Consider the following 115,343-nt stretch of genomic DNA (forward strand, 5'->3'; position numbering starts at 1 on the left):
CTTACAAAACCTTACCCTGCATGAGAAAAGCGGGTTTGACGTGCGCAACCTGACCGTTAACGCTACTATTGATACCACGCAGATATTGCTACAAAACCTGCTGCTGCAAACACCGCACTCGCTGGTTAAAGACTATTTCAGGATGCGGTTTAAATCATTTGATGATTTCAGTGACTTTGAAAACCGTGTGCGAATGGATGCCGATATTAAAACCTCGCACCTGTCATCAAAAGATGTGGCTTACTTTACCAGTTCGCTGGATAAATCATCGTTTGAATTTGGATTGAATGGCCGCGCAAGGGGCTTGGTTAATAATATTAAAGCTCGCAACCTGATGGTTACTACCGGCCAGGCCACCTATCTTAAAGGCGATTTTAACCTGAAAGGCCTGCCTGATTGGGAAAAGACTTATCTGGATTTAAGTTTTGAACAGCTGGCCAGCAACAAGAAAGATCTTGATAATATATTAAGCAAGCTTGTAGGCAGTAAGATGATTTTACCCGCTTTCCTGAACAAATTTGGCAACATCAACTTTACCGGAAAATTAACTGGCTACCAGAATAGTTTTACCACTACCGGTACCTTCAAAACCAAGCTGGGCCGCCTGGATCCGGACCTGAATTTAAAGTTTGATGCCAAAAACGTGCCTGCTTATAGTGGTATGGTTACTGCAACCAACTTTGATTTAGCCAGCCTGATGGGTGATAATACCTTAGGCCGTACCACCTTTAAAGCCAATGTAAAAGGCCGTGGCGATGAGCTTAAAAACCTGAATGCCGATATACAGGCGCAGATAAGCTATATTGCTTTCAAAGGCTACACTTACCATAACCTTACTGCAAACGGCAGTTTCCAGAACCAGGTTGCCAATGGCAGGGTTACTATCAATGACAGAAACCTAAAGCTTAATTTGGCCGGTAATATAAATTTAAAGCCGCGATTACCACAGTATACCTTTAACGGCAGCATTACCGATGCACACATAAACCGGTTGCGCCTGCTTAAAGATACCATTACGTTAACCACTATAATAAACACCAGCTTTTCGGGCGACGCTTTGGATAACATGCAGGGACATGTAACCTTGTCCCCTACGCGGATAACCACGCCATCGCAAAACTATGTACTGGATTCGGTAAGTTTAAGTGCGAGTGGTTCGGGCAACAACCGGCTTATCAACCTAAAATCGGACTTGGCTGATGGCAGTATCAAAGGAACTTTTGACCTGGCAACGCTCCCCTCTTACTTTAAAACGATTGCCAAGAAATATATTCCGTCACTTAAAACACAGATAGTAAGACCTAAGCCCGAGAACTTTGAGTTTAACCTGCGACTTAAAAACATGGACCCTGTGCTGGCCATGTTTGCCCCTAATGTAAAACTACCTGATCAGGGTAGCTTTGTTGGCCGTTTCAATTCGGCAGATAGAACAGCGACGCTGAATGGCGGTATCAAAACCATCAGAGTTGGCAAAATGGTTTTTCATGATTTTATTGTGGATGAAAGCACTGCCGATAGTGTACTTAACGTCAACCTATCCCTAAGCCGGGTAGATTTAACGGATAGCTTATACATTAAAGACATCAACGTATCCAACTTCCTGAAAAACGACAGTCTGAACTTCAACGTTAAGCTATCCGATAAAAATGCACGTAACCAGTTAGACTTGTACGGGCTGGTTGAATTTGGCCGGGATACAACCGCCAAGTTAAAGCTGCTGCCATCGGAGGTAGTTTTGGAAAGTGAATCTTGGCGATTGCAGGAACAAGTACGCATCCGCTTGCTGGATGGCAAAACACAGATATCCGGCTTTGAACTATCAAATGGCGAACAACATGTACGTATTGACGGCTTTGTATCTGCCAACCCAGAAGACAAGCTTAAACTGGAGTTCGAAAAATTCAGTATGGCTACCTTCAACCAGCTTACCAAAGCTGCGGGCGTACACTTACAAGGGCATTTAAACGGGGCTATTAATCTAAGCGCTGTAACCAAAGCACCGGGTATTGATGCCAATTTAAGGATCGACTCGCTGTTGATGAACCAAACACTGGTAGGCGATGTAAAAATAGAATCGAGTTTGGATAACAAACGCAAGCAGGCCGATGTGAAACTCAATATACTTAACCGTGGCTTGGAAACCATGAATATTGCCGGTGCTTATTATCTGGACAGAGAAAATGACAACTTGGATTTCAATATCCGGATGGACCAAACCGAGGCGATTATATTCGAGCCATTTGTTAAGGGCTTGGTTTCTGACGTTAAAGGAACAATATCCAGCGATGTTAAACTTACCGGCTCGCCGTCCAATCCTCAACTCAATGGCAACATTACCTTAGCCAATACCGGCATTACGGTTGATTACCTGAAAGTGCCTTATACGCTGAATGACCGCCTTACTGTAGAAAATGGCCTGATCAAAATTACCAACATGGCTTTAAAAGACCCGAACGGTGGTCAGGGCATTGTGAACGGTACAGTCGATCTGAAAGATATTGCCAACCCGCAACTGGACATTAAAGTACAGGCCAAACACCTGATGGCACTAAACACCAAATACAAGGACAACCACCTGTATTATGGTACAGCGTTCGCATCAGGTCAAATTAGCTTTACCGGCCCTATTGATAACATGAACATCGATATTAAAGCCAATACGGAAGATGGCACGGTGTTTAATATTCCGCTTAACACAGCTGCTACTGCAAGCAAGTACGAATTTATACGCTTTGTAAACCACCGTGATTCAACCAAGATTTTCAAAAATGAAAGTGCCTTTAAAGGTGTTACACTCAACTTTGATTTATCGGCTGATGAGAAAACCATGGTTCGCATTACTACCGACCTGGGCTTACTGGAAGGACGCGGACAGGCCAAAAACCTGAGCTTGAAAATTAATAGCTTGGGTGATTTTGATATGTACGGTGACTTTTTGATTACCTCAGGTAAATTTGAGCTTACCGCACAAAACTTCATCAGCAAAAACTTCCAGATTAACCAGGGCGGTACCATACGCTGGACAGGCAACCCATCCAACGCCGAGATTAACCTGAAAGCCACTTACGAGCTACGCGCTAATGTGGCAGATTTATACCGAGCTGCCGGGCAGGAAGGTAATTTTTCGCGCCAGGAACTGGTACAGGCCCAATTGAATATTACCCGCACACTATTGCAGCCGCTTATTGATTTCGATTTTAACTTCCCGGTTAACCCATCAATCAAAGATGATGTGAGCGCTTACCTGGCCGATGTGAATAACCGTAACCAGCAAGCCATTAGCTTGATTGTGCGCCGCCAGTTTGCTACCGGTAACGGTACCAACATTAACCAGCAGGTAGTAGGTACAGCCAAGAATGCGGCCAGCGAATTTTTCTTCAACAAGCTGAACAGCTACATTGCCCAATCCAACTTAAAAGGTTTGGATATTAACATCCGTTCAGAGTATGATGCCAGCGCATCATTGCACTTGTTTAATGACCGCTTTGTGGTAAATGGAAGCTTGTACAGTGCCCGTAACAGCAGCGATTTGTTCAATATTGGCTCGGGGAACCTGTTCAACTCCAGCTTCAATAACCTTACGAGAGATTTCAGTGCCGAGTACCTTATCAGGCCGGATGGGCAGCTGAGAGGACGCTACTCTTACCGGGCATTGAGCACTAACACGCTTACTACAACCAGCTCTACGCTTAACCCTACGTACGTAAACGGTATAGGTTTAATTTACCAGCGCGATTTTGACAGCTTCAGGGAGTTTTGGCGTAACCTGTTCAGAAAAGGCCGGCAACGAAACACCACGAGTCAGCCTGCCAATACCGAAATTAGCGGCCCGCCTGCAACCGATGACCGGGATGATAACGAAGATGAATAAAACATAAAAAAGAAAAGCCCTTTAGCAGTTGCTAAAGGGCTTTTCTTTTTTATTAGTGATTCTTTAAAATGGCATGATCCATTTTATCTCTTTTAGTACGCAGGTAATGCTCATTGTGCGGATTCGGCGCAATTTCAATAGGCACCGTTTCGGTTACCTCCAAACCGTAACCAACAAGACCTGTACGCTTTTTAGGGTTATTGCTCATTAAACGCATTTTAGAAATACCTAAATCGCGTATAATTTGTGCACCGATACCATAATCGCGCAAATCCATCTTAAAACCCAAGCTCAAATTAGCTTCAACGGTATCCATGCCGCTTTCCTGTAACTGGTATGCTTTAAGTTTGTTGATCAAGCCAATGCCCCGGCCTTCCTGGTTCATGTAAATAATTACCCCTTTACCCTCTTCGCTTACCATTTGCATGGCCTTATGCAATTGCGGGCCACAATCGCACCGGCACGAGCCAAAGATATCGCCGGTAACACACGAACTATGCACACGTACCAAAATGGGCTCATCAGGCTCCCAGGTACCTTTTATCAAAGCCAGGTGATGTTCGCCGGTACTTTTTTGTGTATAGGCAACCATTTCAAAGTCGCCCCATTCGGTAGGCATTTTTACAGCCACCTCGCGATCAATCAGCGTTTCGGTATTTAAACGGTATGCTATAAGGTCTTTTATAGATATGATTTTCAGGTTATGCTCGCGGGCAATTTCAAGTAATTCGGGCAAGCGGGCCATTTCGCCATCCTCGCGCATTACTTCGCATATTACGCCGGCTGGCTCTAAACCGGCCATTACAGGCAGGTCAATGGCAGCTTCAGTATGCCCTGCACGGCGCAGTACGCCGCCGTCTTTAGCTATTAATGGAAATACGTGCCCTGGCCGGCCCAACTCTGCTGGTTTGGTTGCCGGATTAATTAAGGCCAGCGTAGTTTTAGAACGATCTGATGCTGATATACCTGTAGTACAACCATGCCCCAGCAAATCAACCGAAACGGTAAAGTTGGTCTCGAGTGTTGCTGTATTGTGATTTACCATCGGCTCCAGTTCAAGTTCGCGGGCACGCTGTCGGGTTATAGGCGCACAGATTAGTCCGCGGCCGTAACGGGCCATAAAGTTAATCGCCTCGGGAGTGGCATAACGTGAGGCAATTAAAAAATCGCCTTCGTTTTCGCGGTCATCGTCATCTACAACAATAATCATCTGACCAGCTTTAATAGCCTCAACGGCTTCGGGTATGGTATTCAACATAGTTACAATACGATAAAGTTCGGCAGGTAAAAATATACTAACACCCTGCTGAAAGCTATACAAAGGTACATGAAGAAGTGCTTAAACAAGTCTGCCATGTGTAAAATGATAGGTACAACAGCAAGCTTATGCCTGCTTTGTACCCGATTTACGAAACTTGGCCAATTTCTGAAAAAAGCGCTTGTAAGGTTCGGCATCGAACAGCGCCGAATCGGTTGCTGCCTTGTAGGATAAGAACAGGCCAATTGGCGTAAGCACAGCAATAGATATCCACATACCAACCAACGGTGATAAACCACCTTCCTTAACCGACTTTTCGCCAATGGTACCAATGATATAATAGATCAGGAAGAAAATTACAGCCACTACCACCGGTAATCCCAAACCGCCTTTACGAATAATAGCGCCCAAAGGCGCGCCAATCAAAAATAGCGCTAAACACGCTGCCGACAGCGTAAACTTTTTCTGATATTCGATAGAAAAACGACGGATATCTTTAGAAGATGCTTTATAATCTTCGGCAATTCCGCGTAACATACCTTTCATGTTCTCGGCTTCGTGCTGGGCATTCTGGTAGGCCAGCAGCTTTTCGGTTGGCTTTAAACCAGCCTGGATATCGCCTTTAGGCGGTGCAATCAGCTTTACGTCCTTTGGCCGCTTAACCGGCAAGGTAAAATATTTAAGTTGTGCTGACAATGTTGGATAGTTAGCCTTTACTCTATTGTTAAGCGCTTTGATACTCGAATCCTGATAATAAGTAAGCAATTTCAGGTTCATCATCTGTATGCTTGAGCGCCATTCGTTCTCGCCAGTCCGTTTCATTTTGAAGCCCGACAGGTCAAATTTCTGCTCAGTTGAATCAAAACGGGAACGCGTTAAGCGCTGGCGGGTATTGTAGGCTGGCTCGCCGGGCGCTTCCTCATAACGTACACCTTTTTGCAGCTTTATAACCAAGTACATATCATTAGGTGTACGGTACATTACACCTCTTTGCGCAAAAATGACGTCGTTCGTGTTATTTTTAGGGTTTTTATGGTAAATCATTAACCCGTGCAATGTTTGCCCATCCGGGTCCTTTCGCTTTACACGTATAGAATACTCAGGGAAACTGTTATTAAAAATCCCTTCAGAAATAAGAAACGAGGTTTTTTGCTGCCTTACATCATACAGCAGCGAGTAGTATTTATAATTTACTACAGGCAGCATGTAATCAGAAAATATAAATGCACTGATACTTAACAGGGTAACCACAATAACCATAGGATACATGGCCCGGGTTAAGGATATACCGGATGATTTGATGGCAACCAGCTCATAGTTTTCGCCCAGATTACCGTAGGTCATGATAGACGATAGCAACACCGATAACGGCAAAGCCATAGACACGTTGGTGGCCGATGCATAAAGCATCAGCTCGAGTATGATATACCACTCAAACCCCTTCCCTATCAAATCATCAATATACTTGAACAGGAACAGCATCAGCAGCACAAACATTACGATGAAGAATGTAACGATGAACGGCCTGATGAAAGATTTAAGTATTAACAGGTGTATCTTTTTCACGAAGCAAAATTAACGAAATTACCTTAGGTAAAGGCTACTGTTGCCTATATGGCACAGTTATGCAGGCATAACGCAACCACAGCCCGCTTTAGTATCAGATTTACAAACCGTTACGTAATATTAAAGCAAGAGTTTAAGCGCCCAGCACGCCAATCAGGTAATCAATCTGGTTATCCCATATCTGCTTGCGCTCGGTTATCTGATCTTCGGTAGCAAAATCGGTAATGCTTAGGGCTACGTCATTAGTTAGTTCATCCTGCACAATCTCCAACTCAAAATAGCATTGCGGGTCATCGTCCAGCCATTTAAAACGTACCAGCTTGTTTTCCTTCATCAAAAGCAGCTTTGCTTTTTGCACTTCATCATCCCAGGTAAAGGAATAAATCTGATCGCGCAGGCTTACTTTATCGGCAAACCACTGTGACAACCCGTTAGACTCGCTTATGAAGCTATACAGAATACGTGGGGAGGACCTGATTTCATATTCCAGGTGGAATTTTTTCTTTTCGGACATATAAGGTTTACAGATGGTTAGACCGCTAGGCAGTATTTTTTTAACATTTTTTCTAAAGGAAAGTAATAAATACTATATTTGCAAACCTTTTTACGGAAAGGCACGGCGGGGTAGCTCAGATGGTTAGAGCGTAGGATTCATAACCCTAAGGTCGGCAGTTCGATCCTGCTCCCCGCTACACTCAACAAAATAGCCGAATGGATTCATTCGGCTATTTTTATATATTATATACCGATACGGTTGTTTAATTCCTCGTCTGATGTTCTGAATATCGTTTCAACAGGAACCAACAATTTTTCTATTCCGGCATTATCAAGCGTGTACTTCTGCTGCCTTACTATACTGGTTATATCTTCAATGGATTTGATATGTTCTATGAAATAGTTTAATGCCTCACCCTTTAATCCGATTTGAATGGCGCGACGTTCGAGCTTGTTACCAAACGGGTCGTGATCCGGATCCCATTGCAGGCGTACATCTTTCAATGCCAGCTCACTCTTCCACTGCTCATAACTTTCATAATATTTCGGATTGAATGAAGAATAAACGGCTTGTTTTAAAATCTTTTCAAAGTCCTTTTTCTCAATAGAGATAGCTAAAATGTGTTCCTGATTCTCTTTTTCCGCCCATCCGCAACGATACATCATCCACAAAAAGTTAGGCTTAATCCATGACATCCTGTTGAAACTAAAGTCCGGGCCGCCCAGTGATTGATTTTTAAGTGAGTACGCTGCAATACTTGCTTTGTACGCCTGATAAACTATTATCTGGCTTTCTGTTTGATGTGCTAAAATATGTTGGCCCGTTTGTGGCAAATCTGTTAAACTGTGCTGGTACCCCTATAAAGTAATATTCATAAAAACCAAGGCGAAGAATTTGGTGAAAAGTAATAAGATTGATCGTCAAAGTCTCCACCCTCAAGGCACCCTATAACATACTCAAGCGCTTTTTTCGCCTCATCACTGTGGTGTTGCTTCAAAAACTCAATAGTTTCGGACACACCTGCAAATGGCAATAGCTGAATATCCAAGCCACAAAAGGTATCGAAGTCAACCGTTTTTGCTTCCCATACCTTCAGGCAATCATTAACTTGATTTTGTAGCCCTAAATTTAAACAGGCAAGCATTAAATCTTCAATGGATATTTCGCCATTAGGTTGCTCTCTGAGAGCGATGAACTTGTCCAGTAAAGCTAAGGCGAATTCCCTGTTGCTGTTTTCTCTCGAATATGCAATTAACGCTTTACGTAAAACATTATCATTTTGAAATGCTGTTATAGTTTCAGCATTCAGATCATTTTCCATTTTGTAATGATCTAAAATCTCTTTCAATGTCATTACCTTAATTTACACATTTACAAGAAATTTTACAAGTGATATTTTACTCCAGGTTCTCAGTACTCATCAATACTGAAAATTAAATTCGGTAAATTCGTCATCAAAGCATTATAAGCCTCAGATGTTAAATATTAATTATACCCATCAAACGCCAATGCTCATATTCGGCTGGAACATTAATTTTGAATAACTTCGGCAATGGTAGCCTGCAACTATGATGCATAAATCAGGCTGGTGAGATTATAATAAATGGATACTAATACAAACGCTTCGCCAATTTTGCAAACCAAGCAGCACTTTGAAGTTCTCGACGGCTTGAGGGGGATTGCCGCTTTGGCTGTTGTAACGTTTCATTTTATGGAATGGATTTACACTAACCCTGCCAACAATTTTATTGGACATGGCTTTTTAGCGGTGGATTTCTTCTTTTGCCTTTCGGGATTTGTGATCGGGTACGCGTATGACGATCGTATAGCCAAGATGGGTATGCTCGAGTTCTTTAAATCGAGGATTATCCGGCTGCATCCATTGGTTGTTTTAGGATCCGTATTGGGTTTGCTGGCATTTCTGTTTGATCCTTTTGGCGGCCATCCTGAATTGTACAGCACCGATAAAATCATCCTAACCTTTGTTTGCTCAGTACTGCTTATTCCTTTACCTGTAATAGCCGACCGGGGCTTTAATCTTTTCAGTTTCAATGCACCGTCATGGTCATTATTCTGGGAGTATGTGGCCAATATGGTTTACGCACTTGTGCTTTATCGGCTTAGCCGCGGCTACCTGTTACTGTTAACTATACTTTCGGCGGCGGCTATTTGCTTCGTGTCTTACCATTCGGGCAATTTATTGGGTGGATGGAGCGGGCCGACCTTCTGGGACGGTAGCGCCCGGATATCCTATTCTTTTTTAGCAGGGCTTCTTATCTACCGTTCCGGCTGGATGATTAAAAATAATTTGGGATTTATTGGTATAGCCATATTATTGTTCCTGCCTTTTATTATGCCATTCTCGAAACTGAACTGGGTATCCGAACCATTGATAGTACTGTTCTACTTTCCCTTACTGATTGCTTTAGGAGCAGGTGCCGGTTTAGCACCTGGTTTAAAAAGCTTATGCTCGTTTCTGGGAAAAATCTCTTACCCCTTGTACATGACACATTATGCGGTGTTATGGATGTTTGGTAATTATTACATCAGCCATAAACCAGGCGCAACACAGCTGGCTTTCATCATTATAACCGGGCTAATTGTGTTGGTTGGGGCCGCCTACCTGGTAATGGTAGCTTATGATATCCCAGTAAGGAAGTATTTAAACCACAAGCGAAACAAAGGGATTGCTAAATAAACAGCTGGCACTATTTAAATTAACACAAAAAGCCGCCCCAAAGGGCGGCTTTTATGTTCAGAGCCTGATAAAAGACTGCTTATGAAATTGTTGTTTAAACGGTAAACCAGGCGGTACCGTTAGAGTAAAAGCGGTATACGCCGTAAGCAGAATTAATAGCTACTGGGTTTGAAGCGCCGTTTACGGTTCCAACAATAGTAATATTGTAAGTAGCTGCCGAACCCGACTCATCCTTTAACACAAAGTGCATACCGCTGAACGCTGATGCAGCACCTAAAGTAAACGCTCTGCTAGCGGTTAAAGAGGTATAGGCAACCAGGTAATCTGTAGCTTGCAAAGTTCCGGCTGCGTTGGCTATTGCCCGTCGGGTTTTCTTTTGCACCAGATCGGCCCGGTTAACAAATGCTGTAGTAGCTACTTGTGTGCTGTTGTCGCCGGCGAGTGGTGTAGGATAACGCGTAACGGTGTTACCGTCGCTGGCCTTACGGTAGGTTAATATAGCTTGCGCATTAGGGGCTACAATGTTAGCCGGCACAATCGGAAAACCGAAGGTAACATCATACCTGCTTGGCGCTCTGAAAATCGACTGGTCGTTTATAGGCACAACCGCCGCATCGCCGTCAATAAACAAATTAAATGTATTGCCGCCGGTTGCTGCTGCCGTGGTAACGCCTGTAGCACCTGTGCCCTGGGCTAGAACATAGCCGCCGTTAAACCGGTTGCCAATACTTTCGTTATTGGCAGTTCCATCAACATAAATCGGGTATTTCAGGTATTCAATGTCAACATGGTTAAATGTGTTGGCATTTGCGCCCAATAAGTAAACACCATAATACCCGGTAATGGCCTCCAAGTTATCAAACGTTAAGAGGTTAATATAGGTATACGGGTATGCAGTACTGCTAAGTTTTATAGCGGCATAAGGCGCGGCGTTACTGCCTGCACATCTTACAAAACCAAAATGGCTGTTTCCGTAAAAGGTAGTTGGGCTGTTGTTTTCGAGCAGTATACCGTCGTTGTCGCTACCTAAGGCATACAGGTGATCTACCTGTAAATCAAAAAAGTTTACGGCATGGAACGCAGCGTCGGTAGTGGAGTTTGATAATAGTGAAATATTATACAAAACGCCTCCAAACACCGAACACTCGTTGGCACCAGCATTAGACAAGAAAATACCCGATTTGGCCGCAGCACCGGTATAGATATGAAAATCATTAAAGGCAATGCTGGCTTTATTTTTAACCACAATGGCATGTTTGCCGGCAGTAGTTTGAATCAGTTGTGTACTCTTTCCCGATCCGCTGATTTTGAGTGATCCGTTTGGCGGGCTATCAGTGCTCCAGCCGGTTACAGTAAGTTCGTTGGACAGGCTGTATGTACCGGTAGTAATTTCAATGCTACCACCGTTACCTGTTGACAGGGTGTTGATAGCAGATTGGATAACGGTATAAGCGTCAGAGCCGGTAAATGTTGGTGATGTGCTAACACGTGGTGTTGCAGTAACGGTAGTTCCGTTAATACTAATAATGTAATCAGACATGATTTTATAATTTGGTTTTTAGTTTTTCAAGAGGCTTTCGCCTTTAAATGGATTTGCTAAATATTGCTTGATATAAGCGTAATGTATAGCTGGTGCTGTACCAGATATTGCCAAAGAAAGAGGCGGGTCACGCGATTGTGTTGCTGCTGCTTTGAAGCGCAACTGCTGATTTTTCATGATAGGAAGTGTTAATTGGTTAAAAGGTAGTTTTTGGGCAGACTAGGCTTATACAATGCGCAGTCGACTTGATAGCACGAATTCGATAGCAGGGACCGAAAAGCTATGCTACAAATATTAGCAAAAACAATACACAATGTGGTGACACAGCTATGTCAGTAGCTAAAGTTCTTTTTGAATACAGCGAGGGGCTATGAGGTAAGTCCATTTGTTGATGCTGACGGATGAGCTTTAAACAAGGTATCCCTAAGCCACTTGCAATCAACACCAAAACGTAAAAAACAGAAGCGCTTTGATTTGTAATACACTTCATATTAATGGATATTACTATCTTTCAACATGCAACACCGGGAGATTGAAAGCCCTAACGAACTGCGGGATGCCATACAAGGTTTTTGGTACACCAGCATTGACTTCGGAAAGCAACCATCAAACTTTGAAATTTTACCTGATGGCTATGCTGAAATTATATTCCTTTTCGGTAGCACTTGCAGCGTATCCGTTAATGGCGACCTGCAGCCTTTGCCATCTCCTTTTTTGATGGGGCTGCTTGGCCAGCCTGTTATTTTACACGCGCAAAACCTTGTGAAAGTTATTGGCATCAAGTGCTTTCCCTGGACGGTTAATGAATTGCTCGGGCTATCGTCAAGCCAGGGAGGTGTGCGCATTTTTGAACATCCCATTGCACAACTGCAGGCCACGCTCAATGGAATGATCGATGCCGGTGCAATTGATGAAGCGCTGACTGAAGTAAAACAATATTTTTTAAATGTAAGGGCAGGTATCAGCACCAATGGCATGCTATCTAAAGCCGGATCTGCCATGCGCAAAACCAATGGCACCATGCCCGTAAGCCAGGTAGCATCGGCAGCTCATGCTACGGTACGTACACTGGAGCGCAACTTCAAGCAATCATCTGGCTATACGGTGAAAGATGTATCGGGTTTGATGCGCTTTGAACAGGTGCGCAACCACTTATTATGTTATCCTGATACCAAACTCACCAGCTTAGCGCAGCAACTGGGCTATGCAGACCAAGCCCACCTGAGCCGGGAGTTTAAGCGATATAGTGGCACCACCCCGGCAGCTTTTGCACGCAAAGCAAAAAACGGCGAACACCCCATAGCAAGCAATTATGTCGCGTTTGTACAAGTCTAACACCGCGGCAATCCTGAATTTTGCATGGTATAATTAAACCATGCAAAACCATGTTACTTGTTAATAAAAAAGTTGCCATTATTGGTGCCGGGCCAGTTGGCCTTACCATAGCCAGATTGCTGCAACAGGAAGGCGCTACAGTTACCGTTTTTGAAAGAGATAAAGATTCGCAGGCAAGAATTTGGGGCGGCACGCTCGATCTGCACAAAAGTTCCGGACAGGAGGCTTTGAAAAAGGCCGGACTGCTGGAGAAATATTATGCCATGGCCATGCCGATGGGAATAACCATGGCTGATGAACAAGGCCGGGTTTTGTTCACTAAAAAGCCTACTCCCGAAAACCAATATGATAACCCGGAAATAAACAGAAACGAATTAAGAACTTTACTGCTTAACAGCTTAACGCCCAATACTGTTATTTGGAACAGCAAACTAACGGGCCTCAAAAAACACAACGAAAAATGGCTGCTGAGCTTTGAAAACCAACCAGATGCAAAAGCAGACTTTGTGATTGGCGCAAATGGCGGAATGTCAAAAGTAAGAAGCTACGTAACGGACACGGAGGTTGAAGATACCGGAACAGTAATTATACAGGGAGATGTGCCTCAACCTGAAATAAATTGCCCTGAGTTTTATGCACTGTGCAACGGTAACAGATTGATGACCGCACATCAGGGAAATTTGCTGGTTGCAAATCCTTACAATAACGGCGTGCTCACCTACGGTGTAATTTTTAAAAAGCCTGAAGAATGGGCTATCGAAAACAGCGTAGACTTTCGACATGCAGACAGCATCCGTATGTTTCTTTCCGGCAGGCTTTCTGCCTGGGATGATCGATATCAACAACTAATGCAGGCAACTGTTGCTTTTTGGGGCTTGCCTACAAGAAAGCTCCCTTTAAATAAACCCTGGAAGAGTGACCGCCCTTTGCCCATAACACTTATTGGCGACGCCGCACACCTGATGCCGCCCTTTGCCGGCCAGGGTGTAAATACCGGCCTGGTGGATGCCATGATTTTATCCGACAATCTTACCAACAAAAAGTTCGGAAGCATTGAAGCGGCCATTAGCGATTATGAACAACAAATGTTTGTGTACGCAGCAGCAGCACAACTCGAATCCAGCAAGAACGAGATTGAGATGCGCCAACCCGACTTTTCTTTTCAGAGATTGATTTTTTAATCATCCTTAAGCCATGCGTTTGTCGTGTTTGTACAAGCAATACGATGCTGCATTCCAGACATTTGTTCTCAGTCGTTTCATCATCATGAAATAAAAAACGTTTAAAAATGGATTTACTTACAGAAAAAAGAATACTCATTTCTGGTGCAAGTTTTGCCGGACTTTCAACCGCTTACTGGATGAATAAATTAGGTTATAAAGTAACCGTTGTTGAAATTGCTAATGGCCTTAAAATGGGCGGCACACCAGTTAACATCCGTGACAATACGGTAGGCATTGTTAAGCGCATGGGCATCTTTGAACAAATCAAAGCCAATAGGCTAAACCTGGAGCTATGGGAGTTTAAAAACGCTGATGATATTACAGAGGGCACAATGGTGCTGAAACAAGAGGGCGAGCCACATCCCGACGAAGAATCAGAAATTGAGCGGAATTTATTATTGAACATGTTATTTGATACTGTAAAAGATGACGTCGAATTTATTTTTGGCGAAAGTATAACAGCGCTTAACGAAACTGAAAATGATATACAGGTAACTTTTAAAAACGGATCACAAAAGTCATTCGAGCTGGTATTTGGCTGTGATGGCATCCATTCGGCAGTGAGAAAGATTTGGTTTGGCCACGAGGATAAATACATTCATTTTTTAGAGCAATACTTTTCAATCACCATTGTAAACAAGTTGCTGATCAGACAAAACACCGCACAAATGTACAACGTACCCAACAAGGCGGTAATGCTTAATGCCTATAACAATAAAACCGATATAATTTTTTGCTTCCGGACAGAAGAAGAAATTCCTTACAACTACCGTGACGAGGAGCAGCAACGCAATATCATCCTTGAAAAATTTACAGGAGAAAGCTGGAGAACGGCAGAGTTACTGGAAGAGTTAAAGCGTTCAAAAACATTTTATTTTGACAAGCTCTGCCAGATAAAAATGCCGTCATGGACCAAAGGCAGGGTGGCGCTGGTGGGCGATGCCGGTTATTGTGCTTCGCCAGCGGCAGGGATGGGTGGCTCACTGGCTATAGACGGAGCCGCCGCCTTGGCCGATGCCATGCAAAAGCATAATGGAAATTATAAAGCAGCGTTTCAGGAGTACAATACCACCTTTCGTCCGTTTATAGAAGAGGTTCAGGCAAACGCTGTGAACTTTGGTTTAGAGTCTTTGGTTCCAAGAACGGAAGAAGTAATTCGCAAACGAAACAAGGAAGGCTTTTAGCATCTTTTCATCAGGTTGGGGTTCGTAATTCGTTAAACTGCCAAACGAAAGGTGTGGCACGTGAGTGCATTACTACTACTGTTTTAAGCAGTAATTGCTAGTTTTTCATGATTAAAGATTTAAGTAATAGGTATTACTGGATTAGAGCGGTGTATTTATAAGTATAGTGCCGCTTAGTGGAGCATCATCCCGAGATAAGGCTGCGCTATAGCTATTAGCAAAGAATAAGCAAAGTGGTGACACGACTGTGTCGGTGTCTGAATTTTAGAGAATATCCAAATGGCTAAATGGAAATTTATTAATGTTACCAGATGAGTTTTAAATTGCCTTACCGGAGTTACACTTCAGACCAACCAAAAGTTAAACATCTAAAGCTTTTCATTTAAAATACTTTCTATATTAACAGTGCGAATAACCCCAAGAATGTAGGTCTGTAAACCACAAAAAAACGTAATTACACTACTAACTAATGGAAGAATATAAATTAGAATTAATAGGACATTTAGATATTTTCGTTGCTAATAAGGAAGACGAATGTGATGGTGAAACAGAAAAGTGGCAGGATGTATTGATACACGGCGACCCCGAAGGGCTAAAATCTTTTGCCAGACTTTTAATGAAAATAGCTGATATAAATCAAGACAGCATAGAAATGCTTCCGGTTGGAGCCAGAGAGCATATACATTTACAGCCAGATTTGGATATAAGTAAAAGCTCGGTAAATGTGATTGTAGGTAGAATTGATGCAAAGGGGACAGGTGCTTTTTATGATCGATACGTATCAAAATCTAAGTAAAAACACAGTATTAAGTGTACTGCGCTATGTGAAAGGAACAAGTATTCCATCACGCAAAAATGTTTGAAGTAACAGTACCCCCGCCTTAAAAGAGCAAAACGCATTTCTTTTCAGGAAAGGCGTTTTGCTCTTTTAATATCAACGTGTTGTTTAAACTTACCTCTCCACAACAGGAACAAGTTTAACTTCAGGGCGATAATACTGGTCATAAAACTGCTGTTTCGAATCTTTATACCGGGTTATAGCACCCAGCTTGTTCATCAGCTTAATATAATACCAAGCCATATCTACCTGGTAAGGTTTAAATCCGCTACGTGCGCTTTTAGGAAACAGGTGATGGTTATTATGCCATTCGCCAGCAACTATACCCGGCCACAACTGGTTTACCGATTTATCTTTTTTATTGAAATCAATGCCCTCGCGTTGTTTTTCTTTCCCTTTGGCATGGCCCTCGTAATTAAAAGTACGTACGCCAACAGCCCAAAAACCGGCAGCGCCAAATAAGGTACAAGCCAGTGCATGGCCGCCCATCAGGTAAAAAGCCAAGTACCAAAAGCCCCAGCTCAACACCCACGATAATACAGACCGGCCTGGGTTTGCATAAGATCCCCAGCGCAGGTATTGTGCATAAGTATTTGCTTTAATGCCGGTGTGTTTCATTAATGATTTTACCCGGCCGTAATCAGCCTCACTCAAATCCTTAGCTATAGGCTGGTGGTTTACGTCGGCCAAAAAGCAGTATAAAAAGCCGGCTTGCGCATTATAAGGATCACCGGGCTGATCCGACTTAGCGTGATGCACGTGATGCGAGATCACATAAATTTCTTCGGGAATTACGTTTACTGTTAAATTCTGGGTAAAAAAGCGCCAAAAATTGTTGCGAAACTTATAGGCCCCATGTGTGCAGTACCGGTGGTGCCATATGGTACCATGCGTTCCCATAATAATCATACTGTACAGAAATGCGGCAAGCAACATCCACAGGCTCATGAACTTAAACAGGAACAACAAAAAGAAAGGCATAAAACATAGTACCTTAAGCCAGCTGAAAAAGGGCAGCCAGTTTTTACCTGTTGCAAAGATATTGAGCCGTGAAAAAAATTCTTTAAAAATCTGCCCGGTGGTAGGCTTACTCAAATTGCCCTGTGCGTCTTTCCATCCATAAGCCGGGGGTTGTAAAACATGGTCTAAAAATGCCATTGGTTATATTTTTTATTTGATTTTTTGCGGAGCGGAAATAAGGAGAAGCTTATGTGATGTTTGCATGCAAAGGCGTTGTTTAACGTCGTTGATGCTTAGCATTGTAAGCAACAATGTACTTGAACCCATAGTTTAAAACAGTCTGGCTGTTCAATAACTGCTCTTCCTGATTCAGCGGTTGGTTTAATTTTGATTTTACTGATTGAAACACTTGCAGTAAATTTTCAGCATAGGGTTTCAAAACAACAGCAGGTTTATAATCTCTTTGAATACGGTGCCTATCCTCTTCAGTTACAATATCAAGCTCCCAGTTATCTTCGGGCTTAAAGCCGTTTTCATTAGCTGCATTCATCAAATCAAACAAGTACAAGCGGGTTTCATTTTCAATGGTTTGTTCTTTCATGTTATTGGGATTTGTACAGCACTGGTGTGGTAGTTATATGCTGTAAGTAATGCTTTTTGTAAAAAGCATTATGTTAGACGAGTACAAGATTGGAAATGCAGTGTTGTTATTCATTGCTGTTAGCTTGCTTAAATATCACCGATCAGCTAACTGGCAACGTCTAAGGGATTGTTTTTTGTAACTCACTAAAGATACATATTATTTACTGACATTTCCCTGACATATTAATATTTAATGGCTTTGCTGTTATTTAATAAATTTACGCCCAGCCTTGTATCTTTATTGTATAAGTTAAAACTCCTGTAACTTATATTTATTGCCCTTTCGAAATAAAATTCAATTTATTTCACCGAAAGTAAAAATATACCGATTATTAAGCCTACCTTGCCGACTTAGTAAATAATATAATGCAAAAAGAAGGAACAGTAAAGTTTTTCAACACCGAAAAAGGTTTTGGATTCATTTCACAGAGTGACAACACAGACGTATTTGTACACTCAACTGGCCTCATCGACGAAATTCGTGAAAACGACAGAGTAAGTTTCGATGTGGAACAAGGCCGTAAAGGTCTTAATGCGGTAAATGTTAAAGTAATTTAAATATCACTATATCACATAATCGTAAACACCTGCCTCAATTAGGCAGGTGTTTTTTGTTTATATAGGTTTCAATATAGTAGGATCAAGGCTTTTTTCTTTATAAGTTGGAGCATAATAAGAAGAAGCTAATAGTAACTCCAAAAGTTATAATTTAAGTAACTAAATTTGGTAAAACCTTTCCCACAGCCTCGTAAAGGCAGTTATTTCAACTTCCTAAAAATCAACCTATAGTTAATTAAGTTATTTTTATTGTAAACCATTTTGCAGGTTAAGCATTATCAATGTTAACATCAGATGCTGAAATGGAATATAATTTTACTGTCGTAGCAATAGGATCATCCGCCGGCGGCTTGTCGCCCTTAAAAGAAATCATTTCGCGGATACCCAAAGGTACCAATGCCGCTATCGTGATTGTATCACATCTCTCAACGCAATACAAAAGCCGTTTACACGATTTGCTTGCCAAGGTAAGTGAACTGGAAGTAGTTAAAGCCGTAGACCAGACACGGCTTGAACCCGGAAAAATATTTGTTATGCCCGAAGGTAAAATGATGACGGTAGCTAATGGCAACCTCGTATTGCGCGACAGGCTCCCTTCGGAGAAGATAAACAAGGCTATTGATATCTTTTTCAAATCGTTGGCTACGGATGTTAAGGATAAGTGTATAGGCATCATCCTATCCGGCGCAGGTTATGATGGGCTTGAAGGCGCAAAGCAAATCGAAGCAAATCAAGGCATTATTATAGCACAAGATCCTGATACGGCACAGTTCCCTTTAATGCCCAGTTCATTGATTGCCAATAATGATCCTAACTTTGTACTAACCCCCGAAGCTATTGTTAGTAATATATTAGACAAGATACAGACATTAAACACCGATTAAGCAAGAGTTTCAATTGGCAATTTGCTGTCCGTTTACCTAACTTGCCGTCTTTTCAGGAAACTTAAAAGGCCGGGTTATGGATCAACAGCAAATTTTGGATTACTTAACGCAAAACAACATCCATCACGTCAAATTTGCTTTTGCAGATATTGACGGCATACTGCGTGGTAAAGTAATCCATATTCAAAAGTTTATTGCCGGTTTGGAACAGGGCTTCGGCTTTTGTGACGTGGTTTTTGGCTGGGACAGTAATGACCAGGCGTATGATAATGTAAACATTACCGGCTGGCACACCGGCTACCCCGACCGCCCCAGCCGCATTGACCTGGCTACCTTCCGTACCATACCGTGGCAAAACAATATTCCTTTTTTTATAGCCGATTTTAGCGGCCCAGGTAACGAGGATGTTCCCTGCCCCCGTACCCTGCTTAAACGCATAACGCAGCAGTGTACGGATATGGGTTACCATCCGGAGTTTGCACAGGAATTTGAATGGTTCAATTTCAGCGAAACGCCTAAAACGCTGGCACAAAAATCATACATCAACCCCGAGCCATTAACGCCCGGCATGTATGGCTATTCTCTGCTGCGCTCATCACAACAAAGCGATTTTTACTATGCCTTGGTAAACCAACTGGAGCAGTTTAACATTCCAATTGAAGGCCTGCATACTGAAACCGGCCCGGGCGTGTACGAGGCTGCTATTATTCATGACCACGTATTGGCCGCGGCCGATAAAGCTGTGCTTTTCAAAAATGCGGTAAAAGAAATTGCTTCACAGCACGGCATTATGGCTTCATTTATGGCCAAGTGGAATGAAAGCCTGCCGGGATGCAGCGGCCATGTACATCAAAGCCTTTTTAGTACAAACCAATCCACCAATCTTTTTTATAACGAGGCAGACCCGCTGCACATGAGCGATTTAATGAAGCATTATGTGGCCGGTCAGCTTTACTGCATGCCGCATATATTACCCATGTATGCCCCTACCATAAACAGTTATAAGCGTTTGGTAGAAGGTGCCTGGGCGCCTACTACGCTTACCTGGGGTGTAGATAACCGCACTACGGCACTGCGTGTACTAAGTTCGTCACCAAACTCAGCCCGGTTAGAAACCCGCATACCAGGTGCTGATAGTAACCCTTATCTGGCTATGGCTACCGCATTGGCTTCGGGCTTGTATGGCATTAAAAATAAGCTAACTTTACCATCCCAGCCTGTTCAGGGCAACGGTTATCTTGATAAAAGCAACGGCACTTTGGCGGCAAACCTGCTGGAGGCTGCTATGGACATGCAAAATTCGCCCATCGCTAAAGAGCTGTTTGGCGAAAGCTTTACCCGGCATTTTACCCAAACCCGCATCTGGGAATGGCAGCAGTTTAGCAAGCAGGTAACCGACTGGGAACTGAGAAGATATTTTGAAATTATTTAACCGCAACCAATAGGTTAAATCAAACCAATTATGGACCAAGAATTAAGTTCGCTTATTATTCGTAAAGCCTGGGAGGGCTACGATGCCTCCAAGGTGATACGGCGCATTGACGATATCAGCGCCAATGTGTCTACCAATTTCGTTTTCCGCATTACGTTTGAAGATGACGATATCATCATCGCTAAACTATCCAACTTTGGCAAGCACGAGTATTTTAAGGAAGATCATCGTATTATTCACAGCTTATCCAACAACTTACTATACCCGTACGAAAACTTTTTAGCTAAATCGCTCCTCAAAAACAACCGGGTTTATATATACCGCTACCGCCAGGGTAAAGCCGATGCCTGGGTAGTATTTTATAATCCAACCCGCATACAGGAACGGCTGCCCCGCCGGTTGGATGAGCATCATATCCGCAAAATGGCGCAACAGATGGCCAAGTTTCACAAAGCCTGTTCAAGGGCCAGCAAAGTGTTGCCCAAGTCGTCAAAAACCATGCGTACGGATATCAACATATTACTGGAACAATTACAGGAAGACGAAAGCCAGTTTGGTACCCGCAGCCAGGCCGACCTGATTAAATATCATTGCAGCCAGTTTGTAAAAAACCGCCTGCAATATAACCGCCCCGAGTTTGAAAATATACCGGTATTTATTGACTGGAACATTGGCAACTTTTCGGTAACTGATAAGTTGGAATTGTACTCGCGCTGGGATTATGACTGGTTTAGGATGAGTACCCGCATGCTCGATTTTTACTTCTTCAGCCGGGTGGTATCTGATGCCGGTGATCGTACGGTGTTCAGCTACCTGATTACAACCATGATGGAAGACCGCTTTATTTTATTTTTGCAGGAATACCACAAAATAAACCCGCTGACCGTAAATGAGCTACGCTTTTTAAAAGAGGCTTACCGATTTTTTATTCTCAATTATGTAATTAAAGACGGTAAGCACTTTTTTCATGAACATTATGCAGCCAAATTACAACAGGAAGCATATGACATTTACCTGCCCTCTGTTGACCGGGATTTTAACTCCGACGTATTGATTAAAGCCCTTGATTTAAAAAATTAAAACACATTTTATACAGCACTGCCTTTAATACATAATGATAGCAACTACCGATTTCAAAAGCGTAATTGACCAATACCAGGTTATCTTTTTTGACTCATTTGGCGTAATTAAGAACTACAAAGGACTGGTACCCGGCATTGAAAACACCTTTGCCTACCTGGAAGAGCAGCAGAAAGATTATTACATTGTTACCAATGATGCATCCCGCAGTCCGTTGCAATTGGCACATTCGTTCAACAAATTGGGATTGGATCATATTACGCCCGATAAAGTAATATCATCGGGCATGCTGGCCAAAGAGTATCTTGATTTGAAAGTAAACGACGGCATAGTGGCTTTCCTGGGTACGCCTGATTCTGCCCATTACCTGGACAGTTCGGGCCTGCATGTGTTGCCTTTGAGCGCTATCAACGATGATAATATAAGCCAAGTAAATGCCCTGGTGTTTATGGACGACGAAGGCTTCGATTGGTTTCAGGATTTGAACAAGGCCGTTAACCTGCTGCGCAAACGCAGTATCCCGGCCATTGTAGCCAACGCCGATGATGCCTATCCTATCAGCAAACAGGATGTATCAATTGCCATTGGCGCACTGGCAGGCATGATTGAACGTATCACCGGCAAAAAGTTTATCCGCTTTGGTAAACCCGATTCGCAGATGTTCACTTTTGCTTATGAACTGGTACGCCAAAGCCGCAGCAGTGTAAACAAAAAAGACATTTTGATGGTGGGCGACACCCTGCATACCGACATTTTGGGCGGCAATAAATTTGGCCTGGATACCGTGCTGGTATTTACCGGCAACACATTGCACCATGATGCCGAAACGCACATTAATGCTACCGGTATACTACCAACGCATATATGTGAAAGCGCCGTGGTTTAATGCATCTCTATAGCATTAAAGCGACATAATAACATGCAGCACCTCGTCAAATGCACGATATATTTTCCGCAAAGTTTCGGGATCAATAATTCCGTAATTAATGCTTAATTCAAGTGTAGGCAGTTCGGTATCCGTACCTTCCAACTGGCGGTTATGGATACCCATATCAAAGTCATCGAGTGAGGCAAATACGGCACGTACTTCGGCATCTTCAAAAACACGTCGCACCAAGGTCTCATCGCTGGCCTTTATAATAACATGCCCGTCCAGATCGTCATAGCCGGTTTTTACATCCTCCATGCCAAAAAACTTACCTATCTCATCAATAAAATCAACATCATGTACGCCGAACCTGAAATCGTGCGCTATACCTACAGGTGCCTTGAGCTCAGTTATCTCATAGCCTCCCTCAAAACCTCCACCTGGATCAATATCAATTGTTAAAATTACTTGCCGGCCAGATTGATTGATCAACACCTCATAATTTAAAACATCATCATCAGCTAAATCGGCTTCTATAACCGGCCATATTTCCTGTTCTGTAGTTCCGGTAACAGTCTTTATATTTTTCATAAGCATCGGTTTACCATCACAACATTTGTTTCGGGCATTATGTTCATAACAGATAAAAATGCATGAGCATTAAATATTTAACATTCACCAAAACATATTTAGCAATTAAAATATTCATAGCAAATACAGATACCTATAACTTCACAGCAAGTTAACACAGCGTGTCTATAAACCATTGTTGTTATACTAAACTGTTATACTTTAATGAAGATAACTTTTACCTGCTTAATATTTATCCTGATAGCGTTCAATTGCCTCACTGTGAGCGCCCAAGTTACTGATAGCGCCCGGCTGGATTCTACGGAACACATACTGGAAGTGCCGGATACCGTAAAGCATCTGGAAAGCAAGTTTGTATCCTTTATTCCACCAGCTGTATTTATCGGCTATGGTTTTTCATCGTTCCTGATTAAACCTATCAGGCGGGTTGATTATAGTGTATATAACGATATGCAGAAAGATCATCCCAATTTTTCAAGCAAGTTTGATAATTATTTCCAGTTTGTACCTGTAGTTACGGTTTATGCACTCAACCTTGCCGGGGTAGCAGGCAAAAACAGGTTTATTGACCGTACTGTACTTTATGCTATGTCTGAGGCGATACGTTCAGGTTCGGTAAGCGTACTAAAAAAGGCCACCCATCGCACCCGGCCCGATCCTTATAACCGCCAGTCATTCCCATCGGGCCATAGCAGTACGGCATTTGCCGCAGCTGAGTTTATGGCGCAGGAGTATGGCGAACTTTCGCCGTGGTATGGTATATATGCCTATACTTTTGCAACAGCCACCGCTATATTACGTGTTTACAATAACGACCACTGGTTTAGCGACATTATTGCCGGTGCAGGCTTTGGTATCCTATCAACCAAGGCGGCTTACCTTATTTACCCGCTGTTCCGCAATAAGTTGTTTCATGATAACAAAGACAGCAATAAGAGCACTTTGCTTATTCCAACCTATCATGATGGCATGGCAGGCTTCTCATTTGTAAAAACATTTTAAAAATCCGTAAAAGCAAACTACAGCTTTAAAATAATCCCTTACTTTAACATCCGCTTATCATTTACTTATGGATGTTGAACAAATACGCCTGCAACAGCACTATGCCGGGCAGGCCAACTGGCTAAAGTGGGGACCCTATTTATCTGAACGCCAATGGGGTACTGTACGCGAAGATTACAGTAGTAACGGCGATGCCTGGAACTATCTGCCTCATGATATGGCCCGCAGCAAAGCTTACCGCTGGGGTGAAGAAGGTATAGCTGGCTTTAGCGACGACAAACAACTACTTTGCGTAAGCCTGGCTTTATGGAACGGCCGCGACCCCATTCTGAAAGAACGCCTTTTTGGCCTTACCAATAACGAAGGTAACCACGGTGAGGATGTGAAAGAACTTTACTATTACCTGGATAGCACACCTACGCACAGCTACTGCAAAATGCTGTACAAATATCCGCAGCAAGCCTTTCCATATAGCTGGCTGGTTGATGAAAATAAACGCCGCGGCAAGCTTGATCCTGAATTTGAACTGATTGATACTGGCTTGTTTGACCACGACGCCTATTTTGACGTATTCACCGAATATACCAAGCAGGGCGAAGAGGATATCCTGATCAGGCACACGGTTTATAACCGGGGCAATGCCGAAGCTGATATACATGTATTACCCCATATATGGTTTCGCAACACCTGGCTCAAAGAAGGTGTAAAGCCCCAATTGTTTTATCATGGTAATAATTGCGTACGCCTGCACTCGGCGGAATTAGGCGATTACTATGCTTACGCTGAAACTGGCGCTCAGCCCTTATTTACCGAGAACGAAACCAATACGCAGCGGCTTTACAATGTACCTAATGCCACGCCCTATGTGAAGGACAGCATCAACAACTATGTTGTTCATAATCAACCCACTGGCATTAACCCTAACAACCAAGGTACTAAAATGGCCTTTTGGTATAAGTTTACTGTACCTGCCAAAGGCAAAGTAGTTATCCGCTTAAGGCTAAGCCGCCAAAAGCAGGAAGCTGCCTTTGAAGGGTTTGACGCAATAATAGACCAGCGCCAGGCCGAGGCTGATGCATTTTATACTGAAAAGCAAAAACAGGTAACCAACCATGATGAAAAGCTGGTACAACGGCAAGCCTGGGCCGGCCTGTTATGGAGCAAGCAGTACTATAACTACAATTTAAAGCAATGGCAGGATGGCGACGCGGGTAACCCGCCACCGCCACCCAACAGGCGCAATTCGCGCAACCGCCATTGGATCCATTTTGTGGCCGAAGACATCTTATCAATGCCCGACAAATGGGAATACCCCTGGTTTGCCGCCTGGGACCTGGCCTTTCACTGTATTGCCTTTGCGCCTGTTGATGCCGAGTTTGCCAAAAAGCAGTTGCGCCTGCTGGTGGGAGCCAACTACATACACCCTAACGGACAGCTGCCTGCCTATGAGTGGGATTTTAGCGATGTAAATCCGCCCGTACACGCGCTGGCAGCCTGGCGGGTGTATAAAACAGACCGTGCCGCAACAGGTAAAAGCGACACGCTGTTTTTGGAGGAGATCTTTCAGAAATTACTGCTCAATTTTACCTGGTGGGTAAACCGTAAGGATAGTGAAGGGAATAACATTTTTGAAGGCGGCTTTTTAGGTTTGGACAACATCGGCATTTTTAACCGCAGTGCCCCGGTACCTGGCGGTGGTTTGCTGGAACAAGCCGACGGCACCAGCTGGATGGCCATGTACGCACTCAACATGATGCGCATAGCCATGGAACTGAGCCTTACCAACCCGGCTTATGAAAGTATGGCCATTAAATTTGCCGAGCACTTTTTATACATTGCAGGCTCACTGGCCAGCCTGGGTAATAATTCCGGCTTGTGGGACGACGAAGATGGTTTTTATTATGACCTGCTTCGTAGAAGTGATGGCAGCAGTGATCGGCTGCGCCTGCGTACCATGGTAGGGCTGGTGCCCATGTTTGCCACCATCGTATTTGATGAAGCCAAGTGGGAAAGTTTGCCCGGCCTCATTGAGCGGCTTGATTGGTTTATGCGCCAACGCCCTGACCTGGTTGCATTGGTAAGCCGCTGGAAAGACACCCAGGGCGACCAGCAACACTTGTTTTCGCTGCTGCGTGGACACCGCATGAAACTGTTGCTACGCCGAATGCTGGATGCTGCCGAGTTTTTATCTGATTATGGTATCCGGTCGGTATCTAAAGTGTACGAGGCAAAGCTGTATGAGTACGAGTTGAACGGCGAGGATTACTCCGTTAAATACCTGCCTGCCGAAAGCGACTCGAGCATGTTTGGCGGCAATAGTAACTGGCGCGGCCCTATATGGATGCCAATGAACTACCTGCTTATTGAATCGCTTTACCGCTTTCATGAATATTATACTGATGATTTTAAGGTGGAGTACCCAACAGGCTCGGGGCAATACAGTACGCTGGCTGATATTGCCGGGGCGTTAAGCGGCCGGTTAAAAAACATATTTCTGCGCAACCAACAGGGCGAGCGCCCGGTATTTGGCGGCCATCCCAAGCTGAACCATGATGAGCATTTCAAAGATTATATTCTGTTTTATGAATACTTTCATGGCGATACGGGTAAAGGCCTCGGTGCAAGCCATCAAACCGGCTGGACGGCCCTGATTGCCGTTATGAAATAAAAATTTAACTGTGCAGCAAACCAATAGCGTATTGGGTGTTTAATTGATAACAGAAATATCAATCACTATGAATCGTTTTGAAAACAAAGTGGCTTTAGTTACCGGCAGCACCCAGGGCATCGGCGCAGCCTGCGCTATCCGTTTAGCATCTGATGGTGCTGACATTATATTAAACGGACACTCGGAACTGGACGAGCGCGGCGAAGAACTGATTAAGCAAATAACTGATATGGGCAGACGCGCTACTTACCTGCAAGCTGATGTAAGTAAAGTAACCGATGTAACCAAATTGATAAACGACGCTGTTGCCTCCTTTGGCCAGCTGGATATACTGGTGAACAATGCGGGAGTGGAAAAGAACCACGATTTTTGGGACGTAACAGAGGAAGATTACGACTTTGTAATGGACACCAACTTGAAAGGCGTATTTTTTGGCATACAGGCTTTTGTGAAGTACTGCATGAAAGAAAAACGTAGTGGTGTAATAATCAATATGAGTTCGGTACACGAAGAAATTGTGTTTCCGCACTTCGCAGCTTATTGTACCAGCAAGGGCGGCTTAAAAATGCTTACCCGCAACCTGGCTACCGAACTGGCCCCGTTTAATATCAGGGTAAACAACGTGGCTCCCGGCGCCATCTCAACACCTATCAATAAAAAGCTGGAAGAAGATCCTGAACTGATGGAAAATGTACTGAAAAACATTCCACTACGCAAAATGGGCAAACCTGAAGATGTGGCCGGACTGGTAGCCTTCCTGGCGTCGGACGATGCCACTTATATTACCGGTTCTACCTACTTTGTAGATGGTGGGTTAACTTATCATTACGAGGAACAATAATTTAACTATAGCCTGTGCAGGTAAACACTATATTACTTGCACAGGCTATTTATCATCTTCTTGAAGTTTGCGATAGTCTTCCGGGGTATCGATATCAATACTGCCTTCGGGAAATGGAATTACTGTAACCTGCTGATGATATTTCATCAGTAACTTCTTAGCTCCCTCCTGCCCTTTTAGCACCAATAAGTCGTCAAAATACGCGTTACCAAACAGCACCGGCGCACCTAAGGTGCCCTGGTAAGCACAGGCTATTATACTCTTTTCGTCAACTTGGGCTGTAATCATTCGGCTTAGCAAATCTGTGCTTACAAATGGCTGATCACAAAGCATCAATATGGCGCTTTTTACCTGTGCCCCTTCGATTTGTAAAGCTTTAATACCGGAATGAATAGATGAGGCCATGCCTTGCTGCCAGTCCTTATTTAAAACTTGTTGTACAGGCTCAACAGCAATATCATTTTGTATTTGTTCTGCGTTGGCACCTAACACAACTATTACTTGGTTAGCTTTACTATGGGCTGCAGCTTTCACTGCATTTGCTAACAGCGTACTCCCTTCATAAACCAGTTGTTGCTTTGGCTGCCCCATGCGTGATGAGGAACCTGCAGCGAGAATTATAATAGCAGTCATACTGCTTGATCTTGGCTGGTCGATGTTTCCTCTGCTACTTCATGGGGCAGATCCTGATGCATGGCGGCATTTCGCTTACGCAAGGATTGGCCATCTTTACGCTGCAATACTGCCTGAATTTCGGATACTATGGATAGGGCTATCTCCTCCGGTGTTTCGGCACCAATGTCTAAACCGGTAGGCCCATAAATACTTTCCAGTTGTGCTGGCGTAATTACCTGTCCTTCATCCTGCAATTCATCCAGCATGCGTTGCAGTTTCTTTTTCGGCCCCAAGCTGCCTACATAGGTTAACTGCAGGGGCAACAATTGGCGCAGCATCGCCAGATCGTAATTGTAATTGTGCGTCATGAGCACAACAGCCGTACGACTATCCATGTGCAATTGCTTTAGCGCCTCATCGGCCTTGGCCAACAGCATTTTTTTAGCTGATGGAAAACGGGCAGCTACGGCATAATTAGCCCGGCCATCAACCACCGTAATATGCCAACCTAAAACGGCAGCCATTTGTACCAGCGGTATGGCATCATTACCCGCACCAAAAACAATAAGCAATACGGCAGGTTTCAATAATTCTATAAATCCAGTCAACTCTTTATCAGCAGCATAGGTTTTATTAACCGATTTGCCAGACCGCAATACGGCAGCAGCATCTTCTTCAATCACGTTGTTGAGCTCGGTAATTTCGCATAAGTTCAAATGTTCTTCATCACTATAAAACAAACAGGTACCCGGCTGTGCCCCCTTTCGATCAGTTAACGAGAACAGGGTAACCACCACTGCGTTTTGCCGTTTACGCAAAAACTTTTTAAACAGATTAATTGGATGATGAGGCTTATCAGCAAAGATGGGCTCAATCAGGATGTGTATAATACCGTTGCAGCCCAGTCCTACGCCTAACTTGGCATCGTCATCATCGGTGGTATCATAAGTTACCAGCATGGGTTGCTGCTGCGCCATTACCAACCGGGCTTTGCGCAGGGCATCTCCTTCCAAACAGCCGCCGCTAATTGCACCGGTCAGCTGGCCGTCTTCAGTAACCAGCATGCGGGCTCCGGCCCGCCGGTATGAGGAGCCTTCAACCTGCACTACGGTAGCCAAAGCGGTTTGCAGGCCCTGCTGCTGCGCAACATCAAAAGCCCGTACAATATCTTCCAGTTCTTTCATAAGCGATGTGTATACAACAATAAAAAGCAACTAAGGTTGAGTTATCCTTAGCGGGCATACAAGAATATCACATATTCAACTCAATATCATAATTAAATCTATAAACAACTACATTCCCAAAATCTGTTAGCTTAGTACCGTTCAAAATCATTCGCACACCCCAAATATATGTCGTTAAAAGGCGCCGTTAAACACGGCAAAAAATTTCAGAACCTGATACATACCGATCCCGGCGGGCTTAATATTATGCTGCCCATTTTACGGGAATACCTTACCAACAAGGCAGAAAACACGCCCAAAAACCCCATCGGCCCTTTCACCACCGATGCCGCTGTATACCAAACGCCGCCAGCCAGCGGACTGCGTGTTACCTGGATGGGGCACTCCAGCCTGCTGATAGAAATTGACGGCAAACGCCTCCTTACCGACCCAGTTTGGAGCAGCCGTGCATCCTTCACCCAGCTGGCTGGCCCCAAGCGCTTTTACCCGGCGCCACTGGCCCTGGCCGATTTGCCGCCGCTGGACGGTATACTGATCTCGCACGATCATTATGACCACTTTGATGAAAACACTATTCGCGCACTGGCACCTGAAAATATACCGTTCTACTGCTCATTAGGCGTGGGGCAGTACTTGGAAGCCTGGGGCGTGGCCAAACACCTCATCCATGAAATGGATTGGGGCGATGTGGATCAATTAGGTACCGATTTTACCATCACCACGGCTCCGGCGCGCCACTTTGCCGGCCGCAGTTTAGGCAACCGTAATGAAACGCTCTGGTCATCATTTGTATTGAAAGGTCCGAAGCATAATGTTTACTTTGGTGCCGATTCGGGTTGGTTCGATACATTTTATGAGATTGGCGAGGCTTATGGCCCCTTTGACCTGACCATACTGGAAATTGGCGCCTACGGCAAATACTGGCCCGATATACACATGGGCCCCGCCAATGCCACACAAGCGCACCTCGCTTTAAATGGCAAGCAAATGATGCCAATCCACTGGGCCACTTTTAACCTGGCCCCGCATGCCTGGTACGAGCCTATTGAGAAATTACTGCCCCTAGCCGATGAAAAGCAAATTACCCTATTTGTACCCGAACCCGGCCTGCCCACCGAAGTAACCGGCGAGCAGTTGAATTCGGGCTGGTGGAAGAAGTATAGGTAGATAGCCCCAAACCCTCCCCGGCAGGGAGGGCTTAAAACACTTGTCCTCTTGTATTAGCGATGAAGAAGGTGACCTATGGTCAGTTATCTGCATCTCTAATATAAGAGGACATTTTTATAATACCAATTTGTAACTATGTGTATGCATAGCAAAAGCCCTCCCCTGCCGGGGAGGGTTTAGGTGGGGCTACTTTACAACACCTCTTTAATATGCTTATAGTTCGATTTAATGGTGTCCCACACCTCGCCCATCTGACCGTTCAGTATCAGTTTGGACATGGCTAATGACATACCGGCCATTTGCCCAAACTCTACTTTTGGCGGCATGGCCAAAGCATTGGGGTCGGTAAGCACCTCGATCAGCACGGGGCCATTGTACAAAAATGCCTCGCGCAAGGCCTGCTCCACCTGATCTGGATCGTTTACTTTAACACCTTTAATTCCCATCGCCTGTGCAACCAGTGCAAAATCGGGGTTCTGCATATCGGTTTGCCAATCGGGCAGCCCGGCAACTTCCATTTCCAATTTTACCATACCCAACGAGCGATTGTTGAATACCACGATTTTGACAGGCAGTTTGTATTGAACAATGGTCGACAAATCGCCCAGCAGCATAGACAAGCCACCATCGCCAGCCAGAGCGATTACCTGCCTGTCGGGACAAGCCAGCGCTGCCCCTATGGCCTGCGGCATAGCATTGGCCATAGAGCCGTGATTGAATGACCCAATCATGCGGCGCTGACCGGTACCTCGAATATAACGTGCGCCCCAAACGCAGCACATACCTGTATCAACTGTAAAAATGGCATCCTGATTGGCTAACCTATCGATGGTATTAGCCACAAACTCGGGGTGAATGCTATTTTGGGTTCCTTTATCGCTTACATAAGTTTGCAAGTTTTCTTTAACGTGGGCATATAATTTAAGCTGCCCCTGTAAAAAGTCATCATCCGTTTTTTGTGGGATGAGTGGTAACAGCGCCTGCAGGGTATCTTCCACCTTGCCGCACAACCCCACATCCACCTTAGCACGGCGGCCTATACGCTCCGGCTTTATATCTATCTGCACAATTTTGCAGTCCTTTGGCATAAATTGCTCATACGGAAAATCGGTACCCAGCAAAATCAGCAAATCCGCCTCGTGCATGCTGTGATAAGCCGATGGCAAGCCCAGCAGACCTGTCATCCCAATTTCGTTCGGGTTATCATGCTGCACAAACATCTTTCCGCGGAATGAATAGCCCACCGGTGCATGTATGCGCTGCGATAGCTCCACCACCTCGTTGTGCGCGTTGGCACAGCCTATCCCGCAAAATATGGTGACTTTTTCGTTCTCATTTATCAACGCTGCCAGGTTATGCAGATCGCGGTCGGACGGACGAATAACCGGCTCCGAGAAATAGTTACGCGTAGCAGATGGCGTTTCTACCGCATCCATCTCGGTAACATCACCAGGCAGACCCACTACCGATACGCCCTTTTTACTGATGGCATGTTGTATACCGGCTTGCAACATGCGGGGCAGTTGGGCCGGGGTAACAGCTATCTGGTTGTAATGGCTGCAATCGTCAAACAGCTTTATGGTGTTGGTTTCCTGAAAGTACTCCGTACCATACTGGTGCGACGGACAGGTTGAGGCCAGCGCAATAACCGGCGCGCCCGAGCGGTGGGCATCATACAACCCGTTTATCAGGTGCACGTGGCCTGGTCCGCTACTACCTGCGCAGCAGGCAATACCCAGTAGTTCGGCCTCGGCAGCTGCGGCATAGGCACCGGCCTCCTCGTGCCTTACGTGTACCCATTGTATCTGGTTATCGCTGCGCCTTACCGCATCATTTACATGATTTAAACTATCTCCCGTTACCGCATATATTCTTTTTACGCCGGCATCAATGAGCATTTCCACTACCTGCTCCGCTACTTTTTTTGCCATACTATTTCTGGTTAATGTTTACTGTGTTTAAATCATAACCTGATTAAAAAGAGGCTGTTTTTATTTATTAAACAAAGGATACCTTTATTACAAATGGGTGAGGAAATTAAAAACGTTCAGCTGAAATTTTCGTGTCCGGCCAACTGGGATAACATTCTTGATTCTGAAGGCGGCCGGTACTGCGATACATGCCAGAAAAAGGTATACGATTTTACAAACAGCAAAGCTGAAGAGTTTCAGCTTTGCTGGCCGAGAAACAACATGGCGTGTGCGGCCGCTTTACGCGTGAACAAATGCACGTGCAACCTGTAGTGTTGCCGCTTTGGAAAAAATGGCTATCGGCAGCAATGGTGCTGATAGGGTTTAATTATTGGGGAGGTAAGGCCGTTGCACAACATAAAAAGATAGACAAGGCTGCGTACAACATACAAAGCCAAACAAAATTTGAAAAATTTATTACAGGTGAAGTTCAGACCAATGATTCTTCTCGCAAACCATCAACTAATCAAATTTTCAGCGGTGCTGACGTTGATCATGAGCCTGAATTTCCAGGAGGCATAAGTCGATTTTACTCATTTATAGCCAATGGTCTACATATTAAAGAAGACTTTTCAGGAAGGATTATTGCAAGTTTTGTTGTAGAAAAAAAAGGAAATTTAGCAAATTGCCAAATTGAGAAAGGAGGTCCTCCTTCTATAAATCAGGAAGTGTTAAAACTAATCAGCACATCCCCTCAATGGAAGCCTGTAATACGTAAAGGCAAGAAAGTAAGAGTTCAATATTATGTACCAATAATTATCAATTAAACAACATACCCTCCGTTTTCAATCTTTTCTGCACATCCTGTTTATAGTTACGGCCAATGGGCAGTTCGTGACCGCCAACTTCTACAACACCAGCATAAAATGCCTCTATTTTGGATAAGGCCACAATGAAGGAACGATGTATGCGCACAAACCGCCGCTCGGGCAGCATCTCTTCCAAAAAGCTGATTCTTTGCTTACTGATGTATACATGGTTGTGCGCTACCACTTTCACATAGTCGCGCAGGCTCTCAATCCACAAAATATCATTGATGTTGATTTTAATCGTTTTGCGCTCCACCTTCAAATACAAAAAGGCTTCGGTATCGCCAACCGGCAACGCAGGGGTTAACATGGCCGAAGGCTTGTGGTCGTTTAGCCGGTAAACTTTATCTACTGCCTGCATAAAGCGCTCAAGTGATATTGGCTTAAGCAGGTAGTCAACCACGTTTAAATCAAAGCCATCCAATGCATATTCGCCGTAAGCAGTGGTAAATATTACCTTAGGCGGATGCTTGAGGCTGCGTAAAAATTCGGTACCGTTCAAGCCCGGCATCTTAATATCCAAAAACATCAGGTCTACCGGCTTTTGCTGCAGCAGTTGAAATGCCTGTATAGCGCTGTTGCACCGCCCGGCAATTTCCATCTGGCTAAAGTTACCCAGATAGTTTTCGATTACCTCAATGGCATGGGGTTCGTCGTCAACAATTATGGTTCTTATTTTCATGCTACGATCAGGTTAGGTTCCGGCTTGTGCTCGGTTTGCAAAGTAAGCTCTAATACTACTAAAAAGGCATCTTCATCATCCAGCACTTTAAGTTGATGGGCGGATGGGTATAATAAATCGAGCCGCTTACGTACATTTTGCATTCCGATATGCCCATGATGCTTTTGCGCAGCGGCAGCGGCATTTTCTGGTTTACTATTGGACACTTTCATCTTCAGGCGGGTACCCTCAACATGCAAGTCAATACTTACCCATGCCTCGCCAACCGTATCACTGGCACCATGCTTAAAAGCATTTTCAATAAAAGTAAGCATAATCAGGGGGGCTATCTGCTTGTTCTGTAAATCGCCTCTGATGTAAAAATTTAAATCCAACCGTTCTTCATAGCGCAGTTTCTCCAGGCTCACATACTGTTGCAGCATCAATACTTCTTTCTGCAAGTTTACCTGCTCGGTATTACACTCATACAGCATATAGCGCAACAGATCCGAAAGCCCCAATACCACTTGCGAGGCCTTTGATGAATTAGTTAGTGTTAACGCATACAAGTTATTAAGTGTATTAAAAAGAAAGTGCGGATGAATTTGCCCTTTTAACGCATTCAACTCGGCCTGCAAGGCTGCTTGCTTACGCTCATACCACAGCTTAAACATTTTAATAACTACTGCCACCCAGATAATCATATTCATGGCTTTAAAGGCATTGATAAAGAACACCATATCAAGCAGCCTGCTTAAAACGGTGGCTTTAGCCATCTCAATGCGGTCCCAGTCATCCATAGGCAAATGCTGAATGATGTATGGATTAGCAACATATATATCAAGCAGCCGACTAAGCAGGGTAATGACAAACATCACCACAAGTAAATAACCTGTAAAGCGCAGGTACTTGCCGGTAAACAAAAAGCGGGGTATCAGCCAGCTGGCAACGGCATAGTAATAGGCCATATGCAGCGGCGTGTAAAACAGATTGTTGCGAAACGCTATCCAGAATGTGGTTTTTACCGAGTAGATAGCCGTGTAGGCAAAAAACACACCTATCCAGAACAGGATATGTTGTGCAATTCCGGATAGCCGCATGCTGCCAAGATTTTTGATACCTGCACCGTTCATGGCGCTAATCTACTTATAACCAAATACATAATAGCAATATTCCATGCGCTTTGTAGACTAACAACAGGCTTTTGTCGACAAAGTGCATCAAGATTCTCTTTAACGGTTAATTACAATAGATGAATGTAACGTGCAGCTTAAAAAGCACATTTGATCTGCTATTCATCTGCTTATAACTATCTCCTTATTAACAAGGTAAGTGCAACAATTACTTTTGAAGCAACACTTAAGGAATTAAGACATCTTATAGTACTAAATCTTACAATCATGAAAAAAGCAGTATTTACCTTAACATTTTTAGTTGCAGCACTATTGAGCAGCCAAGCACAAACACTGTCAAACCATGCCTGCTGGGTTGTTGAAAGTAACCGGCACGCAAAAGCACAAACCGTAAAATTTTATGATGAGAACCAGCAGCTGGTTTACGAAGAAATGGTGAGCATTAAACTCAATATTTCTAAAAAGAAAGTACAGCAGGCCCTGAATATGATACTGACTAACCTATTGAACAAGGACGGCTTCATGGCCAATAAAAACGTAGTAGCGGCCAGCTTTCATACCTCCCGCTAATCATCAAAATCTTTTGTTTTAATGAACGTTGTTCGGGGCAGGCGCGAGGCTTGTCCCGTTCCTGTTTATAGATTAACCACCCCAACCGGCTCTACCCAGTTGCCATCTTCGCGGATGATACCGATAAGTTCATCGAGTGCATTGGTGGTATTTACATTCTTTTTCACAACCTCTTTGCCGCGATATAAAGTTATTTTACCCGGACCAGCACCTACATAGCCGTAATCAGCATCGGCCATTTCGCCGGGACCGTTTACAATGCAGCCCATAATACCAATTTTCAAACCTTTAAGATGACTGGTACGGCTGCGGATCATTTGTGTAGTTTCCTGCAAATCGAACAACGTACGACCGCAGCTCGGGCAGCTGATGTACTCGGTTTTGGAAATGCGAGAACGGGTAGCCTGCAAAATACCGAATGCCGTTGAGGTAATTACCGCAGCCGGCATGGCAGGTGCATCAATCCAAACGCCATCGCCAAAACCATCAACCAGCAAAGCCCCCATATCGGTAGCGGCGTAAAGCTGCAATAGAGTTGCGGGGTCGGAAGTGCGGGGTGCGGGGATAAGAGCTTCTGTATTGGTGCTATTAACAATTGATAAGCTGCCGCTTGTATCTGTGTTCATGATATGCGCACTTTCATCCTCGCTCTTCACTCCCACCAAATAGCTTCTTTTCACAATTACCGGTGTGGTAATACCGGCTTTGCTCAATGCAAAAAAGAACTGGCGCTGTTCGGCCATGCCATGCTGGGCGTTGGTTTCTAATACCCAAACCAATCCTTTGTCATGGTGAGCAAGCTTAATAAATTCAGCCGCATCAAAGTCGGCCAGGGTTACTTTTACTAAATTCAGCGGCGATGTTCGGTCATCGGCCGTTAGGTATTCTTGTAAAGCAAACACCGGATGACAGTTCTTTTTATTAGACAGCGTTTGCCAGGTGTTGTAATTGTACAACTGCTTCAGGTTACCCGGAAAAGTGAACGATGGCAACTGATCGGCCAGATAAACAAAATCAACCGACTGATCGGCCATGTTGTATTTATCCAGCACCGGCGAGTACAGATAACCGGCATCATTCAGCACCGCCGGATCTTTCAGGTTACGATTGCTCAAATCCAGCACCACGCGCGGCACCATATGCCCACCGATAAAAGCGTTAGCTTCGTCGGTTACACGCTTCGTGTATTCGTATGGGTTATGGCGTATTGGTTGTAAGTTGGATGTTGAGAGTTGTATGTGTTCAGTTTCTTGACTTTTAACTCTTGACTCTTGACTTCTTAAAGAATACCGCTGCACCAGTGCAATGGCCACCGGGGCTTCGGCTTCGGGTTCTTCTGTGAGGGATACACGTACGGTGTCGCCCAGGCCATCTTCCAGAAGAGTACCAATACCCACTGCCGATTTGATGCGGCCGTCCTCACCGTCGCCAGCCTCGGTTACGCCGAGGTGCAACGGGTAGTTCATACCTTCGGCTACCATGGTTTGTACCAGCAGGCGATAGGCTTGCACCATTACCTGCGGGTTGCTCGATTTCATGGAGATGCACAGATTGTGGTAATTGAGCGCTTCGCACATGCGGATAAACTCCATGGCCGACTCCACCATGCCTTGTGGCGTATCGCCATAACGGCTCATAATACGGTCTGAAAGAGAGCCGTGGTTTGTACCAATGCGCATAGCCGTACCATATTCTTTACAAATATTCACCAGCGGGGTGAACTTTTGAAAGATACGATCCAGCTCGGCTTGGTATTCCAGGTCGGTATACTCCAGTTCGTCAAATTTCTTTTTATCCGCGTAGTTGCCGGGGTTGACGCGCACTTTTTCAACAATGCGGGCAGCCACCTCGGCAGCGTTGGGCGTAAAGTGTATATCGGCCACCAGCGGTACATGGTATCCGCGGGCGCGTAGTTGTTTTTTTATTTCGGCTAAATTCTGCGCTTCTTTAATGCTGGGCGCGGTAATGCGTACGTACTCGCAGCCGGCCTCCACCATGCGGATGGTTTGCTCCACCGTACCTATGGTATCCATGGTATCGGTAGTGGTCATGCTTTGAATGCGGATAGGGTTATGCCCGCCCATGGGTACATCGCCAATGGTAACCTCGCGGGTAACAAAGCGTGAATACTCGGTCAGTGAATTACAATAACGGCCTTGCAGCACTTTAACAGCATCAGCATTCATACGCGGAGAAATAGCTTTTTATTTGAATTAACAAAGTTAAGCATTATCGGCCTATCCTTGTTTCAAGTGAATGTTAATTTAGTACACGTCTTTACGCACTACAAAAGTTTTGGCCAGCTTATCATGAAGGCACTGCTTGTATTCGGTAAAAAACACAAACCAAAAACCGGCGCCGAAAAACAGACATGATAAAGCTCTGGCAAAACTTCGAGTAAGAGCTTTTTTAAAAGTGAGTTTTTCTCCCCCTTCATCAACAACCACAAGCTTGCACATATATTGTCCAAGCGTAGCACTAAGCGGCGTAATATAACATATGAAACTATAAATAATGATTGTTACTAAAAAAGCAACTTCAATTTTTAGAACATCATTCAAGTCTTCCGGATTTACTGTTCCATTTAGGCTCAATTTAGATAATTTATCAACCGGTATGTAAGCCGCAAACATGCTTAGTTCAACCCTCACAATAAGCCCAATGATAAAATAATCGATCACGAAAGCCAACGAACGTATGCCGAACCCAGCCAGGTTATCAAAAGTTGGAAAGTAATACCCCTCGTAACGGAAGTATTCCACAAATTCGGGCAAATCGCCTGCTTTGGTCCAATTACTCAATGGCGTACGCACCAAATCATCCGGCTCCAACCTTCCATCAGTGAGTTCATCAAATGTAAATGGTCCATTTTCGCCTTTATCGTCTTTAACAAAGTAATTATCCATGTATATCGTATGCCAGTATAACAGCAAAGCAAAAGTAACTGTTTTTTGAGTATATAGAGAACCAGCCTGTTTATGCCAACCTTAGTATTAGCCAATTATAAGGTTGTGGTATTTCTATAATTCCTATATGTGGCCATCTGCGTAATTACGCTACAGTTGGAAAAATAAGTGGTTTGCCATAATTCGGAATGACAATGCTGACCAGATAGCAAATAATTTGTCTACTTTGGCACCAACAAGCTATGAAAACATTTTATATTCTCTGCCTTTCGGTTTTATTGTTTCAGCCATTTGCTATGGGACAAAGAGTTAAAACCTCGCCTACAACTGCACCTTTTACAATAGGTGTAGTTGATCACATACAATCCGTGCAATTATCCGAAACACGGAAATTAAACATTTACTTACCTGCAAACTACAACAAAGATATTAACACCCGATATCCTATAATCTACTTGTTAGACGGCTCGGCAAACGAAGACTTTATTCATATCACAGGCATCGTGCAATTCTTAACCATGATTGAGGCTATGCCACAAACCATCGTTATAGGAATAGAAAATGTTGACCGGAAACGGGACTTTACCTTTCCAACACGCAATAAGCAGGACTTGAAAGATACACCAACATCAGGTAAATCGGCCAAATTCATAGCCTTTATAGAGAAAGAGCTGCAACCTTATATTGAAAAGAAGTACCGTACCAATCAAAAGAAAACCATAATAGGCCAATCATTAGGTGGCTTGCTGGCTACCGAGGTACTGCTTAAAAAACCGACCTTATTTAATCAGTACGTTATTGTTAGCCCGAGTTTATGGTGGGATGATGAGTCGTTATTAGCCGATGCCCCAGTGCTGTTAAAGGCATCACATAATATACGCAGACAAGTTTATGTACTGGTGGGTAATGAACACAAAGTGATGCAGGAAGATGCTGCAAAACTTGCCGATTTATTGCGCGTTACTGCTGATACAACGTTGCAGGTAAACTACACCTTTTTACCTGATGAAAATCACCTAACCATATTGCATAATGCCGTTTACAAAGCCTTAATGGTGTTGAATAAAAAGCCAGAATAGAATGTACAATTAGCCTGTATTGTAAATAGTATTTGTTTATCATATGGAAATCGAATACTAATTGATGGATTATTTGCGATGCGTTTGCTTATTTAGAGACCCTTATTTAAATCAGCAGCCAGCCACGGAACTATAATCTACAATAACAGTTATTGGATTCTCCTTTTAATGCGGAGAATAGGTTGCCGCTACATTTGTGGCATATATCGTTGATAACAATTATTAATACTGATATAATTCAACAAGAGCACGTCGGCATTTATTCTGATTATGCAGGATCAATGATTATAATCATACCTTAGCTTTTCAATCTTAATTATCATGAAATTATTTATTACAACCGTAGGTCTATATCTAATTAGCTGCATTGCTTATGCACAATCATTTGAGGGAAAGATAATTTACCACAACACTTACAAAAGCAAGTCGCCAAACATTAATGATAAGCAATACACTGATATGCTGGGCGATACACAAAAGTACTCCATCAAAGGCGGAAATTACAAATCAGAAGTGAATGGCCGCATGATCCTTTGGCAATTATATAACGCTCATGATGGCAGGATATACTCTAAAATGTCAATTACACCAACAGTATTATTCAATGACGAATCAAGCAATAAAGATGAGGTATTAAGCAGCGAAATACATAAGAACGCGGCGATTATACTTGGTTATAAATGTGATGAATTGCTCCTGCAATGTAAAAGCGGTGTACAGAAGTACTATTATTCCAGCAAGTTACCAGTTGATAGCAAATTATATGCTAATCATAAGTTTGGCAACTGGAATGTCGTTATGGCCAAAATCAATGCTGTACCGCTAAAAATGGAGATTGACAATAACCAACTAACTCTTATCAGCGTGGCTACAGAAATTAAACCGATGAAAATCAATAATTCCTTTTTTGAGTTGCCAGCTAATACACCCGTTCAAAAAAGCTCTTACTAATCTTAAATCTCTATCCAAAACAGCAAAGCCCGACCATACCGGCCGGGCTTTGCTTATGTAGTTAATCGAATATCCAATTAAACACCTAACAGCAAACGTGCAGGATCTTCCAGCAGTTGTTTTACACGTACCAGGAAACTTACTGACTCGCGGCCGTCAATGATGCGGTGATCGTATGACAGGGCAACGTACATCATCGGGCGGATAACCACCTGGCCGTTTACAGCCACAGGGCGCTCAATGATATTGTGCATACCCAAAATAGCTGATTGCGGCGCATTGATGATCGGGGTTGACATCATGGAACCAAACACACCACCGTTAGTGATGGTGAAGGTACCACCGGTCATATCCTCAATAGTCAGTTTATTTTCGCGGGCTTTACCAGCCAGGGTGATTACGGCTTTTTCAATCTCGGCCAGGCTCATGGCATCAGCGTTACGGATAATCGGAACCACCAAGCCTTTAGGTGCTGATACAGCGATAGAGATATCGGCAAAGTTACTGTATACAATTTCTTCACCATCAATGCGGGCACCTACGGCAGGCCATTCTTTCAGGGCCTCGGTAACCGCTTTGGTAAAGAACGACATAAAGCCTAAGCCAACACCATGTTTCTCTTTGAATTTATCTTTGTATTTGCCACGCAACTCCATGATGGGCGACATATCCACCTCGTTGAAGGTAGTTAACATCGCAGTTTCGTTTTTCACAGAAACCAAACGACGGGCTACGGTTTTACGCAGGTTGGTCATTTTTTCGCGACGCTCACCACGGGTACCGGTAACACCAGGCTGCGTTTGTGCAGTTTGCGGGGTTACTTTCGGTGCAGATGATGCGGCTTGAGCAGCAGGTTTCTGTGCATTCAGCGCATCTTCCTTAGTAATACGGCCACCAACACCGGTACCATTTACACCTTGCGGATCCACACCTTTTTCGGCCAGAATTTTACCGGCAGCCGGTGATGGTGTTCCGGCAGCGTAACCAGGTGCAGATGAAGACTGAGTAGCAGGAGCGGCTTGTGAAGCGGCAGGGGCACTTGGCGCCTCGCTCTTCGAACCGCTTGCAGCGCCACCTTCTATTTTGCAAACTACAGCGCCTATTGGTAATACGTCGCCTTCATTAGCTAAGGTAGTTAAGGTACCTGCGCTTTCGGCAGTTAGTTCAAAAGTAGCTTTATCTGATTCCAGCTCGGCAATAGCCTCGTCCATAGCTACCTGATCGCCGCTTTTCTTGATCCAGCGTGACAGGGTAACCTCAGTGATCGACTCACCTACCGGCGGAACTTTAATTTCAGTAGATTTAGCTTCGGCCGCAGGTGCAGCAGCAGGGGCTGCCTCCGGGCGGGCCTCACGCTGGCCTGGTGCGCTTTCATCAGCAGCAGCAGCAGTTTCTTTACTTACAGGGGCAGCAGCAGGAGCGGCGGCACCAGCTTCGATAGAAGCTACCACAGCTCCGATTGGTAAGGTATCACCTTCCTGGGCAGTAATTTTTAAAGTTCCGGCACTTTCGGCAGTCAGCTCAAAAGTAGCTTTATCTGATTCTAATTCGGCAATCACTTCGTCCATTGCAACTTGCTCGCCGTCTTTTTTAATCCAGCGTGACAGGGTAACTTCAGTAATGGATTCGCCTACCGGCGGAACTTTGATTTCTAAACTCATAATAGAATGCGTTGTAGGTTGTAATATTTAATATATAGGCATTAAATGATTACAGGTTGTACGTTTTAAGTATACAACCTGCAACCTGAATTATTTATTAGCTGGTAGTGGTTTGGGCCATTTTTTCGGCCGAACCTTTGATCTCTTCTTTTTGCTTCTGGCTCACCGGAGCTTCAAATGCTTTAGAGATGATGTACAGCTGTTGTGAAGCATGCTGTTTGGAGTAACCTGTTGCCGTGCTGGCAGCCTCCTTACGCGATATAACTTCCAACTGCAGCGGGCTCTTGCGGAACTTGCGCAGCATATATGGCCATGCACCCATATTTTCAGGTTCTTCCTGTACCCAAAAAAACTCGGTGGCATTGCTGTATTTAGCACGGATAGCTTCCATTTCAATTACCGGAGTTGGGTACAGTTGCTCAACGCGTACAATGGCAACATCGGTACGTTTATCGGCCTGTTGTTTTTCAAACAGTTCATAATAAATTTTACCACTGCAAAACAACACACGTTTCACTCTTTTAGCATCCGCATTCACATCATCAATAATCTCCTGGAATCCGCCTTGGGTAAAGTCTTCCAGTTTGGAAACGCAGGCCGGATGGCGCAGCAAGCTTTTTGGGGTAAATACCACCAACGGCTTACGGAAGTTACGGTGTAACTGGCGGCGCAATGCATGGAAAAAGTTAGCCGGCGTAGTACAGTTAACCGCTTGTATATTATTATCGGCACAAAGCTCCATAAAACGCTCAATACGTGCAGAAGAGTGCTCAGGACCCTGACCTTCAAAACCGTGAGGCAATAACATTACTAAACCGTTACCGCGCTGCCATTTGGTTTCGGCACTTACCAGGTACTGGTCAACAATGATTTGCGCACCGTTAAAGAAGTCACCAAATTGTGCTTCCCAAATGGTTAGGGCATGTGGGTTAGCTAACGCATAACCATATTCGAAACCCAACACACCATACTCAGACAGTAAAGAGTTATAAATATAGAATTCAGCCTCAGCACCCAGCGTCTTCATCGGTGTGTATTCCTCATCCGTGTCAGGCAGTGTTAATACTGCATGGCGGTGTGAGAATGTACCGCGTTTAACATCCTCTCCGCTTAAACGAACGGGATGGCCTTCTTTCAGCAATGAACCATAAGCAATCAGCTCGCCCATAGCCCAGTCAAAAGTGCGGGTTTCGTTCACCATTTTGCGGCGGTCATCAAACAGCTTTTCAATCTTTTTGAAGAATTGCTTGTCGGCTGGCAGCTCGGTTAACTTACGGCCAATTTCCAGGAACTCCTCTTCGCTAATGGCAGTTTTTGAGCTGGCATATACCTCCTCTTTAGTAGGTACGTGCAAACCTTGCCATGCACCAGCAAACATAGGCTTGCTGTCAGTAAAGCGATCCTGCGCTTTGATCTCATTCAACTGCGCTTGCAGTTCATCACGGAAAGCTTTATCTAAACCTTTGGTAAACTCGGCATCAATGCTGCCTTCTTTTACCAATTGCTCGTTATAAATTTCGCGGGTGTTGGGGTGATTTTCAATAGCCTTGTATAGTACAGGCTGCGTGAATTTTGGCTCGTCTGCCTCATTATGGCCAAAACGACGGTAGCACAAAATATCGATAAACACATCTTCATTAAATTCCTGGCGGTATTCCATAGCCAGGTTAATGGTGTATACCAATGCCTCAACATCATCACCGTTTACGTGGAATACGGGTGATAGTACAGTTTTAGCAATATCGGTACAATAAGTGCTTGAACGGGCATCTTTATAGTTGGTGGTAAAACCAATCTGGTTGTTAATAACCAAATGCACGGTACCACCTGTTTTATAGCCTTGCAGTTTTTCCATCTGCAACACCTCGTAAATAATACCCTGGCCAGCTATAGATGCATCACCGTGAATTAATATCGGTGCAATTTTATCATAGTCGCCATTGTATTTGCCATCAATTTTGGCACGGGTGATACCTTCAACCACAGGGTCAACGGTTTCTAAGTGCGATGGGTTAGGGCAAAGGCTTAAGTGTACTTTTTTACCGTTAGACAGCTCCACATCGGTTGAATAACCTAAGTGATACTTAACGTCGCCGCCAAAAGAAGTTTCCAGGTCGTAGTTTTTACCTTCAAACTCTGCAAAGATCTCTTTATAGGTTTTGCCCATAATGTTGGTCAAAACGTTCAGACGACCACGGTGAGCCATACCAATGGTAAATTCCTCGATACCCAGTTGCGCGCCTTTTTCAATAACCGAATCCAGTGCAGGGATCAGCGATTCACCACCTTCCAGTGAAAAACGTTTCTGGCCCAAAAATTTGGTACCCAAAAAGCTTTCGAATACAACCGCCTGGTTCAGTTTATTTAAAATGCGTTTTTTCTCTTCAACCGTAAAATCAGGCTTGTTACGGCGGCTTTCCATCCTGTCCTCAAACCACTTGGTTTTTATCGGATTACGGATGTACTTATACTCCGCACCGATGGTATGGCAATAGGTATCCTCCAGCAACTGGCGGATGTCGCGCAGTTTGGCAGGGCCTAAACCAATCTCAACGCCGGCATTAAATACGGTATCCAGATCAGCTTCGCTTAAACCAAAGGTTTCAAGCTCCTTACCTGGATGGTACTTACGCCGTTCGCGTACGGGGTTTGTTTTGGTAAACAGGTGCCCGCGTGAGCGGTATCCGTTTATCATATTCAGCACGTTTATTTCTTTTAAAACATGCTCTGGAGCGCCGGCAGTTGTTGCTGCGGCACTTTGTTGCGGCGCTGTGCCTTGTCCAAAATCGAAGCCTTCAAAAAACTTTTGCCAGCCGTAATCAACCGATTCGGGGTCTTGTTTATAAGCTTCGTATAAGGAATCTATATAGGCAGCGTTTCCGCTATTGATGTAATTGAGACGATCCATCTGAAAACCAATCTGTAAAACGGTACAAAACTAAGAATATAAGATGTAAGTTACACGGTTTAATTTGCAATTGGTTTTTAAAATATTTATATTTTGCTCATATCAACCAATTAGTACTATTAATTACACCGCAGTACACTTATTATATTTATAAATTAACACCAACCTAATTCACTGCTTACGCAAAGCAACTACCTGATTTTGCCTATGTTAGTACCCGGCCACCTATATAAAAGGCTTTTTGCTTTTTGCCTTTGTCTGTTTTGTTTTTTAAGCTCTTTGCATGCGCAGCATAAAAGCCCCTGCTTTAAGGTAATTGCTTTTTTTACCGGCAAAAACGATCTGGCGCATGTGAGTTATGTGCAGGAAGCTAATAAATGGTTTCCCAAAATGGCTAAAACATATCATTTCAGTTACGATACCACCAGCAATTGGCATAACTTAAACCAAAAGTTTCTGTCGCGCTACCAGGTAGTGCTATTTCTGGATACCCGGCCCGAATCCACTGAACAACGTGCTGCCTTTGAAGGGTACATGAAAAGCGGCGGGGCATGGATGGGCTTCCACTTTGCAGCCTTTGCACTAAATAACTCCGCTTATCCGCAAAACTGGGACTGGTACCACCAGGAGTTTTTAGGCTCGGGTGAGTATGTAAGTAATACATGGCGACCCACCTCGGCGATATTAAGTGTTGAAGGCACACATAATGCGGCGACCAAACACCTGCCCAAAACTTTTAAGTCATCGCCTAACGAATGGTACCGCTGGCAGAATGACTTATGCCAAAACCCGAACATAAAGATTTTATTAGCTATTGATTCGAGCAGCTTTCCGCTTGGCACCGGCCCTAAGCCCAGCGAAATTTGGAACAGCGGCTACTACCCCGTTGCCTGGACCAACAAGAAGTACCGGATGGTTTACGTAAACATGGGCCACAATGATATGGACTATGAGCACAAGTACGATAACACCAACCGAACGCTATCCTATACCTTTAATAACAAAGAACAAAATCAATTTATTATTAATGCTTTGCTATGGTTAGGAACAAGTAGCAAATCAAATAATTGAAGCTATAGCTCATTCAACCTATCCAGATACGCAGCGGCCTGCTCCATAACTTTCTGCTTTTCATCCGGATTCATTGTTTTAAGGATACGGTAAGCCATTCCAATGCGCGGATTACTTTGTAAATGCTCGGCATTACGGTCAAGAAAGTTCCAGTACAGGCTATTGTATGGGCAGGCCCGGTCGCCATACCTTTTTTTATAATCGTAATGGCAGTGCTTACAGTAATTGCTCATTTTGTTGATGTAGGCTGCCGTTGCTGCATAAGGCTTTGAGGCAATCAAACCGCCATCGGCAAATTGGCTCATGCCACGGGTGTTGGTTACTTCAACCCATTGTATGGCATCTACATAAATGCCCAGGTACCAGGCATCTACCTCATCCGGATTGATGCCTGCCAGCAGGCAAAAGTTACCAATTACCATTAGCCGCTGTATATGATGCGCCCAGGCATGGTCTAAAGATTGACCAATACATTTATTCAGGCAATTCATTTTCGTATTGCCATCCCAAAACCAGTGCGGTATTTCGGTACGATGATTGAGAAAGTTCTTTTGATCGTAACCCGGCATTTGAGCCCAGTAAACGCCACGCATAAACTCGCGCCAACCAACCACCTGTCGTACATAGCCCTCTACCTGCGGCAAGGTTATTTCGGCTTGATGCTTTTGGTAATGTTGCAGCACCTTGCTCACCACCTCTATCGGGGAAATCATTTTAGAATTTAAAGCGAATGACATGCGCGAATGGAACAAACTAATGTGCTCCTGCAACAAGGCATCTTCATAAGTACCAAAATATGGCAGCAGGTGCTCACAAAAATACTGGAGTGATTTAAGCGCCTCCTGCCGTGATAGCGGCCATTCCAGTTGCCGGGCATCCACCTCGCCAAAGTAGCGCACTTGCATGCCGTCAATCATTGCTTTCAGCGCCGAAACATCATGGCTAAAGCGCAGGGGATCCTGAAGCGGCACTTTGCCATCGTACTTTTTACGATTATCAGCATCGAAGTTCCACCGGTCGCCCAGCGGATCACCGCCCTCCATCAAAACATGCAGCTTTTGGCGCATATGACGATAAAAAGCCTCCATCAGATAGCGCTTTTTACCACCGAAAAAGTTTTGTACATCATCGCGGCCGGTCAGAAAATGTTCTGTATCAGCCACGCCGGTTTCAATGCCTAAGTTTTTACTGATGGTTTTTAATTGCTGGTCAAGCCGGTACTCATCAGGCAACTGGTATTCAAATCGGCTGATTTGGCTTTGCTTGATTACCTTATTGAGATTCTGTTCAAAATCCTGTTTATTTCCTGGATCATCCAGTTTAATATAAATAACCCGATGCCCCCGCTTGCCTAATTGGTGCGCAAAGTTGCGCATGGCACCAAAAAAGGCCAGTATTTTTTGTACATGATGCATTACATACTGCTGTTCCTGCATCACTTCCAGCATAATATAGGTAACATCATCATCGGTTTTACTGAACCAACTGTGATTACTGTTTAACTGATCACCAAGTATTAAGCGCAGCGTATGGGGCATGCAGAGGTAACAGATGGAAGTTGAGTAAGTTTAGCGGTTATCAAGTTTTGTAACCTCACTTATCAACTTTATAACTAAACACATTAAAGATTGATCACCTGTTTTGACATACCTTATCCTTATAGGTAGAAGCTACTTGTTTTGCTTTGACAAAAAGACAAGTAGATCCAACAGTTATAAGCAAATCATAAAGGTTATAATTATACGAAGGGGGGAGTTCGAAGAAAGGAAATGCAAAACCGCTTATGCGGAAGCCGCCAGCTTACTGTCAGCCTCTTCATTGAGCCAAAGCTTTACATACTCGCCTTTAGGGTCAAGCTCGGCAGCAGTTTTGGGATTGAAATAGCGGTTTTCGCGTGGGTCGTTGCCCACACCGGCAATATAAGCCCAGTTGCCCCAGTTACTGGCCGGCGAATAATCGATCAGCTTTTCTTCAAACCATTGGGCGCCGCGAGTCCAGTCAACCTTTAACTCTTTGGTTAAATAAGCGGCCACTACCTGGCGACAGGAGTTGTGGATAAAGCCCGTAGCATTCAGCTCATGCATGCAGGCGTCTATGTATGGTACGCCGGTCCGGCCTGCTTTCCACTGCTCAAAAAGCTCGTCCTGGTTGGCGGCCAGTTCAGGCGCTGTGTTTTTAAAGCCCGCAGCGCTGTAAAACTTACTGCTATGCTTTTTAAACATAAAACGAAAGTAATCGCGCCATAACAGCTCCAGCATCAGCGGGTGATTATTTACATTTTGCCCATGCTTTACCAGCTCCCAATATACCTGGCGTGGCGATATACATCCCATAGCCAGCCAAGGTGAAAGCCGGGATGCAGCACTGCTGCCTTTTTTAACTATGGTTACCGGCTGATGTGTAAAATAATAGTCCAGCTGCTGCAAGGCGGCTGTTTCTCCACCAACAAAGCGATACGCTCTCGCATCGTCAAACGGCTCGGTTAAACCGAGTTGCTCCAGTGATGGCACTTCGCCGGCATCAGCAACATCAGGTATATGAATAGCTTCAGGCGTTTGTACACAAGGGCGCACATTGCTGTCGCGCTCCACTTTCTTTTTAAAAGTATTGAAGCTATCAGGAATATCTTTGATTGGAAAAGGAAGATCTTCTTTATGATACAGCGTGTGCCCAATGAAGTGTTTCAGATTAAGCTTCATTTTCCATAAAGCGGCCTCCACTTCTTCGGATATACCGGTTTCTTCAAAAGCAACCTCACGATGATGATATACTTCGCTAACCTGGTATTGCTCGGCCAGTTGCGGTATCAGTTCAGCCGGATTGCCTTGTACAATCACCAGTTCGCCGCCCAAATTGCGTAAGCTGGTGCGCAGGTCGGCCACGCTTTCTATCAGAAAGCGCGCACGTATGCTGCCTGTTTTTAAAGATCCGGCAGTACTGGCTTGAAAATAATGAGGATCGAAGCAATATACCGGCAGTATCTTGTCAGCCTTGCGTGTAGCCTCCAACAATATTTCATTGTCGTGCACCCGCAAATCATTCCTGAACCATACCAGTATTGTTTTATCACTCATTGTTTATAATCATTCCAAACTATTATACAATAATCGGCATTATTTATGTTTTTTGCACCCTTCGCTACAATATATGACATCATCCCAACACTTTTTCCACTTCTTACGCCAAGTGAAAGGACGCTGACAAACAGGGCAAATTTTGCTGGGCAGGTTCTGATTTAATATACTTTTTGGAGGAGCGGCCATAACGGATAAACAAACAGGCGTTTGCCTGCGTTAGCATACCATGTACAAATAGGGCAATGATGATAAAGATAATAAATTATCAGGAACTTTAGACAAATGCCATGCTACTTTAAGCAAGCAGCCATAGTGCGGAATGTTTTAATTAACTGTAAACTAATTAAATGCTTCCTGACGTTTATTTGTAGACAAACATGACAAAGCCTTGCCCAATAAACTGTAAATTTATATCCTATCATCAAATCCATTAATTATGGCAACCATTGACAGCATACAAAGCGCTTATATAGATTATGTATTAACCGAAGGCCGTGAACCGCAATCGGTGTATCTTTTTGCAAAAAACAACGAGATGACCGAGGAAGAATTTTACCGCTACTTTGGTTCGTTCGAGGCGGTAGAGCAAAATATTTGGGCCGACTTTGGCAAAAAGACTGTTACCGAGATTAAAACGCAGGAAGTTTGGCCGCAATACTCGGCTCGCGAAAAGGCGCTGTCATTTTTTTACAGCTTTTTTGAACTCCTGAAACGCAGTCGCAGCTTTGCAGTTTATAGTCTGAAAAAGCAACCCCGCGCCTTATCGTCTCCACGTGTATTAGATAACCTGAAAGTTATTTTTGAAAACTTTGCCGATGAGATTTTACGTGAAGGTATAGAAACCGGCGAGCTAACCGACCGTAAGTTTTTTTCCAAACGTTATAAAGATGCATTATGGATGCAGTTTGGCTTTGTTTTAAAGTTTTGGACCAATGACAACTCTGCCGGCTTTGAAAAAACTGATGAGGCTATTGAGAAAGGACTGAATGTAACATTCGATCTGTTTCAGCGCTCGCCTATTGACAACTTGATCGATTATGGCAAGTTTCTGGCTAAGAATGGCAGTTTGAAGGAAAAGATGGGCATGTAAGAGCTTTTAGCTATGTTTAGCGTTTAATTAATATTATTTAACGGCTGATACAATCAGCTGTACTACCTATCTGCTTATGAAAAAATTCGGGGCCATTTTTGATATGGACGGCACCTTGATTGATAACAATGCTTACCATTTTGAAGCCTGGAAAGCGGTTTTTGAAAAGTACAAGCACATGCCCGTTTCGTTTGAACTTTATAACGAAAAGATGAGCGGCGTACCGGGCATGACAGTAATGCGCGAGTTTTTTCCAGAATATACCGAGGACGAAATGCAGCGGGTATTTGAAGAAAAATCGCAAACTTACAAAGACGCTTTTGCCCCTTTTGCTGCGCCAATCAACGGCCTGGAGCGCTTGCTGATGGAATTTAAGAATGCGGGCATTAAAATGGCTATCGCATCTTCGGCAACGGTGGCCAACATCAATTTTATTTTAGAGCACGTACCTATCCGGCAGTATTTTGATGCCATTGTGGATGGGCCGCGCATCAGCAAGCCCAAACCTAACACACAAATATTTTTGAAGGCTGCTGAGGATTTAGGCATCAAGCCCGAAGACTGTATTGTATTTGAAGATTCTATATCAGGCATTAAAGCGGGGCGTGCCGCAGGTATGAAAGTAGTGGCTATCACCTCCACGCATTCTGCACAGGAGCTCCCTCCTTCTGATTTAGCCGTTACTGATTACACTGGCCTGAGCCTGCAAAAGCTGGCCGCATTATTTGAAGAAAACTAACATGAGCGAAGATAAAGCCCAGGAACAAAACAGCATACCAACCAGCAAAGTACAACGATCAGCCAAGTTTGTAAAAACGGGGCTGAAAGTGGGCGGGAACTATATAAAACATTACTCCAAAAAACTATTTAATCCCGATCTGGACCGTACGGAATTAAATGAGGATAATGCAACAGATATTTACGAATCGTTAAGCGAGCTGAAAGGCAGTGCGCTTAAAGTGGCGCAGATGCTGAGCATGGATAAAAACATACTGCCTAAAGCGTATGTAGATAAGTTTTCACAATCGCAGTACAATGCGCCGCCGCTGTCGGGGCCGTTGATTGTGCAAACGTTTAAGAAATACTTTGGCAAATCGCCCGAGCAGATCTACGACCAGTTTAACCTTAAATCAACCAACGCAGCTTCTATAGGGCAGGTACACCAAGCCATGCTGAATGGGCAAAAGCTGGCAGTTAAAATTCAGTATCCCGGCGTGGGCGACTCTATATCATCAGACTTAAAACTGGTTAAGCCTTTTGCTTTCCGGCTATTAGGCATGAGCGAAAAAGAACTGGATGTTTACATGCGCGAAGTGGAAGAACGCCTGCTCGAAGAAACAGATTATGAACTGGAAGTGCGCCGTTCCATCGAATTTTCAAACGCATGTTCTTTGTTAAACAACGTTGTGTTTCCAACGTATTATCCTGAACTATCCAGCAAACGCATTATTACCATGAGCTGGCTGGAGGGGCAGCACCTGCGTGAGTTTTTGCAAACCAACCCATCGCAGGAGTTGCGTAACCAGATAGGCCAGGCACTGTGGGATTTTTATAATTTCCAGCAACACGAACTACGTGCCGTGCACGCCGACCCGCATCCCGGCAACTTTATGATAACGCCCGATGGCAAACTGGGCATTATTGATTTTGGCTGCATCAAAGAAATGCCCGAAGATTTTTACTACCCGTTCTTTTCGCTTACCTCAACCAACCTGCTGGATGACAAGGATGAAACTATCAAAGCCTTTCGTAAACTGGAAATGATTTTACCGAACGACACGCCGCAGCAAATTGAGTTTTACTACAATATGTACAGGCAAATGATTAGCCTGTTTGCCAAGCCTTACATGAGCAATACTTTTAACTTTAGCCAAACTGCATTTTTTGATGAGTTGTATGGTTTTGGCGAAATGATAGCCCGCATGCCCGAGTTTAAGCAGGCGCGTGGTGTTAAACACTTTATATATGTAAACCGAACCAACTTTGGCCTATACAATATACTACACGAATTACAAGCCGAGGTACGCACAGACACCTATAAACCACACTTAATCAACGTGGCAGAATAGATCTGTTCTGATTCAACCATCGCACTTGACCTGTATTCGTATATTTGCCTTGCAGACTGCTTGTCACACCTATGCTTAAAAACATTCTACTTATAGCCTCATTTACCACCGTTTCGCTAACCGGTATTAATGCTTATGCCCAAACCGATTCGAGCCGGTACAATCTGGGGCGCATTCAACTTTCTAAAGATTTTACCCAGCACATTACAGTTAAAGGGGATGACTTACAAAAAATCCCTTTCACTAATTTGGCTGAGGCTATTAATGTATGGTTCAACGGGGCTTACAGCAATCCGGCATCATTGGTATATGTGGTTGATGGCAATCTGCTTACCGATGTAAATCAGTACTCTATTTTTGATATTGAAGAAATAACTTTAATACAGAATGCAGCCGTTCAGCTAAATGGGGCCACACAACAGCAGCAAGTGATATTAATTACCACAAAGCGAAAGCCGGCTAAAACCCGGGGCATAGAGGCCGCTGCACAAACCAGCCTTGTACAACGAGAAAAGCGCGCCTTATCATCAGGTCAAAATGCGCAGGATTATAAATCAACAAACGCCCTTTTCCAGCAATATTATATATCTGGCCATACCTACATCAATGACATCAATGTAGGAGCATCGGTTAATTACCTTCGGGATGTGAATCCGGAACTATACCAGTCCGGTACAACCCAGCCCGCATCTCCGGATATGAACCGCTGGCGGTTTAATGGTTACCTGAACACCCGGCTGGGTAAAAAATCTATACTTGATTTCACTATTGGTTATGTACCACAACAGTCCGATTACCAGTCTAACTACGCCAACGGAGGTTTCGTATCCAACATTGGCACAGCTACTAAAGACCGCTTGTTTAACAGCAATGTAAAGCTTACTACTCAAATCAGTTCAAGGCTAACTAACCAATTGCGTTTTGGCTTTAACCGGTATACGCAGAACCAAAATGAACATCAATTTTTAGCCTGGCCGGATATAAGCAGCGCTTCGGTAGACGCAAGCGTTGTAACCCGCTCAAAGATTTTCAATCTGTATGATGATTTGAGCTACAAATATCAAACCGGTAAATGGTTGCTAACTCCTGCGCTCAACTTTAACTTCAGGTATGTAAACGCCAACACAGCATATACACAAATTGCTACGCAAGGAGGTAAAACACAGGTTATAAACAATCCGCTTTACGCTTTTAACGGCAAGTCGTATTTACTGACACCCAACGTATCGGTTAACTATGCAGACCTGTTTAATATAACCGGAGGCGCTTTATTTATTTTAAACGCAGCACTTACCGCTAACGGACCAGCCACAGGCAGAGCACTTCCTTTTGTATCGGCATCTGTTAACGCATCCAGATTATTTACACAGCATAGCCCGGTTAGCGTCAGGCTATATGGCTCCTATGCATTAAGTAACGATCTGAACGATGTTACATATAACTTATCCAGCTTTTACGCCATTTATAATCAAGCCAGCCCGGTTGCCTCGGGCAGCTTTGATAACCTGCCTGAAAGCACTTATGCACCGGTACAGCACTTAAAAGCGCTTACCATAGGCACCAACGTAGGCTTTTGGCAGGACAAGCTTGTATTAAGTTATAATTTTGATAAGCGCGACAATATTACTTTGTTAAGTATAAGCAATACCAGCAACAGTGAAGCAGTAACCGGCAACATCACTACGCCAGGCAATTACTATATTCACCGCATTGGCGCTACAGTTAGCCTCATCAACACAGCAACCGTTTCGTGGAGAAGCAATTTCAACGCAACCAATCTCAAGCAAAAGGTTTTTATACCTGCAACCCTGGGTGGCGGCAGCATCATAACTAATGCCCAAGTTTGGACAGGCGGCTGGGCCAACCGCTTGCAATACCGTAAGGTTACAGCAGGTGCCGATATACTTTACTTTGCATCTCCGCGCGATAGGGCAACCCGGGTACCGTACAGCTCTATGGCATTGCAAAATGTATATGTAGGTTATATCATCAAAACGCCAACACTTAAACGGCTGGAAGTTTTTGCCACCGGACGCAACTTAACTCAAAACAATACATCCATATTTGCCGACTATCGCAGATATGTTGGCCTGGGCGTTACTGCCGCGCTTTAACCGTTACGCATATTTTACATAAAAGCTTAGTCTGTACAGACTGGGCTTTTTATTTTAGCACCCCTTTGTAAGAATGGTTTATGGACAATAATGATACTATTTGCTGCAAATTTGGATTAGCATCAAACTCCCTGCCCTTTACATTGTTTCAATATTTCATATGAAGATACTACTTGCAGGTGCCAATGGCTATATAGGTTCCCGGCTCATACCGGCTTTACTTAAAGAAGGCCATGTAGTAGTATGCCTGGTACGGGATAAAAAATTATTTGAAAAGCAAAGTGCGTATGCCGGGCAGGTAACCCTGGTAACAGGCGACTTATTACGTGCGCGTAACATGGAGCCTTTGCCAACAGATATTGATGCCGCTTACTACTTAGTTAATGCATTACCGCAAACTTCCGGGTTTGCCGGCCTGGAGGCCCTATCGGCAGAGAACTTTGTGGATGCCATCAATAATACGTATTGCAAACACATCATATCATTAAGTGAAATTGATGATCAGCTAACGGAGGCAGGCCTGTCACGCCAGCATGTGGAGGAAATATTGCGGAGGGCTGATACTGCGCTTACTGTGTTAAAAACCACCATGATTATTGGTCCGGGTAGTATTGCCAATGAGTTATTGGAAGGTCTGACTAAAAAGTCGCCTATACTGATAGCCTCTAAATGGGCCAAGGCGCAGGAGCAGCCCATTGCTACCTGCGATGTAGTTACCTACCTGGTAGACAGCTTATTAAATAAAGCCACGTTTGATAGCGAGTTTCATATCAGCGGCCCTGAAATATTGACGTTCAGGGAGATGTTAACCGTGTATGCTGATGTTTGCCGCCGCTCAAAGGCTAATATCATAACCTTGCCACAGGTATCGGCAGCATTATCCTCTTATTGGCTCAATTACCTGACACCTATCAGCTACTCACACGCAAAAACTCTGGTAGAGAACCTGAAATACGATGTTATTTCGCGCGATGATGCTATCAAGCAGATTATACCACATCAATGCCTTACTTTTAAGCAGGCACTCTTACAGTCTACTGATTTTACCTGCCAGGTAAAAAGCTGATAAGATTCGTTTACCCGTAAATTTCAGATCATGCCCAAACAGCACATACTAATTACCGGCGGTAGCGGCCTCATAGGTAAAACCCTTACGCAGGAGTTATTGCAGCGGGGTTACCAGGTTAGCCATTTAAGCCGTACGCCAGGTACAAACCCGCAGGTACAAACCTATTTGTGGAATGTACAGCAAAAGCGTATTGACGAAGCCTGCATAAACGGGGTTGATACCATTATACACCTGGCCGGCGCGGGCATAGCCGACAAACGATGGACAAACGAACGCAAAAAGTTACTTATTGACAGCCGTACAGAATCCATCCGGTTAATTTACGACCTGCTTAAAAAGCATCCGCATCAGGTAAAAAACATTATCTCGGCATCGGCTACGGGCTATTACAGCAACCGGGGCAACGAGCTGCTTACAGAGGATAGCTACCCTGCACACGACTTTTTGGGCACCTGCTGCATTGAATGGGAAAAAGCAGTGGATGAAGGGCAGCATTTGGGCCTCAACATTACCAAGTTCCGCACCGGTGTTGTGCTTACCAAACAGGGTGGCGCCCTACCACAGTTAGCTTTACCCGTTAAATTAGGTGCAGGATCGGCATTAGGTAACGGGCAACAGTGGATACCCTGGATACATTGGCAGGATGTAGTAGATATGTACTTGTACGCTATTGATGGGCACTGCCCACCCGGCGTATACAATATGGTAGCCCCCAACCCGGTAACCAACTTACAACTTACTGTAGCAGTGGCTAAACAACTGAACCGCCCGTTGTGGCTGCCTAAAGTGCCTGCTTTTGTATTGAAATTAATTTTTGGCGAAATGAGTCTGGTGGTACTGGGCAGCACCCGGGTTTCCGCCACAAAAATAGAACAGGCCGGTTTCACGTTCCGTTACCCTATTGTTACTGATGCTTTGAAAGATATTTATGGATAACAAGACACCCGTCAGCATTTTTTGGTTCAGGCGAGATCTGCGTTTACATGACAACGCCGGCTTATATCACGCCCTGAAAGGCAAATATCCGGTAGTATGCCTTTTTATATTTGACAGAGATATACTTGACAAGTTGGAAGACCGCGACGATGCACGCGTAACCTTTATTTACCAATACATACAAAAGCTGCGCGATGAACTGCAACAGGCTGGCAGCAGCTTAATTGTTAAATACAACCGTCCCGAGGCGGCTTGGGATGATATTTTACAAACTTACTCCGTAGCCGAGGTTTATACCAACCGCGATTACGAACCTTATGCTAAACAGCGGGATGGTGCCATTGGCACAAAGTTGCAGCAGCAGGGCATTCCATTTTACACTTTTAAAGACCAAATGATATTTGAGCGGGATGAAGTTGTGAAAGACGACGGTAAACCTTATACCGTGTTTACCCCATACAAAAAGCGCTGGCTTAAAAAGATTAACGATTTTTACCTGAGCTCCTACCCAACCGAAAAGTATCTGCACAAATTATATCAAACTCAACCGCTACCGAATGTAACCTTAACGGAGATGGGATTTACAGAAAGTGATATTCCTTTCCCCGAAACAGAGTACCAACACATTATAGACGATTACGCGCGCGACCGCGATTTTCCGGACAAAAAGGGAACATCACGTATAGGGATACATTTACGCTTTGGCACCGTCAGCATCAGGGATGCAGCACGGGCAGCCATCAGCCGAGAGCAAACCTGGCTGGGCGAACTGATATGGCGCGAGTTTTACATGATGATATTTGATCATTTCCCGGATACGGAAAAGCATGCTTACCGTGCAGCGTTTGATCGTATAGAATGGCGCAACAACGAGCAGGAGTTTGACGCCTGGTGCCAGGGCAAAACCGGCTACCCGCTGGTAGATGCCGGTATGCGCGAACTGAATGCAACCGGCTTTATGCACAATCGGGTACGCATGGTAGCAGCCAGCTTTATGGTAAAACATTTGCTGATAGACTGGCGCTGGGGCGAGCATTACTTTGCCCGCAAACTACTGGATTACGAAGCAGCAACCAACATAGGCAGCTGGCAGTGGGTAGCAGGTTCGGGTACTGATGTAATGCCTTATTTCAGGGTTTTTAACCCCGAGGCACAGCTCAAAAAGTTCGACGCCAAAATGCAGTACATAAAAAAATGGGTTCCGGAGTATGGCACCAGCCAATATCCAAAACCCATTATTGATAACAAAGAGGGTAAAGCACGTGCATTGCAGGTTTACCGTGCTGCTGTAGCTAAGCCGTAAGTTACGGGTTAGTTACAGTACCTATACTCATTTCAAAAAACAAACAGCTGCTTGTTGGTATACTAGTACCTTGAGTAGACCGGCCATAACCCAGTCGGGAAGGCATAATAACGGTTAAATCCGTACCTTCTTTTTGCCCTAATGATACAGCGTATTCGAAGCCCGGCACTACACTTCCCTTATTTGATAGGTCAACCGTAAAGGTGCTGGCATTATTTTCTGCTGTATAATTAGACGGATCAAATACGACGTTATTCAGTAACTGTCCACGGTAAGTAACACTAACTGTTGAGTTGTCCTTAATTAATGTTGTACCAGTACCTTGTTTCCTGATTTTATAATACAACCCTTCGTAGGTTCCGGAATTGATTCTGGTAAATTCCGCAGGGTTTATATTGTTATTTTTGAAATAGCTTTGAATGCTTTGCTCATCATATGCCTTTTGATTATCAATTACATGGATATAATACACAATTGATTCGTTACCTCTGATGCGGTTATCGCCGGTTGAGAACCCGTTTATACCATAAGCCAAACGGGATGGCACAATTACTCTTGCCCGGGTTCCTTTAGTTTTCATCAAATTATTTATAGCCAGTTGCAAACCTTTTGGAGATATTTGACCAGCAAAACCAAAAAGATGATTTGCTATAGTATCTGTGCTTTGATGCAGGCCATCTACTGTTTTTTGGCTTAAAACATAGGATATCGTATCATAAGGAGCAATAGCTTTGCCTGTTCCTTGCGACAATATTTCGTAATAAATACCTGATGTATCGCCTTCAGCCTTTTTCATGTTGGTAAGACCATTGGCAGAAATGTAATTAGTTATTTGCTGTTCATCATGCGTCTTAATATCAATATCATTTTTATCCTTGCGGCACGATACAAAACCCAGGGTAATCAGTAAAAAAAGCGTTAAGTAAGTTAATTTCATTTATTTTAGTTCGTTACGTCGTATACTTTAATAGTAAAATCGAGCACAGCATTGGCCGGCATGCCTAAACTGGGTTGAGCATAAGGCCCGTAAGCATAGCGCGAAGTGATAAACAAACGCACTGTGCCGCCTTTGTTTACTTTAGGGATTCCTAACTGCCACCCTTTGATTACCTCACCCAGGCTAAATGACGGATGAATATCACCGGTTTGAGCAAAAATCTTACCCGAGGTAACTACCTTGCCGGTATATCCTACAGTTACTTTACTCGAGTTGGGATTGTACAGGGTAGCCACCGGTCCTTTATCAATCACCTTGTAAAAAACCCCGATAGTATCTTTGTCACTAATCGGCAAACCGGTTGATGTTACATTCTCTACCCGTTTTACAGAATCAAGACCTTGTGATGCTATATAGTCCAGCACAATTTTGTCATCAATAGCAGCCTGATCGGCATTAATAACTACACCGGTATCTGCTTTTTCACAGGATGCGAAAAGTAATGCAGCTAATGCAATCAAAATCCCTAATTTATTTACGCCTACCATTTGAAACGGCAAATTTATTGTTTTAAAATTCAAAATAAGCAGCTTAACAATTTTTAACACTTATTATTGGTTTACGAGCTAAAACGGTGAAATGCAACAATAAGTATTGAAATGCAATACATTATGGCTTAAAGCCAAGCGTAAGCTGATTTAGCTTTTTCAGGGTGTTTACCAATTGCGTTTTTTCCCTGTCGGTTAAGTGTTCATTGAGGTAGCCATTAAATTGCTTAACCAGCACCTTGGCCAGTTGGCGTTTTTCCTTACCCAGATCGGTAAGAAATACTTTTACCGACCGCTTATCGCCTTTATTGGACTGGCGGTAAATCAAATTCGTGGTTTCGAGCTGGGTTAACATACGCGATAAGCTGGTTGATTTTAGGCCCATCAGTGCAGCTGCCTGTGAAACGGTTGTGCCCTCCTCCTCATCAATATTAATAAGCAAATAGCCAATAGATTGTGTAATACCAAAATCGGCCACGATCTGGTTGTAGCGATTAGCCATATTCTGCCACACAATCTTCACTAAATAATCAATGGTTTCCTGATGGGGTTTTAGCTTGCTGGCCATGTATACCAAAGTTAGATTAACGCAATGCGTAACTGCAATGATAGGATATTAAACTCTACCTGTTGTAATTTATTTTACAGCAAACTACTTAAATTGCTATTTGCAGATAGATAGTCCGTCACCAGCCCGTTTTAGTATCATCACCGCGCGGATCGGCACCGCCCATGTAATACCCTTGAGGCGCTTTCACAATAGCATCCACCCGCCCGATAGTACCACCCTCTTTAATAATATAGCCTTTTTTTGCAAGTATACTTCGGGTTTCGTTATTAAGCGCTCCTATTTCAGCCGTTACAATATCCGGCAGCCATTGATGATGGAAACGCCCGGAAGCTACAGCTCTCTGCACATCCTGGCCATACTCAATAACATTTAGTATAGTTTGAAAAACAGAGGTGATAATAGTTGAGCCGCCCGGCGTGCCTACTACCATAAACAACTTACCATCTTTTTCCAAAATAGTAGGCGTCATGGATGATAACATGCGTTTGCCAGGTTGTATGCTGTTGGCTTTGCCACCAACAAGGCCAAACATATTCGGGGTACCTGGCTTAGCACTAAAATCATCCATCTCGTTATTCAAAAGGAAACCTGCGCCCTTTACAAATATTTTGCAGCCGAACGAACCATTAAGTGTGGTAGTGATTGATACAGCATTGCCATCACGGTCAACAATAGAGTAATGCGTTGTCTGATCGCTCTCGTATCCGGCAAAGCTGCCGGGCTTTATGTTGCTGCTTGGCGTTGCTGTATTCCAGTCAAAATTTTGCATACGGGCATCCATATACGTCGGCCGCAACAAGCTATCTGCCGGCACTTTATAAAAATCCGGATCGCCCAGGTATTTAGACCTGTCGGCATACACACGGCGTTCCGCCTCAACCATTAACTGCACGCTTGAATCGCGGTTATGCCCCCAGCGACTCAACGGGTATTTTTCTACAGCATGCAGCAACTGTAGCAACGCAATACCTCCGCTTGATGGCGGCGGCATGGTAATCACCTTATATTGCTTATACTTCCCAATTACAGGCTTGCGCCATACGGAATGATATTTGTCTAAATCGGCTTGGGAAATCAATCCGTTGCCGGTACGCATTTCTGCTATCAGTTGTCCGGCAACTGTACCTTTATAAAATCCATCGCGCTTTTTATCACGAATCAGCGTGAGCGTCTTTGCCAAATCCTCCTGCACCAGCAAATCACCTTCCTGCCATGGGATATCTTTCAAAAAGTAGCCTTTGCCTGGGTTCAGCCTTTTAAAATCAGCCTGGCTCTTGTTTAAATCATCAGCCAGGTGCCGGGTTACTTTAAAACCATTTCGCGCCAGTTCAATGGCTGGTTGCACCAGGGTAGCCCACGGAAGCTTACCGTATTTGTGGTGCGCCTCAACCATCCCGTCAACCGAGCCGGGTACACCTGCAGCCTGGTGGGTATACAAGCTTTTATCTGGAATAACATTACCTGCCTCATCCAGATACATATCGGCACTGGCTTTGCCCGGTGCTTTTTCCCTAAAATCGAGCGTATTGGTTTCACCTTTAGCCGACCGGTAAACCATAAAGCCACCACCACCTATATTGCCGGCTTCGGGCAAAGTTACAGCCAGTGCAAACTGCACAGCTACCGCAGCATCAATTGCATTACCACCTTTTTTGAGGATTGACAGACCGGCTTGCGCCGCATCAGGATAGGCGCATACCACCATACCCTTATAGCAAGGTTTGTCCTGATTGCTGGTTTGCGCATGCAAGGCAGCCGTTGTAAACGCCCCTAAAACAAGAAGAATAAGCCTATTGGTAAATGATGAGTTTAAATTCATTTTAAAGAATTGTAATGTGCTATGCCTCTAATTTAATATAATTGCCGGTTAAACGGTGATGTGAACTGTGCGTCTGACTAAAAATTAATCTTGGTGAACATCAACCATATAAAACAAAGGGCCTTTGAATAAATAAAAAGGAAGGGCATAAATTTTTAAAACCAACGTTATTTACAAAAAACACTATGATGAAAAAAGCAACCTTATTACTTGTTATTTCGGCATTTGCGCTGCTGTTTAGCCAGCGGGCGCATGCACAAACCTATCCTTACGCATTAGGATTAAAATTCGGTGGATATGAAAACGGCATATCGGGCAAATACTTTATGCAGAATGATGTAGCCATAGAGGGTATCTTAGGCTTTCGCAGCCACGGTGCTGTGCTTACCGGCTTGTGGGAAAAACACCAAACCGTATTCGATGTACCTGAACTAAAACTGTACTACGGTGCAGGTGCTCACTTAGGTGCAGTTGGCAGCGGCCGTTATAAAAAATTCAGCGGCGATGATGAATTTTATGACAGCAGCAGCATTTTGATAGGTGCTGATGCAGTTTTAGGGTTAGAGTACGTTATTCCGCAAAGCCCAATTGCGGTAAGTTTGGATTTAAATCCCAGACTGGAGTTGGGCCGTGGTCCGTTCTTTGACATTGCGCCGGGACTGGGTATAAAATACACGTTCTAATATTCGATATTATCAATATAAGCAAAGAGGCCTGTTTCAATAGAAACAGGCCTCTTTGCTTATTAAGTAGTTTGAGTTACCAGATCATAATCACCTGCCTATAATTACTTTACTGCTGTAAACTTTTTGTCCTAATATTAACCTAAGCACGTATGTACCCGGTGCTAAGTTAGATACGTTGATATTGTTATAATACTTACCTGATGATACAGTTGACTTACTATTGTATACCACTTGCCCGGTACTGTTTATTAATGACAATATTAAATTACCTGTGGTAGGTGCCTCGAAGCCAAAATTCAGTGTTGTGGTGGCCGGAACGGGATAAACCGACAGACCAATATCGGCCGAGCCGTTCACGACACCATCTGTTTTAAGATACGTATAAACCGGTGATATAGCGGTACAGCCCGTAGTGAGTACGTTGATGAGCTGATAGTTTCCGCTTTGTGCCGGTCTAAAAGTTTGACCAGTTGCTCCGGCTATGGCTGTACCGTTTAAATACCACTGATTACCACTTGGCATACTGGATACCAGTGTTGTTCCATTTTGGGTAATAACCGGCGATGTTACCGTAACAGCTTGGCGGCTTACGGAAGCACAGCCTGCACTTGCCACCTGCATATCATAAAAGTAATAATAGAAGTTACGGTAATAAGTGGTATCAGACGGATTGGTAGGCGATACTGCATCATTTCTTGTTATACTAAATATATTACCAATACTAAACGGATAGGCAACAGTACCGCTGTTGTTTCTGAACACTGTTGCACCACCACCATAAGCAATTGAAATATTGTAGGTATCAGGATTGGGCAGCAGCAAATTCAGGTTATATATTTTTCCGGCATCATTCGGATCGTTTGGCTGTATACCACTGCCCGGTGTAGTACGAGTAGCCGTGACATTAAAATTCCGGGTGGCAACCACCTCGCCGTTAGCATTGGTAACCGTGATGCGGATGCTGCCTGAGTTGCCGATATACATCCTTGCACTCTTGATAACAACCGGTATCTTCGTGGTTACCTGTACCGAACTGGTAGCCTGCGTATAAGTACCATCGGCAATTACATTCTTGGTAGCAGGGCCAACGCTTGCGCTAAAATCATTCAAGCCTGCATAGTACGTGTTATTAACCGGTGTAGTTGCAGTTAGTGCATTATTACCCAAGGCAACCGGCGTACCGCCTGTTGGCGTGGTATACCACAGCAACTGCCCGGTACCCGATCCGGTGAGCAGATACTGCTTACTATCATCACAGTGGTAGGCCGCCAGATCAGTTGGAACGGGTATGCTTCCGGTAACTAAGTTTGCACTGACTTGGTTATCATTCGTCACTAAATCATTAGGCAAAGTGGCCACAGCAGTAACAGCATAGGTTGCACCCGAGATCGTGGTAAACATGCCGTTCAGCGTAAAATCATCTTCGGCCTGGCTGTTTAAGGTACCTGTATAAGTTTCTTTAAGGGTAATTACCTGCCCGTTAGGTGGCGTAATTGTTACAACAACCGGGATGTTACTGATAGCCTGCGATCCTAAGTTCTTCAGGCGCACCGAAATATTACTTGGCCCGGCACAGGCTCCGCCCACAGTACTGGCACTTACCGATATAGCTGCCACATTAACGGCAGGTTGTATAAATTGTACCCTGTAATCTTGCGTTTCGCCTTTATTGTAGCTACCGCAGGCCGATATGGTACCAGCGTTATTCGTTTCAACCAGCACAATACGCATCAGGCTATAATTACCCGGCACGGCGGTACCCGGTACAGTGATATTGGTAGTGTAAGTTCCGGTGCCATTAATAACATTGGTAGTAGCTACCAGTTCATCCGTATTATTAAAAGTACCATCGGCATTCCAGTCAATAAACACCCTGGCTATTTTATTAAAATTGGCACCGCAAGTACCTAATCTAATACTGAGCGGATAGGTTTGTCCCTGCTCCAACTGGGCTGTAAGGTTGGTGTAATTGGAGTAAGTAGTACAACCAGCCTGCGGTGTATTACTGATGTTGGCCAGCATAAAATTGTCTATTCGCGAGTCGGCGCTTGAGGTTGGACCTGATGCACAATAATTAGCGCCTCCAACGCCGGTTACAACCAGTGCGTAAGGTTGAGAACCGCCTTGCAATGTACCTTTATTAGTGATAGTGATAGTATAGCTTTTACCCGGAACTGTGTTTTCAATTAGTACCTGCTCCACATTATCCCTTACGTTATCACCGCGGGTAGCGCTTGCTCCGGGACGGTTTACATCCAAAATCCAAGGGTTATAGGTATTGTTGCCATCGCTTACGCGTATATCCAGATCGTTAACCAGCTTTGGTGCCCGGCTATTAATAGTACCATCAGCCGAAACACTACCCTGTGGGTCGGTCCAGGCTATGGTGGCAGCCAGTATACCATTGCCCGAAGCTACCACCGTGATGGTTTGCGGTTGCCCCTGCTGCAGTGTATTTTCACGGATCATGCTTTTTGTTCCGTTACCGGTAATGGTTTGGGCTGCCTGCCGGGTATCCAGTATACCCCAGCCAAATGTGTAATCGGGGCCTACGTTCCCGGCATCAAAGGCAGTATGGCATACCAGCGCTTTTAATGTGGCCGAGCGCATAAAGCTGCCATTGTTTTGCTGTGCATAGTACTCTTGCAAAAGGTATAATGATCCGGTAACATTTGGCGTAGCCATTGAGGTACCCGATAAGGTGGTGTAAGCCGTCGGACTACTGTTACTGGTAGATAGAACGGCATCGCCATCGCCACAAATGTCAGGCTTGATACGGCCGTCATCAGTAGGGCCTATAGAGCTAAAATAAGCTATCGTGGCATCCTGACGGCTTGTTGGTCCGTAAGGCAATTGATTAACAGCCCCAACGCTAAGTACGTTTTTGGCATTGGCAAAACCAGGCATATTATCAAAGCCGTTGTTGCTGCTAATGCCGGCAGGCCGCGCTCCTTTACTTATCAAAGTTGGATCGGTACGGCTGCGAAAGCCGTAATAATTTTGCCCTACTGCCGGCCCCGTATAGCCCCGGTTGTTACCCGATGCAACCGTTATCAGGTAATAAGGTGCGCTATTGGCAATCTGGTCAACGCTCTGGCAATCGGCATCGTAAAAACCGAATTTGTAATCTACCGTATCGCCTGGCAGGCCATACCATTCCCAACGTGCCTCTTCTTCGTTAAAGTTCCAGCCGGCAATAACGCCATAGGAGTGATTAGAGAGCAGCAGGTTGGGTGCCGCCGAACTCATTTCGGCAATATCATTATCAAAATCGTAAGACAATAACGTTGCCGCATTAGATGCCATACCTTTTGCCGGGGCGTACACACCTTTAGCTATCATGGTGCCGGCTACGTGTGTAGTATGCAGATCGGATGCTACCGAATTGCCCAACGTAATATTTTTACCAGCAAACTCCTGGTGGGCGCTGTATACCACACCGCCATCCCATAAACCCAGTTTACCATTCAAAAATGAACTGGAGCCCGACAAGTTTAAGCCTAAGCTGCCGCCCTGCTGCACATCGGTAGTACGCGTGGTTGCTGCTGCAATAACATTGTTAAAGGTTTTATAAAAAATAGGAAAGCCCGCAGGTGTTAAACGTTGTAAGGAAAGAACAGTACCATTTTTAGTGCGCTTACGAATACTCCAGTTATGTTGTGGCGCCAGGAGTTGCGCCTTTTGCAAAAATGCGCTGTAGGTATTATTAAGCCGTGCCGACAACTGATCAAGCTCCGCTTTTTTAGCAGTACTTACCAACGGCGTTTGCGCCATCGACACATTGGCGGTTAGCCCCAGAAATAATAGCCCGGCAACAATTTTTGCGTAAAATTTATTCATATAGAAACCAGAAATGAGGTGCCGGCGTTACTCAGCAAAACTTTGTGTAAGTTTAACGAATTTCGTTTAATTAATGTTCCTCGTATTGAAGCCGTATGCACGTTTGCTTCAATTAATTATGAATTATTTTATGACAGTAAAAACCACCTTCAAATTACTGGCACTGATAGGATGCGGTTTGTTTATAGCCTGTAAAGCCAAGAAAAGAACCCCGTCGGCAACCCTTCTGCAAGGGCATATTTATTACTTGAGCGGCAACCAAATGCCCGGCCCGGGCAGAACGACAGGCAAAAGCCGTGGTGTAAAGCGGGAGATACTGATATACCGGCCAACTACATCAAAAGGCACCTCGGGCCAGATGCCGCTTTTTAGTCAGATAAATACAAAGCTGGTTGCCCGTACGCAAAGCAATGCCAGCGGCTATTATCAGGTAAAATTACCTGCCGGTAAATATTCTGTATTTATAAAAGAAGAAAATGGCTTTTTTGCGGCCGAAGCTGATGGAGAGGAGCACCTTAACCCGGTTGTAATCCCGGCCGGGCATCCACTCACAAAGGATTTCACAATTACGCTGCATGCTGCTTTCTAAGCAGGCAATCAGAAAGCAAAAAGCCCGTCTGGAATTTACCAAACGGGCTTTTTGTTTGAAGCCTTTTTAAGCTTAGTGGCTTACCGGTAACTGTTTAAAGATACCATCTACCACTTTAGGTAATTGGGCAATAACTTTTTCAGGGTTGCGGCTCAACTCGCCTGCACCATAGCCAATCCAAACGGTTTCGCGGGTGCGGCTGTCAATCAGCTCAATGGCAAGTACACCTTCTTTAAAGTGCTCTTTAACCGGGTAGCCATAACCGTAACCATAGCCACCCCAGCCGCCATAACCAAACCAGGGGCGGCGCCATCCCCAACCCCAGCCGCCGTAAAAGCCGCCATAGTATGGGTAGCCTCCGTAGTAGGCATTGCGGGTACCCCTGTCAACCAGGGTAGTGTAACGTACCAGCAGATCGGCGTTGCTTTCTTGCAAGGTTAAACCTTTGCTTTGCAAAATAGTAACGGTTGCTGTTTTGATTGTACGGGCAGCCTCCGGGCTTTTGAAATAACGATTGTTATTCAAATAGTTTAAACGCGCTCCTAAACCTTTTTGGTCGTTTACTATACTATCCGGTTTACGGTTAGGTAAGTTTTGCGCCCAGGCAAAAGTTTTGTACTTGTTTAAGCTAATAAAGCTATCGCCAGCTTTATAATACCTGTAGCTCGAACAGGCTGAAAGTACTGACAGGCTTAACAGTACCAGCCATATATACCATTTTCTGTTCATGTGATTTTTGTCTTAGTTTATTAGACTTTAATCTAACGGAAGGTTTAACCCGGAATTACTTTTTTCCTGATATTTTTTATCGCTGATTTTGAGGCGTTAAAGGCAGCTTTTTGATGATGCCCGAAACAATTTTAGGAATATCCTGTATCGCCTTTGCCGGGTTATCTACTTCGCCAACGCCGTAACCCCGCCAAATCACTTTATGGCTCTGGCGATCAACCAAATCAATCATCAGCGTACCTTCTTTATAGGGCACTCTTTCAACATCATCGCCTACATAAACCGGGTACGGATTGCTGTAACGATAGTAGTAAAAACGGCGCCCCCGGTACATACCTACCGCCGGATAAACACCACCACCTGCGTAATCATACACAGGCTGATCGTAAACCCGTTCTTTATCGCTTACCATAATGCTGTAGCGCACCAGCAGATCCGGTTTTTTAGCTTTTAGCATCAGGCCTCGTTGCTCCAGGTTTTCAGTAACCGCTTCTTTAATACGCTGGTCGGTAATATCACTATTGTAGGCACTACTGCTTGCATTTTTAACGGCCGGTAACCACGCAAAGGTATGGTAACGGCTCAGATTGGTATTATTGCTTCCTACGGCATAATAAGTGTACCTTGAACAGGCTGCAAACAAACTACCCAGCAGAAATAGAATCACCACAAAACTTATCTTCTTCATAATTTATATCATAGTTAGATGTATGTGATATAAGCCGAGAAAGCCTTAAGTTGTTTGCATGGCAGCCGTTTTAACGAATTATTTTAAGTTCTAAATATCAACCGTTTACGCTTCATTAATTAATTTTATAAAAGTTCAGAAACGCTTAAACTATTTTATTGCGAATGGCGTTACTTAACTATAAATAAAAAATATTTCCACAGAACTTCTCCCCTAATAATGCTTTTGCTGACTTGCAATCAGCCTGAACTTTTTGTGCTGGGTTATCCACTTGCTTCTTAACCAATACGCCGGTCTGCTTACCGGCACAGTAGCTTTTAACCAAATAAAAATAACAGATTATGGCAAAAGGAAGATTAATGATGGCATTTGCTGTTTTAGCATGTTGCGGTTTGGCCAGCGTGAAAGCCCAGAGCAAAAAAGAAGTTATTCAATTGCTCAGCAAGCAGGTGGATAGCTTACAGAAAGCATTACATGCCAGGGAGGAGAGTACACACCAACTGGAGGTGAAATTAGCACGAATAGAAGGAGCTGCTGAAGTAAACAGCGGGCTGATTAAAAGAATGGAAAGCAAAACTGATAGCCTGCGCGAGGCCCTGATTGCCCGTAATGGCATCATTGAAAATCAAAAGGCGCAGCTTGCAAAACTTACTGCCGATGTAAGCAGATTGCAAAACCAGGAAAAAGAATGGAGCACAAAAAATGAGGCGCTGTTAGCCGAGCTTAAAACTTTTAAGGATAAAGCTGAGCCTGCTATTGCGGCAGCTAAGGAGGCCAAAGTTGTGGCCGAGGCACCTAAAGAAGCGGCTAAACCCGCACCGGCTATCGCTACAGCTGCTACCACTCCTGTAAACAAAACAGAACCACAATGAAACAGGACCAATAAAATCAAAAGGTGCTTATTAGCGTAGGCACCTTTTGATTTTATTGATAATTTAAGTTATTAAGACAAGTATTTACCTACAATAGGCATACGGCGGCCCATACCAAAAGCTTTTGGCGATACCCGCAAAATAGGCGGTGTTTGGTAACGCTTATGCTCAGCCGTGTTTACCAGCTTAATTACTTTACGCACGGTAGCCTCATCGTATCCCATACGTATAATTTCGGTTGAAGAAAGGCGGTGCTCTATGTACTCCACCAAAATCGTATCCAGCGTATCGTAATCAGGCAAAGAGTCGGAATCTTTCTGATCCGGGCGTAACTCAGCTGAAGGTGGTTTTACGATGGTATTTTGCGGAATGATTTCCCGATCCCGGTTGATGTATTTAGCCAGTTGATAAACCTGTGTTTTGTACACATCGCCTAAAACTGAAATACCGCCGCACATATCGCCATACAACGTACCGTAACCTACTGCAGCCTCGCTCTTATTGCTGGTATTGAGCAGAATGTAACCGAATTTATTACACATAGCCATAAGTATAACTGCGCGGCTGCGGGCCTGCAAGTTTTCTTCGGCTATATTGAAAGGCAGTCCTTCAAATTGCGGTTTCAGCGCTTCGTCAAATGCATCGGTTACTGCTTTAATAGCTATCGTTTCGGATTTACAACCCAAATTTTGCACCAGGGCTTCGGCATCTGATACCGAGTGACCGGTTGAGTATTTAGATGGCAGCAAAATACCCATTACGTTTTCGGCCCCCAGCGCGTCAACAGCCAAAGCTGCTACCACGGCAGAGTCAATACCGCCCGATAAGCCCAATGTTGCTTTGGTAAATCCCGATTTGTAAAAATAATCGCGAATGCCTAAAATAAGCCCCAGGTATATTTGTTCAATATCACTTTGGCGCTCTTCCTTTGTAGTTACCGGCTGGTTGGGTGTTATGGTGTTATCATCATTTAGGGTGTAGTAGGCTATGCACTCTTCAAAATAAGGCATCTCATCTACCAGTTTACCTTCCGCATCAAATACCAGCGAACCGCCATCAAATACAATTTCGGTTTGTGCGCCTACATGGTTCACATAAAATAGCGGCAGCTTATAATAATTTGCATTATCACCCAGTATCTGTATACGCTCTTCGTCGTGGTTGTAAGCAAACGGCGATGCTGCGATGTTAATCATCACATCCGGGTTTTGCTTAATCAGCTCGTCCATGGGGCGGGTTACATACAGCGGGTTTTCGATGGTGTTCCATAAGTCCTCACAAACGGTAAGCGCTATACGGCGACCTTTAAATTCCACTACCGAAAATTGCGTTTCGGGTTCAAAGTAGCGGTATTCATCAAACACATCATAATTGGGCAGCAGGGCTTTGTTCACTACCTGTTTTACTTCACCATCGGCAATAAAGTATGCTGAATTATGCAGCGCCTTGCCACCTTTGCTTCTGTGCTGGTTGATGGTAGGGGTGCCAATAATGCACGCAATATCGGTGCAGGCAGCAGCAATTTTTTGTGCCGAATCTTCGCACAAGCCAATAAATTCTTTGAACTCTAAAAAGTCGCGGGCCGGATAGCCGCTGATGCAGAGTTCGGCAAAAACTACCAGGTCGGCACCCTGTTGCCGGGCTTTATCCAAAGCATCGATTATTTTAGCCGTAATGGCGTCAAAGTTGCCAATATGATAGTTAAGCTGAGCTAAGGCGATTTTCATACGATCAAGACAGATATATTTAGATAAGTTGCTTTATTTAATTGCAACTCAAAACAATTAATTTTGTTTATAATGGACAATGATGATGTCCAGTAAAAGCAAAGTAAAACATTTTTACCTGTATTTTTTAGCTGTCGCCCTGCTAACAGCCTGCCAGCGCAATAAAAAAGTTGATGTAAGCAACATTAACCTGCAGGTGCATATTGAACGCTTTGATGATGATTTTGATAAGCTGCGAACGCCTCCTATTCATCCCAAAGCGCAGTTGCTTTATAACCGCTACGCCAGCTTTTATGTGGATTTTATGGAACGCATATTACAAGCCGGCGCTGTAACTGATACGGCCGCCAGTTATGGCAATCTGCGCCGTGTATTTGCGGGCAAGCCCTACAATGATTTGAAGCAGGAGGTTGACCTCGTATTCCCCAACCTGGAAAAGCAGGAAGCCGAGCTTACAGATGCATTTAAGCACATTAAGTATTACTACCCGCAAAAACAGCTGCCTAAAGTGTATGCCTACGTATCAGGCTTTCAGGCACAAACTTCTATCGGTAATGATTACTTTGCCGTAGGATTGGATCTGTTTTTAGGTGCCGGCAATAAATTCTACCCGGCGCTTATCAACACTTTTCCACATTATATTTCGCGCAGGTTTACGCCCGATAACATTACGCCACGTGTGGTTGAGGGAATTGCCCGCGAGGACATGTTCCGCGAGCGTGAGAAAGACAAATCATTGCTGGCCAAAATGGTTTACGAAGGCAAAATCATGTACTTTATGGATCAGGTATTACCCGATGCCCCCGACACCCTGAAGATTGGCTATACCGGTAAACAACTGGAATGGTGCCAGCACTTTGAGAAAAACGTTTGGGGATACTTTTTGGAAGAAAACCTGCTGTATGAAACCGACTATCAGAAAATTCAAAAGTACCTGAACGAAGCTCCTTTTACCCCCGGACTGGGTGAAAATAACGAATCGGCACCTAAGCTGGCTATATGGACCGGCTGGCAGATTGTGCGCACTTACATGCAAAACCACACTAACGTTACCCTGCAACAATTAATGAATATGAATGATGCCCAGCAGCTGCTAAACGAATCGGGGTATCATCCTAAATAAACAGAAAATCCACAAAGCAAAACGGGCTTCCTGAATATTCAGGAAACCCGTTTTATTTATAATAAATCAGTGCAGACTTTTAACTAAGCTTTTAAGATGGAAAACACACCTTTCAAGGCAATCAGGATACCAATAATCAAAATGATGTTTGATAAGCTGGTGAACAAAAAGCCGTGGCCCCAGATCTCGTCCAGGAAGCGGACAAATACACCCGCAAGGCCTATAATTACAGCTGCTGTTATGATAATATAAATATTGGTCGAGTTAGCTTTTTGCATTGAATCCATCGGAGTACTTTTTATGTTGCCGACAAAAATATAAATGTTTACGTAAAATTGCTAATGCTTTTTTACTTAAATATTAGATAACCCTACCTGCTTTCTGCGTTTATAAGCGCGGTAACCTATCCACGCAAGCGCGCCTATCAGGAAGAACACCCACAGGTTGGTTAAGCCAATTATTATGTCGGCAAATAAGTTCCAGCCGTTGGCCAGTGCAAAGCCTAAGCGGCTTAACAGCGGTGCCCGGTAAACGGTAGGATCGTCATTCGGTATAATTTCTTTTAGTATTGTGTTATTAGCGAACAGGCTCAGCTCAAGTACACTGTTTTTTGCGGCAGCATCTGTACGTAAGTTGGTTACTTTCTGGTCTACCATATCATCTTTAAGTGCCAGTACATCCGCTGGGTTTTTGATGATGATCTTACCTTTCTTTTGCTGGCTGATGATTTGCGTACGGCTTTCGAGCTTCAGCTTATTACTTAGGTAATCAAGCGTTAGATCCTCGATATCCATTTTACGCATATTCACGTAAAGTCCCATCTTACCAACTTTGGTCATGAAGTGCTCTAAGCTGTCTGACGGTATTTTTACCGTGATGCTGGCCGTTGTACTGAAAGAAGAAACCCGCATTATTGAATCATCATTACGACGTATATCATTCGTTCGATCTACGGTTGATTGCTCGTCGTGGTGCATGACCATGCCCCGGTAGCTTTCTGTTAGGGCCACAATATTTTCGCTGGCTCGGTGAATGTCTTTCACCTTCATACTCATCTGCGCAGTTTTCACAAGCTTTACACTGTCTGTATCGGTAAAAGCAGTATCTGTCTGGATAGCATAAGCTTTTTCGTTATTAATTGGTTCATAATTACCCCGGCCTTTACAGGCAGCCAACAGGCAAAGCGCGGCCAGGAGCACCAATAAGTGATTCATTTTCATAGCAATAGGTTTTGTGATTTTTATATTGATACCACATTTGCCACAAAAGTAACCTACCCATCAGGCACGTAACAGCCTTGTTACAATCCCTGTTCTTGCTTAATCACATCGTTTTATTGGCAAATAGCGGTAATCCAATCAGCACAATTAAGTGGCTCTATAATATTCCAGCTATGAAATCCCCTACCCTGCGTGGTGATATATGTGGTTTTAGTGTTTCCAATACTTTGTAAAAACTTATTCAGCCGATCCAAATCGCAGGCATTGATATTTTCATAGGTTAGCTCAGAGCAGTAAGTTTTTTTAATAAAATCTATATCAGGTTCACTGTAAAGCCTGATAGGTAGATTTTTTAAATGACTGGCGTTACCTCCGTTGATTATGCTGTGGGTAAAGGATGAGTATTCCTGATATTTTTGGGGCTGTAACTGCGGCGGGCCGCCCATAACTTGCTCAAGCTGCGCCTTAATTTAATAGCCTTCTTTTTGGATGATACCGCTGCAGCTTGCTATCATGTGCTCTGCTGTTGTGTACAATCGTTCCAAATCTAACGGCCCGTCAACAACTACTAAACCTTTAAGAGCACTTGAAGTATCCTTGGCAAGTACGTACTCCGCATACCTTGTTGCAATAGCGCCGCCAGCCGAAAAGCCACCAATAATATATGGAAGTATATTGAATTTCTGTTGTCCTTGACGGATTACAGCATCCAGCACATCTATACTATATTGGTCTGCATACAATAAAGTATGTATTTCCGGAACAATAGTAACAAAGCCTTTGGCAGCTAATAACTGAGGAAGCTTAGTTTTAGAAAAAACACTTTTAATAGCCTCACCTGCTCCGGGCAATAGTACAACTATGCCTTTAACCTTACCTGTAGGCTCCATATAACAGTAATTAAATGTAAGCCCGTTAACACTGTACTTAGTTTTATGAATTGCTTGTGCGCTTACTTTGCTGCCGGCAAACAGAAAGATTGCATATAAGAGAATGGTAAAGTGAATAGGTTTCATGGCTGATAGTTTACAGCAAGTTACTTCAACCAATATGCTAATAACAAAAAAAGCCGGAAGAAAGTTCTTCCGGCTTTTTAAAAATCTTACGATGATAAAAATTATCCATTCGATAAAGCTGCAGCACCACTCACAATCTCCGTAAGCTCGGTAGTGATGGCTGCCTGGCGGGCCTGGTTGTATGATAACTTCAGGTTTTTCAATAATTCACCGGCATTCTCAGTGGCTTTATCCATGGCGGTCATACGTGCACCATGCTCAGAAGCATGAGAATCCAATACCGCACGGTAAAGCTGTATTTTGATATTCTTTGGTATCAGTTGCTCAACAATAGCGCTTTGCGAAGGCTCCAGGATATAATCTGTTTGTTGGGCTTGTGCTGAACCTTTGGTTTTCAGTTTTCCCGAATCTTCCTGCTCTTCCGCTTTTGGCACAGGCAATAATTGCTCAGTAACCAATACCTGTACGGCAGCATTACGGAAGTGGTTGTACACCAGTTCAACGCGGTCATACTGTCCGTCGATGAAACCCTGCATAATGGCTTCTGTAATTTTAGACACGTTGGTAAAAGTCAGATCTGCATATACCTCGTTGTTATCGCCAATTACGTTGAAGTTGCGCTTCTGGTAAAAATCCTGAGCTTTACGGCCAATAGCTACGATAGATACGTTACCAGCTTTAAACTGGTCGTTGTATTTATCAGCAATCAGGTTGTTGGTTGCTTTAATGGCGTTAGCATTGAAAGCCCCTGCCAAACCACGGTTTGATGATACCACCACGATAAGTACACGGGCAGGCTCACGTTCTTGCAGGTACGGCGAAGCCGCATTTTCAATACTTGCTGATAAGTTAGCCAGCATCTCTTTCAGCTTTGTAGCATAAGGGCGCAGCTCAACAATAGCATTTGTAGCTCTTTTCAGCTTAGCTGCCGAAACCATTTTCATGGCTTTGGTGATTTGCTGCGTAGAGTTTACAGATGCAATGCGGTTTCTTACTTCTTTTAAATTAGCCATTCTTTTTGGGGTATCCGGTATTATATGTCAAGTATCAAGATGGGCTTGAACCACACCGTCATCCTTCAATACTCAACTTAATACTTCTTTCTATAAGGCAAGTATCAATTATGCTTTCTTGATAACTGATACTTGCTACTTGATACTAACAAATAATTAATACTTTCCTGCCAGTTCTTTAGCAACTTGCTCTAAAACACCGGTAATTTGGTCATCAAATTTACCAGCTTTCAGGGCTGCTAAAGTTTCTGGATGACGCATTTCCAGTTGGCTGGTAAATTCGTTTTCGAATTCTTTGATTTTGTTTACAGGTACATTACGCATTAGGTTTTTAGTACCTGCATAAATGATAGCTACCTGTTTTTCAACAGTTACCGGCGCAAACTGACCTTGTTTCAGGATCTCCACGTTACGGGCACCCTTGTCAATTACGTTTTTGGTAGCCGCATCCAGGTCAGAACCGAATTTAGAGAACGCCTCTAACTCACGGTATTGTGCCTGATCCAATTTCAAGGTACCGGCAACTTTTTTCATGGATTTGATTTGCGCGTTACCACCCACACGTGATACAGAGATACCTACGTTGATAGCCGGACGCACACCTGCGTTGAACAGGTTTGATTCCAGGAATATCTGACCGTCAGTAATAGAGATTACGTTGGTTGGGATATAAGCAGATACGTCACCAGCCTGAGTTTCGATGATCGGCAAAGCTGTTAATGAACCACCACCTTTTACCAGGTGTTTGATTGACTCCGGAAGGTCGTTCATTTGACGGGCAATCTCATCATTGCTGTTAATTTTAGCGGCACGCTCTAATAAACGGCTGTGCAGATAAAACACGTCACCAGGATAAGCCTCACGGCCCGGTGGACGACGCAGTAACAATGACACCTCACGGTAAGCTACCGCTTGTTTTGACAAATCATCATACACGATCAATGCAGGACGACCGGTATCGCGGAAATACTCACCGATAGCAGCACCGGCAAACGGCGCGAAGAACTGCATTGGCGCAGGATCTGACGCGTTAGCCGCTACTACGATTGAGTAGGCCATAGCGCCATTCTCTTCCAGTGTACGAACAATGTTCGCAACGGTAGAAGCTTTTTGGCCACAGGCAACATATATACAGATTACCGGCTGACCGGCATTGTAAAATTCTTTTTGATTGATGATGGTATCGATACAAACCGCAGTTTTACCAACCTGACGGTCACCGATTACAAGTTCACGCTGACCACGACCAATCGGAATCATAGCATCAATAGCTTTGATACCGGTTTGTAATGGCTCAGTTACCGGCTGACGGTAGATAACGCCTGGCGCTTTACGCTCCAAAGGCATTTCGTAAGTAGCACCTGCAATTGGTCCTTTACCGTCAATAGGCTCGCCCAGTGTGTTAACCACACGGCCCAGCATACCTTCGCCTACTTTTAATGAAGCAATTTTATCGGTACGTTTAACGGTATCGCCCTCTTTCACTTCATCATATTTACCCAGCAATACCACACCCACGTTATCTTCTTCAAGGTTCAGTACGATACCTTGCAAACCATTTTCAAACTCAACCAGCTCGCCTGATTGTACTTGAGTTAAGCCATAAACGCGTGCAATACCGTCACCAATCTGGAGTACGGTACCCACTTCTTCTAATTCAGATTCTGACTTAAAGCCCGACAGCTGCTGACGCAGGATGGCCGATACTTCGTCTGGTCTAACCTCTACCATTGTTGTTTTATTTAGAGTTTGTTTCTTATTTAACTTATACTACTTTCTGAGCAAAATCCTTTTGCAGCCTTTTTAAACTGGTGGCTACTGAGGTATCGATTTGTCTGTCGCCAACGGTTAATACAAAGCCACCAATTAATGACGGATCAACTACCGCGTGCAGGTTAACCTGTGCGCCGGCAATGCTTTGTACATCGGCAACAATCTGCTGTTTGTTAGCTTCAGACAGGGGTGCTGCCGAAACTACCTTAGCATTAACAATCTTTTGCTTGATGTTATATTGGTTGATAAACTCTTTAGCCGCCGAGAACAGAACCTCGCCACGTCCTTTGTTTATCATGATTTTGAAAAATGCAAGCGTGTTGGCACTTACCCTGTCGGTAAACACACCTTCCAGCACTTTCAGCTTTTTATCGTGTGATATGATCGGATTGCGCAATACCGCATTAAGCTCAGGGTTAGCTTTTAATGTTCGCACAAAAAAGGCCATATCCTGCTGGGTAGCCTCTAAAGCATTTTGCTCAATGGCTAAGTCAATCAGCGATTTTGCGTAACGGGATCCAACTGTTAATTCAGACATATCTTTTTGATTCCGAAGATTGAATGTTCAGTTTCGAATGTACTTAATAAAACCGCAACATTCTGAAACCTAAAGTTCTAATTCGATATTAGCTTATTTTAACTTCTCTTAATAAGTCAGCAACCATTTCGTCCTGAGCTTTCTGATCGGCCAGCTCCTTGCGCAGCAATTTCTCAGCAATTTCAACTGATAATGCAGCTACCTGGTTTTTCACATCAGCTAAGGCAATTGCTTTCTGGCTGTTGATTTCTAAACGGGCTTGCTCAATCATGCGGGCACCTTCAACATTTGCCTGTGTTTTAGCTTCGTTTACAATCTGGTCTTTCAGTTTGCGGGCTTCGCTTAAAATCAAGTCGCGCTCAGCACGGGCTTGTTTTAACAGTTGCTCATTTTCGTTGGTTAAGCGGGCCATTTCTTCTTTAGCAGCCTCAGCTTTCAATAAAGCATCCTCAATAGAACGCTCTCTTTCGCTGATGGCACCCATGATAGGTTTCCAGGCAAACTTAGCCAGCAGGATAAGCAGGATAACAAATGCTAATGCGGCCCAAACCACAAAGCCTAAATGATCATTTAATAAACCGTCAAATAACTCTTCCATTTATATTTTCAGTTATAACTTAACTACACTTTTAACTTTATAAAACCTTACCTGCTGCCAACCGCTGCAAGTAAGGTTTTAATTTTTTGAGTCGGTAAAAATTATTTACCTAACAGGGCAACTACCACACCGAACAGTGCAACACCTTCAATAAGGGCCGCAGCGATAATCATCGCAGTTTGGATTTTAGTAGAAGCTTCAGGCTGACGAGCAATACCTTCCATAGCTTTGCCACCTACCTGACCGATACCGATACCAGCACCGATAACTGCTAAACCTGCACCTAATGCAGCAATACTTCCAGTCATGTTTGTTAAAATTTAAAAGTTAATATAGTGTATAATTATTTTTCAGATTAATGATGATGCTCTTCAACTGCAGTACCGATAAACAGTGCAGTAAGCATGGTAAAGATGAAAGCCTGCAGAAACGCTACCAACAACTCGAGCACATCCATAAACAACACGAATGCGATTGACACCGGTGCAATGAATAAGGTTTTGAAGATAAAGATCAGGGCAATTAAGCTTAATACGATAATGTGACCGGCTGAAATATTTGCGTACAAACGAATCATCAACGCAAACGGGCGGGAAATTACACCGATCAGCTCCACCGGAATCATGATTGGATACAACCAAACAGGTACTGGTGGCATAAAGATGTGTTTCCAATAGTATTTATTTGCGCTGAAGTTAACCACCAGCATCACAATAAATGATAGCACGAAAGTCATCAGGATATTACCAGTAACGTTAGCACCACCCGGAAAGATAGGCACCAAACCCAACAGGTTATTGATCCAGATAAAGAAGAAAATGGTTAGCAAAATAGGCATGTAGCGTTCGTAACGGTAACCAATGTTCGGGCGGGCAATCTCGTCGCGCACAAACATAATCACCGGCTCAACTAACGATTGCAAACCTTTAGGTGCTTTACCCACACGCTTACGGTAAGCAGCAGCTACGCTCATGAATATAACCAGCAACAAAATACCGGCAATCCATAAAGCCACCACGTTTTTAGTGATCGAAAAATCGTAGATATGCTTTGAAGCTTCTTTATCCACTTCGCCGGCAGCATTTACTACGCGAATTTTTTCTTCAACCAGCTTGTAAGTATAGTACTTACCTTGATGTGCTTCATGACCGTGATGAAACTCGCTTGCCGAGAAGAATTCGGTACCTTTATCAGTGAAAAGAATTACAGGTAATGCGATAGAAGTTTCACCGCCCACATGCCAGTAGTGCGAGTCGCCAATGTGCTCCAGAATTGCAGTTGTAGGATTAAAGGCTTCCTGCTCCGCATTTTTAGCCTCTGTGGTGCTACCCTCACCTTGTATAGCAAAAGTTTTACACGTGGTTAGTGTAAAAAAAACACCTAAAATTACGCTGAGTAAAGTTTTTTTTGAGTTCAAAATGTGCCTAAAATCCATTTATCGGGAGATTTTTACTTTTTATTTTGGACGCGCAAGTTAGTCAATAAACTGTAAACTTCAAAAGCCGTATAAAAGAAATACAGGTAAAAAAAGTTGACCACAAAAACGATGTCATTTACCTTGTATTTGGACAAATAAATCAAGGCAAAAAACATGCATAAAATAAGCTTAAATGCAGTTCCGCCCAGAAATATTTGCCCGCCCAGCTCACCGTTGCGCTGCTGCCCGTAAATAACACCCAGACAGAGCAGGAAAGTTAGCGACGAAAAAAACTGGAACAACAGCCAAAATCCGGGAACCAGCACCTGTTGTTGACCGGTAAAGCCCAACAGCGCCGGTGGCAAAGCTATGGCTACTGTGGCAATGCCAAAAGCAATAAAAAAGCGCTTCAATTTTTTAAAGATTTAACTACAAGATACAAAGACGCAAAAACACCAAATAATGACAACAAAGCGGTAACCCATTGCGTAGTATGCCCGGCATGCTTGTCAATTTCATAACCGGCAAAGGTGAGCGCTCCTATGATCACAATCATCTGGAAGGCGATGCCTGTATACTTAATATAATCGTTAGCCGGTTTATTCATGAATTTTGCCTATGCCTTAAATAATTACAGAACCGCAAATTTATTAAATGCCTTGCATAGTATTTAGTAAATTAGCCATGCTTTTATATAATATCTTTTGAATTTGAAGCGCTTGTATAAATCTTACGGTCTTAAATCGTTCATCTTACTTCTTGTTTTACTGGCCGGGTGCTCGCTCGAAAAAAAGAGCGCAGTGAACCGGGGCTTACAGAATTTAACGGCCCGTTACAATATTTTGTTTAATGCCAACGAGCTGCTAAAGCAGAAGCAAGACACCTATACGGCATCTTTTATAGATGCGTACAACCAGATTTTGCCCGTATATCAGGATACAGCATCAAATATTACCACGCAGGATAAAGAACTGGATGCCGTAGTAGCCAAGGCCAATAACATTATCAACATCAAAGAACAAAGCCATTACATTGGCGATGCCTACCTGCTGCTGGGCAAGGCAGCGCATTTAGGCGGCAATTATTATAATGCGGTAGAATTTTTTAGCTACGTAACCCGCTCTTTCCCATCCGAGCACGATTTGGTGCAAGAGGCACGCGCCTGGCAGATACGCTCGTTGCTATATTTAAACCAGTTGCCACTTGCTAAAAACATCTTGGACTCGACCATGCTGGACATGACCGCCAAAACCGACAAAGCGGCGGATATTTATGCAGCAGGCTTACAATATCACATCAATGCTCAAAACTATCCGGAAGCTGAAGATATGGCACACAAAGCCATCAGTTATTGCAGCAATAAGCAGCAAAAGCTGCGTTGGACATTCATCCTGGCACAATTACAGGAGCTTAACCGCAAACCGGCTGATGCTTATGATAGCTACACCCGTGTGGTAAAAAGCAATGCCCCGTTTGTACTGGCTTTCAATGCCGACCTTAACCGTATACGCATTGAGGATACCCGTAACGGCGCACAGTTAAGCCGTGCTGATCGCTTGAAAAGGCTTTTGCGTAATCAAAACAACGAAGAGTTTACCGACCAGATTTATTATCAGTTAGGCGAACTGGCACTAAGCGACAACCACCTGGACGATGCCATTAAAAACTACAGGCTATCGATAAGATACAGCCAAAAGAACCTGACGCAAAAAGGACTGAGCTACTTAAGGCTGGCAGACATCAACTTTAAAAACAAGGCCGATTATGTGCAGGCCAAGCTATATTATGACAGCACGTTGCGCAGCCTGCCGCCTAATTATCCGGGTTATAACGCCATACTTAAAAAGGCCGATAACCTGCAGTTACTGGCCGACCGTTTGCAAACCATTGCCCGCGAAGACACCTTACAGGCTTTAGCCAAGCTTGATGAACCTGAACGCCTGCGCCGTATTGAGTTGATGGTGAACCGCCAGGTGGTACCGCAAACCGGTGTGGCAGCAGTAAGCAACCCATTTACCAACGCAGATAATGCGGTGGCACAGGGCGGGCCAAATGATAACAGCAGCAGCTTTTATTTTTACAATACATCGGCCGTAAGCCAGGGGTATACTGCTTTTAAACGCCGCTGGGGAAACCGTAAGCTGGAAGACAACTGGCGCCGTAGTGATCGCTATAATAGTGATATGGCTCTTAACGCAACCAACACCACGCAAAATGTTGACCCAAGCGTTACCCCGCCGCCTATGCAAAAAAGCACGGTTGATGTAGTAGCTACCGGCTATCGTCAGGATATATTGCAAAGCATCCCGCTAACGCCCGAACAACTGGCCCAGTCAAACATGCGCATTTACAATGCTTACGTAGATATCGCCAATTTTTACCGCGATATTTTGGACGACAAGCAGGAAGCCATCAATATTTATCAACTATTAATAACCCGTTTCCCGAACGATCAGAACCTGGTTGCCAATTATTATAACCTTTACCGTTTGTATAGCGGCATCAGTCCGGCCCGTTCTGAAGAGTACAAAAATTTGATATTAAGCCGTTATCCTAACACACCGTTTGCCAAAGTAATTAATGATCCGGATTATGCCCGCCGATTGGATGATCAGGATGCCGAACTGAATGCCTTTTATAATCAGATATATGATTTGTACACGCACCGCTCTTACAAAGAGGTGATTACCAGAGCCGACGACCTGATCAGGCAATATCCTGAAAGCAAACTGGCTGCGCAATTAGCTTACCTGCGTGCACTGGCTTCGGGCCACCAAGAAAAAGTTGTACCTTTTAGGGCCGAACTGCAGCAAATTACCGTTCGCTATCCCGACGATCGCCTGATTACGCCACTGGTAAAACAGCATATGGCTTATATAGATGCCAACCAGGCCGAAATGGCCGCCCGCCCGGTAGCATTATTAGATACCGATCCGGAAGCGATACCATTTATGCCTGCGCCGGCCGTGCCAACGCAAACAATTGCAGTGGCTAAATCACCTGCCCAGCCTAAACCGGCTGCTCCGGTTACCCAGCAATCTGCAGTTGTGGTGCCTGACAAGCCAGCCGCTCAGCCTAAAGTTGACGAGCCGGTTGCCAAACCTGTTACACCAACACCTGCACCCGCAGCACCATCTATATTCAATAAGCGCGATAGTACCAATTACTACTTTGTAATTAATGTGAGCAGCGGTACCACCAATTTGTCTTCGTCGCGTTTTGGTATAGGGCAGTTTAACCGTACCAATTTCCAGGGCGCACCTATCAAGCACCTGTTAAAACCCATAGGTGCCGATAATCAGGTGATTTACGTAGGCCGCTTTTACAGCAGCAACGATGCCAAGGATTATGCCCGCAGCATTGTGCCCCTTTTGCCGCAAATTATGAAGGTACCTGCCGATAAATACAGCTTTTTTATCATCACTCAAGAAAATCTGGATAAATTAGCCGATCGAAAATTACTGGATAGTTACGTTGACTATTACCAGAAAAACTATTAGAACATGATTACGAAACTGAAGCCCGAAGAAATACGCAGCTATAACCGCACTTTATGGAAAATAGTAATTGGCTGTTTTGCATTTTTTGTGCTGATTATGGCTTTGGTTGCTTTTGGCATTTTTGGCCCGCTGCCTTCTTTCCGCGACCTGGAAAACCCGAAGAGCAACCAGGCATCCGAAATATTATCATCAGACGGGCGTACGGTACTGGGCACCTATTATGTACAAAACCGCTCAAACGTTAATTACAACCAGATATCGCCCAATGTAATTAACGCCCTGATTGCTACCGAGGATAACCGTTTTATGGATCACTCAGGTATTGATTTTGGCCGTACTTTTACCATTATTTTTTATAACCTGATTGGTAAAAAGCAGGGCGGTAGTACCATTACCCAGCAGCTGGCGCTCAACCTTTTTTCCGAACGCTCGCACAATGTATTTAAACGCATTACCCAAAAACTGCAAGAGTGGATTATTGCCGTAAACTTAGAGCGCCGCTACACCAAGGAAGAGATCATTACCATGTATTTAAATACAGTTGATTTTGGTGCTTACAACACCTTTGGTATCAAATCGGCATCACGTACTTATTTCAACACCACGCCCGATAAGCTAACTGCCGATCAGGCGGCATTGCTGATTGGTATGGTTAATGGTCCTGGTATTTATTCGCCTATCCGCCACCCCGACAATGCGGTGAACCGCCGTAACTTTGTATTACGCCGCATGGCCGAAGAAGGTATGCTGAGCGATGGCCAGGCCGAAGAATTTAAACAAAAGCCGCTGGGGCTGAACTTTAAGCCATCCGACCATAATGATGGTCCGGCTACTTACTTCAGGGCTGTTTTAAGAAAAGATGTTCAGAAGATTCTGGACGATCAGTCTATCGTAAAATCTGATGGTACACCTTATGATCTGGATCGTGATGGTTTAAGAATTTACACTACCATCAACAATACCATGCAGCAGTATGCTGAAGAAGCACAAAAAGAATATATGCGCGATTTGCAAGTGCAGTTTAACCAGCACTGGCGCGGCCGCAGCTTATGGAAAGGCGTAGCTAACTTCAAGCTGTTGTTAGATCAGGGCATGAAACGTTCAGACCGTTACCGCTGGCTCAAACAACAGGGAAAATCAGATGACGAGATTAAGGAAGATTTTAATACGCCAACCACGGTAAACCTGTTTACCTGGCATGGTAACATCGATACCACCATGAAACCCATCGACTCTATTGTATACAGTAAGATGCTGCTGCGCAATGCCATGATGAGTATGGATCCAACCACCGGTTATGTAAAGGCCTGGGTTGGCGGTATCAATTTTGAACATTTTAAGTACGATCAGGTAAAAATGGGTGCCCGTCAGGTTGGTTCAACCGCCAAGCCGTTTACCTATGCCGTGGCTATTGATAATGGCTTTTCGCCATGTATGCAGGTAAACAACGTACCCGATACCATTTACGGATATGGTAAGCCGTGGTGCCCGGGCTCATCACCATCAGAAACGGTACCTGGCGCTATTACCCTGCGTAAAGCCCTGGCCCGTTCGCAAAACTGGGTTACCGCCCACGTTATGAAAGAAGTAACGCCCGTACCGGTAATGCAGCTGATTAAAAAAATGGGCGTTACTACCGCGGTTCCGCCATATCCGTCTATCTGCTTAGGTACATTCAACGCATCGGTATTTGATATGACCGGGGCTTACAGTGCATTTGCCAATCACGGTGTATGGACCGAGCCTATTTACCTGTTGCGTATCGAGGATAAGAACGGCAACCTGCTGTATGAACGTAAATCGCGCGTGGTACAGGCCATGAACGAGCAAACCGCTTATGTAATGAGCTACATGCTAAAAGGCGTGGTTGATGAAGGTACTGGCTGGCGCTTGCGTAGCAAATATGGCCTGCGCAATCCTATAGGCGGCAAAACGGGCACTACGCAAAACAACTCCGACGGCTGGTTTATAGGCATTACGCCTTACCTGGTTACCGGTGTATGGACAGGTTGTGAGGACCGTGACATCCATTTTAGATCTACCCATTTGGGTGAGGGCGCCAATACGGCATTGCCTATTTTTGCGTTATATATGAAGAAAGTTTACGCAAACCAAGCATTAGGAATTAAGCAGGGTGTTGACTTTGATCCGCCTAAAAACGGCCTCAACATTCAGCTGGATTGCGGGGCGTACAGCCAGCAGCAGCAAGCTACTACCGAGGTAGATAACAAGCTGGGCTTTTAAGACAACAGAATAAGCAACCTTTTGCAAATCAAAACATTATTCACAAATGTTGATTATTTGATTAGCGAGAGTGTATATTGAAATACCTGTATCGGGTACTTGATTTCGGAATCTTTCGTTATTGGGTACCCGATACTTACTTTATAACCCGTTGACGGGGCAAGGGAATTTGAGATGTTTGATTACCGAGAAGCACTAAAAAAGATACCACATAAACCCGGCGTATACCAATACTGGGATGAGAATAATGAGCTGATATACATTGGCAAGGCTAAAGACCTGCGCAACCGTGTATCATCTTATTTTGTAAAAGACCACCAGGTGAGTTCTAAAACCCGGGTACTGGTATCTAAAATACGTAATATCACTTTTACAATTGTAGATACCGAGGTAGACGCCTGGCTGCTGGAAAACAGCCTGATTAAAAAGCATAAGCCGCGCTACAACGTGCTATTGAAAGATGACAAGACCTACCCCTGGATCATCATCAAAAATGAACGTTTTCCGCGCATATTCTGGACACGCAATATTGTGCGCGATGGCTCCAAGTACCTGGGCCCCTACCCTTCGGTAAGCATGATGCATACCATACTGGGGGTTATCAAAGAAACTTACGCTTTGCGCACCTGCAATTTAGCGCTAACGCCCCAAAACATCAACGCAGGTAAATTCAAGGTTTGCCTGGAGTACCAGTTGGGCAACTGTAAAGGCCCATGCCAGAACTACCAGACCGAGGATGATTATAACAGAAGCATCAGCGAGATACAGGATATACTGAACGGCAAAATCGGTAACGTTATACGCAACCTGAAAACGGACATGGAAGGTGCAGCCCTGAATCTGGACTTTGAACTGGCCCACCGTCTGAAACGCAAGTACGATCTGCTGGAAAACTACCAGAGCAAATCAACCGTGGTAAGTTCATCCATTACAGATGTGGATGTTTTCAGTATAGCATCTGAAGAAAAATATGCCTTTGTAAATTTCCTGAAGGTTATGAATGGCACCATCATCCAAACCCAAACTATTGAGCTGAAAAAGAAGCTGGATGAAACCGATGCCGAACTATTGTCTTTAGCTATATCAGAGTTCAGGAGCCGCTACAGCAGTAAATCGAAAGAGATCATCGTTCCGTTTGAGATTGAACTGGATGACGACAACATCAAGTTTACTGTACCCAAACTGGGCGAAAAGAAAAAGCTGCTTGATTTGTCGCAGAAAAACGTACAGTTTTTTAAACGCGAAAAGATAGACCAGTACGAGAAGCTGAACCCCGAAGTACGCTCGGAACGTTTGCTTACGCAGATGATGAAAGATTTGCGCATGAACCAGCTACCCCGGCATATTGAATGTTTTGATAACTCCAACTTTCAGGGTAAGTACCCGGTATCGGCCATTGTGGTGTTCAGAGATGGCAAACCGTTTAAAAAAGACTACCGCTTTTTTAACGTAAAAACAGTTGAAGGCCCCAACGACTTTGCCACTATGGAAGAAGCCGTATTTAGACGCTACCGCCGTTTGCTTGATGAGAATACACCACTACCGCAGCTGATAATTATTGACGGTGGCAAGGGACAATTAGGCGCTGCCCTGAAAAGCCTGAAACTGCTGGGCATCGAAAAGCAAATGACCGTGATTGGCATAGCCAAACGTTTGGAAGAGCTTTATTACCCCGGCGACCAGTACCCGTTGTACCTGGATAAAAAGTCGGAAACATTGAAAATCATTCAGCAGCTGCGTGATGAGGCCCACCGGTTTGGTATTACAGCCCACCGCAAAAAGCGCGACAAAGGCACGCTGGCCACCGAGCTGGAATTGGTACCCGGCATAGGCCGCCTCTCTGCCGAAAAGCTATTGAAGCACTTTAAATCGGTAAAAAAGATACGTGAAGCCAGCCTGGAAGAATTACAGGAAGTTGTAAACCTGAAACAGGCCCAAGCGGTAAGTAACTACTTTAAAGAAAATGCTCCGGTTGCAAGTAATACCGTGTAATAAAACAAAAAGCCTGATTCAATGAATCAGGCTTTTTGTTTTATTGCTAATATTTAAATTATCTTCCTGTTGAAGCAGCTGCTGCTTTAGGTTGTGGCCGGTTAAGGCGGAAACGCGCCTTAATAGTTTCTAACTCTGCACTGTTAAGCGCTGAAGTTTGCTTTAGGATGCTGGTAAAGGCATCTACCTCACTATCCGAAGCAGGGCAGCCCAAGTTTTCGCCTTTGGCATCAGAGCCGGGGTCGCCACCGTTTGCCCTTATTTTCGAATCGGCCAGTAGCTTGCCCTTGGCATCGAATATAAAGAAGTAAGGTATGCCCTGATCGTCGCCGTGATATTTTACCAGCAGCTCTTTTGCACCAGGGTTTTCCAGGTTTTCTTTACCCTTTGATTCGTTTACTACCAAATGCGTAATCACGTAGCTTTTATCGAACAGCGGTTTGCATGCCGCATCATTGATGGAAGCATCCATCTTTTTGCACCAACCGCACCACGAAGCATGAAACATAACGATCACGTTCTTCTTCTCTTTTTTGGCCTGCATGCAAGCCTGCTTAATAACAGCATCGGCCGTGGCCGGTGCCTGTGCAAAAATACTGCTGCTAAACAGCAGGAATAATGCTAATACGAAAGAATATTGGGTTAAGCTTTTCATTTTAAGTACAAAAGTATTTAGCCAATATACGGCTATATCAATTACAAAAGCAAATACACTAACTATTATCCGTGAATGGTTTCGCGCTTGCCGTAGTTTTGTATTACCTGGGCTTCATAAGCTAAAAATTCGCTCCAGCGCTTATCTACGTCAATATTACCGGCATACTTTTTAGCCAGGCGAATAAAGGTGGTGTAATGTGTGGCTTCGCTAATCATCAGTTCATGATAAAATGCAGCCAGCTCGGCATCGTTAATATTTTCAGACAATACTTTAAAACGCTCGCAGCTGCGGGCCTCGATCATGGCTGCAAAAAGCAGGCGGTCAATCAACTGCTCCTCACGGCTGCCGCCTTTTTTCATAAATTTAAGCAGTTCGTTCACATAATCATCCTTACGCTCGCGGCCAAGTATATAGCCACGCGCCAAAATAATGTCGTGCACACGCTTAAAGTGATCCATCTCCTCCTGCACCAACAAAGCCATTTCCTGTACCAGATCAGACAGGTTTGGGTTTTGCACAATAAGGGTAATGGCATTGCTGGCAGCCTTTTGCTCGCAAAAAGCATGATCAGTTAAAATCTCTTCAATATTGCTCTCTACCACGTTGGTTACCCAGCGCGGATCAGTAGGCAATTGCAGTTTCAGGATAGTTCTTTCGCTCACGATACAAAGATACAGGTTTTTGAAATCAAGCGTATAGCTCCTACTAACTACAGATGCGCAAAATTATCGGTACAGGTTTTTGCTTTCAATAAACTTTAGCACGGCATCGGGCACAAAATACTGCACATTCTTTTTGGCAGCCAGCGCCGTGCGGATAAACGTGGCCGAAAGCTCCATCAGCGGCGTCATGGTAATGGTTACCGACGGGTGCGAGGCCAGATCGGCATTTTCATAACCGGGGCGCGGGTATACATAAATCTGGTAGTCGCGCAGTATCAGCTTATAATTTTTCCACTTAGGTAAACCTGCCAGATTATCCGATCCCATAATCAGCACAAACTCGTGCTGCGGATACTTTTCTTTCAGGTGGGTTAAGGTATCAATGGTATAGGATGGTTGCGGCAGTTTAAGCTCCGCATCACTCACTTCAATGTTATCTGCATTGTCGGTAGCCAACCGGGCCATTTCCAGCCTATCGTAAGTATTGATAAGGCTGCCGTACTTCTTCAACGGATTTTGCGGTGTTACTACCAGCCATACCTTATCCAGTTCGGTATGATTGGCCATGTAGTTGGCAATAATTAAATGCCCGATATGTATAGGATTAAATGAACCAAATAGCAGACCAATCTTCATTTTTAAAGTTTTTTCAGTTGGCAATTATATTACCGTTAATCCGCTTACCAAAATTTTGTTTGCTTTATGAGAGTAAGATAATAAAAACGACTGAAAATATGAGTAACGCGCTATCAGGCGAAGCCATAAAACTTAAATATCATCTCGCAGCACTAAGATAGTAATGCCATAAAAGCATACTTGCTAAACTACGGTAGGGCCGCCAACTATCGGCCATTACCAACAACTCATCTTTTGTAAACGCAGCGGGTAATTGCTTAAGCCGCTTCATACCATTCACAATCGCCAAATCGCCCACCGGGAATACATCGGTGCGGTGCAAAACCATGAGCAGATAGATATCCACTGTCCAGTTACCGACGCCTTTTAATGCGGTTAACCGGCTTCGCACTTCATCATTGGGCAGGCTTTCCAGTTCCGCCAAATTTAAATTTCCACTTAACAGTGCTTCGGCCAGGTATCTCACATAGGCACTTTTCTGCCGGCTAAAGTAGCAGGCTTTCAGTTCATCGTCTGATAGCATCAGCAGGCCTGCCGGCGTTATCTCCTGTATTCGCTCTTTCAACTTATTTAAAGCGGACAAAGCGGATGCCAGTGACACCTGTTGCTCCAAAATAATATGTACTAATGATTCAAATGTATTTTCTCTCGACCAAAATGGCGGGTAACCAAAGGTTTGGATAACCCGTGCCAAATCACTATCCGTTGTGGCTAATTCATCGCATAGGGTTTGGTAGTTGCTTTGATTAAAGGTGGCGATCATTGATAGAGATAAGGTGCAGGAGTTGCGATTTGTTTTGACGGTTTATGATTGTGCTGTTTACAATGTTTATGCTTAAACTTTAACTTCCTTTAGTGCTATTTACCTGCTTTGTCCGCTCATTGCCGCGGAGGCTACTTACTTTGTCATAGCCACAAAGTAAGCAAAAGGCCTAGCTTTCGCAATCCCTGCCATCGCTACAGGCCACACTCCCGGCCGGGTGCGAAAGCAGGCCAACGCTCATTTGAGGCAGGAGGAGCGGGGAGCGAGATTTTCCTTTTTAAGCGTAACAATCTGTTTATGGAGCAGCAAGGAACTTGGGATTTACAGTTGTAGTGTCAGGCATAACAAACCCTGTACTAACAATATTAGGATTTACGTTTTACTTTGCCGAATTTTATCGGCATGAATAATCTGCCGCCTTTAGCTGAACGTATGCGGCCGCGTACGCTGGATGATTATGTTGGGCAAAAGCACCTGGTAGGCCAGGGTGCGGTGTTGCGCAAAGCCATTGAGTCGGGCAATTTACCTTCCATGATTTTTTGGGGGCCGCCCGGCGTAGGCAAAACCACGCTGGCTTATATCATATCACAGTCGTTGTCACGCCCATTCTTTTCGCTGAGTGCTATCAATTCGGGAGTAAAGGATGTACGCGAGGTGATCGAAAAGGCTTCGCTGCTAAAAAAAGGCGGCCAAACTTTGCCGGTTCTGTTTATTGACGAGATTCACCGCTTCTCCAAATCGCAACAGGACTCATTGTTGGGTGCCGTAGAGCGGGGCATTGTAACGCTTATTGGTGCAACTACCGAAAATCCATCTTTCGAGGTAATATCGGCGTTACTATCACGCTGTCAGGTTTACATTTTACAGCATCTGAGCGAGGACGATTTGGTTAACCTGCTGCAAAAAGCCATGCGCGAGGATGAGGTGCTTAAGCAAAAGAACATCACCATACAGGATCATGAAGCCCTGTTGCGCCTTTCAGGCGGTGATGCACGTAAACTGCTGAACGTATTTGAGCTGCTTATTAATGCCATGGACGCACCCGAGATTGTCATAACCAACGAAGCTGTGCTGGAGAATGTGCAGCAAAACATGGCACTGTATGATAAAGCCGGCGAACAGCACTATGACATTATTTCGGCGTTTATCAAATCTATGCGGGGCAGCGATCCTAATGGTGCGGTATATTGGCTGGCCCGTATGCTGGTAGGTGGCGAGGATCCGTTATTTATTGCCCGCCGCATGCTCATACTGGCATCAGAAGATGTTGGCAACGCCAATCCAAACGCATTGCTGCTGGCGCAAAGCTGTTTTGAGGCCGTAAACGTTATCGGTATGCCAGAGGCGCGCATTATCTTATCGCAAACTGCAGTTTATCTGGCTACTTCACCTAAAAGCAATGCCACCTACATGGCTATTGACGAGGCTATGTCTCTGGTACGGCAAACCGGCGATTTGCCTGTACCCCTGCACTTACGCAATGCACCAACTAAACTGATGAAGAACATCGGTTACGGTAAAGAGTACAAATATGCCCACAGCTACGAGGGCAGCTTTATTGATCAGGACTTTTTACCTGATGCTATTAAAGGCACAAAAATTTATGAGCCCGGCAACAATGCCCGCGAAAACGAAGCGCGTGAAAAGCTGCGTAAGCTTTGGGGCAACCGCTATAAATATTAATAATCGTTAAATTAAAATATGGTTAAGATACGTGAAGCCGCCCCTGCTGATGCTACCCTGATTGTAGACCTGGCACAGCAAACATGGTGGCCAACCTATTCTGAAATACTCTCGGATGAACAGATTACTTATATGCTGCAAACCATTTACAATCCGGCTAAAATTGAACAGCAAATAGCAACCGGCGAGCAACATTACCTGATATTGGAAGAAGACAGCCAGCCTGTAGGTTTCGCCGCCTACTCACCGCGTGAAGAGAATCCAGAGATTTACAAGCTGCACAAGCTCTATTGCCTGCCCCAAACACAAGGCAAAGGCTATGGCAAGCTACTCATCAATACCGTTGCCGAAAAAGTGCGGCAGGCAGGCAAACACATTTTAGAGCTTAATGTAAACCGCTATAATAAAGCACTTAACTTTTATGAAAAGATGGGCTTTATTATAGCTTACGAAGAAGACATTGCCATTGGCCCATATTGGATGAACGATTTTGTAATGCGCAAAGAGTTATCCGTGTAACCTGTTCATGAAGAGTGATCGGACACAACCTTCCATTCCCCTTTTATTTTGCGTAGCAACAGGGTGAAGTAGCCACCCGGTGCATCACTCTGGCGCTGCAATTGCCAGCCGCCCAGCACAAACGCGTTGGTTTTATCCAATAGCTGTACTTTCAAAATATCAAATTTCAGTTGCCCCATGGCTGCTTTATCCGGGTAGCTTTTTTTGTAGTTATCCAACGTGGTTTGCCAGCCATACTTGGGTCCATCGCTGCCGACGAACAGTAACGAGTCCGACTTCCAGTAACCTTGCATAAAAGTTTCCAGATCGCCGCGGTTCCAGGCCAGGCGCTGGGTTTCGAGCACTTTTAGGATGGCTTGCTTATCCTGCGCAAAGCACATGCAGCCCCATAAGAGCATTGTAAAAAACAGGACATATTTTTTCATACCGGTAATTTAAACAAATTCCATTGGTAAAAACTTTTAGTTTTACATTTCATCTATTCATTGAAAGTTATGAGCAAACAGGTACTATGTTTTGGCGAGGTTTTATGGGATACCTTTAGCGATGGCAAAAAGGTGGGCGGTGCACCGCTTAATGTAGCGCAGCATTTACGGCAGCAAGGCGTTAATGCTTTGATGGTAAGCCGTATTGGCACCGATGCATCGGGCAATGAACTGATGGCTTTTTTACAACAACATCAGCTGAACACACCGCTTATACAGGTGGATAATCGTCTCGCAACTTGTGAGGTAACCGTACAACTGAATGATGCAGGGCATGCTACCTACGTTATTCCAGAGCCAGTATCGTGGGATAATATACAGCCAGACCAGGAATTGCTGATGCAGGCCGCACAAAGCTCGGCCATTGTATTTGGCAGCTTGGCATGCCGTAATCAGGCTACCCGCACTACCCTGCTCGATCTGTTAAGCGAAATTACGGTACCGCTGCGCATATTTGATGTAAACCTGCGTGCACCGCATTACGAGATGGATACCATTGAAACGCTGGCAGCAATGGCCAATGTGATTAAAATGAATGAAGATGAGGCCGACTTGCTAATCGGCAGCAGCAAACGTTCTTTACAAGAAAAAATCACTGAATTTCAGCACAAGTTTCATGTAAACACCATTTGTGTAACGCGTGGCGAAAATGGGGCCATGATTTGGCACGATGAGCAGTTTTATGAGCATCCCGGCTTCCCTACAGAAGTAGCTGATACCGTTGGCGCCGGCGATTCATTCTTAGCAACACTGGTAGCCGGATTACTAACCGGGCAACCTATTGATGCAACATTGGAAAAAGCCTGTAAAGTAGGCGCCTTTGTAGCCAGCCAGCGTGGTGCTAACCCGACCTATCCGGCTGAGCTTGGTATATAACTTACAGGATGGTGGCATTATATACTACACTATTAAGTGGCAAATAACTGATTATAAAATAAAAGCAGAACAGCATTTTAACATAGCATAAATCCCTACGGTTATAAATGCGTTAAATTTGCAAGCACACACACTAAATTAATTACTTGTGGAAACAGATAAGGAACCTATAGTAAAACAAGACACTTTCGCCGCCTTACGTTATAAAGATTTTCGCGCATACCTGGGTATGCGTTTCTTTTTTACATTCGCTTACCAGATGCAGGCCGTAGTAATTGGCTTTTATATCTACAAACTTACGCACGATCCGCTTAAACTGGGCTTGGTTGGTTTGTGTGAAGCTATACCGGCCATTGGTATTGCTCTGTATGGCGGGTATGTGGCCGACAAGTCCGAAAAAAGAAAAATGCTGTTCACGATATTTTCAGCTGTTTTTCTGGCTTCATTAACAATATTTTTGGTTACCCTGCACAGCCTTAGCTCTTACGTAAAATCCGGCTGGATTGAGCCTGTTATTTACCTGATGATTTTTATTAACGGTATCGCCCGTGCATTTTACGGACCGGCAACCTTTGCCATTTATGCACAGAGCATACCCAAGGAACTTTACCCAAACGGCAGTACATGGAGCAGTTCAACCTGGCAAATTGCCACCATTTTAGGTCCGGCAGCAGGCGGGTTAATATATGGGGTTTATGGCATTACAGCCACCTTTAGTATTATACTGGCGCTAATGCTTATTGCATTGGTACTGGTATATATGCTTAAACCCTACCCACCGGTTTATATACCTAAAGAAAGTATATGGGAAAGCTTGCGTGCAGGTATCAACTTTGTATTCAGAACCAAAATGATGGTGGCTGCCATGAGCCTCGATTTATTCTCTGTGTTTTTTGGTGGCGCGGTGGCCCTGCTGCCGGTATTTGCTAACGATATTTTGCACGTAGGTTCGGAAGGTTTGGGTATTATGCGCGCTACTTCATCATTAGGTGCAGTACTTACCATGCTGGTCATGACGCGGTTTTCACCCATGAACCGTCCGTGGCGCAACCTGATTATTGCGGTAACAGGCTTTGGTTTATCTATTGTGTGCTTTGGTTTATCACGTAATTTCTATCTGTCGCTATTATTTCTTTTTACCGAAGGAGCATTTGATAGTATCAGCGTAATTATTCGCGGCACTATCATGCAGCTGCTAACGCCGGATGATATGCGGGGCCGGGTATCAGCGGTAAACTCTATGTTCATCGGTTCATCCAATGAGATTGGTGCTTTTGAATCGGGTACAGCTGCCAAGCTATTGGGCACCGTACCGGCCGTTATTTTCGGTGGCTGCATGACGTTGCTGGTAGTAAGCATTACTTTCCTGAAAACACGTAACCTGATACCGGCTAAGCTGGCAGATATAGGTACGCCCCGGGAAAAATAAGATAACCCTGTAAGCAACAATCTTTATGATGTGCTACTAAAAAAGGCAACAAGATAATCTTGTTGCCTTTTTATTTCTTAGCCTTCTGTGTAAGCGCTCAGCTCTTCCTGCAGGCGGCGCTCGCCTACCTGCTGCCGCCACATGGCGTAGTATAGTCCTTTTTGATCTAACAGTTCTTCATGTTTGCCTATTTCGGCAACTTCACCATTTTCAAGCACGTATATACGGTCGGCATACATAATGGTACTCAGGCGGTGAGCAATAATGAGCGTTATACGCGTTTTAAGTGCCGATATATGCTGCACTGTTTTGGTAATCTCTTCCTCGGTGATGGAATCAAGCGCCGAGGTAGCCTCATCAAACAACAGAATATCCGGATGGCGCAGCAAGGCACGCGCTATTGATAAACGCTGCTTTTCACCGCCCGATATTTTTACGCCGCCCTCACCTATCATCGTATACAACCCATTGTCGGCACGGGCCATTAGGTTTTGGCAGGCGGCTTTATTTAACGCAACCATACACTCATCGTCGGTAGCATCAGGCTTTACAAAAATCAGGTTATCTTTAATAGTCCCGGAAAACAGTTGCGTTTCCTGCGTTACAAAGCCAATTTTACGGCGTAGCATATCTAGGTGATACTTATCGCTCTCAATACTATTGAAAAGAATTCGTCCATCAGCCGGCTGGTATAATCCGATCAACAACTTGATTAAAGTTGATTTACCTGAGCCCGACGGACCAACAAATGCCACCGTCTCTCCCTTATTGGCGTGAAACGATACCCCTTTAAGGGCATAGCGTGTGGTTAACGCATATTTGAAGCTCACGTTATCAAAAGCTACCTGATCAACCACTTCAACATCGGCCGGGTCTTCAGGAATGTTTTCCAGCGGGGTGTTCATGATACGATTAAAGTTGGTGAGCGATATTTGTGCTTCGCGCCAGGTTAATGCCATGTGACCAAACTCCTGTAGCGGCCCAAACAACAAGTAAGCATACAGCAGAAAACTAAAGTATTGACCGGCCGAAATTTCCCGATCAAAGATCAGTACCAGCAGCACGACCACCATACTGCTTCGCAGTAAATTTACCGTAGTGCCTTGTATAAAGCTTAAGAACCTTAAAAACTTGGTTTTCGCAATCTCCAGCTTTAATATTTTATGGGTAGTGGTATTGAGGCGATCAATCTCTTCATTAGCCAAACCATGGCTCTTTACTAGTTCGATATTACGTAATGATTCTGTAGTACGACCTGCCAGTACCGAAGTTTTAAGCACGATGGCACGGTGAATAACCCTGATCTTTCTGGACAGTTTCCAGCTTAACCAGGTAATTACCGGAACAGCCACAAAAAACACCAAGGTAACCTTATAACTGATAGTGAAAGAATATACGGCAATGAATAGCACACCAAACAACGTCATAAAAGTAACGTTGATGGATGCCTTTACCAGATTTTCCACATCACTTCTGATACGTTGCAGCATGCCCAGCTTTTCGCCACTACGCTGGTCCTGATGCTCATAGTAAGGCATGGCAAGTGCGTGTTTCATACCATCGGCATAAACTTGGGCACCTGTTTTTTGAGCGATAGTTACGGTATAATAATCCTGTATATTGTTGGCAATACGCGATACCAGTGCGGCAACGGCAGCCAGGGTAATTAACCACACTATACCACTGATGTATTCATGGCGTGTAAAGGTATCTCGTTTCACGATATAGTCATCAACGATTTTACCCGTAATCAGCGGATCCATTAAGGCAAAGCATTGATTGAGCGCGGTCATCAAAAGCGCCAGCAACACTTCCTTTTTTCGTTGTTTAAGATAAGAAAATAATATTTTCATAGATAAAGGCCGATTGTTATTAATCACACAACAATAACAACGCCTAAATACAACGATCAATTATTCATAAACGTATTTTTATAAATATGACAAAATAAAAGCCGCTGATTACAGCGGCTTTATATAATTCGAAATAGTTGTAAGCTTAAGGAAATATGCCAGAACAACAATAGAACTGTATTGTATACACTTCCTATTGCTATATCTAACCCATACCGGTTATGAGTTTGCTTCGGTGGTATATTTCTCGCCTATCTGCTGCCGCCACATGGCGTAGTACAAACCTTTTTGCGATAGTAGCTCTATGTGTTTACCCGATTCAATGATCTGCCCTTTCTCCAACACATAAATGCGGTCGGCATGCATAATGGTGCTTAGGCGGTGGGCAATCAATATGGTGATATGATTTTGATGCTCGGATACCTCTTTAATTGTCTCGGTAATTTCTTCTTCAGTTAGCGAGTCCAGCGCTGATGTAGCCTCGTCAAACACCAGGATATCTGGCCTGCGCAGCAAAGCACGCGCAATAGATAAGCGTTGTTTTTCACCTCCGGATACTTTAACCCCGCCCTCACCTATTACCGAATCCAAACCTTTATCGGCACGAGCCAACAAACTTTGGCAGGCAGCGCGGTGCAATACATGCATACACTCCTCATCAGTAGCGCCCGGGCGCACAAACTGCAAGTTTTCGCGTATTGTACCCGAAAACAATTGCGTATCCTGTGTTACAAAGCCAATACGCTCGCGCAGTTTATCCAGGTCAATCTCGTTACTCACTACGCCATTGTACAGCACATCGCCTTCCATAGGCTGGTACAATCCCACCAGCAGTTTCACTAAGGTGGTTTTACCCGATCCCGACGGACCAACAAAGGCAATGGTTTCGCCCGTGTTTACCTCGAAGCCTATATGGTTCAATGCATTGCGGTTAGCGGTAAGGTGCTTAAAGCTTACATTGTTAAACTTTAGCTGCTTTACCTTTTCCAGCAATACCGGCTTTTCGGGTTTTTTATCAACCGGGGTGCTTAATATGCTTTGGAAATTACCCAATGATACTTCCGCCTCGCGCCAAGCCAAAATCACATTACCTAATTCCTGCAGTGGGTTAAACAAAAAGAATGAATAGAACAAAAAGCTAAAATACTGGCCCGGTGATATGGTTTGCTTGAAAATAAGCAACAGTAACACAACCACCATGGTGCTGCGTACCAGGTTAACGGTAGTACCCTGCACAAAGCTCATGCTGCGTACAAACTTCACCTTGCGTAGTTCCAGGTCTAGAATTTTGTAGGTTGTTTTGTTCAGGCGCTCAATTTCCTGATTTACAAGACCTAAGCTTTTTACCAGTTCAATGTTACGCAATGATTCGGTAGTTGAACCGGCCAATGCAGTAGTTTCGCCCAGGATAGAACGTTGTATATTTTTAATTCTTTTGCTTAGTGCCGTGCTTACAAAGGCAATTATGGGAATGGCAGCGAAGTATACCAACGTTACTTTGTAGCTTACACTAACCGAATAAACCGTAACAAACACCAAACCTATCAAGCTAACGAAAAGCACACTGATAAATGAAGTAATGAACTTTTCAGAGTCCAAACGTACCTTTTGCAAAATGCCCAGTGTTTCGCCGCTACGCTGATCTTCAAACACCTGGTAAGGCAGTTCAAGCGAGTGCTTTAAACCATCGGCGTACATTTTGGCACCAACCTTTTGCACAATGATACTGGTAAAATAATCCTGGAAGTTTTTAGCGATACGCGACACCATGGCTGCCCCAATAGCCAACCCCACCCAGCTTAGCACGCCCCACAAATAATCATCATAAGGCAAGGCTGTACGCTTTTCAATAAAGTTATCGACGATATGACCAGTAATGTAGGGATCGAGAAGTGAAAAGCCGATATTGAAAGCGGCCAATCCCAGTGCCAGTATAACCAGCCAGCGATGCCGCGATAAATAAGATAAAAGTAATTTCATATATGTGTTGAAGCAGGAAAGGCACAAAAATAGAAAAGGGAATGGAGCAAACTGCTCATTCCCTTTAATTTGACATTGGTTTAAGGATTAAACCGTCATGATGTCTTTTTCTTTCGCTTCCGAAAGCTGATCAACTTTAACAATAAAGGTGTCGGTCAGTTTTTGCACATCCGCTTCACCAACTTTAATATCGTCTTCAGATACACCTTCTGACTTTAATTTTTTGATTTTCTCGTTAATATCTTTACGGATGTTACGGATAGCAACTTTACCGGCTTCTGCCTCGCCTTTCAGCTTTTTAACCAAATCGCGGCGACGCTCTTCGGTAAGCGGCGGTACGTTGATACGGATCACCACACCATCATTTTGTGGATTTAAACCCAGGTTTGATTCTTTAATTGCCTTTTCGATAGCAGGCAATAAGGTTTTTTCCCATGGTTGGATAACCAGCGTACGGGCGTCAGGTGTATTTACGTTACCTACCTGAGTTAAAGAAGTTGGGGTGCCATAGTAATCAACCACCAGGCCATCCAGCATGCTTGGCGTAGCTTTACCTGCACGTATTTTAGATAACTCGTTATCCGCATGAGCAATTGCCTTTTCCATCAAGGTTTTTGCATCATTCAGTTGTTTTTTAATGAGTTCGCTCATCTTTGTTTTATGTTTATATTACAAAAATAGAAATTTAGGAACAAGAGCCAAGAATCGAGAACCAAGATAGTTGCATTTTCACCTGGCTCATGGCTCGTGCTTCTCGGCTCTACCAAGAAATTATCTTACCAGAGTGCCAATTGCCTCGCCTTTGGCTACTTTCATAAAGTTGCCTTCTTTGTTCATGTCAAATACGATGATAGGCAGCTTGTTTTCATGGCATAAGGTAAACGCGGTCATATCCATTACGTTTAAGCCTTTGTCATATACTTCCTGGAAGCTTACTTCGTCAAAACGGGTAGCGGTTGGGTCTTTCTCCGGGTCGGCAGTATAGATACCATCAACACGGGTGCCTTTCAGCACTACGTCGGCTTTAATTTCAATAGCACGTAAGGAAGCGGCTGTATCGGTAGTAAAGTAAGGGTTACCGGTACCTGCACCGAAAATTACGATACGGCCCGACTCTAGATGCGTCATGGCACGGCGGCGGATGTAAGGCTCACATATCTGCTCCATTTTAATGGCCGACTGCAAACGGGTTTCTACCCCAATGCCTTCCAGGGCGCTTTGCAGGGCCATACAGTTAATCACGGTAGCCAGCATACCCATGTAATCGGCCTGGGCGCGTTCCATTCCCGATTTTTCGGCGCTTAGCCCTCTGAAAATATTACCTCCACCTACAACAATGGCTATCTCAATGCCGGCATCGCTTACGTTTTTAATATCGTGTGCATATTGCAGCACGCGGTTGTTATCAATACCATATTGACGCGATCCCATCAATGATTCGCCACTCAGTTTCAGTAAGATTCTTTTGTATTTCATGCAGATATGTGGTTATATTCTTATTTTAATTGGATTTACGGTAAACTTTGCCTTTATATAAAGTGAACTGAATATTAAATTCAGCATCAAAAATAATTAAATCTGCGTCATATCCGGCCTCAACTTTTCCTTTGGTTATCAACATAGCCAGTTGCGCAGGGTATAACGATGCCATGTTAACAGCCTCGGGTAAGGTAACACCAACATGCTGCACACAGTTTTGCACAGCTTTCAACAGGGTAAGCGCCGAGCCCGATAATGTACCATCGGGCATTACATACCTGTTGCCTGCCAGGCGGTGCTGATAGGTACCCTGATCGGTTTCGGTTACCGCATCGGTAATCAGAAACAACTTATCACCCAGTTCGCGTTTAGCTAAGGCAATCATAGCATAATCCACATGTACGCCGTCGGCAACGATGCTGGTATAAGGCTTGGCTTCAAATACCGCCGGAATAATACCGGGTGCACGGTGATGAATGGGCGGCATGGCATTATACAAATGCGTTATAGCTTGTATAGGGTTGCCAATAAAACTTTTGATTTGCTGATAGGTCGCATCGCTATGACCAGATGATAGGATGATATTCTGCTGTTGCAGATAATCAAGCACTTCCTGATCCTGCAATTCGGGCGCCAGGGTAATCATTTTGATCTCGCCTGCAGCCATCTCAATCCATTGTTTGATTTCGCTTAGCGTGGCTTTCTTGATATACTTTTCGGGGTGAGCTCCTTTACGAGCCGGATTGATATAAGGCCCTTCAAGATGCAGCCCTAAAAAGCTACCGACGGCTTTTGGACGGTAGGCCTTGGCTGCTTCAATCGCATCCAATACTACTTCATCGCTGTTGGTGGCTACGGTGGCAAAGAAACCGGTAGTGCCTTTTGGCAACAGGTCGGCCTCCATGCGCTGCAATGCCTCAACAGACGGATTGCCGCCGAACAGGGCTCCCCCCGCCCCGTAAATTTGCAGATCGATTAGTCCGGGTGCCAGGTAAGCGCCCTTCAAATCAATACGCTCTGCTTGGGCAGGAATTTCCAGAACGGGAGTTACTGCCCGGATTTGATTATCCTCAATAATAACAGCCTTATCTCCGGTAATGTTACCGTCAGCTACAATGAGGGTGTTGTATAAAGCTGTTAACATAAGTGGCTGAAATAAAAAAGTAAAAGGCAAAAAAAATCCCCGCTTTAAAAGCGGGGATTTTAATAAATTAAGCTCCTAAAGCAACGCGCTTAAATGCGGTTACGGTTAAGCCTTTCTCAATGCCGCTCAGGAATTGAGATATGTTTTTAGATGGATCTTTAACAAACTCCTGGTTCAACAAGGTTGAATCCTTGTAGAATTTGTTCAGTTTACCTTGTGCAATTTTCTCAACCATTTCTTCTGGTTTGCCTTCAGCACGGATTTGCTCTTTAGCGATAGCTAACTCACGCTCAATAGTGGTAGAATCTACATCACCTTTATCTAAAGCAACCGGGTTCATAGCAGCAATTTGCATAGCTACGTCTTTACCAGCTTCTTCAACACCGGCAACATTAGCGCTTAAAGCAACTAATACACCTAAACGGAAGTTACCGTGGATGTAAGCAACGATTTTTTCGCCTTCTAATACAGTGTATTTAGAAACGCCGATTTTTTCGCCGATTTTACCGGTCATATCAGTGATAGCTTCACCAATTTTAACGCGTGAAGTCTCGGTATCAATTTCCAGGTTGTATAAATCTTCAACAGTTGCAGGGAAATCCTGAACAGCGATGTTTGCAACAGCGTTAGCAAATGCAATAAACTCAGCATTTTTAGCAACGAAGTCGGTTTCGCAGTTTAATTCAACAATTACACCACGTTTGCCATCTTCAGAAGTACGTGCAATAACTACACCTTCGTTTGACTCACGGTCTTGACGGCTGGCAGCTACTTTAGCACCTTTTTTTCTTAAATAATCAATGGCTGCTTCAAAATCACCGTTAGTTTCGGTTAAAGCTTTTTTGCAATCCATCATACCGGCACCAGTTTGCTGGCGCAGTTTGTTTACGTCTGATGCAGAAATTTGTACTGTAGACATTGTTTTTATGAGTTGTGAGTTGTGAGTTGCCTGTTGGGTGGCAATACGCAACAAAATTAATAATAATAATTCGTATAAAAACTGAAAGTTGCCAATTGCAAATGGCAGCATTACACTGTCAGTTCACAACCGGCAACTTACAATCAATTTTATTATTCTTCTGAAGATTCAGCAGCTGGTGCTTCAGATTCAGCCTCAGCGGCTACTGCACCTCTTCTTCTGCGGCCACCGTCAGCGTCACCGCCGTCAGCTTTAGCTTTTGATGCAGCTGCTTCTTTTTCAACTTCATCTTCTTTTTCGCGTTTACGCTCATCTAAACCTTCCTGAATAGCCTGGATCATGATACCGGTAATCAAAGAGATTGATTTAGTAGCATCATCGTTAGCCGGGATAGGGAAATCGATGTTTGAAGGATCTGAGTTGGTATCTACCATTGCAAAGGTAGGAATGTTCAATTTCAGTGCTTCAGAAACTGCGATGTGCTCTTTCTTAACGTCAATCAGGAACAATGCAGCTGGTAAGCGGTTCAGGTCAGATATACCACCTAACAAGCTTTCCAGTTTTATACGCTCACGCTGAATCATCAGACGCTCTTTTTTAGAAAGGATACTGTAAGTACCGTCTTTAGTCAGTTTATCGATGTTTGACATCTTTTTGATTGACTTGCGTACGGTAGTGAAGTTAGTTAACATACCACCTAACCAACGCTCGGTTACGTAAGGCATGTTTACTGATTTTGCATAATCAGCTACGATATCTTTTGCTTGTTTCTTGGTAGCAACAAACAAAACTTTACGGCCTGATTTTACAATTTGTTTGATAGCGGCAGCAGCCTCTTCAACTTTGCTTAAAGTTTTATTTAAATCGATAATGTGGATACCGTTGCGCTCCATGAAAATGTACTGAGCCATTTTCGGATCCCATTTGCGGGTAAGGTGACCAAAGTGTACACCTGCATCCAGTAAATCCTGATATGTTGTTCTTGCCATTGTTGTGTCCTCCTTAAAATATTAACGTTTACTGAATTGGAATTTACGACGTGCTTTGCGGCGTCCTGGTTTTTTACGCTCAACCATACGTGGGTCACGAGTCATTAAACCTTTAGCACGCAATGCAGGTTTTTTCTCCGCATCAAGTTCAACAATAGCTTTAGCAATAGCTAAACGAACGGCCTCAGCCTGTCCTTTTACGCCACCGCCGGCAACATTAGCAACCACGTCAAATTTACCTTCTGAACCAGAAACCAGTAATGATTGAGTAGCAACGTATTGTAATGGTAAAGTAGGGAAGTATTCTTTGTAATCTTTACCGTTAACGATTAGCGCACCGTTACCTTCGTTTAAGTAAACGCGGGCAACAGCGGTTTTTCTTCTGCCTGAAGTGTTAGTTGTTGGCATTTCTTTTCTCCTTTAAAATTAAAAGTTAAATGGTTTTAGGGTTTTGTGCAGCGTGCGGATGCTCGGCACCGGCATAAACATGCAGGTTGCCAAAGATGGCTCTGCCCAAACGATTTTTAGGTAACATACCACGAACGGCTTTTTCAATTACACGCTCAGGGAACTTAGCCATTAACTCCTTAGGAGAAATGAAACGCTGACCACCTGGGTAACCGGTGTAAGAAACATATTGCTTAGCGCTGAATTTGTTTCCGGTCAGTTTTACCTTGTCTGCATTAATAACAATAACGTTATCACCGCAGTCTACGTTTGGAGTGAAGCCTGGTTTATGTTTTCCTCTGATGATCGCAGCGATCTTAGAGGTCAAGCGCCCCAAAATCTCGCCTTCCGCGTCAACAACTACCCATTCTTTGTTAACGGTCTTCTTGTTGGCTGAGACAGTTTTGTAACTTAACGTATTCACTTGCTTTAAATTAAATTTATTAAACAGTTTACTATACCCCGTAATTTCGGGACTGCAAAGATACGAGTAGCTATTTAATTTTCAAATAGTTTGGAGAATATTTTTGAAGTGAATTGCCAGTTGTAAGTCAAGCAACTTGCCTTTTAAATTTGCTGTCTTATCGAAGACACCTTCTTTACATACAGGCTCGCTGTCCTTGTTGTGGATGCTACCTTGAGTGGGATGCTAAAGACCGTATTTAATAATTGCACTGTGTTAATTTACCAGTAAGCCTATCTTAAATCAGTCATCAGTTACCAATCTTACAGATGCAAATCGGTACTTGTAAAATTTCATCTTTTCAGCTACGGCTTTGGGAACAAACACACGACAACTTTTATATGTGTGAGAACTTTTTGCTTCGACCCAATAAATACTAGGATCAGGAATATTAAATTTTTTTACTTGGCTAACATGAGTATCTAATAATATTACTGTATCTGCTTCTTCTGACGATGAATCTCTAAAAATCTTACAGATAAACACATTTGCAAATGGCCCCTTATTGGTAATGCTTTTGCTATCCCACTCATATACCGCGATGAGGGAGTTATTTGCATATGCAGTTATATTTAAAGGTGCCTTTTGCATGTGTGATGTATATAAAAGTACATCTTCTGCTTTCTCTTGATACGAAGCACAAGCAAATAGTATAGAAGCAAATGTAAAAAGCAGCGTTTTATATCTCATTAATATTAATACTCAATACAGCAATAAGTAACCGCTTCCTGATCGTCGTTTCAATCATAAAAACAGATATACAACTTAGTTTTACTCGCTAATTTTATAATCCAAACGCCATAAAACGAATCCAACTCTGCCAAACCAATCCCGTAGCCCGATTATTGTATATTTACGGCTATGAGTCAAATTCGATTAAGTGTGCTGGATCAATCGCCGGTGCGCAAAGGTGTAACTGCTGAGCAGGCCGTGCGCGAAACGGTTGAACTGGCCAAACTGACAGATAAATTAGGTTATACCCGTTTCTGGATATCCGAACATCATAACACCGCCAGCCTGGCCGGCTCCACGCCCGAGGTACTGCTGGCATACTTAGGCAGCCAAACACAGCATATACGCATTGGTTCGGGCGGTGTAATGCTGCCCAACCACAGTGCGCTTAAAGTAGCCGAAAATTTCAGGATGCTGGAAGCGCTGTTTCCGGGCAGGGTTGACCTGGGGCTGGGCCGTGCGCCGGGTACCGACCGTATTACGGCTTCGGTGCTCAATCCATCCAACAATTTCAGAGAGCAGGATTTGGTGGAGCAACTGCTCGACCTGCAAAACTACCTGCATGACCGTGCCGAGGAAGGCCCCGTGCAAACGCGCATACGCGCCATCCCCCAGGTACAAACCGTACCAGCCATGTGGATGTTGAGCAGCAGCGGCCAAAGTGGTTTGTTTGCCGCTCATTTTGGTGCCGGTTTATCCTTTGCACACTTTATAAATCCGGTTGGCGGCGCGCAGGCGGTTGATCTATACCGTGCACGCTTCCAACCATCTGAAGATTTGCTGCAGCCGCAAGCCAACGTCGGCCTGTTTGTATTTTGTTCGGAAGATGAAGAGAAAATCAGGCAGCATCAAGCCATGATGGATTATCGCTTTACCCAACTCGAAAAAGGCGGCAATCTGAACCCGGTTAGCTATGAAGATGTTAAGGATATCACCTACACAGCAGCCGAGCAAGAACGCATTCGCTTTAACCGCCACCGCGTAGTAACCGGCACGCCCGATGAAATCAAAGACAAGCTTACCCGCATGGCCAACACCTATAATGTAGACGAACTGATAGCGATTACCATTACCGAAGATTTTGAAGACAGGCTGGAATCATACCGGTTGCTGGCCGGGCAGTTTGCATTAGCAAGTCCGGTTGCAAAAGCGGAGGCGACAGTATAAGTAAGCTACTGCTATACAACCTATAACGAATAAAAGCCACCTGATACACCGGGCGGCTTTTATTGTTTTCGGGTGACAGCAAACTCAAGATTAAATATTACTTTTGCAAAACAAATTATACTTATACGATATTCTCAGAATATCCAATTAGCAGTTATCGTGATTATTATTATTTTCTTTATTTCTCACTGGTTCTTATCCTTATTTTTCCAAACGTTTTATTTACACCGCTATGCGGCGCATAAAATGTACAGTACACCTAAGGTTACAGAACGTATTTTCCACTTCCTTACGTTTGTTTGTCAAGGCTCATCTTTTTTAAACCCGCGCGCTTACGCTATTATGCACCGCGAGCATCATGCCTATAGCGATACCGAAAAAGACCCGCACTCGCCACACTTCTTTACCGACGTGTTTCAGATGATGTACCGCACAGCTATTAGTTTCCGCGTTTATGAAAGAAGATTAAAAGAGCCCGATGCACAATTTAAAGGTAACTATCCGGAATGGCGCTTAATTGACTACTACGGATCGTTAAACATTACCCGTATTGCCTGGGGTATTTTATACTTTTTGTTTTACTTAAAATTTGCAACTGTATGGTGGCTGTGGCTATTATTACCTATACAGTTCATTATGGGCCCGTTGCATGGCGCTATTGTGAATTGGTGCGGCCATAAATACGGCTACTCAAACTTTGATAATGGCGACAAATCAAAAAACACGACCCCGTTCGACTTTTTTATGCTCGGGGAACTGTTCCAGAACAACCACCACAAACGCCCTAACAGCCCTAATTTCGGCGCACGTTGGTTTGAGCTTGATCCGGTCTATCCTGTAATGAAAGTTATGCACTGGATGCATATCATCAGGTTACGTAAGCCAGCATTATAGTATCGAGAATAAGTTTCATTATTAAAATATTAAAGAGCCGTTATTTAACGGCTCTTTTTGTTTGTATCCGTTAACGGAAATACTGTAAAGTCTTTGTTCGTTAATCCATATTCTTAACAGCTAACACCTATATTTGCCCTATTCAAACATAATAATATGGGCGTATCAGTACTGGCTCAAACCCTTAAGGGTTCTGAGATCATTAAAATTGGAAACGAAATAAACGAACTGAAAAGACAAGGCCAAAATATTGCCAACCTAACTATTGGCGATTTTGACCCGAATATCTACCCTATTCCGGAAGAGTTGCGTAATGATATTATAGAAGCTTATCAGGCTAATCATACCAACTATCCACCGGCTGATGGGATGCTGGAACTGCGCAAGCAAGTGTCTATCTTTTTAGAAAAAGAGCATAACATTCAGGCTACATCAAATGAAATACTAATTGCAAGCGGTTCGCGCCCCTTAATTTATTCAGTGTTTTTAGCTTTGGTTGATCCGGGCGATAAAGTGATATACCCTGCACCATCATGGAACAATAACCACTATTGCCATATTACCGGCGCTCAGGAAATTCAGGTGCCTACCACGCCAGAAAATAACTTTTTACCAAAAGCTGCCGACCTGGCCCCGCACCTGAAAGGTGCTACCCTACTGGCCCTATGCTCACCGCAAAACCCAACCGGTACCATGTTTGAAAAAGCTGATCTGGAAGAAATTTGCGACCTGGTGATTGCCGAAAATGCAAGCCGCCAGCCTGGCGAAAAACCGTTGTATATTATGTACGACCAGATTTACGCCATGCTTACTTTTGGTAAAAAGCATTACGATCCGGTTACTTTACGCCCAGAATTGAAAGATTATGTAGTTTATATTGACGGTATATCTAAATGCCTGGCAGCAACCGGCGTGCGTGTAGGCTGGGGCTTTGGTCCGGAAAAAATTATTGGCAAAATGCGTTCTATCGTTGGCCACATGGGTGCCTGGGCGCCTAAAGCCGAGCAGGTAGCAACAGCTAAGTATATCCAGAACAGCGAGCAGGTGCACAGCTACCTGAACACTTTCAAAGCCCGTATACAAGACAGCCTAAACACTTTATACCAGGGCTTTCAGCAATTAAAAGCCGAAGGTTTTGCAGTGGATGCTATTGAACCAATGGGCGCCATTTACTTAACCGTAAAAGCAGACTACACCGGTAAAACCACCCCGCAGGGCGACGTACTGAACACCCCGGCTGATATTAACTTTTACCTGATCAAAGAAGCGAAGGTTGCACTGGTGCCATTCTCGGCCTTTGGCACAGGCGATGATGTGTGCTGGTTCCGCGCCTCGGTAGGTACATCAACACTGGAAGATATCCAGGCGATGATTCCCCGCATCAGAGAAGCGCTGAGCAAATTGAAATAAGCATCTGTTACACCTAGCAATAAAATGCCATCTCGCAAACAGCCAGGATGGCATTTTTATTATACTACTATTTTTCATTTTCTGCGATACTTTCACCACTCCACGCTATTCACACCTCGCACTCCATTATCCGCACCTCGCTCCTTCCCCCCATTAAGCCGCACTCGAAATAAACTTTACCAAACTACGCTTAGCCACCGGCAGTAAAGTTTGCTCCAGCGGAAAGCTGATATCGCTCTGCACATAATATACCGCCGGGTTTGGCAGGTGCTTGTATCGCCGTATCAGGGTTTGCTTAATCGACTCTGGCGTGTTTACCAAGTTCTGCTCATAAGTATCTACCAATGATATCGTGATACCACGATATTTATCGTCTTTATGCTCAAACAGGGTAACTTGGTACTCATACACCCAGTTGGTTGTTTCTTTGCCATTGCGCAGGGCAAAATAACCCGTGTAAGGCGTTAATGGCACCACCCCTACCGGATCAATAGCCAGCCTGCTCTCCACAAAATCATATATATCCCGACCGGTTTGCAGAGCCGGATCCATTTTGCGCAACGCATAGGCAATTATGCGTTCTATCTCCTGCATGGTACCATCATCCTGCACCATTTTTTGGTAGGTCAGTTTTACAGCTTCTACATCGGCTTTGGTTAAGCGTAGCGGAAAAGCCTGTTGCAATACCGATTTGTCTTTTTTAAAGCTGAGCAGATTATTGTAATGAAATATTAAATCGGTAAGGTTAGGATAAAGCCGGCTTTTGTCAAAGTGACGGTTAATTTGCTGCAGGTAATCTAAAAGCACATACTTTTTGTGTTCAAAATCAATTGCTCCCTCAATAAACCAGTTAACACCTAATGATTTCATATTAACTCCTTTACTTTTACCTAATTTAAAAATAAAAACAGGAGATTTGCAACATGCCCGCCGGAACGCTTTACTTAATACCGGTTCCGCTTGCTGACGATGCCGCGGTCCAATCTTTTACACCCTATCTGGTACAAACTATTAACCAGATAACCGAGTATATTGTTGAAAACGAAAAAACCGCCCGCAAGTTTTTAAAGCAGGCCGGTCTCACCATTCCGCAAAGCCAGCTTATCATTCACGATTATGGCAAGCACCAGCGCAGTGGAGATATCAATAGCTTTTTTACTGGACTATTAAATGGAAAAGACGCCGGCCTGATGAGCGAAGCAGGCTGCCCAGGTATAGCCGACCCTGGTGCGGATATTGTTGCCGAGGCGCACCGTAAAGGCATTAAGGTGGTGCCATTGGTTGGCCCCAGTTCAATTTTACTGGCACTAATGGCATCAGGCTTTAACGGGCAAAGCTTTACCTTTCATGGCTATTTACCCATTGATAAAGGGCAGCGCAGCAAACGCATTAAGGAATTGGAAAGCCAAGCTGAGCGCTTTAAGCAAACGCAGCTTTTTATTGAAACACCTTTTCGCAACAACCAGCTACTGGATGAGATACTGAAAGTTTGTAAGCCAGCCACCCGCCTGTGCATTGCCTGCAACATTACAGCGGCTGATGAAATGGTAATCACCAAAAGCATTGCCGACTGGAAAAAACAGCCGCCTGATCTGCATAAAAAGCCAACCATCTTTTTGCTATTCCATTCGTAGCATGAATTGAAAATAAAACTCACTTAAACCAAAAAGGCCCTGATGCAAATGCATCAGGGCCTTTTATATTATCAGAGCAATTTATTTTAATATTGCCATAAACCCAGTTCCCAATCCAATATAGTCTTTTTCACTTTTTCAGATTCGTACAGGCGATCAATACCTTGTGCGTAATCTTTAATACGTTCATCTTTCTGGTTGGATACTTTTACAATTACGCTGCTGAATAAACGCTTCATGAACACGTCATCAAAGCTTAAACCAGTAGCATCATTGTTGCGGCTAACAGCTTCTTTAGTAGCCAGTACCTGACGCGCTTCCGGGAAATAGATCCAGAACATCGGCTGAAAATCGGTTTCAACACCGGTTACTTTCAGCTTCATTAAGGGCGCTATACCGATAATGCGGGGCTCGAATATAGAGCGTTGTTTATCAAACACCCAATCTTCTTTGATACGGAAGCGAATAATACTGTCCGGATTAAATTCCCCTGCCTGTACAACGGACCCAACTTTATCTCCATTGGCATCAAACTTATCCACCACCACGCTATCGGCCAGTTTAGCTCTGGCTTTACCAGGGGTTAGCGGAACCGAAAAGCTATCGCCGTTTGGATCATCTTTGCTTGGATTTGGATCATACGCAGTCAGTTCGCCAGCATCTACCGCTTCCATCAGCACATCAATTAAACGTGCTTTGGGTGAGCCCAGGTACTGATTCATTTTTTCGCGCAAATCAATTTCCCGCCAAACACGCTTGGCGTACACCACATCAGCTTCACGCAGATTTGGGTATGATGTTACGCGGGCACTTAAAATGTTCGTCTTCTTATAATAACCGTCCATCGGACGTTCAAAGGGTTTGGCTAACGCCTGCTTGCTTGCAGCCGTGTCGGCCACGGGCTGTGTGTTGAATGTGGTACTTGCCGCATTCGTGGTAGCAGCCTTGGTGCGTTTGCGTGTAGAACGCCTTTGAGCATAAGTGTCAAAACAAATTAAACTCAGTAACCCAACCACCAAAATCTTGCTTCTCATGTTCGTGTTAATTTGCGCTTTCAAATTCTTTTTAGTTTGCTCTTAATGTAATATCATCTAATCCGCGTGCTGAGCCGTCCGGACCAACAGCCATAATGTTGGTGAAGGCAACCATAGTACCCGGTGTAATCATTGACATTGCCTGACGCATTTGACCTGATAGTTCGCCACCACTGGTTGACAGTGAAATAGGGTCCTGACGCGGTCTTAAAATTACCATGTTGAAACGGGTAACGCTAAATTTAGCATCAAAGTCAAAGTTTTCCAGTTTAGCAAACAGCCTGTCTTGTCCTTTCAGGTTAGCTGTTGGGCTGGTACCACCGCTTTTGCCACCAAATACGGCTTTTGGATCTGGTATACGTTTTACACGGAATTGTGTTGCACCTAATACCTGATTTTTTCCAGGAGAAGCTTCGCCTGATACGGTAACGTTTACTGTACCCGGAGAACTTACCTTAGCGATGTATGAACCGCCTGAACCGCTTACCGAACCGCCAGATATGCTCACGCGCAGTTTCTCTTTTGGTATACCCGGAGCTGATACCGAAATCGGGTTTGGAACACCGATATACAGTACGTTCATTTTATCGGCGGCTACTGTTGCCGATGGTTTAGCCACCTGATAGGTTTGTGGTGCAGTTTTGTACTCTTTAATAGTACCATCGTTTTGTTTAACGCGGATAGTACCTACCCAGGTGTGTACACCTTCGCCGCTGGTACCTACCGAATACTGACCACGGCCATCTGATACCTGTAAACGTGAACCGTTTACATAAACATCAGGACTTGATTTTGAATCAGAAGCAGTCAGGAACACTTCAGCTTTGTAAGGCTGACCTGCAATAACGTAGCTGCTTGGCGCTACAGCAACGGCTGCAAACTTATCCAAATTTACTACAGCCTGATCTACTTTACCCAGCACTTTTTTAACGATTTCAGCTTCAGCATTTTTAGTATCAGCCTGAATTTTAGTTAAAGCTGTAATAGATGCTCCCATTGGTATACCTTCGCCGAAGGTAGCTTCTTGCCAGCTTCTACGGGTTAATTCACCATGTTTAGGTGGATCTACAACTGCAAGGTTAAAGTTGATGCCCTCACGGTCTTTAGGGTCTAATAAGGCGATAAGTCTTTCGTTAGTTTGATTGATTTTTTCACGCAGCTCTTTACCTTTACCTTTCTCAATCATATAACGGGCAGATATATCCATATCTGACTTACCTTTATAATCCTGAGTTTTTTCATCCATACCGCCACTTTGATCAATCAAATCTTTTTTAATCGACTCTACGTATGTAGTTAATTCATTAGCAATAGCACTTGCTTGCTTTGCCTTATCATAAAGAGGTTTAGCTCTATCTGGTTGTTCTTTTAATTTAGTTTTTTCGAATGCGTCAAAAGTATTGTTTATACCAGTTTGTACATTACTTTGTGATTGCGAAAGGCTATCTGTTATATTTTTGAATGCATCCAATAAGCTATCTGGGATTTGTAAGGCAACCAGGCCTAACAATACCAAATATAGGATGCCCATCATTCGCTGCCTTGGGGTTTCTTTACCTCCAGCCATGTGCTATATATTTTTTAGGTATTAGTTAATGTAATTAAATAAGGTTATCTATAATTAAGCACGTGGTTGGTTCATCGCAGTAAGCATGTTACCGTATACAGAGTTAAGTGCGCCCAGGTTTTTAGCTAAACGACCTACTTCATCTTTAAACTGTTTAGAATCATCTAATGATTCGTTGAAGTTATTCATGGTCAATGACAGGTTTTGGTAGAATTTGTTCATTGATTTCAGGTGTGCACTTGAATCTTGTAATTCCAGCTCATATACTGCATTCAAAGCCGACAGGTTTTTAGCCAGGTTATTTACTTGCTCATGGTATGCTTTTGAATCAACATTAGTGCTGGCCATTTCTTGTAAGTTGGCAGACGCTTTAGCAAAAGCAGTGCTCAAGTTATCATAACCAGTAGCGGCGGCTTTAATTTTGGTTGCAAACTCGTTGGTTGCAGCACCAGCATCAGCTACTTTAGAAATGGTAGCTACTTTATCACCAAAAGTTCTTAAACCTTCGCCTAATGAGCCAATCAGTTCAGGATTGATTTTGGCGTCAGCCAGCATTTTGTCTAAAGCGGCAGTATGGCCTGTACTTTGTAATTGAGGTGCAGCGGCGGCAGCACGAGGAGCACCTTTATATTCAGGGTCCAGTTCAGGATAGGCTCTTGTCCAGTCTACCTCTTCAGTTTCGCGTTGAAAACCAAGGATAAAGAATAGAAGAGCTTCGGCAGATAAGCCGATTGCAATAAAATAAGTACTTCCAGGTAAGTGCAAAATTTTAAACATCAAACCGATGATTACAATAGTTGCGCCCCAAGACACAATGTTACCAATTCCGTAAGGTTTCTTTTTACCAGCCATAATTCTTAGTGTAGTTGTTTTTGTTTGTTTTTTTGGGTTAAAGTATTTAATTGAATTTGAGAGTGTGCAATGTTAACATTAATAAATCATTATCGTTTGTCTCTGAAATCGCGGCCCACAAAGTGTGATACGCAACGGAAACCTATGTATGATTTAGCGGTGTCCTGATACTCGTAAGAGCGTGTTGCATTTTGCAGGAAGTAACCGATATCTTTCCATGATCCGCCTCTTACCACTTTGCGTTTCAGCACTTCCGGATCGGTAGCTTTAGCCTCGTAGTTGAACGTTGGCGACATATCATGTACAAAGGTTGATGCCGACTCATCGTAAGCTGAAAGAGTCCACTCCGCTACGTTACCGGCCATATTGTACAAGCCGTAATCATTCGGGAAGTAAGAGCGTACGTTTACAGTATAAGCGCCGCCATCATCCGTATAGTTACCACGGCCGGGCTTAAAGTTGGCCAACAAGCAGCCTTTGGCATTTTTGATGTACGGACCACCCCATGGATAATCTGTACCTATTCTTCCACCACGGGACGCATACTCAAACTCGGCCTCGGTAGGCAAACTGTAAGGCATGCGATGTGGCATATGACGTGAATCTTTATAAGCATCGTTGTAGCGTGAACGCCAGATAGAGAATGCACGGGCCTGGCGCCAGGTTACACCAACAACCGGATAATTGCGGTATGATGGGTGTGAAAAGTAGCCTTCAACCATAGGCTCATTGGCTGCATAAGCAAAGTCGTTAAGCCATACCAGTGTATCGGGATATACCGGAACCGTATCTCTGAAAATGAAATCCGAACGTTTTTTGGTTTTATCAAAACGGGCATCTGATGCGTTGCGCAGTACCATGGTGGCGTAGTTGTACTTCAGCAGGCGCACATCAATTTCATTGCGGCCAAAAAGCTGGTCATCGCCTTTGTAGTACATGTCTTGCAAACGGCCGGCATTGTTGTTTTGGCCTTTGCGGGCACTCCAGATAGGATTACGCTTTACATACTCCCAGTTGATGTACTTTTGATTACCGGCAGCATCACCGTTTTTGGGTTTGTAGTAGTATTTATCATCGTTCATGTAACGGGTAATGGCGATTGAATCACGAACCCAGTTAATAAACTGATGATATTGGCTGTTGGTGATCTCGGTTTGATCCATAAAGAATGGTGAAACCGTTACCTGTTTGGTTTGAGCGATCTGTGCAAAAGTAATGTCCTGATCAGTTTGCCCCATCAGGAAAGAGCCACCAGGGATATAAACCATACCGGCAGGCAATTCGGCACGAAAACCACGTTGCTGTATACCTAGTACTTCTCCTCTATCACTCTTACTACAACTACTCAATACAACACCTGCCAAGAATAGCAAAAGAAAGTATTTGTTCCTCATTTCTAATTTGTGTTCAGCAATATAAATGTCCCGGTATATGCCTTTCGGACTTTGTTCAGTTATTAGAAAATAATTTCAATTCAAGATAAATTATTTTACTATTAAAACTTACTGAAATCCGCCTGATAATTTGGCTCCAATCTATTAAATCAGAGCCTATTATCAAAGCATATGTGGGCTTTTACGTGAAAACAACTAGAAAAGTTCCAGGTAAAAATAACTTTTTTTACTACTTATTAGCCTGCTTAACGTACTGCTCAATGGCCATAGTCATGGATGGTGCACCGGGAGTTGGTGCAGGGACGTCCAGTATCAAACCGGCTTCCAGAACCGCCTTATGGGTGGTGGCGCCAAAA

General features: G+C 44.0%; 104 protein-coding genes and 1 tRNA gene (2 of these 105 cut by a window edge). 43 read left to right on the forward strand and 62 right to left on the reverse strand.

Annotated features, from left to right (window positions below; translation table 11 throughout):
* A protein-coding gene (locus tag KHS38_RS07510) for a translocation/assembly module TamB domain-containing protein (RefSeq protein ID WP_213487873.1) crosses the window boundary here: on the forward strand, positions 1–3,871 show its 3' portion. 560 nt of this gene lie to the left of the window's left edge; 3,871 of the gene's 4,431 nt are visible here — the last part of the coding sequence; its start codon lies beyond the left edge, outside the window; it ends in the stop codon at positions 3,869–3,871.
* Between the two features lie 52 nt (positions 3,872–3,923).
* Here the strand turns inward: KHS38_RS07510 and KHS38_RS07515 are convergent, their stop codons facing one another.
* The 3 genes from KHS38_RS07515 to KHS38_RS07525 form a co-directional block, all read right to left on the reverse strand.
* The gene (locus KHS38_RS07515; RefSeq protein ID WP_213487874.1) at positions 3,924–5,129 is read right to left on the reverse strand and encodes a bifunctional 3,4-dihydroxy-2-butanone-4-phosphate synthase/GTP cyclohydrolase II; all 1,206 of its coding nucleotides are present in this window, start codon (positions 5,127–5,129) and stop codon (positions 3,924–3,926) included.
* A gap of 126 nt (positions 5,130–5,255) precedes the next feature.
* On the reverse strand, positions 5,256–6,695 hold the full coding sequence (locus KHS38_RS07520) for an LptF/LptG family permease (RefSeq protein WP_213487875.1): 1,440 nt from the start codon (positions 6,693–6,695) through the stop codon (positions 5,256–5,258).
* A gap of 133 nt (positions 6,696–6,828) precedes the next feature.
* Entirely contained in the window at positions 6,829–7,209 is a 381-nt protein-coding gene (locus tag KHS38_RS07525; RefSeq protein ID WP_213487876.1) for an START-like domain-containing protein, read from the reverse strand.
* 104 nt (positions 7,210–7,313) lie between these two features.
* Between KHS38_RS07525 and KHS38_RS07530 the strand changes: the two genes are divergently transcribed.
* Positions 7,314–7,387 (forward strand) — tRNA-Met (locus KHS38_RS07530).
* A 46-nt stretch (positions 7,388–7,433) separates the two neighbouring features.
* On the opposite strand, the gene KHS38_RS07535 is transcribed toward KHS38_RS07530, so the two are convergent.
* Together KHS38_RS07535 and KHS38_RS07540 are read right to left on the reverse strand one after the other, a co-directional pair.
* Positions 7,434–8,024, reverse strand: a complete 591-nt coding sequence (locus tag KHS38_RS07535) for a DUF4291 domain-containing protein (protein WP_213487877.1) — start codon at positions 8,022–8,024, stop codon at positions 7,434–7,436.
* Positions 8,025–8,062: 38 nt separating this feature from the next.
* Entirely contained in the window at positions 8,063–8,545 is a 483-nt protein-coding gene (locus KHS38_RS07540) for a hypothetical protein (protein WP_213487878.1), read from the reverse strand.
* A 249-nt stretch (positions 8,546–8,794) separates the two neighbouring features.
* Between KHS38_RS07540 and KHS38_RS07545 the strand changes: the two genes are divergently transcribed.
* Positions 8,795–9,889, forward strand: coding sequence for an acyltransferase family protein (locus KHS38_RS07545; protein WP_213487879.1), 1,095 nt, complete (start codon positions 8,795–8,797; stop codon positions 9,887–9,889).
* Positions 9,890–9,983: 94 nt separating this feature from the next.
* Here the strand turns inward: KHS38_RS07545 and KHS38_RS07550 are convergent, their stop codons facing one another.
* Positions 9,984–11,429, reverse strand: a complete 1,446-nt coding sequence (locus tag KHS38_RS07550; protein WP_213487880.1) for a hypothetical protein — start codon at positions 11,427–11,429, stop codon at positions 9,984–9,986.
* A gap of 18 nt (positions 11,430–11,447) precedes the next feature.
* A complete protein-coding gene (locus KHS38_RS07555) occupies positions 11,448–11,606 on the reverse strand; it encodes a hypothetical protein (protein ID WP_213487881.1) in 159 nt (52 codons plus the stop codon).
* 339 nt (positions 11,607–11,945) lie between these two features.
* Between KHS38_RS07555 and KHS38_RS07560 the strand changes: the two genes are divergently transcribed.
* The 4 genes from KHS38_RS07560 (at position 11,946) to KHS38_RS07575 (ending at position 15,967) form a co-directional block, all read left to right on the forward strand.
* On the forward strand, positions 11,946–12,764 hold the full coding sequence (locus tag KHS38_RS07560) for a helix-turn-helix domain-containing protein (RefSeq protein ID WP_213487882.1): 819 nt from the start codon (positions 11,946–11,948) through the stop codon (positions 12,762–12,764).
* 50 nt (positions 12,765–12,814) lie between these two features.
* Entirely contained in the window at positions 12,815–13,945 is a 1,131-nt protein-coding gene (locus tag KHS38_RS07565; protein ID WP_213487883.1) for an FAD-dependent oxidoreductase, read from the forward strand.
* 107 nt (positions 13,946–14,052) lie between these two features.
* Positions 14,053–15,171, forward strand: coding sequence for an FAD-dependent monooxygenase (locus KHS38_RS07570; RefSeq protein ID WP_213487884.1), 1,119 nt, complete (start codon positions 14,053–14,055; stop codon positions 15,169–15,171).
* Positions 15,172–15,640: 469 nt separating this feature from the next.
* On the forward strand, positions 15,641–15,967 hold the full coding sequence (locus tag KHS38_RS07575) for an Imm32 family immunity protein (RefSeq protein ID WP_213487885.1): 327 nt from the start codon (positions 15,641–15,643) through the stop codon (positions 15,965–15,967).
* A gap of 156 nt (positions 15,968–16,123) precedes the next feature.
* On the opposite strand, the gene KHS38_RS07580 is transcribed toward KHS38_RS07575, so the two are convergent.
* Both KHS38_RS07580 and KHS38_RS07585 read right to left on the reverse strand, forming a co-directional pair.
* A complete protein-coding gene (locus KHS38_RS07580) occupies positions 16,124–17,167 on the reverse strand; it encodes a fatty acid desaturase (protein WP_213487886.1) in 1,044 nt (347 codons plus the stop codon).
* A gap of 79 nt (positions 17,168–17,246) precedes the next feature.
* A complete protein-coding gene (locus KHS38_RS07585) occupies positions 17,247–17,570 on the reverse strand; it encodes a hypothetical protein (RefSeq protein WP_213487887.1) in 324 nt (107 codons plus the stop codon).
* A gap of 407 nt (positions 17,571–17,977) precedes the next feature.
* Here KHS38_RS07585 and KHS38_RS07590 point away from each other — a divergent pair, with 407 nt between their 5' ends.
* From KHS38_RS07590 to KHS38_RS07610, 5 genes are all read left to right on the forward strand, one after another.
* Positions 17,978–18,169 (forward strand): cold-shock protein, encoded by a 192-nt coding sequence (locus KHS38_RS07590; RefSeq protein ID WP_213487888.1) that lies wholly within the window; start codon positions 17,978–17,980, stop codon positions 18,167–18,169.
* A 302-nt stretch (positions 18,170–18,471) separates the two neighbouring features.
* A complete protein-coding gene (locus KHS38_RS07595; RefSeq protein WP_213487889.1) occupies positions 18,472–19,053 on the forward strand; it encodes a chemotaxis protein CheB in 582 nt (193 codons plus the stop codon).
* Positions 19,054–19,129: 76 nt separating this feature from the next.
* Entirely contained in the window at positions 19,130–20,485 is a 1,356-nt protein-coding gene (locus tag KHS38_RS07600) for a glutamine synthetase family protein (protein ID WP_213487890.1), read from the forward strand.
* 30 nt (positions 20,486–20,515) lie between these two features.
* A complete protein-coding gene (locus tag KHS38_RS07605; protein WP_213487891.1) occupies positions 20,516–21,565 on the forward strand; it encodes a hypothetical protein in 1,050 nt (349 codons plus the stop codon).
* A 34-nt stretch (positions 21,566–21,599) separates the two neighbouring features.
* The gene (locus KHS38_RS07610) at positions 21,600–22,451 is read left to right on the forward strand and encodes a TIGR01459 family HAD-type hydrolase (protein ID WP_213487892.1); all 852 of its coding nucleotides are present in this window, start codon (positions 21,600–21,602) and stop codon (positions 22,449–22,451) included.
* Positions 22,452–22,466: 15 nt separating this feature from the next.
* On the opposite strand, the gene KHS38_RS07615 is transcribed toward KHS38_RS07610, so the two are convergent.
* Positions 22,467–23,024: a hypothetical protein gene (locus KHS38_RS07615; RefSeq protein WP_213487893.1), complete on the reverse strand. Its 558-nt coding sequence runs from the start codon at positions 23,022–23,024 to the stop codon at positions 22,467–22,469.
* Positions 23,025–23,285: 261 nt separating this feature from the next.
* Between KHS38_RS07615 and KHS38_RS22450 the strand changes: the two genes are divergently transcribed.
* The 3 genes from KHS38_RS22450 (at position 23,286) to KHS38_RS07630 (ending at position 27,535) form a co-directional block, all read left to right on the forward strand.
* Complete coding sequence (locus tag KHS38_RS22450) at positions 23,286–24,026, forward strand: phosphatase PAP2 family protein (protein WP_213487894.1); 741 nt, start codon at positions 23,286–23,288, stop codon at positions 24,024–24,026.
* A gap of 67 nt (positions 24,027–24,093) precedes the next feature.
* Positions 24,094–26,694, forward strand: coding sequence for an MGH1-like glycoside hydrolase domain-containing protein (locus KHS38_RS07625; protein WP_213487895.1), 2,601 nt, complete (start codon positions 24,094–24,096; stop codon positions 26,692–26,694).
* A 67-nt stretch (positions 26,695–26,761) separates the two neighbouring features.
* Entirely contained in the window at positions 26,762–27,535 is a 774-nt protein-coding gene (locus KHS38_RS07630; RefSeq protein ID WP_213487896.1) for an SDR family NAD(P)-dependent oxidoreductase, read from the forward strand.
* Positions 27,536–27,580: 45 nt separating this feature from the next.
* On the opposite strand, the gene KHS38_RS07635 is transcribed toward KHS38_RS07630, so the two are convergent.
* Positions 27,581–28,168, reverse strand: coding sequence for a nucleotidyltransferase family protein (locus tag KHS38_RS07635; protein WP_213487897.1), 588 nt, complete (start codon positions 28,166–28,168; stop codon positions 27,581–27,583).
* Complete coding sequence (locus KHS38_RS07640) at positions 28,165–29,334, reverse strand: XdhC family protein (protein WP_213487898.1); 1,170 nt, start codon at positions 29,332–29,334, stop codon at positions 28,165–28,167. The genes KHS38_RS07635 and KHS38_RS07640 overlap by 4 nt, the downstream gene beginning before the upstream one ends.
* A 168-nt stretch (positions 29,335–29,502) precedes the next feature.
* On the opposite strand from KHS38_RS07640, the gene KHS38_RS07645 reads away from it, so the two are divergent.
* Complete coding sequence (locus KHS38_RS07645) at positions 29,503–30,501, forward strand: MBL fold metallo-hydrolase (RefSeq protein WP_213487899.1); 999 nt, start codon at positions 29,503–29,505, stop codon at positions 30,499–30,501.
* Between the two features lie 191 nt (positions 30,502–30,692).
* On the opposite strand, the gene KHS38_RS07650 is transcribed toward KHS38_RS07645, so the two are convergent.
* Entirely contained in the window at positions 30,693–32,432 is a 1,740-nt protein-coding gene (locus KHS38_RS07650) for a thiamine pyrophosphate-dependent enzyme (protein WP_213487900.1), read from the reverse strand.
* 242 nt (positions 32,433–32,674) lie between these two features.
* On the opposite strand from KHS38_RS07650, the gene KHS38_RS07655 reads away from it, so the two are divergent.
* Positions 32,675–33,238, forward strand: a complete 564-nt coding sequence (locus KHS38_RS07655; RefSeq protein WP_213487901.1) for an energy transducer TonB — start codon at positions 32,675–32,677, stop codon at positions 33,236–33,238.
* Here KHS38_RS07655 and KHS38_RS07660 read toward each other — a convergent pair.
* Together KHS38_RS07660 and KHS38_RS07665 are read right to left on the reverse strand one after the other, a co-directional pair.
* Entirely contained in the window at positions 33,231–33,962 is a 732-nt protein-coding gene (locus KHS38_RS07660; protein WP_213487902.1) for a LytR/AlgR family response regulator transcription factor, read from the reverse strand. The two genes, KHS38_RS07655 and KHS38_RS07660, sit on opposite strands and share 8 nt — an antisense overlap.
* Positions 33,959–35,074: a sensor histidine kinase gene (locus tag KHS38_RS07665; RefSeq protein ID WP_213487903.1), complete on the reverse strand. Its 1,116-nt coding sequence runs from the start codon at positions 35,072–35,074 to the stop codon at positions 33,959–33,961. Before KHS38_RS07665 ends, KHS38_RS07660 begins: the two co-directional genes overlap by 4 nt.
* A gap of 267 nt (positions 35,075–35,341) precedes the next feature.
* Between KHS38_RS07665 and KHS38_RS07670 the strand changes: the two genes are divergently transcribed.
* On the forward strand, positions 35,342–35,644 hold the full coding sequence (locus KHS38_RS07670) for a hypothetical protein (protein ID WP_213487904.1): 303 nt from the start codon (positions 35,342–35,344) through the stop codon (positions 35,642–35,644).
* 65 nt (positions 35,645–35,709) lie between these two features.
* Here the strand turns inward: KHS38_RS07670 and ispG are convergent, their stop codons facing one another.
* Positions 35,710–37,830, reverse strand: a complete 2,121-nt coding sequence (ispG, locus tag KHS38_RS07675; protein ID WP_213487905.1) for a (E)-4-hydroxy-3-methylbut-2-enyl-diphosphate synthase — start codon at positions 37,828–37,830, stop codon at positions 35,710–35,712.
* A 78-nt stretch (positions 37,831–37,908) separates the two neighbouring features.
* A complete protein-coding gene (locus KHS38_RS07680; protein ID WP_213487906.1) occupies positions 37,909–38,550 on the reverse strand; it encodes an RDD family protein in 642 nt (213 codons plus the stop codon).
* Positions 38,551–38,846: 296 nt separating this feature from the next.
* On the opposite strand from KHS38_RS07680, the gene KHS38_RS07685 reads away from it, so the two are divergent.
* Together KHS38_RS07685 and KHS38_RS07690 are read left to right on the forward strand one after the other, a co-directional pair.
* Positions 38,847–39,629 carry an alpha/beta hydrolase gene (locus KHS38_RS07685; protein ID WP_213487907.1) on the forward strand — a complete coding sequence of 261 codons (783 nt, stop codon included), beginning with the start codon at positions 38,847–38,849 and terminating at the stop codon, positions 39,627–39,629.
* Between the two features lie 321 nt (positions 39,630–39,950).
* Positions 39,951–40,580 (forward strand): hypothetical protein, encoded by a 630-nt coding sequence (locus KHS38_RS07690; protein WP_213487908.1) that lies wholly within the window; start codon positions 39,951–39,953, stop codon positions 40,578–40,580.
* Between the two features lie 77 nt (positions 40,581–40,657).
* Here KHS38_RS07690 and odhB read toward each other — a convergent pair whose 3' ends face one another.
* Together odhB and KHS38_RS07700 are read right to left on the reverse strand one after the other, a co-directional pair.
* Positions 40,658–42,241 carry a 2-oxoglutarate dehydrogenase complex dihydrolipoyllysine-residue succinyltransferase gene (gene odhB, locus KHS38_RS07695; RefSeq protein ID WP_213487909.1) on the reverse strand — a complete coding sequence of 528 codons (1,584 nt, stop codon included), beginning with the start codon at positions 42,239–42,241 and terminating at the stop codon, positions 40,658–40,660.
* A gap of 97 nt (positions 42,242–42,338) precedes the next feature.
* Positions 42,339–45,149 carry a 2-oxoglutarate dehydrogenase E1 component gene (locus KHS38_RS07700; protein WP_213487910.1) on the reverse strand — a complete coding sequence of 937 codons (2,811 nt, stop codon included), beginning with the start codon at positions 45,147–45,149 and terminating at the stop codon, positions 42,339–42,341.
* 279 nt (positions 45,150–45,428) lie between these two features.
* On the opposite strand from KHS38_RS07700, the gene KHS38_RS07705 reads away from it, so the two are divergent.
* Positions 45,429–46,220 carry a ThuA domain-containing protein gene (locus KHS38_RS07705; RefSeq protein ID WP_249665304.1) on the forward strand — a complete coding sequence of 264 codons (792 nt, stop codon included), beginning with the start codon at positions 45,429–45,431 and terminating at the stop codon, positions 46,218–46,220.
* Positions 46,221–46,222: 2 nt separating this feature from the next.
* Here KHS38_RS07705 and KHS38_RS07710 read toward each other — a convergent pair whose 3' ends face one another.
* From KHS38_RS07710 to KHS38_RS07720, 3 genes are all read right to left on the reverse strand, one after another.
* Positions 46,223–47,758, reverse strand: a complete 1,536-nt coding sequence (locus KHS38_RS07710) for a cryptochrome/photolyase family protein (protein WP_213487912.1) — start codon at positions 47,756–47,758, stop codon at positions 46,223–46,225.
* A 243-nt stretch (positions 47,759–48,001) separates the two neighbouring features.
* Entirely contained in the window at positions 48,002–49,294 is a 1,293-nt protein-coding gene (locus tag KHS38_RS07715) for a DASH family cryptochrome (protein ID WP_213487913.1), read from the reverse strand.
* Between the two features lie 39 nt (positions 49,295–49,333).
* Complete coding sequence (locus KHS38_RS07720; protein ID WP_213487914.1) at positions 49,334–49,483, reverse strand: DUF2256 domain-containing protein; 150 nt, start codon at positions 49,481–49,483, stop codon at positions 49,334–49,336.
* Positions 49,484–49,733: 250 nt separating this feature from the next.
* On the opposite strand from KHS38_RS07720, the gene KHS38_RS07725 reads away from it, so the two are divergent.
* The 7 genes from KHS38_RS07725 to KHS38_RS07755 all read left to right on the forward strand — a co-directional run bounded on the left by KHS38_RS07725 (position 49,734) and on the right by KHS38_RS07755 (position 57,878).
* Positions 49,734–50,387 (forward strand): TetR family transcriptional regulator C-terminal domain-containing protein, encoded by a 654-nt coding sequence (locus KHS38_RS07725; RefSeq protein WP_213487915.1) that lies wholly within the window; start codon positions 49,734–49,736, stop codon positions 50,385–50,387.
* A 76-nt stretch (positions 50,388–50,463) separates the two neighbouring features.
* Positions 50,464–51,126 (forward strand): HAD family hydrolase, encoded by a 663-nt coding sequence (locus KHS38_RS07730; RefSeq protein WP_213487916.1) that lies wholly within the window; start codon positions 50,464–50,466, stop codon positions 51,124–51,126.
* 1 nt (position 51,127) lies between these two features.
* The gene (locus KHS38_RS07735; protein ID WP_213487917.1) at positions 51,128–52,456 is read left to right on the forward strand and encodes an ABC1 kinase family protein; all 1,329 of its coding nucleotides are present in this window, start codon (positions 51,128–51,130) and stop codon (positions 52,454–52,456) included.
* A gap of 71 nt (positions 52,457–52,527) precedes the next feature.
* On the forward strand, positions 52,528–54,570 hold the full coding sequence (locus KHS38_RS07740) for a TonB-dependent receptor (RefSeq protein ID WP_213487918.1): 2,043 nt from the start codon (positions 52,528–52,530) through the stop codon (positions 54,568–54,570).
* A 160-nt stretch (positions 54,571–54,730) separates the two neighbouring features.
* Positions 54,731–55,636 carry an NAD(P)H-binding protein gene (locus KHS38_RS07745; protein WP_213487919.1) on the forward strand — a complete coding sequence of 302 codons (906 nt, stop codon included), beginning with the start codon at positions 54,731–54,733 and terminating at the stop codon, positions 55,634–55,636.
* A gap of 30 nt (positions 55,637–55,666) precedes the next feature.
* Positions 55,667–56,575, forward strand: coding sequence for a TIGR01777 family oxidoreductase (locus KHS38_RS07750; RefSeq protein ID WP_213487920.1), 909 nt, complete (start codon positions 55,667–55,669; stop codon positions 56,573–56,575).
* Complete coding sequence (locus KHS38_RS07755; protein ID WP_213487921.1) at positions 56,568–57,878, forward strand: cryptochrome/photolyase family protein; 1,311 nt, start codon at positions 56,568–56,570, stop codon at positions 57,876–57,878. The genes KHS38_RS07750 and KHS38_RS07755 overlap by 8 nt, the downstream gene beginning before the upstream one ends.
* A 1-nt stretch (position 57,879) precedes the next feature.
* Here the strand turns inward: KHS38_RS07755 and KHS38_RS07760 are convergent, their stop codons facing one another.
* From KHS38_RS07760 to ggt, 4 genes are all read right to left on the reverse strand, one after another.
* The gene (locus tag KHS38_RS07760) at positions 57,880–58,815 is read right to left on the reverse strand and encodes an FKBP-type peptidyl-prolyl cis-trans isomerase (protein WP_213487922.1); all 936 of its coding nucleotides are present in this window, start codon (positions 58,813–58,815) and stop codon (positions 57,880–57,882) included.
* A 5-nt stretch (positions 58,816–58,820) separates the two neighbouring features.
* Positions 58,821–59,396 carry an FKBP-type peptidyl-prolyl cis-trans isomerase gene (locus KHS38_RS07765; protein WP_213487923.1) on the reverse strand — a complete coding sequence of 192 codons (576 nt, stop codon included), beginning with the start codon at positions 59,394–59,396 and terminating at the stop codon, positions 58,821–58,823.
* 88 nt (positions 59,397–59,484) lie between these two features.
* A complete protein-coding gene (locus KHS38_RS07770; RefSeq protein ID WP_213487924.1) occupies positions 59,485–59,931 on the reverse strand; it encodes a MarR family winged helix-turn-helix transcriptional regulator in 447 nt (148 codons plus the stop codon).
* Positions 59,932–60,049: 118 nt separating this feature from the next.
* A complete protein-coding gene (gene ggt, locus KHS38_RS07775) occupies positions 60,050–61,753 on the reverse strand; it encodes a gamma-glutamyltransferase (protein WP_213487925.1) in 1,704 nt (567 codons plus the stop codon).
* Positions 61,754–61,938: 185 nt separating this feature from the next.
* Here ggt and KHS38_RS07780 point away from each other — a divergent pair, with 185 nt between their 5' ends.
* Positions 61,939–62,436 carry a hypothetical protein gene (locus tag KHS38_RS07780; RefSeq protein WP_249665305.1) on the forward strand — a complete coding sequence of 166 codons (498 nt, stop codon included), beginning with the start codon at positions 61,939–61,941 and terminating at the stop codon, positions 62,434–62,436.
* A gap of 90 nt (positions 62,437–62,526) precedes the next feature.
* On the opposite strand, the gene KHS38_RS07785 is transcribed toward KHS38_RS07780, so the two are convergent.
* The gene (locus KHS38_RS07785; protein WP_213487926.1) at positions 62,527–66,279 is read right to left on the reverse strand and encodes a S8 family serine peptidase; all 3,753 of its coding nucleotides are present in this window, start codon (positions 66,277–66,279) and stop codon (positions 62,527–62,529) included.
* 130 nt (positions 66,280–66,409) lie between these two features.
* Here KHS38_RS07785 and KHS38_RS07790 point away from each other — a divergent pair, with 130 nt between their 5' ends.
* On the forward strand, positions 66,410–66,868 hold the full coding sequence (locus KHS38_RS07790) for a carboxypeptidase-like regulatory domain-containing protein (protein ID WP_213487927.1): 459 nt from the start codon (positions 66,410–66,412) through the stop codon (positions 66,866–66,868).
* Between the two features lie 72 nt (positions 66,869–66,940).
* Here KHS38_RS07790 and KHS38_RS07795 read toward each other — a convergent pair whose 3' ends face one another.
* Together KHS38_RS07795 and KHS38_RS07800 are read right to left on the reverse strand one after the other, a co-directional pair.
* On the reverse strand, positions 66,941–67,597 hold the full coding sequence (locus KHS38_RS07795; RefSeq protein ID WP_213487928.1) for a DUF4136 domain-containing protein: 657 nt from the start codon (positions 67,595–67,597) through the stop codon (positions 66,941–66,943).
* Positions 67,598–67,673: 76 nt separating this feature from the next.
* Positions 67,674–68,285, reverse strand: coding sequence for a DUF4136 domain-containing protein (locus tag KHS38_RS07800; RefSeq protein ID WP_213487929.1), 612 nt, complete (start codon positions 68,283–68,285; stop codon positions 67,674–67,676).
* A 341-nt stretch (positions 68,286–68,626) separates the two neighbouring features.
* Between KHS38_RS07800 and KHS38_RS07805 the strand changes: the two genes are divergently transcribed.
* Positions 68,627–69,157, forward strand: coding sequence for a hypothetical protein (locus tag KHS38_RS07805; protein ID WP_213487930.1), 531 nt, complete (start codon positions 68,627–68,629; stop codon positions 69,155–69,157).
* Positions 69,158–69,228: 71 nt separating this feature from the next.
* On the opposite strand, the gene KHS38_RS07810 is transcribed toward KHS38_RS07805, so the two are convergent.
* The gene (locus KHS38_RS07810) at positions 69,229–70,884 is read right to left on the reverse strand and encodes an NAD+ synthase (RefSeq protein WP_213487931.1); all 1,656 of its coding nucleotides are present in this window, start codon (positions 70,882–70,884) and stop codon (positions 69,229–69,231) included.
* 82 nt (positions 70,885–70,966) lie between these two features.
* Between KHS38_RS07810 and gldB the strand changes: the two genes are divergently transcribed.
* Positions 70,967–72,007 (forward strand): gliding motility lipoprotein GldB, encoded by a 1,041-nt coding sequence (gene gldB, locus KHS38_RS07815; RefSeq protein WP_502887928.1) that lies wholly within the window; start codon positions 70,967–70,969, stop codon positions 72,005–72,007.
* A gap of 83 nt (positions 72,008–72,090) precedes the next feature.
* Here gldB and KHS38_RS07820 read toward each other — a convergent pair whose 3' ends face one another.
* The 11 genes from KHS38_RS07820 to KHS38_RS07870 form a co-directional block, all read right to left on the reverse strand.
* A complete protein-coding gene (locus KHS38_RS07820) occupies positions 72,091–72,294 on the reverse strand; it encodes a hypothetical protein (RefSeq protein WP_213487933.1) in 204 nt (67 codons plus the stop codon).
* Positions 72,295–72,360: 66 nt separating this feature from the next.
* Positions 72,361–73,227, reverse strand: a complete 867-nt coding sequence (locus KHS38_RS07825) for a DUF4349 domain-containing protein (protein ID WP_213487934.1) — start codon at positions 73,225–73,227, stop codon at positions 72,361–72,363.
* 470 nt (positions 73,228–73,697) lie between these two features.
* On the reverse strand, positions 73,698–74,243 hold the full coding sequence (locus tag KHS38_RS07830) for an alpha/beta hydrolase (RefSeq protein WP_213487935.1): 546 nt from the start codon (positions 74,241–74,243) through the stop codon (positions 73,698–73,700).
* 101 nt (positions 74,244–74,344) lie between these two features.
* Positions 74,345–75,256 carry an ATP synthase F1 subunit gamma gene (gene atpG / locus KHS38_RS07835; RefSeq protein ID WP_213487936.1) on the reverse strand — a complete coding sequence of 304 codons (912 nt, stop codon included), beginning with the start codon at positions 75,254–75,256 and terminating at the stop codon, positions 74,345–74,347.
* 156 nt (positions 75,257–75,412) lie between these two features.
* Positions 75,413–76,987 (reverse strand): F0F1 ATP synthase subunit alpha, encoded by a 1,575-nt coding sequence (gene atpA, locus KHS38_RS07840; protein ID WP_213487937.1) that lies wholly within the window; start codon positions 76,985–76,987, stop codon positions 75,413–75,415.
* A 34-nt stretch (positions 76,988–77,021) separates the two neighbouring features.
* Entirely contained in the window at positions 77,022–77,567 is a 546-nt protein-coding gene (atpH, locus tag KHS38_RS07845; RefSeq protein WP_213487938.1) for an ATP synthase F1 subunit delta, read from the reverse strand.
* A gap of 88 nt (positions 77,568–77,655) precedes the next feature.
* Positions 77,656–78,165, reverse strand: a complete 510-nt coding sequence (gene atpF, locus KHS38_RS07850) for a F0F1 ATP synthase subunit B (protein WP_213487939.1) — start codon at positions 78,163–78,165, stop codon at positions 77,656–77,658.
* A gap of 101 nt (positions 78,166–78,266) precedes the next feature.
* Positions 78,267–78,473, reverse strand: coding sequence for an ATP synthase F0 subunit C (atpE, locus tag KHS38_RS07855; protein ID WP_213487940.1), 207 nt, complete (start codon positions 78,471–78,473; stop codon positions 78,267–78,269).
* Between the two features lie 47 nt (positions 78,474–78,520).
* Positions 78,521–79,600 (reverse strand): F0F1 ATP synthase subunit A, encoded by a 1,080-nt coding sequence (atpB, locus tag KHS38_RS07860; protein WP_213487941.1) that lies wholly within the window; start codon positions 79,598–79,600, stop codon positions 78,521–78,523.
* 14 nt (positions 79,601–79,614) lie between these two features.
* Positions 79,615–79,995 carry a hypothetical protein gene (locus KHS38_RS07865; RefSeq protein ID WP_213487942.1) on the reverse strand — a complete coding sequence of 127 codons (381 nt, stop codon included), beginning with the start codon at positions 79,993–79,995 and terminating at the stop codon, positions 79,615–79,617.
* Positions 79,992–80,189: an AtpZ/AtpI family protein gene (locus KHS38_RS07870; protein WP_213487943.1), complete on the reverse strand. Its 198-nt coding sequence runs from the start codon at positions 80,187–80,189 to the stop codon at positions 79,992–79,994. The genes KHS38_RS07865 and KHS38_RS07870 overlap by 4 nt, the downstream gene beginning before the upstream one ends.
* A gap of 97 nt (positions 80,190–80,286) precedes the next feature.
* Here KHS38_RS07870 and porW point away from each other — a divergent pair, with 97 nt between their 5' ends.
* The 3 genes from porW (at position 80,287) to uvrC (ending at position 87,318) form a co-directional block, all read left to right on the forward strand.
* Positions 80,287–83,082: a type IX secretion system periplasmic lipoprotein PorW/SprE gene (gene porW, locus KHS38_RS07875; RefSeq protein ID WP_213487944.1), complete on the forward strand. Its 2,796-nt coding sequence runs from the start codon at positions 80,287–80,289 to the stop codon at positions 83,080–83,082.
* A gap of 3 nt (positions 83,083–83,085) precedes the next feature.
* The gene (locus KHS38_RS07880) at positions 83,086–85,326 is read left to right on the forward strand and encodes a transglycosylase domain-containing protein (RefSeq protein WP_213487945.1); all 2,241 of its coding nucleotides are present in this window, start codon (positions 83,086–83,088) and stop codon (positions 85,324–85,326) included.
* A 174-nt stretch (positions 85,327–85,500) separates the two neighbouring features.
* Positions 85,501–87,318, forward strand: coding sequence for an excinuclease ABC subunit UvrC (gene uvrC / locus KHS38_RS07885; protein WP_213487946.1), 1,818 nt, complete (start codon positions 85,501–85,503; stop codon positions 87,316–87,318).
* A gap of 58 nt (positions 87,319–87,376) precedes the next feature.
* Here the strand turns inward: uvrC and KHS38_RS07890 are convergent, their stop codons facing one another.
* The 4 genes from KHS38_RS07890 to KHS38_RS07905 all read right to left on the reverse strand — a co-directional run bounded on the left by KHS38_RS07890 (position 87,377) and on the right by KHS38_RS07905 (position 90,037).
* Positions 87,377–87,973, reverse strand: coding sequence for a thioredoxin family protein (locus tag KHS38_RS07890; RefSeq protein WP_213487947.1), 597 nt, complete (start codon positions 87,971–87,973; stop codon positions 87,377–87,379).
* Between the two features lie 65 nt (positions 87,974–88,038).
* A complete protein-coding gene (locus KHS38_RS07895; protein ID WP_349627915.1) occupies positions 88,039–88,638 on the reverse strand; it encodes a MiaE family protein in 600 nt (199 codons plus the stop codon).
* A gap of 63 nt (positions 88,639–88,701) precedes the next feature.
* Positions 88,702–89,274, reverse strand: coding sequence for a nicotinate (nicotinamide) nucleotide adenylyltransferase (nadD, locus tag KHS38_RS07900; protein WP_213487948.1), 573 nt, complete (start codon positions 89,272–89,274; stop codon positions 88,702–88,704).
* 139 nt (positions 89,275–89,413) lie between these two features.
* Positions 89,414–90,037, reverse strand: coding sequence for a DNA-3-methyladenine glycosylase family protein (locus KHS38_RS07905; protein ID WP_213487949.1), 624 nt, complete (start codon positions 90,035–90,037; stop codon positions 89,414–89,416).
* Between the two features lie 402 nt (positions 90,038–90,439).
* Between KHS38_RS07905 and KHS38_RS07910 the strand changes: the two genes are divergently transcribed.
* Both KHS38_RS07910 and KHS38_RS07915 read left to right on the forward strand, forming a co-directional pair.
* A complete protein-coding gene (locus tag KHS38_RS07910) occupies positions 90,440–91,720 on the forward strand; it encodes a replication-associated recombination protein A (protein WP_213487950.1) in 1,281 nt (426 codons plus the stop codon).
* Between the two features lie 18 nt (positions 91,721–91,738).
* Positions 91,739–92,239, forward strand: a complete 501-nt coding sequence (locus KHS38_RS07915) for a GNAT family N-acetyltransferase (RefSeq protein ID WP_213487951.1) — start codon at positions 91,739–91,741, stop codon at positions 92,237–92,239.
* A gap of 5 nt (positions 92,240–92,244) precedes the next feature.
* Here the strand turns inward: KHS38_RS07915 and KHS38_RS07920 are convergent, their stop codons facing one another.
* On the reverse strand, positions 92,245–92,664 hold the full coding sequence (locus KHS38_RS07920; RefSeq protein ID WP_213487952.1) for a YybH family protein: 420 nt from the start codon (positions 92,662–92,664) through the stop codon (positions 92,245–92,247).
* A 69-nt stretch (positions 92,665–92,733) separates the two neighbouring features.
* Between KHS38_RS07920 and KHS38_RS07925 the strand changes: the two genes are divergently transcribed.
* Together KHS38_RS07925 and KHS38_RS07930 are read left to right on the forward strand one after the other, a co-directional pair.
* Positions 92,734–93,600, forward strand: a complete 867-nt coding sequence (locus KHS38_RS07925) for a carbohydrate kinase family protein (protein WP_213487953.1) — start codon at positions 92,734–92,736, stop codon at positions 93,598–93,600.
* 148 nt (positions 93,601–93,748) lie between these two features.
* The gene (locus KHS38_RS07930; protein WP_349627916.1) at positions 93,749–95,029 is read left to right on the forward strand and encodes an MFS transporter; all 1,281 of its coding nucleotides are present in this window, start codon (positions 93,749–93,751) and stop codon (positions 95,027–95,029) included.
* Positions 95,030–95,106: 77 nt separating this feature from the next.
* Here the strand turns inward: KHS38_RS07930 and KHS38_RS07935 are convergent, their stop codons facing one another.
* The 10 genes from KHS38_RS07935 to KHS38_RS07980 all read right to left on the reverse strand — a co-directional run bounded on the left by KHS38_RS07935 (position 95,107) and on the right by KHS38_RS07980 (position 104,993).
* Positions 95,107–96,882 carry an ABC transporter ATP-binding protein gene (locus KHS38_RS07935; RefSeq protein WP_213487954.1) on the reverse strand — a complete coding sequence of 592 codons (1,776 nt, stop codon included), beginning with the start codon at positions 96,880–96,882 and terminating at the stop codon, positions 95,107–95,109.
* A 219-nt stretch (positions 96,883–97,101) separates the two neighbouring features.
* On the reverse strand, positions 97,102–98,862 hold the full coding sequence (locus KHS38_RS07940; RefSeq protein ID WP_213487955.1) for an ABC transporter ATP-binding protein: 1,761 nt from the start codon (positions 98,860–98,862) through the stop codon (positions 97,102–97,104).
* 87 nt (positions 98,863–98,949) lie between these two features.
* Complete coding sequence (gene frr, locus KHS38_RS07945) at positions 98,950–99,513, reverse strand: ribosome recycling factor (RefSeq protein ID WP_213487956.1); 564 nt, start codon at positions 99,511–99,513, stop codon at positions 98,950–98,952.
* A gap of 120 nt (positions 99,514–99,633) precedes the next feature.
* The gene (gene pyrH, locus KHS38_RS07950; RefSeq protein WP_213487957.1) at positions 99,634–100,338 is read right to left on the reverse strand and encodes a UMP kinase; all 705 of its coding nucleotides are present in this window, start codon (positions 100,336–100,338) and stop codon (positions 99,634–99,636) included.
* A 25-nt stretch (positions 100,339–100,363) separates the two neighbouring features.
* On the reverse strand, positions 100,364–101,485 hold the full coding sequence (nagA, locus tag KHS38_RS07955) for an N-acetylglucosamine-6-phosphate deacetylase (protein ID WP_213487958.1): 1,122 nt from the start codon (positions 101,483–101,485) through the stop codon (positions 100,364–100,366).
* A 67-nt stretch (positions 101,486–101,552) separates the two neighbouring features.
* On the reverse strand, positions 101,553–102,404 hold the full coding sequence (gene tsf, locus KHS38_RS07960) for a translation elongation factor Ts (protein WP_213487959.1): 852 nt from the start codon (positions 102,402–102,404) through the stop codon (positions 101,553–101,555).
* Between the two features lie 152 nt (positions 102,405–102,556).
* Positions 102,557–103,393, reverse strand: coding sequence for a 30S ribosomal protein S2 (gene rpsB, locus KHS38_RS07965; RefSeq protein WP_213487960.1), 837 nt, complete (start codon positions 103,391–103,393; stop codon positions 102,557–102,559).
* A 21-nt stretch (positions 103,394–103,414) separates the two neighbouring features.
* Positions 103,415–103,801, reverse strand: a complete 387-nt coding sequence (gene rpsI / locus KHS38_RS07970) for a 30S ribosomal protein S9 (protein ID WP_213487961.1) — start codon at positions 103,799–103,801, stop codon at positions 103,415–103,417.
* Positions 103,802–103,826: 25 nt separating this feature from the next.
* Positions 103,827–104,264 carry a 50S ribosomal protein L13 gene (gene rplM / locus KHS38_RS07975; RefSeq protein ID WP_213487962.1) on the reverse strand — a complete coding sequence of 146 codons (438 nt, stop codon included), beginning with the start codon at positions 104,262–104,264 and terminating at the stop codon, positions 103,827–103,829.
* 282 nt (positions 104,265–104,546) lie between these two features.
* Positions 104,547–104,993 carry a hypothetical protein gene (locus KHS38_RS07980; RefSeq protein ID WP_213487963.1) on the reverse strand — a complete coding sequence of 149 codons (447 nt, stop codon included), beginning with the start codon at positions 104,991–104,993 and terminating at the stop codon, positions 104,547–104,549.
* 171 nt (positions 104,994–105,164) lie between these two features.
* On the opposite strand from KHS38_RS07980, the gene KHS38_RS07985 reads away from it, so the two are divergent.
* The 3 genes from KHS38_RS07985 (at position 105,165) to KHS38_RS07995 (ending at position 108,506) form a co-directional block, all read left to right on the forward strand.
* Positions 105,165–106,202, forward strand: a complete 1,038-nt coding sequence (locus tag KHS38_RS07985) for an LLM class flavin-dependent oxidoreductase (RefSeq protein ID WP_213487964.1) — start codon at positions 105,165–105,167, stop codon at positions 106,200–106,202.
* 159 nt (positions 106,203–106,361) lie between these two features.
* On the forward strand, positions 106,362–107,096 hold the full coding sequence (locus KHS38_RS07990) for an acyl-CoA desaturase (protein ID WP_213487965.1): 735 nt from the start codon (positions 106,362–106,364) through the stop codon (positions 107,094–107,096).
* 156 nt (positions 107,097–107,252) lie between these two features.
* Entirely contained in the window at positions 107,253–108,506 is a 1,254-nt protein-coding gene (locus KHS38_RS07995; RefSeq protein WP_213487966.1) for a pyridoxal phosphate-dependent aminotransferase, read from the forward strand.
* Positions 108,507–108,659: 153 nt separating this feature from the next.
* Here the strand turns inward: KHS38_RS07995 and KHS38_RS08000 are convergent, their stop codons facing one another.
* Positions 108,660–109,376: a hypothetical protein gene (locus KHS38_RS08000; protein ID WP_213487967.1), complete on the reverse strand. Its 717-nt coding sequence runs from the start codon at positions 109,374–109,376 to the stop codon at positions 108,660–108,662.
* Between the two features lie 53 nt (positions 109,377–109,429).
* Between KHS38_RS08000 and KHS38_RS08005 the strand changes: the two genes are divergently transcribed.
* Positions 109,430–110,140 (forward strand): SAM-dependent methyltransferase, encoded by a 711-nt coding sequence (locus KHS38_RS08005; RefSeq protein WP_213487968.1) that lies wholly within the window; start codon positions 109,430–109,432, stop codon positions 110,138–110,140.
* An 86-nt stretch (positions 110,141–110,226) separates the two neighbouring features.
* On the opposite strand, the gene porN is transcribed toward KHS38_RS08005, so the two are convergent.
* The 5 genes from porN to KHS38_RS08030 form a co-directional block, all read right to left on the reverse strand.
* Positions 110,227–111,174 carry a type IX secretion system ring subunit PorN/GldN gene (gene porN / locus KHS38_RS08010; protein ID WP_213487969.1) on the reverse strand — a complete coding sequence of 316 codons (948 nt, stop codon included), beginning with the start codon at positions 111,172–111,174 and terminating at the stop codon, positions 110,227–110,229.
* Between the two features lie 31 nt (positions 111,175–111,205).
* Positions 111,206–112,741, reverse strand: coding sequence for a type IX secretion system motor protein PorM/GldM (gene porM / locus KHS38_RS08015; RefSeq protein WP_213487970.1), 1,536 nt, complete (start codon positions 112,739–112,741; stop codon positions 111,206–111,208).
* Between the two features lie 54 nt (positions 112,742–112,795).
* A complete protein-coding gene (gene porL / locus KHS38_RS08020) occupies positions 112,796–113,593 on the reverse strand; it encodes a type IX secretion system motor protein PorL/GldL (RefSeq protein ID WP_213487971.1) in 798 nt (265 codons plus the stop codon).
* An 89-nt stretch (positions 113,594–113,682) separates the two neighbouring features.
* Positions 113,683–114,987 carry a T9SS ring complex lipoprotein PorK/GldK gene (gene porK, locus KHS38_RS08025; RefSeq protein ID WP_213487972.1) on the reverse strand — a complete coding sequence of 435 codons (1,305 nt, stop codon included), beginning with the start codon at positions 114,985–114,987 and terminating at the stop codon, positions 113,683–113,685.
* 229 nt (positions 114,988–115,216) lie between these two features.
* On the reverse strand, positions 115,217–115,343 hold the 3' end of the coding sequence (locus KHS38_RS08030; protein WP_213487973.1) for a uroporphyrinogen-III synthase. It continues 632 nt past the right edge of the window; 127 of the gene's 759 nt are visible here — the last part of the coding sequence; its start codon lies beyond the right edge, outside the window; it ends in the stop codon at positions 115,217–115,219.

Origin of the sequence: Mucilaginibacter sp. Bleaf8 (assembly GCF_018390515.1) — a bacterium.
GTDB lineage: Bacteria > Bacteroidota > Bacteroidia > Sphingobacteriales > Sphingobacteriaceae > Mucilaginibacter.

What these genes read in the sequence shown, in the direction of transcription:
- KHS38_RS07515 (WP_213487874.1), bottom strand. Translation starts at nt 5,129, where the DNA reads ATGTTGAATACCATACCCGAAGCCGTTGAGGCTATTAAAGCTGGTCAG.
- KHS38_RS07525 (WP_213487876.1), bottom strand. Translation starts at nt 7,209, where the DNA reads ATGTCCGAAAAGAAAAAATTCCACCTGGAATATGAAATCAGGTCCTCC.
- KHS38_RS07540 (WP_213487878.1), bottom strand. Translation starts at nt 8,545, where the DNA reads ATGACATTGAAAGAGATTTTAGATCATTACAAAATGGAAAATGATCTG.
- KHS38_RS07545 (WP_213487879.1), top strand. Translation starts at nt 8,795, where the DNA reads ATGGATACTAATACAAACGCTTCGCCAATTTTGCAAACCAAGCAGCAC.
- KHS38_RS07550 (WP_213487880.1), bottom strand. Translation starts at nt 11,429, where the DNA reads ATGTCTGATTACATTATTAGTATTAACGGAACTACCGTTACTGCAACA.
- KHS38_RS07555 (WP_213487881.1), bottom strand. Translation starts at nt 11,606, where the DNA reads ATGAAAAATCAGCAGTTGCGCTTCAAAGCAGCAGCAACACAATCGCGT.
- KHS38_RS07560 (WP_213487882.1), top strand. Translation starts at nt 11,946, where the DNA reads ATGCAACACCGGGAGATTGAAAGCCCTAACGAACTGCGGGATGCCATA.
- KHS38_RS07565 (WP_213487883.1), top strand. Translation starts at nt 12,815, where the DNA reads ATGTTACTTGTTAATAAAAAAGTTGCCATTATTGGTGCCGGGCCAGTT.
- KHS38_RS07570 (WP_213487884.1), top strand. Translation starts at nt 14,053, where the DNA reads ATGGATTTACTTACAGAAAAAAGAATACTCATTTCTGGTGCAAGTTTT.
- KHS38_RS07575 (WP_213487885.1), top strand. Translation starts at nt 15,641, where the DNA reads ATGGAAGAATATAAATTAGAATTAATAGGACATTTAGATATTTTCGTT.
- KHS38_RS07580 (WP_213487886.1), bottom strand. Translation starts at nt 17,167, where the DNA reads ATGGCATTTTTAGACCATGTTTTACAACCCCCGGCTTATGGATGGAAA.
- KHS38_RS07585 (WP_213487887.1), bottom strand. Translation starts at nt 17,570, where the DNA reads ATGAAAGAACAAACCATTGAAAATGAAACCCGCTTGTACTTGTTTGAT.
- KHS38_RS07590 (WP_213487888.1), top strand. Translation starts at nt 17,978, where the DNA reads ATGCAAAAAGAAGGAACAGTAAAGTTTTTCAACACCGAAAAAGGTTTT.
- KHS38_RS07595 (WP_213487889.1), top strand. Translation starts at nt 18,472, where the DNA reads ATGGAATATAATTTTACTGTCGTAGCAATAGGATCATCCGCCGGCGGC.
- KHS38_RS07600 (WP_213487890.1), top strand. Translation starts at nt 19,130, where the DNA reads ATGGATCAACAGCAAATTTTGGATTACTTAACGCAAAACAACATCCAT.
- KHS38_RS07605 (WP_213487891.1), top strand. Translation starts at nt 20,516, where the DNA reads ATGGACCAAGAATTAAGTTCGCTTATTATTCGTAAAGCCTGGGAGGGC.
- KHS38_RS07610 (WP_213487892.1), top strand. Translation starts at nt 21,600, where the DNA reads ATGATAGCAACTACCGATTTCAAAAGCGTAATTGACCAATACCAGGTT.
- KHS38_RS07615 (WP_213487893.1), bottom strand. Translation starts at nt 23,024, where the DNA reads ATGAAAAATATAAAGACTGTTACCGGAACTACAGAACAGGAAATATGG.
- KHS38_RS07625 (WP_213487895.1), top strand. Translation starts at nt 24,094, where the DNA reads ATGGATGTTGAACAAATACGCCTGCAACAGCACTATGCCGGGCAGGCC.
- KHS38_RS07630 (WP_213487896.1), top strand. Translation starts at nt 26,762, where the DNA reads ATGAATCGTTTTGAAAACAAAGTGGCTTTAGTTACCGGCAGCACCCAG.
- KHS38_RS07635 (WP_213487897.1), bottom strand. Translation starts at nt 28,168, where the DNA reads ATGACTGCTATTATAATTCTCGCTGCAGGTTCCTCATCACGCATGGGG.
- KHS38_RS07640 (WP_213487898.1), bottom strand. Translation starts at nt 29,334, where the DNA reads ATGAAAGAACTGGAAGATATTGTACGGGCTTTTGATGTTGCGCAGCAG.
- KHS38_RS07645 (WP_213487899.1), top strand. Translation starts at nt 29,503, where the DNA reads ATGTCGTTAAAAGGCGCCGTTAAACACGGCAAAAAATTTCAGAACCTG.
- KHS38_RS07650 (WP_213487900.1), bottom strand. Translation starts at nt 32,432, where the DNA reads ATGGCAAAAAAAGTAGCGGAGCAGGTAGTGGAAATGCTCATTGATGCC.
- KHS38_RS07660 (WP_213487902.1), bottom strand. Translation starts at nt 33,962, where the DNA reads ATGAAAATAAGAACCATAATTGTTGACGACGAACCCCATGCCATTGAG.
- KHS38_RS07665 (WP_213487903.1), bottom strand. Translation starts at nt 35,074, where the DNA reads ATGAACGGTGCAGGTATCAAAAATCTTGGCAGCATGCGGCTATCCGGA.
- KHS38_RS07670 (WP_213487904.1), top strand. Translation starts at nt 35,342, where the DNA reads ATGAAAAAAGCAGTATTTACCTTAACATTTTTAGTTGCAGCACTATTG.
- ispG (WP_213487905.1), bottom strand. Translation starts at nt 37,830, where the DNA reads ATGAATGCTGATGCTGTTAAAGTGCTGCAAGGCCGTTATTGTAATTCA.
- KHS38_RS07680 (WP_213487906.1), bottom strand. Translation starts at nt 38,550, where the DNA reads ATGGATAATTACTTTGTTAAAGACGATAAAGGCGAAAATGGACCATTT.
- KHS38_RS07685 (WP_213487907.1), top strand. Translation starts at nt 38,847, where the DNA reads ATGGGACAAAGAGTTAAAACCTCGCCTACAACTGCACCTTTTACAATA.
- KHS38_RS07690 (WP_213487908.1), top strand. Translation starts at nt 39,951, where the DNA reads ATGAAATTATTTATTACAACCGTAGGTCTATATCTAATTAGCTGCATT.
- odhB (WP_213487909.1), bottom strand. Translation starts at nt 42,241, where the DNA reads ATGAGTTTAGAAATCAAAGTTCCGCCGGTAGGCGAATCCATTACTGAA.
- KHS38_RS07700 (WP_213487910.1), bottom strand. Translation starts at nt 45,149, where the DNA reads ATGGATCGTCTCAATTACATCAATAGCGGAAACGCTGCCTATATAGAT.
- KHS38_RS07710 (WP_213487912.1), bottom strand. Translation starts at nt 47,758, where the DNA reads ATGCCCCATACGCTGCGCTTAATACTTGGTGATCAGTTAAACAGTAAT.
- KHS38_RS07715 (WP_213487913.1), bottom strand. Translation starts at nt 49,294, where the DNA reads ATGAGTGATAAAACAATACTGGTATGGTTCAGGAATGATTTGCGGGTG.
- KHS38_RS07720 (WP_213487914.1), bottom strand. Translation starts at nt 49,483, where the DNA reads ATGGCCGCTCCTCCAAAAAGTATATTAAATCAGAACCTGCCCAGCAAA.
- KHS38_RS07725 (WP_213487915.1), top strand. Translation starts at nt 49,734, where the DNA reads ATGGCAACCATTGACAGCATACAAAGCGCTTATATAGATTATGTATTA.
- KHS38_RS07730 (WP_213487916.1), top strand. Translation starts at nt 50,464, where the DNA reads ATGAAAAAATTCGGGGCCATTTTTGATATGGACGGCACCTTGATTGAT.
- KHS38_RS07735 (WP_213487917.1), top strand. Translation starts at nt 51,128, where the DNA reads ATGAGCGAAGATAAAGCCCAGGAACAAAACAGCATACCAACCAGCAAA.
- KHS38_RS07740 (WP_213487918.1), top strand. Translation starts at nt 52,528, where the DNA reads ATGCTTAAAAACATTCTACTTATAGCCTCATTTACCACCGTTTCGCTA.
- KHS38_RS07745 (WP_213487919.1), top strand. Translation starts at nt 54,731, where the DNA reads ATGAAGATACTACTTGCAGGTGCCAATGGCTATATAGGTTCCCGGCTC.
- KHS38_RS07750 (WP_213487920.1), top strand. Translation starts at nt 55,667, where the DNA reads ATGCCCAAACAGCACATACTAATTACCGGCGGTAGCGGCCTCATAGGT.
- KHS38_RS07755 (WP_213487921.1), top strand. Translation starts at nt 56,568, where the DNA reads ATGGATAACAAGACACCCGTCAGCATTTTTTGGTTCAGGCGAGATCTG.
- KHS38_RS07760 (WP_213487922.1), bottom strand. Translation starts at nt 58,815, where the DNA reads ATGAAATTAACTTACTTAACGCTTTTTTTACTGATTACCCTGGGTTTT.
- KHS38_RS07770 (WP_213487924.1), bottom strand. Translation starts at nt 59,931, where the DNA reads ATGGCCAGCAAGCTAAAACCCCATCAGGAAACCATTGATTATTTAGTG.
- ggt (WP_213487925.1), bottom strand. Translation starts at nt 61,753, where the DNA reads ATGAATTTAAACTCATCATTTACCAATAGGCTTATTCTTCTTGTTTTA.
- KHS38_RS07780 (WP_249665305.1), top strand. Translation starts at nt 61,939, where the DNA reads ATGATGAAAAAAGCAACCTTATTACTTGTTATTTCGGCATTTGCGCTG.
- KHS38_RS07785 (WP_213487926.1), bottom strand. Translation starts at nt 66,279, where the DNA reads ATGAATAAATTTTACGCAAAAATTGTTGCCGGGCTATTATTTCTGGGG.
- KHS38_RS07790 (WP_213487927.1), top strand. Translation starts at nt 66,410, where the DNA reads ATGACAGTAAAAACCACCTTCAAATTACTGGCACTGATAGGATGCGGT.
- KHS38_RS07795 (WP_213487928.1), bottom strand. Translation starts at nt 67,597, where the DNA reads ATGAACAGAAAATGGTATATATGGCTGGTACTGTTAAGCCTGTCAGTA.
- KHS38_RS07800 (WP_213487929.1), bottom strand. Translation starts at nt 68,285, where the DNA reads ATGAAGAAGATAAGTTTTGTGGTGATTCTATTTCTGCTGGGTAGTTTG.
- KHS38_RS07805 (WP_213487930.1), top strand. Translation starts at nt 68,627, where the DNA reads ATGGCAAAAGGAAGATTAATGATGGCATTTGCTGTTTTAGCATGTTGC.
- KHS38_RS07810 (WP_213487931.1), bottom strand. Translation starts at nt 70,884, where the DNA reads ATGAAAATCGCCTTAGCTCAGCTTAACTATCATATTGGCAACTTTGAC.
- gldB (WP_502887928.1), top strand. Translation starts at nt 70,967, where the DNA reads ATGATGTCCAGTAAAAGCAAAGTAAAACATTTTTACCTGTATTTTTTA.
- KHS38_RS07820 (WP_213487933.1), bottom strand. Translation starts at nt 72,294, where the DNA reads ATGGATTCAATGCAAAAAGCTAACTCGACCAATATTTATATTATCATA.
- KHS38_RS07825 (WP_213487934.1), bottom strand. Translation starts at nt 73,227, where the DNA reads ATGAAAATGAATCACTTATTGGTGCTCCTGGCCGCGCTTTGCCTGTTG.
- KHS38_RS07830 (WP_213487935.1), bottom strand. Translation starts at nt 74,243, where the DNA reads ATGAAACCTATTCACTTTACCATTCTCTTATATGCAATCTTTCTGTTT.
- atpG (WP_213487936.1), bottom strand. Translation starts at nt 75,256, where the DNA reads ATGGCTAATTTAAAAGAAGTAAGAAACCGCATTGCATCTGTAAACTCT.
- atpA (WP_213487937.1), bottom strand. Translation starts at nt 76,987, where the DNA reads ATGGTAGAGGTTAGACCAGACGAAGTATCGGCCATCCTGCGTCAGCAG.
- atpH (WP_213487938.1), bottom strand. Translation starts at nt 77,567, where the DNA reads ATGTCTGAATTAACAGTTGGATCCCGTTACGCAAAATCGCTGATTGAC.
- atpF (WP_213487939.1), bottom strand. Translation starts at nt 78,165, where the DNA reads ATGGAAGAGTTATTTGACGGTTTATTAAATGATCATTTAGGCTTTGTG.
- atpE (WP_213487940.1), bottom strand. Translation starts at nt 78,473, where the DNA reads ATGACTGGAAGTATTGCTGCATTAGGTGCAGGTTTAGCAGTTATCGGT.
- atpB (WP_213487941.1), bottom strand. Translation starts at nt 79,600, where the DNA reads ATGGATTTTAGGCACATTTTGAACTCAAAAAAAACTTTACTCAGCGTA.
- KHS38_RS07870 (WP_213487943.1), bottom strand. Translation starts at nt 80,189, where the DNA reads ATGAATAAACCGGCTAACGATTATATTAAGTATACAGGCATCGCCTTC.
- KHS38_RS07880 (WP_213487945.1), top strand. Translation starts at nt 83,086, where the DNA reads ATGATTACGAAACTGAAGCCCGAAGAAATACGCAGCTATAACCGCACT.
- uvrC (WP_213487946.1), top strand. Translation starts at nt 85,501, where the DNA reads ATGTTTGATTACCGAGAAGCACTAAAAAAGATACCACATAAACCCGGC.
- KHS38_RS07890 (WP_213487947.1), bottom strand. Translation starts at nt 87,973, where the DNA reads ATGAAAAGCTTAACCCAATATTCTTTCGTATTAGCATTATTCCTGCTG.
- nadD (WP_213487948.1), bottom strand. Translation starts at nt 89,274, where the DNA reads ATGAAGATTGGTCTGCTATTTGGTTCATTTAATCCTATACATATCGGG.
- KHS38_RS07905 (WP_213487949.1), bottom strand. Translation starts at nt 90,037, where the DNA reads ATGATCGCCACCTTTAATCAAAGCAACTACCAAACCCTATGCGATGAA.
- KHS38_RS07910 (WP_213487950.1), top strand. Translation starts at nt 90,440, where the DNA reads ATGAATAATCTGCCGCCTTTAGCTGAACGTATGCGGCCGCGTACGCTG.
- KHS38_RS07915 (WP_213487951.1), top strand. Translation starts at nt 91,739, where the DNA reads ATGGTTAAGATACGTGAAGCCGCCCCTGCTGATGCTACCCTGATTGTA.
- KHS38_RS07920 (WP_213487952.1), bottom strand. Translation starts at nt 92,664, where the DNA reads ATGAAAAAATATGTCCTGTTTTTTACAATGCTCTTATGGGGCTGCATG.
- KHS38_RS07925 (WP_213487953.1), top strand. Translation starts at nt 92,734, where the DNA reads ATGAGCAAACAGGTACTATGTTTTGGCGAGGTTTTATGGGATACCTTT.
- KHS38_RS07935 (WP_213487954.1), bottom strand. Translation starts at nt 96,882, where the DNA reads ATGAAAATATTATTTTCTTATCTTAAACAACGAAAAAAGGAAGTGTTG.
- KHS38_RS07940 (WP_213487955.1), bottom strand. Translation starts at nt 98,862, where the DNA reads ATGAAATTACTTTTATCTTATTTATCGCGGCATCGCTGGCTGGTTATA.
- frr (WP_213487956.1), bottom strand. Translation starts at nt 99,513, where the DNA reads ATGAGCGAACTCATTAAAAAACAACTGAATGATGCAAAAACCTTGATG.
- pyrH (WP_213487957.1), bottom strand. Translation starts at nt 100,338, where the DNA reads ATGAAATACAAAAGAATCTTACTGAAACTGAGTGGCGAATCATTGATG.
- nagA (WP_213487958.1), bottom strand. Translation starts at nt 101,485, where the DNA reads ATGTTAACAGCTTTATACAACACCCTCATTGTAGCTGACGGTAACATT.
- tsf (WP_213487959.1), bottom strand. Translation starts at nt 102,404, where the DNA reads ATGTCTACAGTACAAATTTCTGCATCAGACGTAAACAAACTGCGCCAG.
- rpsB (WP_213487960.1), bottom strand. Translation starts at nt 103,393, where the DNA reads ATGGCAAGAACAACATATCAGGATTTACTGGATGCAGGTGTACACTTT.
- rpsI (WP_213487961.1), bottom strand. Translation starts at nt 103,801, where the DNA reads ATGCCAACAACTAACACTTCAGGCAGAAGAAAAACCGCTGTTGCCCGC.
- KHS38_RS07980 (WP_213487963.1), bottom strand. Translation starts at nt 104,993, where the DNA reads ATGAGATATAAAACGCTGCTTTTTACATTTGCTTCTATACTATTTGCT.
- KHS38_RS07985 (WP_213487964.1), top strand. Translation starts at nt 105,165, where the DNA reads ATGAGTCAAATTCGATTAAGTGTGCTGGATCAATCGCCGGTGCGCAAA.
- KHS38_RS07995 (WP_213487966.1), top strand. Translation starts at nt 107,253, where the DNA reads ATGGGCGTATCAGTACTGGCTCAAACCCTTAAGGGTTCTGAGATCATT.
- KHS38_RS08000 (WP_213487967.1), bottom strand. Translation starts at nt 109,376, where the DNA reads ATGAAATCATTAGGTGTTAACTGGTTTATTGAGGGAGCAATTGATTTT.
- KHS38_RS08005 (WP_213487968.1), top strand. Translation starts at nt 109,430, where the DNA reads ATGCCCGCCGGAACGCTTTACTTAATACCGGTTCCGCTTGCTGACGAT.
- porN (WP_213487969.1), bottom strand. Translation starts at nt 111,174, where the DNA reads ATGAGAAGCAAGATTTTGGTGGTTGGGTTACTGAGTTTAATTTGTTTT.
- porM (WP_213487970.1), bottom strand. Translation starts at nt 112,741, where the DNA reads ATGGCTGGAGGTAAAGAAACCCCAAGGCAGCGAATGATGGGCATCCTA.
- porL (WP_213487971.1), bottom strand. Translation starts at nt 113,593, where the DNA reads ATGGCTGGTAAAAAGAAACCTTACGGAATTGGTAACATTGTGTCTTGG.
- porK (WP_213487972.1), bottom strand. Translation starts at nt 114,987, where the DNA reads ATGAGGAACAAATACTTTCTTTTGCTATTCTTGGCAGGTGTTGTATTG.